This window comes from Enterococcus sp. ZJ1622, assembly GCF_011038845.1.
In the GTDB taxonomy this organism is placed as follows: Bacteria; Bacillota; Bacilli; order Lactobacillales; family Enterococcaceae; genus Enterococcus_B.
On sequence record NZ_JAAKDW010000004.1, the window covers coordinates 115,343 to 230,685 of the forward strand.

General features: G+C 40.1%; 91 protein-coding genes and 1 pseudogene (2 of these 92 running past the window's edge). 16 read left to right on the top strand and 76 right to left on the bottom strand.

Annotated elements, in window-relative coordinates:
• The 37 genes and pseudogenes from G7Y42_RS05145 to G7Y42_RS05320 all read right to left on the bottom strand — a co-directional run.
• A protein-coding gene (locus tag G7Y42_RS05145) for a hypothetical protein (RefSeq protein ID WP_165005125.1) crosses the window boundary here: on the bottom strand, nucleotides 1–163 show its beginning. Its footprint begins 557 nt before the window's first position; 163 of the gene's 720 nt are visible here — the first part of the coding sequence; the start codon lies at nucleotides 161–163; its stop codon lies beyond the left edge, outside the window.
• Nucleotides 151–1,683 (bottom strand): T7SS effector LXG polymorphic toxin, encoded by a 1,533-nt coding sequence (locus tag G7Y42_RS05150; protein ID WP_165005123.1) that lies wholly within the window; start codon nucleotides 1,681–1,683, stop codon nucleotides 151–153. The genes G7Y42_RS05145 and G7Y42_RS05150 overlap by 13 nt, the downstream gene beginning before the upstream one ends.
• Nucleotides 1,684–1,699: 16 nt before the next feature.
• Entirely contained in the window at nucleotides 1,700–2,344 is a 645-nt protein-coding gene (locus G7Y42_RS05155; RefSeq protein ID WP_165005121.1) for a DUF4176 domain-containing protein, read from the bottom strand.
• A 12-nt stretch (nucleotides 2,345–2,356) separates the two neighbouring features.
• Complete coding sequence (locus G7Y42_RS05160) at nucleotides 2,357–2,632, bottom strand: hypothetical protein (protein WP_165005119.1); 276 nt, start codon at nucleotides 2,630–2,632, stop codon at nucleotides 2,357–2,359.
• Between the two features lie 22 nt (nucleotides 2,633–2,654).
• Nucleotides 2,655–3,101 carry a DUF5082 family protein gene (locus tag G7Y42_RS05165; RefSeq protein WP_165005117.1) on the bottom strand — a complete coding sequence of 149 codons (447 nt, stop codon included), beginning with the start codon at nucleotides 3,099–3,101 and terminating at the stop codon, nucleotides 2,655–2,657.
• 54 nt (nucleotides 3,102–3,155) lie between these two features.
• Nucleotides 3,156–7,601 carry a type VII secretion protein EssC gene (essC, locus tag G7Y42_RS05170; protein WP_165005115.1) on the bottom strand — a complete coding sequence of 1,482 codons (4,446 nt, stop codon included), beginning with the start codon at nucleotides 7,599–7,601 and terminating at the stop codon, nucleotides 3,156–3,158.
• A pseudogene (gene essB / locus G7Y42_RS05175) lies at nucleotides 7,582–8,729 on the bottom strand (type VII secretion protein EssB). The gene essC and the pseudogene essB overlap by 20 nt, the downstream one beginning before the upstream one ends.
• On the bottom strand, nucleotides 8,726–9,004 hold the full coding sequence (locus G7Y42_RS05180; protein ID WP_165005113.1) for an EsaB/YukD family protein: 279 nt from the start codon (nucleotides 9,002–9,004) through the stop codon (nucleotides 8,726–8,728). Before G7Y42_RS05180 ends, essB begins: the two are co-directional and overlap by 4 nt.
• Nucleotide 9,005: 1 nt before the next feature.
• Complete coding sequence (locus tag G7Y42_RS05185) at nucleotides 9,006–9,515, bottom strand: hypothetical protein (protein WP_165005111.1); 510 nt, start codon at nucleotides 9,513–9,515, stop codon at nucleotides 9,006–9,008.
• On the bottom strand, nucleotides 9,512–12,910 hold the full coding sequence (gene esaA / locus G7Y42_RS05190) for a type VII secretion protein EsaA (protein ID WP_165005108.1): 3,399 nt from the start codon (nucleotides 12,908–12,910) through the stop codon (nucleotides 9,512–9,514). The genes G7Y42_RS05185 and esaA overlap by 4 nt, the downstream gene beginning before the upstream one ends.
• Nucleotides 12,911–13,197: 287 nt before the next feature.
• The gene (locus G7Y42_RS05195) at nucleotides 13,198–13,491 is read right to left on the bottom strand and encodes a WXG100 family type VII secretion target (RefSeq protein WP_002310516.1); all 294 of its coding nucleotides are present in this window, start codon (nucleotides 13,489–13,491) and stop codon (nucleotides 13,198–13,200) included.
• A gap of 250 nt (nucleotides 13,492–13,741) precedes the next feature.
• Nucleotides 13,742–15,001 (bottom strand): lipase, encoded by a 1,260-nt coding sequence (locus G7Y42_RS05200; RefSeq protein WP_165005106.1) that lies wholly within the window; start codon nucleotides 14,999–15,001, stop codon nucleotides 13,742–13,744.
• A complete protein-coding gene (locus G7Y42_RS05205) occupies nucleotides 15,001–15,396 on the bottom strand; it encodes a hypothetical protein (RefSeq protein ID WP_165005105.1) in 396 nt (131 codons plus the stop codon). Before G7Y42_RS05205 ends, G7Y42_RS05200 begins: the two co-directional genes overlap by 1 nt.
• A 42-nt stretch (nucleotides 15,397–15,438) precedes the next feature.
• Nucleotides 15,439–15,702, bottom strand: a complete 264-nt coding sequence (locus G7Y42_RS05210; RefSeq protein ID WP_165005103.1) for a hypothetical protein — start codon at nucleotides 15,700–15,702, stop codon at nucleotides 15,439–15,441.
• On the bottom strand, nucleotides 15,699–16,094 hold the full coding sequence (locus tag G7Y42_RS05215) for a hypothetical protein (protein ID WP_165005101.1): 396 nt from the start codon (nucleotides 16,092–16,094) through the stop codon (nucleotides 15,699–15,701). The genes G7Y42_RS05210 and G7Y42_RS05215 overlap by 4 nt, the downstream gene beginning before the upstream one ends.
• 371 nt (nucleotides 16,095–16,465) lie before the next feature.
• Nucleotides 16,466–17,350, bottom strand: a complete 885-nt coding sequence (locus G7Y42_RS05220; RefSeq protein WP_165005099.1) for an Rgg/GadR/MutR family transcriptional regulator — start codon at nucleotides 17,348–17,350, stop codon at nucleotides 16,466–16,468.
• A 542-nt stretch (nucleotides 17,351–17,892) separates the two neighbouring features.
• Entirely contained in the window at nucleotides 17,893–18,942 is a 1,050-nt protein-coding gene (locus G7Y42_RS05225) for a zinc-binding alcohol dehydrogenase family protein (RefSeq protein ID WP_165005097.1), read from the bottom strand.
• Between the two features lie 162 nt (nucleotides 18,943–19,104).
• Nucleotides 19,105–20,079 carry a tRNA-dihydrouridine synthase gene (locus G7Y42_RS05230; protein WP_165005095.1) on the bottom strand — a complete coding sequence of 325 codons (975 nt, stop codon included), beginning with the start codon at nucleotides 20,077–20,079 and terminating at the stop codon, nucleotides 19,105–19,107.
• 436 nt (nucleotides 20,080–20,515) lie between these two features.
• Nucleotides 20,516–21,286, bottom strand: a complete 771-nt coding sequence (locus tag G7Y42_RS05235; RefSeq protein ID WP_165005093.1) for an ABC transporter permease — start codon at nucleotides 21,284–21,286, stop codon at nucleotides 20,516–20,518.
• Nucleotides 21,279–22,214, bottom strand: coding sequence for an ABC transporter ATP-binding protein (locus G7Y42_RS05240; RefSeq protein WP_165005091.1), 936 nt, complete (start codon nucleotides 22,212–22,214; stop codon nucleotides 21,279–21,281). Before G7Y42_RS05240 ends, G7Y42_RS05235 begins: the two co-directional genes overlap by 8 nt.
• A gap of 234 nt (nucleotides 22,215–22,448) precedes the next feature.
• Complete coding sequence (locus tag G7Y42_RS05245; RefSeq protein ID WP_165005089.1) at nucleotides 22,449–24,107, bottom strand: DNA mismatch repair protein MutS; 1,659 nt, start codon at nucleotides 24,105–24,107, stop codon at nucleotides 22,449–22,451.
• 105 nt (nucleotides 24,108–24,212) lie between these two features.
• Nucleotides 24,213–24,989, bottom strand: a complete 777-nt coding sequence (locus G7Y42_RS05250; protein WP_165005087.1) for a sulfite exporter TauE/SafE family protein — start codon at nucleotides 24,987–24,989, stop codon at nucleotides 24,213–24,215.
• A gap of 43 nt (nucleotides 24,990–25,032) precedes the next feature.
• On the bottom strand, nucleotides 25,033–25,221 hold the full coding sequence (locus G7Y42_RS14965; RefSeq protein ID WP_241161909.1) for a hypothetical protein: 189 nt from the start codon (nucleotides 25,219–25,221) through the stop codon (nucleotides 25,033–25,035).
• Nucleotides 25,221–25,454 carry a hypothetical protein gene (locus G7Y42_RS14970; protein WP_241161910.1) on the bottom strand — a complete coding sequence of 78 codons (234 nt, stop codon included), beginning with the start codon at nucleotides 25,452–25,454 and terminating at the stop codon, nucleotides 25,221–25,223. Before G7Y42_RS14970 ends, G7Y42_RS14965 begins: the two co-directional genes overlap by 1 nt.
• Nucleotides 25,451–26,422 (bottom strand): beta-lactamase family protein, encoded by a 972-nt coding sequence (locus tag G7Y42_RS05260; protein WP_241161911.1) that lies wholly within the window; start codon nucleotides 26,420–26,422, stop codon nucleotides 25,451–25,453. The genes G7Y42_RS14970 and G7Y42_RS05260 overlap by 4 nt, the downstream gene beginning before the upstream one ends.
• A gap of 1 nt (nucleotide 26,423) precedes the next feature.
• Nucleotides 26,424–27,308, bottom strand: a complete 885-nt coding sequence (gene murQ, locus G7Y42_RS05265; RefSeq protein ID WP_165005083.1) for an N-acetylmuramic acid 6-phosphate etherase — start codon at nucleotides 27,306–27,308, stop codon at nucleotides 26,424–26,426.
• A 3-nt stretch (nucleotides 27,309–27,311) separates the two neighbouring features.
• Nucleotides 27,312–28,163 (bottom strand): MurR/RpiR family transcriptional regulator, encoded by an 852-nt coding sequence (locus G7Y42_RS05270; protein WP_165005081.1) that lies wholly within the window; start codon nucleotides 28,161–28,163, stop codon nucleotides 27,312–27,314.
• Between the two features lie 17 nt (nucleotides 28,164–28,180).
• On the bottom strand, nucleotides 28,181–28,654 hold the full coding sequence (locus G7Y42_RS05275) for a PTS sugar transporter subunit IIB (RefSeq protein WP_165005079.1): 474 nt from the start codon (nucleotides 28,652–28,654) through the stop codon (nucleotides 28,181–28,183).
• A gap of 11 nt (nucleotides 28,655–28,665) precedes the next feature.
• The gene (locus G7Y42_RS05280) at nucleotides 28,666–29,484 is read right to left on the bottom strand and encodes a PTS system mannose/fructose/sorbose family transporter subunit IID (RefSeq protein WP_165005077.1); all 819 of its coding nucleotides are present in this window, start codon (nucleotides 29,482–29,484) and stop codon (nucleotides 28,666–28,668) included.
• Nucleotides 29,477–30,283 carry a PTS sugar transporter subunit IIC gene (locus G7Y42_RS05285; protein WP_165005075.1) on the bottom strand — a complete coding sequence of 269 codons (807 nt, stop codon included), beginning with the start codon at nucleotides 30,281–30,283 and terminating at the stop codon, nucleotides 29,477–29,479. The genes G7Y42_RS05280 and G7Y42_RS05285 overlap by 8 nt, the downstream gene beginning before the upstream one ends.
• Before the next feature lie 211 nt (nucleotides 30,284–30,494).
• A complete protein-coding gene (locus G7Y42_RS05290; protein ID WP_165005073.1) occupies nucleotides 30,495–31,289 on the bottom strand; it encodes a ParB N-terminal domain-containing protein in 795 nt (264 codons plus the stop codon).
• A 4-nt stretch (nucleotides 31,290–31,293) separates the two neighbouring features.
• The gene (locus G7Y42_RS05295; RefSeq protein WP_165005071.1) at nucleotides 31,294–32,088 is read right to left on the bottom strand and encodes a ParB N-terminal domain-containing protein; all 795 of its coding nucleotides are present in this window, start codon (nucleotides 32,086–32,088) and stop codon (nucleotides 31,294–31,296) included.
• Nucleotides 32,089–32,401: 313 nt separating this feature from the next.
• Nucleotides 32,402–33,463: a Fic family protein gene (locus tag G7Y42_RS05300; protein WP_165005069.1), complete on the bottom strand. Its 1,062-nt coding sequence runs from the start codon at nucleotides 33,461–33,463 to the stop codon at nucleotides 32,402–32,404.
• An 865-nt stretch (nucleotides 33,464–34,328) separates the two neighbouring features.
• A complete protein-coding gene (locus G7Y42_RS05305; protein ID WP_165005067.1) occupies nucleotides 34,329–35,204 on the bottom strand; it encodes a carbohydrate ABC transporter permease in 876 nt (291 codons plus the stop codon).
• Entirely contained in the window at nucleotides 35,205–36,089 is an 885-nt protein-coding gene (locus tag G7Y42_RS05310; RefSeq protein WP_165005065.1) for a sugar ABC transporter permease, read from the bottom strand.
• 98 nt (nucleotides 36,090–36,187) lie between these two features.
• Nucleotides 36,188–37,513, bottom strand: coding sequence for an ABC transporter substrate-binding protein (locus G7Y42_RS05315; RefSeq protein WP_165005063.1), 1,326 nt, complete (start codon nucleotides 37,511–37,513; stop codon nucleotides 36,188–36,190).
• 148 nt (nucleotides 37,514–37,661) lie between these two features.
• Complete coding sequence (locus tag G7Y42_RS05320; protein ID WP_165005061.1) at nucleotides 37,662–39,620, bottom strand: alpha-glucuronidase; 1,959 nt, start codon at nucleotides 39,618–39,620, stop codon at nucleotides 37,662–37,664.
• A gap of 316 nt (nucleotides 39,621–39,936) precedes the next feature.
• Between G7Y42_RS05320 and G7Y42_RS05325 the strand changes: the two genes are divergently transcribed.
• Both G7Y42_RS05325 and G7Y42_RS05330 read left to right on the top strand, forming a co-directional pair.
• On the top strand, nucleotides 39,937–40,155 hold the full coding sequence (locus tag G7Y42_RS05325) for a helix-turn-helix transcriptional regulator (RefSeq protein ID WP_165005059.1): 219 nt from the start codon (nucleotides 39,937–39,939) through the stop codon (nucleotides 40,153–40,155).
• Between the two features lie 77 nt (nucleotides 40,156–40,232).
• Nucleotides 40,233–40,451, top strand: coding sequence for a helix-turn-helix transcriptional regulator (locus G7Y42_RS05330; protein ID WP_165005056.1), 219 nt, complete (start codon nucleotides 40,233–40,235; stop codon nucleotides 40,449–40,451).
• Nucleotides 40,452–41,035: 584 nt separating this feature from the next.
• On the opposite strand, the gene G7Y42_RS05335 is transcribed toward G7Y42_RS05330, so the two are convergent.
• From G7Y42_RS05335 to G7Y42_RS05350, 4 genes are all read right to left on the bottom strand, one after another.
• Entirely contained in the window at nucleotides 41,036–41,377 is a 342-nt protein-coding gene (locus G7Y42_RS05335; RefSeq protein WP_165005054.1) for a hypothetical protein, read from the bottom strand.
• A gap of 436 nt (nucleotides 41,378–41,813) precedes the next feature.
• Complete coding sequence (locus G7Y42_RS05340; RefSeq protein WP_165005052.1) at nucleotides 41,814–43,718, bottom strand: DUF1998 domain-containing protein; 1,905 nt, start codon at nucleotides 43,716–43,718, stop codon at nucleotides 41,814–41,816.
• Nucleotides 43,719–43,731: 13 nt separating this feature from the next.
• Nucleotides 43,732–47,193, bottom strand: a complete 3,462-nt coding sequence (locus G7Y42_RS05345) for a helicase-related protein (protein ID WP_165005050.1) — start codon at nucleotides 47,191–47,193, stop codon at nucleotides 43,732–43,734.
• Nucleotides 47,174–49,603: a hypothetical protein gene (locus tag G7Y42_RS05350; protein ID WP_165005048.1), complete on the bottom strand. Its 2,430-nt coding sequence runs from the start codon at nucleotides 49,601–49,603 to the stop codon at nucleotides 47,174–47,176. The genes G7Y42_RS05345 and G7Y42_RS05350 overlap by 20 nt, the downstream gene beginning before the upstream one ends.
• A 132-nt stretch (nucleotides 49,604–49,735) precedes the next feature.
• Here G7Y42_RS05350 and G7Y42_RS05355 point away from each other — a divergent pair, with 132 nt between their 5' ends.
• Complete coding sequence (locus G7Y42_RS05355; protein ID WP_165005046.1) at nucleotides 49,736–51,001, top strand: DNA cytosine methyltransferase; 1,266 nt, start codon at nucleotides 49,736–49,738, stop codon at nucleotides 50,999–51,001.
• Between the two features lie 393 nt (nucleotides 51,002–51,394).
• Here the strand turns inward: G7Y42_RS05355 and G7Y42_RS14975 are convergent, their stop codons facing one another.
• The 8 genes from G7Y42_RS14975 to G7Y42_RS05395 form a co-directional block, all read right to left on the bottom strand.
• Entirely contained in the window at nucleotides 51,395–51,547 is a 153-nt protein-coding gene (locus tag G7Y42_RS14975) for a transposase (protein WP_241161912.1), read from the bottom strand.
• Between the two features lie 1,435 nt (nucleotides 51,548–52,982).
• Entirely contained in the window at nucleotides 52,983–54,197 is a 1,215-nt protein-coding gene (locus G7Y42_RS05365) for an SIR2 family protein (RefSeq protein WP_165005044.1), read from the bottom strand.
• Nucleotides 54,157–55,464: a hypothetical protein gene (locus tag G7Y42_RS05370; protein WP_165005042.1), complete on the bottom strand. Its 1,308-nt coding sequence runs from the start codon at nucleotides 55,462–55,464 to the stop codon at nucleotides 54,157–54,159. The genes G7Y42_RS05365 and G7Y42_RS05370 overlap by 41 nt, the downstream gene beginning before the upstream one ends.
• 99 nt (nucleotides 55,465–55,563) lie before the next feature.
• The gene (locus G7Y42_RS05375; protein ID WP_165005041.1) at nucleotides 55,564–57,159 is read right to left on the bottom strand and encodes a hypothetical protein; all 1,596 of its coding nucleotides are present in this window, start codon (nucleotides 57,157–57,159) and stop codon (nucleotides 55,564–55,566) included.
• 397 nt (nucleotides 57,160–57,556) lie between these two features.
• Nucleotides 57,557–57,949, bottom strand: a complete 393-nt coding sequence (gene rpsI, locus G7Y42_RS05380) for a 30S ribosomal protein S9 (RefSeq protein WP_002287505.1) — start codon at nucleotides 57,947–57,949, stop codon at nucleotides 57,557–57,559.
• A 15-nt stretch (nucleotides 57,950–57,964) separates the two neighbouring features.
• Nucleotides 57,965–58,393: a 50S ribosomal protein L13 gene (gene rplM / locus G7Y42_RS05385; protein ID WP_002323724.1), complete on the bottom strand. Its 429-nt coding sequence runs from the start codon at nucleotides 58,391–58,393 to the stop codon at nucleotides 57,965–57,967.
• Nucleotides 58,394–58,667: 274 nt separating this feature from the next.
• Nucleotides 58,668–59,135, bottom strand: coding sequence for a Dps family protein (locus G7Y42_RS05390; protein ID WP_002310545.1), 468 nt, complete (start codon nucleotides 59,133–59,135; stop codon nucleotides 58,668–58,670).
• A gap of 115 nt (nucleotides 59,136–59,250) precedes the next feature.
• Nucleotides 59,251–60,792, bottom strand: a complete 1,542-nt coding sequence (locus tag G7Y42_RS05395; protein WP_165005039.1) for a gluconokinase — start codon at nucleotides 60,790–60,792, stop codon at nucleotides 59,251–59,253.
• Nucleotides 60,793–60,870: 78 nt separating this feature from the next.
• Between G7Y42_RS05395 and G7Y42_RS05400 the strand changes: the two genes are divergently transcribed.
• Entirely contained in the window at nucleotides 60,871–61,575 is a 705-nt protein-coding gene (locus tag G7Y42_RS05400) for an A24 family peptidase (protein WP_165005037.1), read from the top strand.
• A gap of 32 nt (nucleotides 61,576–61,607) precedes the next feature.
• On the opposite strand, the gene msrA is transcribed toward G7Y42_RS05400, so the two are convergent.
• On the bottom strand, nucleotides 61,608–62,126 hold the full coding sequence (gene msrA / locus G7Y42_RS05405; protein WP_165005035.1) for a peptide-methionine (S)-S-oxide reductase MsrA: 519 nt from the start codon (nucleotides 62,124–62,126) through the stop codon (nucleotides 61,608–61,610).
• Nucleotides 62,127–62,634: 508 nt separating this feature from the next.
• Here msrA and G7Y42_RS05410 point away from each other — a divergent pair.
• Entirely contained in the window at nucleotides 62,635–63,786 is a 1,152-nt protein-coding gene (locus tag G7Y42_RS05410) for a hypothetical protein (protein WP_165005033.1), read from the top strand.
• A 66-nt stretch (nucleotides 63,787–63,852) separates the two neighbouring features.
• Here G7Y42_RS05410 and rpoC read toward each other — a convergent pair whose 3' ends face one another.
• Both rpoC and rpoB read right to left on the bottom strand, forming a co-directional pair.
• Entirely contained in the window at nucleotides 63,853–67,506 is a 3,654-nt protein-coding gene (rpoC, locus tag G7Y42_RS05415; protein ID WP_165005031.1) for a DNA-directed RNA polymerase subunit beta', read from the bottom strand.
• A gap of 79 nt (nucleotides 67,507–67,585) precedes the next feature.
• Nucleotides 67,586–71,203 (bottom strand): DNA-directed RNA polymerase subunit beta, encoded by a 3,618-nt coding sequence (gene rpoB, locus G7Y42_RS05420; protein WP_165005030.1) that lies wholly within the window; start codon nucleotides 71,201–71,203, stop codon nucleotides 67,586–67,588.
• Between the two features lie 713 nt (nucleotides 71,204–71,916).
• Between rpoB and G7Y42_RS05425 the strand changes: the two genes are divergently transcribed.
• The 6 genes from G7Y42_RS05425 (at nucleotide 71,917) to G7Y42_RS05450 (ending at nucleotide 79,033) form a co-directional block, all read left to right on the top strand.
• Nucleotides 71,917–72,882 carry an ABC transporter substrate-binding protein gene (locus tag G7Y42_RS05425; protein ID WP_165005028.1) on the top strand — a complete coding sequence of 322 codons (966 nt, stop codon included), beginning with the start codon at nucleotides 71,917–71,919 and terminating at the stop codon, nucleotides 72,880–72,882.
• A gap of 18 nt (nucleotides 72,883–72,900) precedes the next feature.
• Nucleotides 72,901–73,809, top strand: a complete 909-nt coding sequence (locus G7Y42_RS05430; protein WP_165005026.1) for an ABC transporter permease — start codon at nucleotides 72,901–72,903, stop codon at nucleotides 73,807–73,809.
• Nucleotides 73,802–74,605 (top strand): ATP-binding cassette domain-containing protein, encoded by an 804-nt coding sequence (locus G7Y42_RS05435; RefSeq protein ID WP_165005024.1) that lies wholly within the window; start codon nucleotides 73,802–73,804, stop codon nucleotides 74,603–74,605. Before G7Y42_RS05430 ends, G7Y42_RS05435 begins: the two co-directional genes overlap by 8 nt.
• 90 nt (nucleotides 74,606–74,695) lie before the next feature.
• Nucleotides 74,696–75,661, top strand: a complete 966-nt coding sequence (locus G7Y42_RS05440) for a biotin--[acetyl-CoA-carboxylase] ligase (RefSeq protein WP_165005022.1) — start codon at nucleotides 74,696–74,698, stop codon at nucleotides 75,659–75,661.
• A gap of 623 nt (nucleotides 75,662–76,284) precedes the next feature.
• Nucleotides 76,285–77,439, top strand: a complete 1,155-nt coding sequence (locus G7Y42_RS05445; protein ID WP_165005020.1) for a hypothetical protein — start codon at nucleotides 76,285–76,287, stop codon at nucleotides 77,437–77,439.
• Between the two features lie 160 nt (nucleotides 77,440–77,599).
• On the top strand, nucleotides 77,600–79,033 hold the full coding sequence (locus tag G7Y42_RS05450; protein WP_165037833.1) for a hypothetical protein: 1,434 nt from the start codon (nucleotides 77,600–77,602) through the stop codon (nucleotides 79,031–79,033).
• A gap of 254 nt (nucleotides 79,034–79,287) precedes the next feature.
• Here the strand turns inward: G7Y42_RS05450 and G7Y42_RS05455 are convergent, their stop codons facing one another.
• Nucleotides 79,288–80,748 carry an immunoglobulin-like domain-containing protein gene (locus G7Y42_RS05455; protein ID WP_165005015.1) on the bottom strand — a complete coding sequence of 487 codons (1,461 nt, stop codon included), beginning with the start codon at nucleotides 80,746–80,748 and terminating at the stop codon, nucleotides 79,288–79,290.
• Nucleotides 80,749–80,930: 182 nt separating this feature from the next.
• Nucleotides 80,931–81,161 carry a hypothetical protein gene (locus G7Y42_RS05460; protein WP_165005013.1) on the bottom strand — a complete coding sequence of 77 codons (231 nt, stop codon included), beginning with the start codon at nucleotides 81,159–81,161 and terminating at the stop codon, nucleotides 80,931–80,933.
• 368 nt (nucleotides 81,162–81,529) lie between these two features.
• On the opposite strand from G7Y42_RS05460, the gene G7Y42_RS05465 reads away from it, so the two are divergent.
• Nucleotides 81,530–82,447, top strand: coding sequence for a hypothetical protein (locus tag G7Y42_RS05465; RefSeq protein WP_165005011.1), 918 nt, complete (start codon nucleotides 81,530–81,532; stop codon nucleotides 82,445–82,447).
• A gap of 87 nt (nucleotides 82,448–82,534) precedes the next feature.
• Here the strand turns inward: G7Y42_RS05465 and G7Y42_RS05470 are convergent, their stop codons facing one another.
• The 4 genes from G7Y42_RS05470 to G7Y42_RS05485 all read right to left on the bottom strand — a co-directional run bounded on the left by G7Y42_RS05470 (nucleotide 82,535) and on the right by G7Y42_RS05485 (nucleotide 89,027).
• A complete protein-coding gene (locus G7Y42_RS05470; protein ID WP_165005008.1) occupies nucleotides 82,535–87,259 on the bottom strand; it encodes a Rib/alpha-like domain-containing protein in 4,725 nt (1,574 codons plus the stop codon).
• Between the two features lie 223 nt (nucleotides 87,260–87,482).
• On the bottom strand, nucleotides 87,483–87,893 hold the full coding sequence (locus tag G7Y42_RS05475; RefSeq protein WP_165005006.1) for an LPXTG cell wall anchor domain-containing protein: 411 nt from the start codon (nucleotides 87,891–87,893) through the stop codon (nucleotides 87,483–87,485).
• Between the two features lie 3 nt (nucleotides 87,894–87,896).
• Nucleotides 87,897–88,508 (bottom strand): hypothetical protein, encoded by a 612-nt coding sequence (locus tag G7Y42_RS05480; protein ID WP_165005004.1) that lies wholly within the window; start codon nucleotides 88,506–88,508, stop codon nucleotides 87,897–87,899.
• Between the two features lie 42 nt (nucleotides 88,509–88,550).
• A complete protein-coding gene (locus G7Y42_RS05485) occupies nucleotides 88,551–89,027 on the bottom strand; it encodes a hypothetical protein (protein WP_241161913.1) in 477 nt (158 codons plus the stop codon).
• A 253-nt stretch (nucleotides 89,028–89,280) separates the two neighbouring features.
• Here G7Y42_RS05485 and G7Y42_RS14980 point away from each other — a divergent pair, with 253 nt between their 5' ends.
• Nucleotides 89,281–90,807, top strand: a complete 1,527-nt coding sequence (locus tag G7Y42_RS14980) for a leucine-rich repeat domain-containing protein (RefSeq protein WP_241161914.1) — start codon at nucleotides 89,281–89,283, stop codon at nucleotides 90,805–90,807.
• A 66-nt stretch (nucleotides 90,808–90,873) separates the two neighbouring features.
• Here G7Y42_RS14980 and G7Y42_RS05495 read toward each other — a convergent pair whose 3' ends face one another.
• The 5 genes from G7Y42_RS05495 to G7Y42_RS05515 form a co-directional block, all read right to left on the bottom strand.
• Complete coding sequence (locus G7Y42_RS05495) at nucleotides 90,874–91,398, bottom strand: DUF664 domain-containing protein (protein ID WP_165005001.1); 525 nt, start codon at nucleotides 91,396–91,398, stop codon at nucleotides 90,874–90,876.
• A gap of 215 nt (nucleotides 91,399–91,613) precedes the next feature.
• Nucleotides 91,614–92,600, bottom strand: coding sequence for a polyprenyl synthetase family protein (locus G7Y42_RS05500; RefSeq protein WP_165004999.1), 987 nt, complete (start codon nucleotides 92,598–92,600; stop codon nucleotides 91,614–91,616).
• Between the two features lie 22 nt (nucleotides 92,601–92,622).
• Entirely contained in the window at nucleotides 92,623–93,189 is a 567-nt protein-coding gene (locus G7Y42_RS05505) for a Gx transporter family protein (RefSeq protein WP_165004997.1), read from the bottom strand.
• 11 nt (nucleotides 93,190–93,200) lie between these two features.
• On the bottom strand, nucleotides 93,201–93,617 hold the full coding sequence (locus G7Y42_RS05510; RefSeq protein ID WP_165004995.1) for a NusG domain II-containing protein: 417 nt from the start codon (nucleotides 93,615–93,617) through the stop codon (nucleotides 93,201–93,203).
• Between the two features lie 296 nt (nucleotides 93,618–93,913).
• Nucleotides 93,914–95,851, bottom strand: coding sequence for an NAD(P)/FAD-dependent oxidoreductase (locus G7Y42_RS05515; protein ID WP_165004992.1), 1,938 nt, complete (start codon nucleotides 95,849–95,851; stop codon nucleotides 93,914–93,916).
• 302 nt (nucleotides 95,852–96,153) lie between these two features.
• Between G7Y42_RS05515 and pplA the strand changes: the two genes are divergently transcribed.
• The 3 genes from pplA to menA all read left to right on the top strand — a co-directional run bounded on the left by pplA (nucleotide 96,154) and on the right by menA (nucleotide 99,255).
• Nucleotides 96,154–97,089, top strand: a complete 936-nt coding sequence (gene pplA, locus G7Y42_RS05520; RefSeq protein WP_165004991.1) for an extracellular electron transfer flavoprotein PplA — start codon at nucleotides 96,154–96,156, stop codon at nucleotides 97,087–97,089.
• A 99-nt stretch (nucleotides 97,090–97,188) separates the two neighbouring features.
• Nucleotides 97,189–98,289 carry an FAD:protein FMN transferase gene (locus tag G7Y42_RS05525; protein WP_165004988.1) on the top strand — a complete coding sequence of 367 codons (1,101 nt, stop codon included), beginning with the start codon at nucleotides 97,189–97,191 and terminating at the stop codon, nucleotides 98,287–98,289.
• A 12-nt stretch (nucleotides 98,290–98,301) separates the two neighbouring features.
• A complete protein-coding gene (menA, locus tag G7Y42_RS05530) occupies nucleotides 98,302–99,255 on the top strand; it encodes a 1,4-dihydroxy-2-naphthoate polyprenyltransferase (protein WP_165004986.1) in 954 nt (317 codons plus the stop codon).
• Nucleotides 99,256–99,327: 72 nt separating this feature from the next.
• Here menA and G7Y42_RS05535 read toward each other — a convergent pair whose 3' ends face one another.
• The 13 genes from G7Y42_RS05535 to G7Y42_RS05595 all read right to left on the bottom strand — a co-directional run.
• Entirely contained in the window at nucleotides 99,328–100,023 is a 696-nt protein-coding gene (locus G7Y42_RS05535; protein ID WP_206215446.1) for a hypothetical protein, read from the bottom strand.
• Between the two features lie 89 nt (nucleotides 100,024–100,112).
• The gene (locus tag G7Y42_RS05540; protein ID WP_165037835.1) at nucleotides 100,113–100,817 is read right to left on the bottom strand and encodes a hypothetical protein; all 705 of its coding nucleotides are present in this window, start codon (nucleotides 100,815–100,817) and stop codon (nucleotides 100,113–100,115) included.
• On the bottom strand, nucleotides 100,807–101,760 hold the full coding sequence (locus G7Y42_RS05545) for a hypothetical protein (protein WP_165004981.1): 954 nt from the start codon (nucleotides 101,758–101,760) through the stop codon (nucleotides 100,807–100,809). Before G7Y42_RS05545 ends, G7Y42_RS05540 begins: the two co-directional genes overlap by 11 nt.
• A 30-nt stretch (nucleotides 101,761–101,790) precedes the next feature.
• Entirely contained in the window at nucleotides 101,791–104,574 is a 2,784-nt protein-coding gene (locus tag G7Y42_RS05550; RefSeq protein ID WP_241161915.1) for a lysozyme family protein, read from the bottom strand.
• A gap of 383 nt (nucleotides 104,575–104,957) precedes the next feature.
• Nucleotides 104,958–107,300 carry a VirB4-like conjugal transfer ATPase, CD1110 family gene (locus tag G7Y42_RS05555; RefSeq protein ID WP_165004979.1) on the bottom strand — a complete coding sequence of 781 codons (2,343 nt, stop codon included), beginning with the start codon at nucleotides 107,298–107,300 and terminating at the stop codon, nucleotides 104,958–104,960.
• A complete protein-coding gene (locus G7Y42_RS05560; RefSeq protein ID WP_165004977.1) occupies nucleotides 107,297–107,650 on the bottom strand; it encodes a PrgI family protein in 354 nt (117 codons plus the stop codon). Before G7Y42_RS05560 ends, G7Y42_RS05555 begins: the two co-directional genes overlap by 4 nt.
• A 9-nt stretch (nucleotides 107,651–107,659) precedes the next feature.
• The gene (locus G7Y42_RS05565) at nucleotides 107,660–108,484 is read right to left on the bottom strand and encodes a hypothetical protein (RefSeq protein ID WP_165004976.1); all 825 of its coding nucleotides are present in this window, start codon (nucleotides 108,482–108,484) and stop codon (nucleotides 107,660–107,662) included.
• A gap of 34 nt (nucleotides 108,485–108,518) precedes the next feature.
• Complete coding sequence (locus G7Y42_RS05570) at nucleotides 108,519–108,746, bottom strand: hypothetical protein (protein ID WP_165004974.1); 228 nt, start codon at nucleotides 108,744–108,746, stop codon at nucleotides 108,519–108,521.
• 193 nt (nucleotides 108,747–108,939) lie between these two features.
• Entirely contained in the window at nucleotides 108,940–110,802 is a 1,863-nt protein-coding gene (locus G7Y42_RS05575; protein WP_241161917.1) for a VirD4-like conjugal transfer protein, CD1115 family, read from the bottom strand.
• 63 nt (nucleotides 110,803–110,865) lie between these two features.
• Complete coding sequence (locus tag G7Y42_RS05580; RefSeq protein WP_165004972.1) at nucleotides 110,866–113,025, bottom strand: hypothetical protein; 2,160 nt, start codon at nucleotides 113,023–113,025, stop codon at nucleotides 110,866–110,868.
• A 218-nt stretch (nucleotides 113,026–113,243) separates the two neighbouring features.
• On the bottom strand, nucleotides 113,244–113,534 hold the full coding sequence (locus G7Y42_RS05585; RefSeq protein ID WP_165004970.1) for a hypothetical protein: 291 nt from the start codon (nucleotides 113,532–113,534) through the stop codon (nucleotides 113,244–113,246).
• A 25-nt stretch (nucleotides 113,535–113,559) separates the two neighbouring features.
• On the bottom strand, nucleotides 113,560–113,877 hold the full coding sequence (locus G7Y42_RS05590; RefSeq protein ID WP_165004968.1) for a hypothetical protein: 318 nt from the start codon (nucleotides 113,875–113,877) through the stop codon (nucleotides 113,560–113,562).
• 118 nt (nucleotides 113,878–113,995) lie between these two features.
• Nucleotides 113,996–115,343, bottom strand: partial view of a helix-turn-helix domain-containing protein gene (locus G7Y42_RS05595; RefSeq protein WP_165004966.1) — the 3' portion only. 80 nt of this gene lie beyond the right edge of the window; only the last 1,348 of its 1,428 coding nucleotides appear in the window; the start codon falls outside the window, past its right edge — the gene reads right to left on this strand; it ends in the stop codon at nucleotides 113,996–113,998.

Sequence of the window (115,343 nt, forward strand, 5' to 3'; positions counted from 1 at the left end):
GACTATACAAATTTTCTTTATTGCCGGACCAATAAGTTAACAAAAAAGTTATGATGAACACTATATAACAAACTAACATTGATAAAAAGGACTTTTCAGTATATTCTTTTTTACTATTTTTTTCATAAAATTTTGGTATAAAATTATATATTATTTGAACCATCCAGACACTCCTTTTATCATAGAATTAACTCCTGATTTTATATTTTTTGTTAAATTAGTTTGTTTATCAGCCCAATTCAAACCTTGGCCAACTATTAACCCCGCACCTACAACAGCCCAAACAGGAGCAAATGTGGCTACGCCTGCTGATACTGCTCCTATCGCCACAGTCGTCACTGCCGCTTTCCCCACATCCACCAGTGCGCCACCGACTTTGCTGGCGGTGATCTCTTGACCTTTCAATCCGTCTTCTCGGGCTAGCTGCTCACTCTTACTGATTCCCTGTACGACGTTCGCAGCACCTAATGCTATATTCAGCCCTGGGATGATCTTCGCTGCTCCTTTGGCATTGACTAATGCCTTGGCATCTTTGATCACACCGTTGATGCCGAAACTTGCGCTTTTCTTCAAGGCATTCCCTGCACTCTTCAGCGTGCCTTTCGCGATTCCTTTGACCGTTTCTTTGAATGCAAGCTTCGTCCCTTTCAGAGCTACGTTCTTGTCTACTAGTTTCAATTTGTCTAGTATAGACTCTCCCACATCTGTAAATTGCTTCAAACCACCTGAAGTGCTGAGACGAACAAATTTTTTCCCTTCTTTTACATAGCCATCGATTCCAGCTAATTTATCAAATTTACTCGCCCACTTACCTGCTTTGTTTATGACCAATGTGCCATCTGACATTCGTTTGATCCTAGAAGCAATATAGAGATCTCTACCAGAACCTAGCCATTGTTTCCCATTTTTCAGCTCTCCTGCCAATGAGCGATTGATCCATTGATCCAGTTCCTGCAGATCTGCTTCTGTCAGATCGCCGTTGAGGGCAGCTAGAAGTGGGTGCTCTTTCTTAAAAGCGATTTTTTCTTCTTTTTTTATAGCTTTATGCGCTTCGTTCACTTCATTTTTGAATGATTTGTCTGTAAAAATTTCCAGTGATTTAGGATTGGAATAACTCAAACCGCTGATACTTCTTATCTTAGATTTTTGCTGCGCTAATTTGTCACGGATATTCGTGCCGCTTTTTTGCCTGTTGAAGTTCTCCATTGCCGTAATGGTGTCTGTTAAGACTTTTTTTGCCGACGCCATCTTTTCGTTCACTCGATTAGACGGTGATGACACTGAGACGATATGCTCGACAGTCCCATAAATTTTATTGATCTTATTTTCCAATTTAGCGAAATCGGATAGTGGATTGGAAAATTTATCTTTTGCAGTACTCAATGCTTCTGTATCGATGACGGCCGTTTCGCTATTTTCTTTGACTATAGATTTGAAATCACGGATCGCTTTATCGATTTCTTTAACTGTTTCATGTAAAATATCATAATAATTGATCAGCATCGGGATTTGATAATTGGCAATTTCTCCGTTGATGGCTGTTTTGACCTTGCCAGATAAAGCATTGCTTTTTTGAACGGATTTCCAGTCACTTTGAGCACGATTGATTTCTGCTTGTAGTTTGTTTTTAGAAGAAGTCATACTATTTTTAGCATCCATTACTTCTCGCATACTGATTTTCATCTGTGCACCTCCTCGTTTACAGATAGGTACAAGAATATTTAGCTTCTTGTACAAGTCGTTTTCTTAATACTTCATAGGCATATTTTTCTTCATAACGATTCGTTGGTCCTTCTGATATCACTTTTTTAATCATCAACGTATTGAAATAAATCGGATCGACCTCTGCTTGCAGCCCGAATGGCCACAGGGAACCGACGTAATCGATGAACATCTGTGTCTCAGGAATAGTTAATTTGCGTCCTTGTATCGAAACGAACAAGCCCAACTCACCGATTGTAAAAAGCCCTTTGATTTCATCCGTCAACAGCTCTTCATCTAGTTCAACGATCGTTCCAATCGGGTAGATCTCGGTGAATATCACATCTATCAAGCCCATGAAATATTTAAAATTTGAAAAAGTCAAAGACACTTGTTTTTTCAACCAATCAAAGGAAACAGATCCTGCTTCATAATCAAATGCCACATGAATGATTGCGCCGATCCTTGGTTTATGTTCATACTTGGTTTCCTGGTTAATAAAATGCCGATAGACTTTCTGGGCTAGCTGCGGCTGGCCACCAAAAATCAAACCTAATTCGCTTAATAGCGGGATGGTTTCTTGTTCTGCTAGGTTACTGCTTGTCAAAGCAGTAACCCATAATTCTTTTTGCTGCTGATCCATTTTCCACACTCCTCATCGGCTAATCTTCAAACTGGCAGCACCTGCTTTATCATCATTTGCTTTGTTCTTCCCTGCTGCGGTCATCTTATCCATACTCCCTTTGACAAATGTTTTGTAGTTATCTAAAGAAGAATTGATGTTGTTGATCATCGTTGTAAATTCTGTGAAAGGCTTTGCGTTTGTCTGAGAAAAATTTACGTTTTTCATTTTGCTGATTCCCGAGACGGTACTGTTTGCTTTATTTACCGATTGTGTCCATTCGGATAAATCGACGCTACTTTTTACCATAGCTCGTTCAACTCCTTTTCATTTATGCTTCTAAGCTCATTGCTGCAGACAAGAGTGCTGAGATCTGCGAATTTAAAGAACTGATAGTCATGGCCTCAAGTCGGGACTCCTCTTGTAGTCTTCTTAATTTCTGCTGGAATTTTTCTACATTCTCCTGGTTTTTTTTTGCATATTCCGATAATTCGCTCTTCACCTTGTCCACTTTCTCATTGTATTTATCTCGCCGCGAGCCTTTAAAATTGCTTTCAGAAACACTTTTTAAACTAGTAGAAACTGCTGATTTTAATCCATGAACTTGATTAATCGATTGATGTAATTCTCGAATCGCTTTTTCTACTTCTTGGATTTTTTGATCGATCTGTTTTTTATTTACTTGTACCGTATTTATCTGCGTCCTTAAGCGATTTGCTTCTGTACGATGTCTCGCTGCCTGTGCTCTATTCTTCGCTTTTTTTACTTCATCGTTCATGGTTGACCTCCCGTTTCGATTATTTTTGGTTCGATTGTTTTTTGTCGAGACTTATTACTCACTGACTAATTTCACACGCCCTGCAGCACGTCCAATGAAGAAGTGAGATTCATCCAATTCCACGGTTGGCTCATTATAGTCACTTTTCGTATTCACGAATCCTTGGTCAACGATCCTGGTTCCTACCATTCCAGCCGGGATATTGGCACGCAGTAATTTATCTGCATCGTCGAAACTGTTTTCCAATTGTTTTTGATTTGCTTGGAAAATGAAATACATCCCTACTTGGCTACCTTTTTTCAGTAAAACATTCAGATTCGCAGCACTAATGTAAGATTTCCCGACAAAGGAATGTGCTTCTGGGATATATATCAGCATTGGTTCATATTCGCTGACCAATTGTCGTTGCTCGACTTCTTGCAACAAGTCACTGACAAAGCTGCCATATTCTGAACCTTCGATAAACGTATCAAAACTATCCGTATATCCGCCGAAGTGTTCGCTATCATTGAAGACAATCCGCTGGGCACGTCCTCTGAAATGTTTCATGTCTTCTACAATGACTTTTTCAATAGATTCATTTTGCTGTGGTGTGTCGTCGCCAATGACAAAATAACCATGTTCCGCAGGTTTGAAACCAACCACATTTGTTGTTTCTTTGTCCATCGCGATCGGAAGCTCCATATCAACTAGCATCCTCTGGGTTTGCTGATTGTTATAGAAAGTTGCCATAGTAATCGTTTTGGGTAACATCGGAATCGCTTTTGGTCGTTTACCAACCCAAGCTTTTTCCATGGCATCGATTTCACGTTCTAAACGATTCAAACGAGCGATATCGTTTTCTCCCTCTGTTGGTAGATATATCTGGAACTCATATGGCTGGTCCAGTTTCACTTGTGCTCGTCCGATGATCTCTTGCTGGATCAATGCATCTCTTCCAACAACGTCTCGGATTGCCCCATCTTCTACTAGAAATAGACCGATTTGAGTTGGGATATTGCTCGACATACTCATTTTGAAGCTGCTTGTCCGAAGTGCAGTCATGATTGTGTAAATCCCTAAGCTTGCTCCTTCTCTCAATATTTGATTCAGTACAGATTCAATCAGTTCCTCTAATGGACTTTCTTTGATCGAATCAAAACCATCTACGATTGTCAGGATCACCGGCAGATTCTCTCTCGTTTTTTCTTCGTATTGACTAAGACTTGCAACACCAAACTCAGTAAACGCATCTTTTCTTTGCTGGATTTCGGTACGGATTTGCTTTAAAAACTTCACAAGCTTTTCCTCTTCTTCTAGACGGACCAAATCTGCTACATGTGGTAGTTTTTTCAGTGGCAATAATCCATTTGTCCCAAAGTCAAAGAGATCGAACTGGATTTGTTCGGGTGTATTAAGCCGCGCAAAATTCATGACTAATGTTTGTAGTGCCGTGGATTTCCCAAATCCCGGCGATCCGTAAATAGCTGTGTGATTCAGTTCATTCAAATCAAAATCCGCATTCATTTGCTTTTGCTTAGTAGGAATATCCATTTTGCCAAAAGGAACGCTTAGATGTTTTTGCTCTTGCCAATCTACCTTTAAAATAGGTGAAACAATACTTGTTTCCAATGGTGGAAGCCATGGTTTTTCTGGCAGTATCGCTTCACTTTTTACTGCGTATTCTGCAATGGATTCTATGATTGCTTCCAGTTGTGTGGTTTCTTCTGACTTCACTGAGATCTCTTCTTCTTCCGAAAGATCTGCTGTTAATAATTCGTATTGGCCCAATGAATTGATCAGCCAGATTCGTTCATCGATCTTTTCTTCTTTTGAGTCATTCGGCTGATACTCTGCTCCACTCCAAGCTGACTGGAAAAGTTCATATATTTCGTTATTTCCTACCTGCAGATATGCTCGTCCAGGTTGTGTGATGCTTGCTGCATCTGGTGTTTTGATGATCTCATTCGAGTCGTTTTCATCAGCTACTTTTAAAGCTAGTTTAAATCTCGAATTCGACCAGATCTGATCATCTACGACACCACTTGGTTTTTGTGTAGCTAGAATCAAGTGGACACCTAATGACCGACCGATTCGCGCAGTAGATACAAGCTCAGCCATAAAATCAGGTTCATTCGCTTTCAGCTCCGCAAATTCATCACTGATTAGAAACAAATGAGGTAGGGGCTCAAAAGGGTAGTTTTTCTTTTCTTCGGAATCTGTTATTTCTTTCCCCATTTTGTAGAGTCTGGTGTAGCCGTTAATATGGTTCACCCCAAATTCACTGAATTTTCGTTGACGTTTTTGTAATTCAGCGCGGATACTTTGTAAAGCTCTAGCTGAACCTGCACCATCTAGATTCGTGATGGAACCGAGTAGATGCGGTAATTTAGCAAATAAATTCGCCATTCCCCCACCTTTAAAGTCGATTGGTAAAAAGCCAACATCTTCCGGAGCAAAATTCACAGCTAGCGAAAGTATATAGCTCTGCACGATCTCCGATTTCCCAGAACCAGTTGTCCCTGCAACTAATCCATGAGGTCCGTGTGCACGTTCATGAAGATTCAAATAAACGATATCATCTTTTCCTCTCACACCTAATGGCACGGCTAAGGTTTTAGAAGTATTTGCTATTTGCCAACGTTCGCTTATTTTTAATTCATCAATCTCCTTCACTCCATATAATTCTAGAAAATCAATAGCTTCCGGCACCGCATTCTTCTCCACTTCCACGTGCTGCAGGTTCGCTAAACGCTGGATCGCTTGCTCCAGTGGATAGGTGGTCGGCAAATGGTTTGGCAAGAAGGTCTGATTGATGTATTCGCTGTTTTGGTTGATCAGGGTCGCAGATTCACTACTTTGATATTCGATGAGTGTGGTCGTTGTCTCCGGCAGCATGTTCAAGGCTTCTTTTCCCCAAAGGACTGTCACACCGTACGGACTCATGTCTTCAGCCAGAAATTCATTCAATCCATGTCCTGAAAGCCAGCTTTCGTCAAGGATCGAAAAAATGTAATGCGGCTGAAAAACCACTGTCTCATTTCCGGCTTCTTTGACTTGCTGGCGGCGCTTCGTCAGCATTTGATAAAAGGAATTCAGGACCATGTCCCGTGATTGTGCGTGGTGGACGATCCCACGAAGATTCAAATGTCGGATCTTCGTATGGGGCAGCCAGCGCCAGGCACTCCACTCCTTTTTGTATTCTGCTTCCGGAACCAGTGTGATGAATTCCACATCTCGGTACGAATGAAGAACCGATAATTGGAAAAGGATGGTCTGGACGGCGGTTCGTAGTACAGCAGATGGGCCTGCTAATCCTAGCGTCTGATCCTTTAGCGGAACGACGATCGGCGCTTCGTCCAATTGTTTATAGGGCCAGACAAGCTGTTCTTCTGCTTCTTTGCTCAAATCATCCTCTTCTGATGGCTGGTAGCTCGTCTTGAAACTGGAGATGATCTCTCCTGTGCCCACTCGGATATTCAAAAAATCTTCATTGCGACTCATGCGCTCGTAGATCCTCGCATGGTATTCTTTAGCCATTGCAGCTAGATCATCCATAGAAGGATTCATGTACGCCAAAGCTTCTTTTTGTTTTTGCTGTAACTTGTCCAGTTCAGATTTTTTCTGAAGCATGTATTGGCGGTAGGTGGTTTCCCGATCCTCGTTTTTTCGTTTCGTCTCCTTTTTGTTGGTCAAATAACTGGAAACTGAAAAACCGGCTGTCAATAGACTCGCACCACCCATGCTCAGCATCATGATCGGATTTCCTCCACTAAGAAAACTTGTGGCACCACTCAAAACGACCATGCCAAGTGGCGGCACGATTGTTTTCAATAAGTCATTTCTGCCTTCTGTTTCTTTTGGCTTCGGTGCAAGGATCTCGATTTCATTCGCGGGTTCTTTCAAATGGATACGAGGGCTTCTTCTAAAAAATGGAAAATCATCAGGATATTCCGGAAGAAACGTTTCTTCTACCAGTTTCCACGGATCCAGCTGATAGTTTGTGCCCAGACTGGTGAAACGCAGCTGCTTTTCCCGGACTTCGATCACTAAACGATCGACTATCAACCGATCTCCTACACCAAAGGAGAATGTACCTTCTTGTGTAAGCTGATCGTTGTAGTAAACACGTTCCTTGCTCGGATAGATCTTCAGCTGATATTCTTTGGTTTTAGGATCGATAGAGATGGGAATCAATGCATCTGTTTCTAAAAAGACTGCCGATTTTTTTGCTCCGGAGATCAGAAAATCTTTTTTTGGTTTATTCGTGAAAACTGTTTCCAGCTCTTCATGTCTTAAAATCAGCAAGTCTTCATCTGACTTGACCGGTTTTCCGTCACACAATAGCTTCTGGTCTCCATAAGTGAAACTTTGACCGTTCAATACGACTCGACGCTGTTTCTCTGTGAGTTGTTCGTGGATGAGCGTTTCGCCAAAATAAAAGATATCAAAGAGGATCTTTACAGATGTCCGGATTTGATCACTTAATGGGACGAATCGATCAGTTGGCTTCATTTCCATCTTCTCCTCCTAACAGCTTCATGTATTTATTGATCTCTTCTTCATACTTTGTGAGCAATTCTTGTTTTTTCTCACCTTTCATCTTATTGTTTGTCTTTGTTGCATCGTATAACTTGGTATATGCATGTAAGATATACTGATTGTCGCCAAGGTTCTTAGCGACATCGAGTGCCTTATCGAAGTCTCCTTTTCCGGCATAGATCCAGTAAAGCAATGTGTTGTCGCTCGATTTCAGGGACAAGTTGTTTAAAATAGCTGCCTTTTGTTCATTGGACAAGTTGTCCAGTTGCACGGCACTGACTGCGGCGACATATTTCGCACCAGTGGGCAGTTTTTCAGGTTCATCTTCTTTCAACGTATTCAAAACGCCAGCGTAATCATTGGCGATATATTGTGTCTCAGCTGAACTGATACGCTCTTGTGTCGGGAGTTTGTCCAGAGCATAGATCCCTGTCGCAATAGCAAATCCGATCGTCGATAACCCCAATACCAAGCTGCTCCACTTAAAAATCTGATGGTTTCTTTTGCTCGTTTTTGCTTTTGCTTCAGAATCTCCGTGGCCAGCAACTGATCGATGATTTCGATCGTATCTGCTTCTTTTATTTTCTTTGAAAAAGCATCTTTCAGCGTACCGCTATCTTCGATCAGCAATTCATAGTTTAATTTGGGATGCAGGATATAGAGGACAAGCGCCCGATATTGCTTGATAAATTCATCTTCTTCATTGGTATAAGGGACGATCGCTGCCATAAATCCTCGGTGCCCGATGACCAGTTCTTCTCCACGAACGAATAGATTAGCAGGATGGAGGAAAGGCTGAGCTGGACGGTGCAGAAAATCGGTTAAAAAACGGATTTTTTGTGCCAGCAGCAAACGCTGGAAAAGCTCTTCCTTTTTGACGACTTGTTCAAGTGACAAGGTATCTGATTCTTTTTTATAGCGAATGACTAGCTTTTCTTCTGTTGCTTCTGTGATCTCCCCTGGTAGCATTCGGATACTAGGTGCTAAAAAGTGCTGATACTGTGTCAGTTTGTCCAGCCTATACTGATTGGCCTGCAGAGTCACTTCTACAGCGTTGGTCTCGTTCGTAAATCCAATGGTTTGTGTGATATTTTGTATTTCTCTCACAGCAGTTTTTCCTCCATGTTCTTTTGTCTTTCGATCACTTGTAGCTGATCACCATTGCCTAAAGAATAATCAGCTAGGATGGTCTCGTTCCTCAAATGGATGGGTTTATTCAAAAGAGCCAATTCGAAGTTCTCAGGTAGTCGGATATGGATGATTGGAAATGACTCTTGTAAAATTGTTTTCAGTCGTGCCACAGTGACTTGACTTGGGACTTGCAGATCGATGATCCGATCGGCTATATGCAGACTGATACTGATTGTCGTGCCTTTTTTCATGTTATTCGCCACTCCTGCTCCTTTTGTTTTTGTGATAAGTTAGTTGTTTTCCTAAAAATAGACCTGCTCCTATGCATAGGCTTCCGCCCAGAACATAACCGCTAAAGGTGACTAGCTGATTTACTTTCATTTGCTGCATAGCCGAAGAAGAAGTGCTTTGGACTGGAGCAACAGCAGTTCCTTCTTTGAAGAGATAAGGCATTACTTTTTGGTCAAGCGCTTCTGGCTCAGCCGGTTTCTCAAAAAATACTTTTTCCTGCGCAGCTGAGACCAGTTCTTTTTGTTTTGCTTTCAATTGCTGATCCACCGCTTCTTTCTCCGCTAAAAACAAGTCGTTGATGGCAAACGAGACCTCATTTCCGCCTTCTTCCGCTTGCTGATCCTCATAGATTACCTGATTGTTGATTGTAAGAGCCCCTTGTCCAGCATGCACACGTGTTCCGTCATAGCTAACAGGAAAAAGGACACTCAAAAAAACGATGATCCAACAGATTTTTCTCTTTTTCTTCATGATTCACGCTCTTTTCTATCTTGTTCTTCAGGAAGAACGATGAGATTCAAAAATAGCCCTAAAACCAGAAGGATGACGACTATAAGATAACTGATCCAACTGATACGTCCGCCATTCAGCAGCACTGTAAAACCGTTTTGAATATTTTGAAGCGGTGATAGCCGGTAGAGAAACTCAGTGAATGAACCTGCTTTGACCGTAACTCCTAGTAACGGCGTGAGTATGAAATACAATCCTAAAACGATGCCGTAACCATATAAGGTGAGTTTCTTGAATTGCCGTAGACATCCTGTAACAAGCAGCTGCATGCTGGCAAAGGTCAAAAATGCATAGCTGAACCACATCAAGCGATTCGCTGTACTAGCACTTGCACTGGTGGTACCAGCATAAAAACCGGCAAGTAAGATCGTCACAAGTGAAAGAAGGAAGACATTAGGAACGTTCAGCCACATCCTTGTCGGCTGAACCATCAGATCGGCTTCTGTCACTTTGCGTTTTTTCATAAATCCTAGTAATGAAAGTCCTGCGACCATAAGCAGGATCGCGCCAGTCAATGTTGCGTAATAAGGAACTAATGAGATTTGTCTGGTTTGCCCGAATACGCCTTTTCCTTGGATCGGCCGTGACAGAAAATGGAAGACTTGTGTGTTGTCTGCTCCGCCGTTTTTCGTGTTCGACAACACTTTTTCAAAGGTTTTTGCATATTCTTCATTTTCTTTCGTCGTTTGTTTCGATTGATTGATCGACTGATCCAGATTGGTGAGGATCGTTGTTGCATTTGTCTGGACATTAGCTGTCGTTGTTTTCAATTCTTCGATTACGGGTGCGATATCTTTGACTTCTGCAGCAGATTTCTCGGTGCTAGCAGCCGTTTCTTTGGATGAACGCATCAGTTCTTGCATCGTTTCGACTAAAAAGTTTGTTTGACTGGCAATTTGTTTCGTCTCGTTTTCTTCAGGATGCGGATTTTCTTCATTGACCACTGATACGGCTTCGATTTTTGCTGTTTCGCCCCATGCATTGTATGTTTCCGTGATTTGACGGTTGGCATCCGTGAACCAGCGATTCAATTTATCGGCTTCTTGTAGCAGTTTTCCCGGGACGGTCATCAGATTCAATGTACCGTAAAGCGTAGGGCTGACTTCTTCTTTATTCTGATCTGTTTCATTTCCAATGACCGCTTGCAGGCGATTGATCTGAGTCTCGGTGTCCTTGTAGATCCTGTCTCCTGTTTTCTTGTATTCTTCATATAATTTATCGGTAATGACTGTTTGTTTTTCGTCATTCGTAATATTGTCATACCGACGATAGATGGATTGGTCGTTGGCTAATTCCAGAACGGTTTTCCCTTGGTTTTCTGATGCGCGGATCATGGCAGCGTAAGATTGGACTGATAACGACTGGTTCGGATTGCCGAAAAGAGTCGCGATTTGCTGCGCAGCAGTATCCAGTACTTGGAGATGTGTCAGAATTTTAGGCAAATCATCGATCAGTGGCTGATCCATCGGGAGATAGACTGCATAGTGATGATCGCTTTGGACCGTTTCGTTCCTGCCCCATGAATAGTGAAGTTCATTGTAAGCTGTCGCTTGTTCTATTGAGTTCAGATGCCAGATGATCGGCAGGTTGACCGTGAATGTCACCTGTTTCGGCAATTCTTTTTCTTGCGGTTCTTCTGTTGAATCTTGCGTACTTTCTTCCGTTTCTTCGATCTTTTCAGGTGCTGCGAATGTAAAATGATGATCTGAATGTTCGATGATCGCAGTTTGATAGCGATAAGGATTCAGTTCACCATTCACTAACTGTTCGATTTCCTGCAGCTTGGATCCATCTAAAATCACACTGACTTGTTCTTGCGAAGCATCTGGTAATTGGAGCGAATAGGTATTCTCTTTTGTCGGGTCCAAGGAAAAAGTGACTGTTTGCTGCGGAATATCGATCATTTCAGGATGTTCTTGTCTAGGGTCTAAATATGTGAAATGGACCTCTTTTCCCAATGGCTTGTTCAAATCATTCGCGTATTTTCGAACGATCACCAGTTCATCCAAGTATAGGGAAGCTTGATCAGGGGTGATCACCTGCTTTTTGGTTAATTCGTCCACTAACTGTTCCAAACTCTTGTCTGGAATCTGAGCCAATGATGCCTCCAGAGTTCCTTGGTAATCAGCGTTCAACTTGGGCATATCTCCTCCCAAATTGGAGATCAGCCGGAGGATAGCTGTTTTCACTTGCTCGGTGGTTGCTGTATCAGGTGTAGCTGCCGGATCGTTATAATAAGTCGCAGCGATCTGTCTTTTCAGCTGGGTCAGCTGTTCTGTCTGGTCTTTTAGCTCAGCGATTTCTGCCTGGAGTTCTGCGATCCTTTTTGTTTGTGTCTCTTGGAAAAGAACCGATTCTGATAGAAATCCGGCGTACACACCTGTGCTTTCTTGTTCCTTGCTGGTATAAAAATCACCTAGCTGGGTCAAGACCGTTTCCGTCAATCGATCATGCTGCTTTTTATAGTCTGCTGTATCTGTTTCCCATTGTTCGTTGAGCTGCTTTTTTTGCATCTCTACTTGATCATTGAATTGTCTGATCGATTCTTTCAGTTGTTCATTTGCCTGCTTCGTATAGTCCTCGACCGATTCTTTGACTGTTTCAGTCGATCTGCTGCCGCCTTCTAATCCTTGATTGTTTCTATCCAGCAATTCTTTGACCGACTGGACAAAGGCTTGCTGCTGCGCGGTAAAAGTCTGATTATCTGTATCTAAAAGACTGGCTGTTTCTAGCACATTCGTATAATTGCCGGGGATTTCTTTGAATGGACTGTAGATAGATGATTCCAAGGTCGTCTGATAGTTTACCTGTGTTCCGGCTATTTGATTCACGTTTTGCTGTGCTTCAAATAAATTCCCGACGATACTTGAAAAATACATCTGGATGATCCGCTGATTGAAATCAGTTAAGATCGTGTTGACATTGTCTTGGATCATTTGGTTCGTGATCTCATTTTGTCCATCTCGAACTTGATATTCGATCAGTGCTTTTTCCGGATTGATGCTTTGCAGCGATAGTAATTTTTCAGAAAAATTTTGGGGAATGATGATCTGCGCATCAAATTGACCGCTTTCTACACCAGCTGTAGCGATGTTTCGAGTGGTGGTTTCCCAGCGATTTTTACTGTCCTTATTGATCAATGTCACAAAATCTGAACCTAATGAATAATTTTTGCCTTCAAAGACTGCTCCTTTATCTTCATTGACTAATGCATATTGCATTTTTCCTGTAGGATCGGTTGTACTGATCGTGACATTGTCATCTTTGAATCCTAAATAAAGAAAGAAAAGCAGTAAGAATAAGCTAGCGGCAATTGTTAGAAACAATGAAATGTTCCTTCTAAAATCAGTTAACATCTGAACTCTTCCACTCCTTAAAATAAATGGCGGTTAAAAACATTTGGCTCTATGCAGTAAGGCAAATTTTTGCAGAAACTTCTTCGAAAGTTTGTACAAAAATTGGCCTTAGTGCTTATGGTTTACTGGCTCGCGCTTAGACAAAAGAAGGAACAGTGAGGAGAGGCTAGAAAACTATCGAATCCTAGCCTCTTCTTGTTCCTGGATCTGACTTCATGTGCTAATTCAGATTTTCAGTGAGAAGCGAAACTTCATCAAAAAATGAATGGTTCTTATTGTCTCCTTGCTTAAAATCCAAATGAGCCAGCGTCTTGACGATCCCGCTCTGCTACAGTATCAGCATACTTGTTCAACTGTTGATTGATGCTTTCTAACAACTGCTCCATCTGTTTGACATTTCCTTCCAGCTGATTGTATTGCTCTAAATAGGCTTGGAAGGCTTGCCCTTTCCATTGTTGAGCGATCTGCTGGTTCATGGAATTGACCTTTCTGATCGCATCTTGGATTTGAGATGCTGCCTGCTGATAGACCTTCGCCTGTGATTTTAACTGTTCGGGTGTGACTGCAATTGCTCCTGCCATGTTTGTTCCTCCTAAGAAAAAGTTATTTTTGTTACGCGTACATCATAAACTATTTTTTGTCTCTGTGGTCAAAATGTAGCATTTACGAACATGTTGTGTCGTATACGACACGTTATTTTATTTTTATCTGCTTTGAGAGAATCTCACTCCTTTTACTTATATTTTTGTTTAAGAAAAAAGCGGTCAGTGATGTTTTTACTAAAAATCCCGTTTTTTCTGAACAAACACCTTTGATTTACTATAAATCTGATTATCTTAATTGCCGGGCTAATTCCCGATCACGGTCTACGATCTCATGGATTTTTGCTTTGATTTCCTGGATCAGTCCATCAAAGGATTCACCCATCTTTTTTGCTTTATCGATCCGCAGCTGATACATTTCTTTCGGGGAATCGACTAGATTTTCTCTGGTCGCCCCAACACTTGCCAACGCTTCCAATAGTTCCTGCTCATTCAACGCAGGCGCGACATAGCGAGCACGCTTCAGCCCTTCCCGCCAGTTTTCTTCCAAGGCTTCGATCCCGTCTTGATTGATCCGGATCACTCGTTCCATGGCACGTTTCATCGTCTGAGATAAATTTTCCGCGACCAGCAACGCTTGCGTATCCTCTAGATAGATCTTTTCATTACTGGACAATTGCCCGCCGCTAGCAGTGAAGGTTCTCCGTAAGATTTCCAGCTCTGAGATCCCTGCCGTAAATAAGGACATCGCTTGTGCTTCCTGCTGCTTCTGGCGAGCAAGTGCATTCGCTTCATGGTCGGGAACGATCAGTTGTCCTTCCTGATCGAATGTCCAGCCGCTCAGCGAATGATAAGCGAGCGGATTTTGAAAGCCCATGTTCATGCCGATTTTGATTTCAGCGCCAGTCCCATTGCCTCCGAAGTTGCCGATAAAATCGGCACGATTCCGGTAATTGGTGAGCATTCCGGGATTTTCTTCCACCCATTTCTTTGCTTCTGGCGATAAGAGTTCGTATGGGTCCGGCCCATTGAAGCCGACATTCTTCCATTGGTTTTCGCTCGCTACATAAAGTGCTAGAAATTCGCCTAACGAATGACCGGTAGTGGAGATCGTTGCCTGACTATATTTCTTTTGGACTTCCTCAGCAAAGGCTGCAGCGGCATCCACTTGTCCGGCTGTTTTCAATCCAGTGACATGAAGCAGCGTATTTGCCATCCTTTTTTCAAGATCGCTAGAAAAAGGCCGATTGCCGTAAAGATTCATGACACTTCGGACGTCTGTCTCCAAATCTTTGAGATCTGCTTGGTTGGTGCCGGCAAAAGCGATGACGACTTGGGAAATATCCACTTTGCCATGAATGATTGGGGCAACGGCCATCGCCTGCATACCGTTCGAAGAAGAATTTTCTTTGATTTTTAGGATTTTAAAATTATAACTACCAATTTTTTTAATAGAATTTTCCTTATAAGTAGGATCATAGTATTTATGTTTAGGATCTAACCAGTAAACAGCTTCACTAATAACACTATATTGTTCGTCTACTATCATTAAATATATTCCTCCTTATTATTAGAAAAAATTACTCTGATTTTATTTACTGTACTGCCCTCTTTTTGTATACTTTCATTTTCTACGCCATAATCTCCTAATTCATTTCGTTCTTTCCAAAAGCCGTACGTAAAATAAACAGATTCATTATGTTTATTTATCATTGTCACAAACATCCGATATGATCCCGTCATTTCATTTCGAGCAGATTTTTCAATCTTCACTTCCTTGATATCCGCAAAGGTATTTTTCAGAACTTTGACTGACTGCTTTTCTACTGCGAGTAAATCTTGTTGTTTTTGTGCTTCTCTTTTGTCCATATAGACTTTCCCTCCGATCCCTAAAGTGATTATCATCAAAATAGCTAAGCTGAGTTTCCTTATTTTTTTGGGCAAGGCCATGCCTCCTTTCTTTTTATGTACGGACGGACACTTTCATTATTTAAGTACGCGAAAATTCGCAGGAATTTTTTTGTTTTTGAAATTCTTATTCTCCACCTTGCCATGGATAATCGGGTCAACAGCCATCGCCTGCATGCCGTTCGAAGAAGAATTTTCTTTGATTTTTAGGATTTTAAATTCAACACCTGCAAAATCCCACTCACTATTAATTTTTAAATTAGGCTCATATTTTGAATGTTTAGGATCTAGCCAATAAGCCTTGTCACTTAACTCCCTATAGAATTCTTCAGTTATAGTCAAACTAGTTTCTCCTCTTTATTTGTATAAGTAACTTTTACTTTTTCTTTAGTGATCCCTTTTTTTTGTATGTTTCTATTTTCTATGCTATAACTCCCGATTTTGTTTTGCTCTTTCCAAAACGTATATGAGAAAGATACTGATTCGTTATTAATAGTTGTTAGCGTTATATACATTCCGTAAGAACCAGTTTTTTCATTTTTTCCTGCTTCATTAATCTTCACTTCCTTGATATCCGCAAAGGTGTTTTTCAGAACTTTGACTGACTGCTTCTCTACTGCGAGTAAATCTTGTTTTTTTTGCTCTTCTCTTTTGTCCATATAGACTTTCCCTCCGATCCCTAAAGTGATTATCATCAAAATGACTAAGCTGAGTTTCCTTATTTTCCGGGGCAAGGACATGCCTCCTTTCTTTTTATGTACATATGGATGTCTTCATTATTTAAGTACGCGAAAGCTTGCAGGAATTTTTTTATTTTTGAAATTTTTTCAAACCTTACACATCAAATGTTTCTTTCGTTCTTCTCATAAAAAAACAGAATATTACGCGTACATCATAAACTATTTTTTGTCTCTGTGATCAAAATGTAGCATTTACGAACATGTTGTGTCGTATACGACACGTTATTTTAATACTTGCATTTTTTTGTCCTTTATTTTCATTATTCCAAGACATTTTTCTGTATGAGATAACAAGCAGCATCCAAAAAGTTCCCCAACAAAAAAGCAGTTCACATCTCTCATAGAAAGAGGTGAACTGCTCCCGATCATTTCACTATATCTGATTCTTCCAATTCAAAGTCCAGTGCGTACATTTCTTCTACACACTGGATCAATTCATAGTTCATCTTGTAATGATGATGCGCGCCTAACTGTCGGCAAATAGCCAACGCTTGCTTTACTTTCGATTGCCCCTTTTTGTTTCCTTTGATCATTTCCCAGATCCCATTTAGAAATAAAAGAAGGTTTCGTTCAAAAAACAGATCTTCTTCCAAATGCACTTCTTTCAGTTTCGAGATATATTTCCAGACTAATCCCCGCTGGTGGTTTTGGATAAAATGAATGATCGCATTGACTAGCATTCGAAAAGTCTCTCGTTTTCCTTCCTGACTCGTCTGATACATAGTGATACTGAGCAGTGCTTTATCAAGCAGTAGATCGATAAAGATCGGATCAAAGGCATACATACAGTTGTTGAACAGAATCAATTCATAATGCGTCCATGTTTGTGCATCGATAAGATATTGATACACTTCATATTCTGTCACATCGATTTCTTCTTGCATCAATCGGGCAATCAGCAGTTTGCATAAGCTGACTAAATGTTTTTCTTTTTGCGTCATGTTTTCTTTTGCTTCACATAGTTCGATGATCCGCTGCAATTCGTTCGTATCTCGGCTCATAAATGCCAAGTCCATCTCTTTCATCATCTGCTTGCGTGAAGAGGTATCTGGAGGATAGTTGAAGATTCGTAATTCCTCATAGCCCATATTCAATCTCTGCAAAAAATAGGTGAGCTTGCTCACTGTCGTATCGGCATGGTTTTTTACAAACCGTTCATACACCGACCGGCTGACTTCTTCACCACATAATTCTGCAACGGACATTCCCTTTTGTTTCCTAACATATTCTATAATTTCCCAGACTTCCATATCATCGACTCCTTATGATATTGCTTGCATCATACATCTTGACACCATTTATTCGTACTTTCCAAGCTTGTTTTGATCGCTCCGCCGAATTTCGATTTCGTTAAAAGCAGACAAACTCTGATAGATGATCCTTTTCACACCACAGGTAAAACAAATCATCTGAGAAACTTACATGTTCTAATCATAGGCATCTATTGTTGTTTTGTCCTATTTCTTAAAAAAAATTAATCATAACCGTTGTTTTATTTTTAGTAAAAACCACTAATTAAAGAATAATACACACATAAATTATATTATATTTGTTATTTTAAATATAGCTGATCCCATTTTTTTAGATAAATAGCAAAAAAAGGGACTGTGACAAAATCTTGTCATAGCCCCTTTTCCCGAATAAACGGTGTTCCAGAAGTAGCTTCTTCGGAAATAAGCCGAAATTTCACAAAAATTTGAGAAGCAATTTTCGTAAATTCCTTCTTATTTCTTGAAGCTGACCACTTCTGTCACAACCTCTTTTTATCAAAATAGACTGATTTTACTTGCAATCAGTATTTTTTTGTTCCATTGAACGGCCCGCTGATAACGACTTTCCCTAGCATATGACCGGTTTCGACATCTTTGGTTGCTTGTTTCAGATTTTTTGCGTTGATCCCATCTGAATAGACTTTGCTTAAGGTGGTGCTGACGATACCCTGTTCTGCGAGAGACGCAATGAGTGTCAGCGCTTTTCCTTGTGTTTCGATTTCATAGCCATAATCCGTTTTAGCAAACATGTATTCCCAGTCGAAGCTGACTGATTTATTTTTCCAGATACCTATATCCAACGGTTCTTGGATCCCTACGATTGTCCCAACATGTCCGAATGGTTTGATAAGATGTTTGATCTGTTCAAAATAACGAGTGATATCAAACAATACGGCGATATAATCGACTTGTTCCACTCCTAATTCACGGAAACTTTTACCTAAATCTTGATGGTAGTCAATTGGATGATCTACGCCGGATTTTTTTAACCATTCGAAGTTTTCTGGGCTTGAAGTCGCATAGATCTCTAGTCCCGCCCAGTGCGCTAGCTGATTCAGGATCGAACCGACTCCACCGGCACCATTGATGACTAACAGGCTCTTTTTCTGATTGGCATTTTTTTCTGGGATCAGTCCGAATTTTTCGAATAACAATTCGTATGCCGTCAAAGCAGTCAATGGTAATGCAGCGGCTTCCTCATCCGTTAAATTTTTCGGAGCCAGTGCAACGATTCGTTCATCTATCAACTGATATTCTTGGTTGCTACCTGCTCTCGTCGTTGTACCTGCATAAAATACGCGATCACCAACTGAATAATTTTCGACGGCTTCTCCGAGTGCGACGACTTCCCCTACGCCGTCAAAGCCTAAGATACGAAGCTGGTTCCTTTTTTTCGTATCCTGGCGCAGCTTTGTATCTACCGGATTCACTGATACAGCTTTGACTTTTACTAATAGATCATGCTCGCTTGGTTTCGGCAGTTGTTCCTTTTCATCTATAAAACTGTGCGCTTCGTCAATAGGCAACCCTTCATAAAAACCGATCACTTTCATCATTTCATTTTCTGCCATCGTTCTCTTCCTCCTCCAGTGAATGTGTACATCGATCGAACTTGTCTCTATCTTAAATACGTTCTTACTTAAAGTAAACTATTTGTTCTCGCCACGCAAAAAAAGAACCAGCCCGTCCCCTTGCTGGATAACGTGCTGATCCTCAAAAAAAAATGATCATGATCAAAATAATTCGGCATGTTCCTGTTGAAATTCGTCCAATATCCCGCGAACTTCATCGGTCGATTTCGTATTCATCAATCGGACACGTAAATCATTGGCACCTGGGAACCCTTTGACATAGATCTTGAAGAATCGATGCAGCCCTGTGATCGAACGCGGGATGATCTCGGAATAATGATCCTGTAAGTCCAGCTGCAAGCGAAGCAGACCGATCAATTCTTTTTCTGTGTGTTCTTTCGGCTCTTTTTCAAATGCATAAGGATTCTTAAAGATGCCTCGTCCGATCATGATCCCATCCACGCCATATTTTTCAGCCAGTTCTTCGCCTGTCTGTCTGTCCGGGATATCCCCATTGATCGTGAGAAGGGTCTGCGGTGCGATCTGATCACGCAAAGCCTTGATTTTAGGGATGACTTCCCAATGTGCATCTACTTTGCTCATTTCTTTGCGTGTACGCAAATGGACAGAAAGATTTGCGATATCTTGCTTCAGCAGATGGCTGATCCAGTTTTCCATCTCAGACATCTCGGTATAGCCGATCCGGGTTTTCACACTCACCGGTAGACCGCCTGCTTTCGCTGCTTCGATCAGTTCAGCTGCTACTTCCGGACGAAGGATCAGTCCGCTTCCTTTTCCGCGTTCTGCTACATTAGGAACAGGGCAGCCCATATTGATATCGATCCCTTTAAAGCCCATTTCTGCCATGGCGATACTCATTTCTTTGAAAAATTCCGGTTTATCACCCCAGATATGAGCGACCATTGGCTGTTCATCTTCCGTAAATGTCAATCGTCCCCGTACGCTGTCTTTTCCGTCTGGGTGACAAAAACTGTCCGAGTTTGTAAATTCAGTGAAGAAAACATCTGGCGCTGCCGCATTTTTTACTACATGCCGAAACACAACGTCTGTGACATCTTCCATAGGTGCTAATACAAAAAAAGGCTTTGGCAGCTCTTTCCAAAAATTTGTTGTCATGCTATCCGTTACTCTCCATTCTATCAAGCAGTGAAGTCCCGATTTCCCTCAAAAACATTGTCATTATACTAGGAAACAAAAAAAGAAGCAAAGCGTACTGCTCGAAGACACTTCTTGTTAAGATAAAAAGAGGTTGTGAAAAAGCTGTCCTGCATCAAGTAATAAGAACAGCCAAACAAAAATAGTTCTCCATATTTTTCGTTTGGTTGGGCTTATTACCGCAGATGCAAGCTTTTGAACACCGTGTATAGAGGTTGTGACAACTACGTTCTGTTTTAAGGAATAAGGACACTGAACAGAAAATAGCTCCTCATATTTTCTTGTTCAGTGAACTTATTGCCGAGAAGCAGCAGTTGGAACACCGTTTATTCGAAAAAAAGAAGCTACGACAAGTCTTTTGTCACAGCTCCCTCTAAACTATTTTTTCAAAACCTCTTTAACTTCTCAATCCTCTTCCCCGATCAATCAGATACCAGCTGACGCCGTAAAGGACCAAGATGAAAAGAATGAGGATCGTCAATGAAGTGACGATCGGAACATCGATCGTCCCAAGAAACCCATAGCGGAAACCAGAGATCATGTAAACGATCGGATTGACCTTTGAAATAGCTTGCCAGATCGGTGGAAGCATCGAAATCGAATAAAATACCCCACCAAGATATGTCAGAGGCTGCAGTACAAATGTCGGCACGATCGACACATCATCATAAGACTGGGCAAAAATCCCGTTTAATAACCCTGCTAATGAAAATAAGATAGCTGTCATCAGCAACGTGATGATCACCATGAACCAGGAATAGACATGTAACGGGACGAAAAAGAGAGAAATGATCGTCACCAGTGAACCAACCAAGATACTGCGCCCGACACCGCCAATGACGAACCCCCAGATGATCACATGTGTCGGTACAGGAGCTACTAAGATCTCTTCGATGTTTTTCTGGAATTTCTGAGAGAAAAAGGAAGAAGAAACATTGGCATAGGAGCTAGTGATCGCAGACATCATGATCAATCCGGGCACGATAAATTCCATATAGGAGAAGCCGCCCATCTCCCCGATCCTTCCTCCGATCATCTTCCCGAAAATAACAAAATACAGAGAAGTTGTGATCACTGGTGGTACCAGTGTTTGGACCCAGATACGCAGATATCGGTTCGTTTCTTTGATCGCTAAGCTTTTTAAAGCAGTAAAATACAGGCTAAACATTTTTTTCCTCCACATGATGATTTTCTTCTGTGATTTTCAAGAACAGTTCTTCTAGACGATTGGACTTGTTCCGCATCGATAAGACTTTGATCCCTTGTTCCGAGAGCTGGTCGAATACCCCGTTCACTCCCTGATCCCGTTCGACCTCTACAGCGATCGTCTGCTCGTCTTCAAAGGTGCTTTTGTAGCCTTTGATTTCAGGTTTTCGATCGTAAGGAGCCAAGTCGAAGATAAATGTTTCAAATTGCAGTTTCGACAGAAGTTCCTTCATACTCGTGTTTTCGATCAGTTCACCAGACTGGATGATCCCGATGTTACGGCAAAGCATCTCTGCTTCTTCTAAATAATGGGTCGTCAATATGATCGTCGTCCCCTTTTCATTCAGCTCTCGCAGAAACTCCCACATTTCGCGTCTCAACTCGATATCCACACCTGCAGTCGGTTCATCTAAAATCAGTAAACGAGGCTCGTGCATCAATGCTCGGGCGATCATCAGTCGTCGCTTCATCCCGCCTGAAAGCATTCGTGCGCGTACATTCCGTTTTTCCCACAAGTTGGATTGCTTCAAATATTTCTCGCTTCGCTTCAATGCTTCTTTACGAGAAACTCCATAGTAACCCGCTTGGTTGACAACGATCTGCTGGACTGTTTCAAAAGGATTGAAATTGAATTCTTGCGGTACCAGCCCGATCTGCTGCTTCGCGCGTACTAGATCCTTATCCAGATCATAACCAAAAACGTTCACTTTCCCAGAAGTTTTATTGACCAGAGAAGTGATGATCCCGATCGTCGTGGATTTCCCAGCACCATTAGGACCCAATAGTGCGTAAAAATCACCTTCTTCTACAGTCAAGTCGATCCCGCGCAGTGCTTCGACCCCACTGCCGTAGACTTTTTTTAACTTATTTATTTCAAGCGCATTTGCCATTTACTACCTATCTCCTTATAGACATGATTCTTTATTGTATCATGGATCGCAGCAGATGAAAAAACAACTTGGCTTCAGCAGAAAATCTCCGATAAAAAGAAAGTCATCGATTGGGCGAAGACGGAGTACTTTTTAGAAAAAACAAATCGCAGTTCAAGAATTATTATCATAAGTACAACAAAAAGGGTGTGACAAAACTCTTGTCACATCCCTTTCTCAAACGAATATTTAAACTCACTTCGTTTCTCCCAATATATGCCACTGCCGCTTTTCATCAAATGACGCGGCTTCCGTTTTTGCTGTTTCCACTAAAGTATCTGGGTAACCCAAGACTTTCAGCAAAGCAATCGCATTTCGGGTTCTTGACGGTCCATGTTTCAATTTGAAATCGAAACTGATGCCTTTTTCTGCTGTAACTTGCTCTTCGAAATGGACATTCTCACAATGATTCTTCAAAATCTCTGTCAGTTCGATGTCATGTGTCGCTACAAACACTAAAGAAGGATAGTCAGATAACCATTTGACGACTGAGGCTGACGAAGCAATCCGTTCGATCGTATTCGTCCCTTTCAAGATCTCATCGATGAAGCAGTAGCAACGTTCTTTTGAAGCCACTTGATCCAGTAGACGTTTGATGGATTTGATCTCTGATACAAAGTAACTGTCCCCTTCGAATAGATCATCTTCGATCGCCATGGAAGTCAATACATGTCCAGCTTGCAGTGTAAATTCTTCGGCAACCGCTGTTTGGATTGTTTGCGCTAGGATACAGCTGATTGCGATACTTTTGACATAGGTGGATTTCCCTGATGCATTCGAGCCGGTCACTAAGGTGTTTTTTTGCCAATCGACTGGATTGACCACTGCTTCTCGTAATAACGGATGATAAACATCTTTCGCTGTCACACCGCCTTCGGTAAATTCCGGACGGCAAGTGATCGGCATATAGGTGCGATAATTCAAAACGGCAGCTGCAACTTCCAGTTCTCCCAGCAGTTCCCACAGTCTGATTGCTTCTTTTGAATGCTTTTCCAACTTGGTGAGAACGAAATGATACGAAATAAACGGCAGCATGAACATGATATTCACGTATTCGAAAATCAACTCTGCTTCACTTCCGCTTTTCATTCGAAAGGAAAAGCCGAATTGCGGGATCTTCGCCAACGGTTTTGTGTTTTGCTGTAATTCTTTCTGAAGTGGCGTAGCTAGTTTTGCCAGCTGGTTCGCTGTCGAAACCGTAGAGACGAGATAACTCATACTATTCAACTCGGTTTCTAAAGTCTGTTTTTTTATCTGATAATAGATCGTATTGAAAACTAAACTGCCGATCGCCAGATAGATCCCTATCACTTGTCCCAAAAGAAGCAAGCCTACTCCAAATAAGGGCAGCAAGCCCAATAACGTATACAAAGCGACATGCCCGATTTTCTTGCTCTGTCCATCGGCGAGATATTGCTTCGCAAAATTATGATCTTTTTTCCCTAAACGTGCAAATTGATATTGGATTTTTTCTCTCAGGTGAGGATTCTCCTGATAAAAAGCAATCAGTTTTTCTAACTGCTGGTCTTCACCAAAGTCAAAGCTTCTCAAACGCTGGTATAATGCTTCTGAGCCTACGCTAGAATAGGTGTGGTTGACGCCTTCGAACACTTCGAACATATCCAGATCATACCAAGTAAGATCGTCGATTTCGCTATCCCAAGAATGGAATCGTTTTTCTGTCAGCCAAGCTTCTTTCAAACTTTCTTCTTTATCGAACCGAGGCTGGTAAGGAAGCTTCCCCCATTTGTTCCGCACCGTTCGCTTCAACTTTTGTCGTGAGGCAATATCCAAAGCAATCAGTAAAACAATCGCTGAGAGGATCGCCAAGAGGATAAATTCTTTTGAACTCATAACTTTCTCCGTTCATACTACAGGATAATTCTAAGTATATCACTGAACGGACATTTGAAAAGGGCTTTCAAAAAAAGCAAGGACACTATTGAAGCAGAGATTTCGTCAAATCAAATTCACTGCGTTGTAAATATTGATCGCCAAAACTAGCAGGATCACTCCTTGAAAAACAAATGTTACTTTTTCAGAAGACAAGAATTTTGAGAGATAGGCCCCCAATACGCCGCCTAAAAGCGCTGCTGGAACAATATAAAGCAGCATCGATAAATCAAACTGAGCAAAACCGCTCCCTAGAAAAATCGACACCAGCTTAGCTAGCTGTGAAAAGAAGATCGTACAAATGGAATAAATCACTGCTTCTTTGATTTTGAAATGGAACATCAGCATCAGTAGCGATACATTGATCGGACCACCCCCGATCCCCAAAAAACTCGCTAAAAAGCCTAAGATCAGCCCGCACACAAGATAACTGAAAAATGAAGACAGCTGGAACCCTTTCCAAATATTCCTTGTATAAAGAAAGGCAAAGATCAGCGATGCGATCGTGAGAATGATCTGCAGGAATTGGACAGTTGTCTCATCATCAAAAAAACGCAGCAGCTGCTCAAATAGAAGATTCCCCACGATCCCACCTGCGATTGCTCCAGAAGAGACCCACAACACAATATCAAATCTGATTTTCTGACCGCTCTTCAGCTGACGCACAGTCGAAGAAATAGACATCGTGAATACAGCAACTGTCGAATAAAACGAAATAGCCGCAACAGAATGGTAACCGATAAAGTCCAGTACCGGTTTGATGATCACACCACCTCCCATTCCAGAAACCGCCCCGATCGTATTGGCCGCGATGATCACCAAAAAGTAAAGAATACCGATCATTTCATCCCTCCTTCTACCTAGAAACATATTATCTGCTAAAATTCTATTCCTCGTATTCTTCTTCGTCTGTTTCCTCAGCCAGTACCAGTTTTTCTACTGCATTTCTGCCGACCGTTTCTAGATGGCTAGCTAAGGATGCCGAACTCGTAAGCGGTGAAAGAGCCGCTTCGATCAGCATCGCCAGATTCAATCCGGAAACGACATTCAGATTCGGATAGCTGCCTAGCTTCATCAAGCCGTATTCCCTGGCGTACCGCCTTTCAGATCGATCAAGATCACGATTTCCGTTTGCAGATCGAACGTTGCTAAAACTGCCTCTAATTTATCCATCGTTCCTGAAAGACCGTCATCTTCCTTCATCGAGATGACAAAGACATTCTCCATTTCTCCCACGATCATTTTGGCAGAATTCACTGTTTCTGCGGCCATGTTCCCGTGACTCATTACAATCATAACTGGTCTCATATCTGTTCCTCCTTAAAAAATTCACGATACAATGCGTACCGTTCTTCCATGAAATATGGGGTATCGCGGGTAGGATAGACCCGATTCGTCAATAAGATCAATGCTCTCTTCTGTTTCAAATCGATCCCGATCGATGTCCCTGTGAATCCCGTGTGATAGATGATCGTTTCTCCAAATGGTTTTTCCCATCCCAATGTACGTTTCTGGTAAGTTTGTAAGAGCTGATTGCGTACCGCTCCAGTAAAAAGGAGCGATTGCTCTTGCTCTCCCATCATTGCTTTCGTAAATGCAGTAAGGTCTTCCAGTGTAGAAAACAGCCCCGCATGACCTGCCGGACGCCCCAATCGAAAAGCTTTGGAATCGTGGACTACACCTAAAATCAGCCCTCTTTCTTCCGTCGATTCTGTAGGAACGACCCGATTTAGTGCTTTTGGGAAATACGTCGTGTCTTTCATCCCTAGTGGCCTGAAAATATATCGCTGAAAAGATCGTTCCAAATCGGTGCCGTCTATTGCTTCAATGACCATTCCTAACAAAAGATAGCCTATATCAGAATAGTTGACCTTTTTTGTCTGGGCTGGCTGCTCGTACGTCTCAAAAAACTGCATGAGCATTCGAGACGAAAAACGAGATTTATCAGAAAAATCCGCCGGCAGACCGCTTCGATGCAACAATAGATCCTCGATCGTCATGGTGAGCTGGGGAAATCGCGGGAGAACCTCTGCTACCTGAGTCAAAAGGGTTAATTGATGGGATTGGGTGAATTGCAGGATCCTAGTCGTCGTCCCGATGACCTTAGTCAAAGAAGCTAGATCATAGATAGCGTCCTTCGAAACAGCTTGCTCGGAAAAAGGCGGGATCTTCCCCATTTTCCCGAGAGAATAGTTCCTGGCTTGTTTGTCGATCACCGCTGCTGAAAGACCTGCGATCCCTGTTTTCTCAATCAATGCATGCAATCTTTTTTCCATTTTAGTTCCTGATGATGTGGTCATTGTTTTCCCGCAGATAAGTTTCCGCAGATTCTCGATCCAGTTTCTGCTCATACATGACGATCGCCACATTCACTTTCTTTCCCGCATCCTCGAATAAAGCTGCTGCCGCTGACTTGTCGATCTCTAATGCTTGGGTAAGGATCGAGATGGATCGTTCCATCAATTTGCGGTTCGTTGCCTGGACATTCACCATCAGATTCTGATAGACTTTCCCACTCTTGATCATGATACCTGTAGATAACATATTAAGGATCATTTTCTGCGCCGTTCCGGCTTTCATTCGTGTCGATCCGGTGATCACTTCTGGGCCCACGACGGCTTCGATCGCCACTTGTGCTTCTTGTGACATCACATTGTTCGCCGTACAAGTGATCGAAATCGTCAACGCCCCCACTTTATTGCCATAGGCTAAGGCAGCTAAAGCGTAAGGAGTCCTGCCGCTTGCTGCGATCGCGATAAGAACATCTGATTTATCCAAGTTCACTTTCTCTAGATCGCTGACAGCTAATTCTTCGGAATCTTCTGCTCCTTCTATAGCTGTGTACATGGCTTCTGCTCCGCCTGCCAAGATCCCGAAAGCACGTTCTGGCGGCACGCCATAGGTCGGTGTCAATTCGATAGCATCCAATGCCCCTAACCTACCAGATGTTCCTGCCCCAATATAGATCAGTCGTCCTCCGTTATTGAAACGTGTGGCTGCTTGTTCGATCGCTGCTGCTATATTCGAAAGCGCGTTTTCGACAGCCAAGGCCACTTTCTTGTCTTCTCCATTCATGACTTCGACCATCTCTGATGCAGACATTTGATCGATATGCAAACTGTTTTCGTTACGCTGTTCCGTTGATAATTTCGTCATTTCCATTGGCTATTCTTCCTTTAATGGACTAATCCAGTTTTTTGTCGTAATCATGTTCTCTGTGATCTCTTCATCGATCGTTTCTTGGATCACCCCTAAATATAAAGCCGTTCCCACGATCATCGATGAATACATGGATGAAATCGCCCCGACGCGCAATAGATGTTCATTTCCCGGCACGAGAAGGACTTCATCTGCTAGATCTTTTATTTTCGGTCCGTCATTTCGCGTGATGACGATCAGAGGGACCTTGTTTTCTTTCGCATATTCACAAGCCAATAAAACTTCTTTCGTATGGCCGCTGTAAGTAACCGCAATCACCACGTCATCGGTTGTGGCATAACTCAACATCTCCAAACCGATATGCACATCAAATACATAAGAAGCACGTCTTCCTGCACGATTGAATTTGTGGAAAAGATCATAGGAAACCAACGAGCTCGCGCCTATCCCGAATAGATAGATATTCTGTGCCCTTTTTACATGATCGATCGCTGCTTGCAGTGCTTTTCGATCGATCGTTGAAAAAACATCTGTAGCTGTGTCTTTGATTAATGTCTCTACTTTTTCACATAACACGTCTAGCGTATCCTCTGCAGAAACGATGGGATCGATTTGTCGCTCATTGGCTTTCAATGCCTGATCAGTCGATAACTGGACCTTCATTTCGTCAAGTCCGTCATAACCGATCGTTTTGACAAAGCGGATGACTGTCGCAGAAGAGACGCCGGAAGCTTCTCCGATCTCAGAAGCCGTTTGCCTGATCACCTCTTCTGGAAAATGCAAGATGTGATCAGCGATTTTCCGATGTGCTTTTGATAATGATGTATAAACTTTTCTAATTTGCGGTAAAACTTCCATTTTATCTCCTTCTTCTCTTACAAAAATGATGTGATCGATTCAGCTGATTCTGACGGGATCATCTGTGCTGTGATCTTGATCCCTTGATCTGTCAGGCGTTTGAGCAAATCGACCTCTTCTTGGGTCACAGCCACCGATTTTTTGATTGGCTTGCTGCCTTCTTTTGCGGACACGTTGCCCACATTGAACGCCTGTAGCGGGACTCCCGCATCGATCAGCGCACCCATGTCCTCGATCGTCTTTGTGATCAAAAAGACTTTTTCGTCTTCATATTTTCCGTTCAGAATATTCTCTGCTGCTTTTCGCTTAGACAGAATAGACAATTTCACGCCAACCGGTTTTGCCATTTTCAATGCGCCGATCTGCAGTTGATCTTTGACCGTCTGATCATTTACTACCATGATCCGCTGTGCGCCTAAAGAATTGGTCCAGACAGTCGCCACCTGGCCATGGATCAAACGTTCGTCGACTCGTGCATGTATGATACTCATTTTTCTTCCCCCTAAATGAATTGACTGACCCAAGTCAAAATCGCTTGTAGATTTCCAAGGATCATCCCTAATAAAATCAAAACAAAAATCAATCGTGTAGAATTCATTTTCTTTTTACCTAGTAGCCAGTAAGACAAGAACACGATCCCTAGAGGCACTAGACCTGGCAGGATCTTATCCAGCATTTCTTGGACTGATAAGGAAACTTCGCCCATTTTATAAGTCAGATCCAGTTTATATGTGATAACAGAGGGGATCAATCCACCCACCACTGTCAGTCCTAAGATCGCCGCAGCTTCTGTAAACAGTTTCATTTTATCCGCAAATTCCGTCGCGATTTTTTTCCCTTGTGCGTACCCGATATAGATGAATTTATAACGGATCCACATGACCACGGCTCCCATAATCAAGGGTATCAAAAGCCCGAGGACTTGACCAGCTTGAGCCATGTAAGCTGCGATAGAAAAAACGATCGCTCGATAAATGGCGATGAACACCGTATCGCCGACTCCTGCAAATGGGCCCATCAATCCGGTCTTCAGCCCCGTAATCGCTTCTGGATCAGCCATCCCGAACTCTTCTTCCAACCCTGCATCTGCCCCAACGATCAGACTAGACATTGCCGGAGTAGTGTTGAAGAAACCAAGATGTGTCTTCAAGGCGATCCTCATTTTTTCCTTGTCATCTGAATAAAGTCTTTTCAACACTGGCATGATGGAATAGGCATAACCGAGCCCTTGCATTTTTTCGTAATTCCATCCCCATTGAAAACCGAATAGATTGCGTACATACATCTTATTGATATCTTGCTTCGTCAGTTTTTTAGTCATCGATCTCAATCTCCTCATCGTCTTCATAAGCCACATTCCCTGTGTTTGAAGCTACAATCGGCGTCTGCTGGTGATTCATGACATACATAGCAGCCAAAGCAACCCCAACTAGAGCCACCCCTAATACTGAAAAGAACTCTGCCCCGAAAGCCAGTAGAACAAAGCCAATCAGGAAATACGGCCAATATTTCTTGATCGGTAGATAACGCATCAGAATGGCGATCCCCATTGCTGGCAAAATCGCTCCAGAGGCTTTCAACCCAGTCATGATCCATTCAGGAATCATCTCATTGATCACATTGACCACTTGTTCGCCGAAGAATAAACCGATGAATACCGGAATGACCCGAGAGATCGTCCAAGGAAAAATCCCTAAGACATTGCATCGCTCCACTCCTTTATAATCTCCTGCTTCCGCGTAACGATCTGCTTTGTGTTGGAAAAATGTATTCGTCATACGTCCCAAGATATCCAATTGCGTCAGCAGCAAGCCGATCGGCACCGCCACACCGATCCCGTATTCTACCCCCTTTCCTGAAAGTATCGCGTACGCCGTCCCCATAATCGCTCCCGATAAAAAATCCGGTACAGTTGCACCGCCATATGTTGCGACCCCCAAAGTCATCAGCTGCAACGTTGCACCGATCATCAACCCGGTTTTTAGATCCCCCATCACCAAACCCGTGAAAGCAGCAGCAAAAAGCGGCGTATATGGTCCAACTTGCACAGAAATCTGATCCAAAACACCTAAAACCGTAAACGCACATAAAACCAAAATAATACCTAACGATAAATGCATGTGTGTTTCCTCCTCCTAGAAAATGAATGCGCTATCAAATACAACGTAATCATACACCCAAAGAAGCCAAATTACAATACTATATTTTTTTATCTATTTATGAAATATCGTTACAAAAAAGAGTGAGGAAATACAAATACCAAAAACCACTGCCCACAATAATGGAGAGTAGTTTTTGGTATTTGTATATTGATGAAAATATAATTTAGAGTTAGCTTGCCAATAGCTCTTCTTTTCTCTCTTCTAAAATATCAATACTCCGATCTTTATTTACATGATACTCTATATAATTTTTATAGTTAGTTTTCAACTTACGGTTATATGTTTCTACAAACATCTTTAGAATTCTTTTTTCATCTCTTATACCGATGATTTTATTTTTTGTATCTTCTAAATTAGTACGTTCAATAAAATTTTGAAGATTAAATTTTTTTACTGTGTAGATACAAAAAAAAGCAGCAAAGACTCCTGTAGTGCTTCGTATTTGAGTTTTGTATATAAACTCTTTAAAATCATTTAAACAAACGATAAATCCTTCATAATTGATGAATTTAAATTTTCCAGTTTTCACTTTTTCTAATGAATTATGAGATTTTTTTAGATATCCTTCAGCGGCTGTACACATATCTGTTAACGAGATGTACTTATGGTTCTGTATCAATTGATCGATCCAAATATAGTGGACTAGCCCATCCTCTTTATATTTATGAATATAATCTTCAAGTTTCCAACGATTTGTTGCATTATTTAAATCAATGATATCCTCCATACTTTTTGATGTACTCACATAATAAGGTAGAGGGATACTATGCTTTTTAGCTATTGTATAACGATGTTGCCTATCTAGAATTTCCATATTACTATTAACAACTATCGGTCTTAAAACACCTTTTTCTTTAATCGATGCTTCCAATCTCATATTTGCAGTTACTTTTCGGTTTCCTTTAATTAATTTGAACTGATCATATTCACTTGCTAAATAGATATCCCTAAAAATTGAATCCATTTTTTCATCCTTTCATATTTAGTAAAATGATATTTCTACTAGATTTGATAACTGGTTTGCTTTTCTTACTAATAAAATATTCTATTGCTAATTTCGATTCTTCTTTCAAACCACGATTATGTGCTTCAAGAAAAATTTCGACTACAACATCTATATTAGTATTACTATTTACATTTTGCACTTTATTGATGATCCCATTCACCAAACGTTCAAAATCAAATATTTCAGTAGTATAAAGATTAAAAAAAGCAAAAAAAGTATATTGTCCTCCTTTGATACCTGTTTTTGAAAGAAATAAATTATAGTCTTTTAGAAATAAACAAAAAGTTTCATAATTGTAAAAAGAAAAATGACCTTCTCTAATATTCTTGGTTGTTCTTGCATTTAAGTTCAAATTCCCCTCTCCAGCTGAAGCTAATGAAGATAATGGAATTTTTTTATACTGATTAGTTAATTTTTTTAACTGAATATATTCTAGATTTCCATCCAAACAATATTTGTTCACATAATTCATTATGGTCCACGCCTTAGTGGTTGAATTAAGATCTATCACTTCCTCAATACCTACACCTTCCAATATTCTATAGGGGATAGGCTTATTCATTTTTTTAGCTAGTTCAAAGCGATTTTGCCCATCTAAAATTTCAAAATGCTCATTAACTTCTATAGGAATCAGTATTCCACTTTTCTTTATTGATTTTTCTAATCCCATATTTCTTCTCAATTCACGATTCCCACGTAATTTTCTAAATCTTGTATAATCATTAGTAATAAGAATTTTCCCGACTGATTTGCTCACTTACAGTTCTCCTTTATTTACAATAATAAAAAATTTGTATAAATCCGATTACATTTTTTAGTTTCATCTTAGTATTTTCGATTTTTCACACACATTTGATCTTTGTTACTTAATAAAAAATACAACTTTTTATAACAAAAAATATATCATGCTTTTAAAACGCAAAGATACGTCAATTTTTCCCTATAAATATGGAAAAATTGACGTAATCATTCTATTTCGTAACCATTATGATAAATATAACAAAAATTTAACTATTTTTTGTAAATATTAAGTGTTAAAAATAACGCACATATTTACTCGGTTCATTATGTCAGCTTTTAAGGCGAGAGGATAGCTGGTATTTTGTTGCTCGCCCTTGTCCGATTTTTTCAATTTTCTTTTCTAATTGCAATTCTATTAACGCACGTTCAATTGTCCGACGGCTAATAACTGGTAATAATATTTCTAAATCAGCCCGACTAAGCGGTTCGAACGATCTTTCTAATTCCTCTATTAGCATTTCAGCTGGTGTTGCGTCGCGATTGATTACCACTTCAAAACGTTCTGAAAATTCTTCATAAGTTCGTAAAATAATACCCAACAGATAGCGAACGAAAGGCGTATAATCTTGCTCATTTTCTAGCCAGCCAACAGAACTTGCTTGTAACGCCTCATAGTAGGTTTGTTTCGATTTTTCAACTAGCATTTCAATACTGATATATTTACCCACTAAATACCCTGATTTATATAACAGTAACAGTGTTAACAAACGAGACATCCGACCATTCCCGTCACTAAATGGATGAATTGATAGAAAATCTAAAATAAAACAAGGAATCAGTAACAGTGGATCAATCTCCGATTTCTGAACTGCTAGGTTATATTGTCGGCATAATTCATCTACTAATTCCGGCGTCAAATAAGCTGGAGCTGGTACAAAACGAACTCGTTCATTCCCATCCGCATCCTTTTCAGTAATGACGTTATCCCCAATTTTAAATTTTCCCTTATAGCTTTTAGCAGAATAATTATAAAGATTTTTGTGTAACGTTAAAATATCATTCGGTACAATATTGATGTACTCGTAACTGTCATGTATCAGCTTCAAAACATCACGATAACCTGCAATTTCTTCTTCATCTCGATTGCGTGGTTTGACTTTTTCTTCCACGATTTGCTTTAAACGGCCGTCCGTAGTTGCAATTCCTTCGATTTTATTCGAGGCCTCTGTACTTTGGATTAACGCTAAATCTGTCAGTTTACTTAAAATTTCTGGTTTTGTTGTGATATACAACTCTTGTTTTCCTTTATATTCATGAATCTTTGTCAACATATTTAATAAATCATGAGTAATTGACAGTTTTTCTAACTTTTGATAATTGAATTCTTTCACCGCCACCCACCTCTTTTCTCCGCCATTTTATACCATTTGGCGGAGAAAAACAAATGATGGCGGAGAAAAAAGACACTTCCAACATAGGAAGTGCCTTGAAATGATGCAATTGAGCGATATTCATAAACAAATAAATTAAGCAATACTAGATAAGGCACTCTGTTTACGTCTCACCCTCTCTTTTAACCATTCCAATCTTCATAAAACTTATCAATCGAAAAACGTCTCGTCAGGTTACGATAAATACCATGATTGATCACACCACTAAAAAAACAAAGATAAGCCAATGAAAAATGCTGCATAAAGAAAATGGTCAGTCCAATAAAAGCAATATTATATATAGTTACTAAAGGGAGGCGATAGCTTATCAATAAAGACCATTCCATTTTCTTCCTGAAAGAGATTTGGGCAACTCTCGAATCACTCGAGATCAGTAAAACAAAAAGCATACTGCTCAATAAAAAACAGCTAGTCAAAGCAAACGGAAACAACATAACAGATTGACCGTAAAGTCTCAGTATACGAAAACCAAAGAGAATGAAGGAAATGAAAAGTGAACACAAAACAAAATATATCCAGTTATTCTTGAAGATTTCTCGATAGCATATGAAATAGTCTTTTCGATCCATCAAATGCTTCGAATCAGTAAATAACCGAAATTGAGCTGAAAGACTCGCAAGGAATAAAATCAATGGTCCTAGAAATAAAACAAAGTTATTCAATGTGAATCTTATGAAAAGCAAGAGTATGAGAAACAAGCTATTTGAAAGGATGAAGTACGTCTGATAGACCAATAACTGATACACATAGTTAACGATTGAAACGGTCCACTCGGAGATAGAATGAAAGAGATTATTCATACTCTTTACCCTTTGATACCAGAACTAGTGACACCTTCTACAAAATACTTTTGAGCACTGAAAAATAAGATAATCGCCGGTAACAAAGAGATAACCGACATCGCAAACACTTGGTTCCATGGTGTATTGGTGGACGGGTCAACATTGAGCCGCAACGCAAGGGACACCGGGAATTTATCTTGAGAGGTAATATAAATCAATGGTCCTAAAAAGTCACTGAAACTCCAGACGAACTGAAAAATCACACAGGAAATCAATACAGGTTTCAATGCCGGAAGCAGCACCCTCCATAAAACGCCAAATGAATTACAGCCATCGACGATCGCTGCTTCATCAAGATCTCGAGGAATCGAACGCAAGAATTGAATCATCATGAAAACAAAAAATGGTTCTTGGCCCAAAAATGAATTTGCGAGTAGCGGAATATATGTATCTAACAAATCCAAACGATTCCAAAAAAGATACAAGGGTATTCTTGTCACGACTTGCGGTAAAAACATCGTTGCTATCAAAAGTGAGAACATCACTTTTTTAAACGGAAAATCGAATCGGGCAAATCCGTACGCTGTAAGAGTTGCTGAAACAACAGTAAAAACGATTTTAGGAATAACATATTTGAAAGTATTGATAAAATACAAAGTGAAAGTATAATCTCCTTTTGTGTCCCAGCCATCAATATATGCTTGGAAATCAATGGACGAAGGAATAAAGCCGATTGATGTAAAGATTTCATGATTCGATTTAAATGACGCACCAATCATCCAAATAATTGGATAGAGCATGATCAGTGCAACAACAGTCAAAATAAAATAACGAATAATCGCTTGTCCTTGCTTTTTATGGTGATTCTTCTTTTTAGATACTATAGACGTTGCCTCCATCTATTTCCCACCTCCGTCAGAATAATACACCCATCTTTTCTGGCTCGAAAAAAGGATGATCGTTGAACAAACAATCAGTGCAAACAACACCCAACTCGCCGCACTTGCGTAGCCCATATCAAATTCTTTGAATGCTTTGTCATAGATAAACATCGAAGACAGATACGTAGCATTGAGCGGTCCACGACCGGTTACGATGAAAGGTCCATTAAATTCTTGAAAAGCGTTGTTCAGCTGCATCACTAAGTTGAAGAAAATCGTAGGAGTGATCAAGGGAATCGTGATCTTGAAAAATTGTGTCCACTTAGAAGCGCCATCCAAACTCGATGATTCATACAAATCTTGGGGGATTTCTTTCAATGCAGCTAAAAATATCAGCATAGATGAACCAAATTGCCAAACTTTTAAGAGAATCAATACGACCATCGCTCCTATGGGTGTCGATAGCCAGTTGATTGGCTCTACCCCAAAAGATCCAAGGAAGATATTCACTAAACCTTCTGGCTGAAACATTGACCGCCAAAGCACGCCGACCGCCACATTTCCTCCTAAAATCGAGGGAATGTAATAAGCCGTTCGATAGAAATTGATGGCTTTTAACTTGAAATTCAAGATAAAAGCGACGAATAAAGCAAATGCAAGTTGAAACGGTACTGTAAACACTGTATAGATCAATGTCGCCCGCATCGAATCAAGAAATGTTCGATCTTTAAATAGGCTCAAATAATTTTGAATGCCTAAAAACTCCGGGGTCTGCCCAACACGAGCCAATGAGTAATCTGTCAGCGAGTAATAAAATGAGGATAAGATAGGCCAAGCAGTTAGTAAAAAGAAACCAATTAGCCACGGGGTCACATAGATCAGTCCTATTCTTTCTTTTTTCATAAAAGCCCTCCAAACATCTATAGTTGTTTCATCAACAGCGGAACTTCATAGGAGCATATTGAACCACTCATACTCCCATAAAGTGCCGATACATCTGTCTATTGCAATTTATAATCTTTGGCAAGCTTCTCAGCTTGATCTTTTGTTTTCGTATACACATTTCGCGCAGCAGTTTCTAAGTCTGTCCGCCCCAATTCAACTGCTTCCATTTCTGTGGTATAAATAGTCGTCAAGGTACCATCCTCATAGAAAGGAGTCTGATTGATCTTTGTTGCGCTTTGAGCATATTCGAATCCCTCCTTCATCACTCCAACCAGTTGACCATCTTCAGATAAAGCTTCGATTGCTTTGCTTGAAGCCGGAATCCCTCTTGAAAGACCCAGTATTTTATTCGTCTCTTCGCCATTTAAAAATTCATTTAGAAACGTCCCCACCTCTTCCGGATGTTCGACATTTTTTCGAACGGCAAACAATAGAGAAGGTTTCGACATTAGATTCACTTCCGTTCCACCTTCTGCGACCGGGTAATCAACAATGACCATTTCATCGCCAATCTCCTTCAACGCTTCATAGTTCGAAGCAATTCCTGCATTCCAGTCAATTCCACCTGCATACTGTCCTTCTATCCATTTTTTGTTCGTGGCTAACGAAACAGGCTCTGAGCCTACATTTTCTAAATAATCCTGTCTTGAAACAAAAACTCCTGCATCCGCCATCTCTTTATACCAAGCCATCGCTTCAAGGTAATCCTGTTCTGTCCAATTCATATTCCCTTTTTCATCAAATTCAGATTTGCCAGTTTTCTGCTGCAACCAGATCGTCACTGGGAAACGCCAGGTAGGAGATACGACGCAATAGGATCCTTCTGGGAATTTCTTTGCTGCTTCAACATAATCATCCCACGTCTTCAACGTAGAAATGTCGATCCCATGTCTTTCATATTCGGATTTGTTCAAATACATGACCAAGGTATTTTCTCCGTAAGGAACGGCGACTTGCTTCCCATCGACCTGTCCAAATTTCAAAAAATCAGGATCATAGGTGGATAAATCCAGCGTATCAATCGTATCAAGGTCATAAAAACCATCATTTTGACCAAATTGCGGTACCCAATTGTAGAGAAGGGTCGTTATATCCGCTAAAGTATTGCCTGCATATCTCGTAGTGAATGCCTGATCCAAATCACCAAATCCACTCGGTTCACCTTTCACCGCAATCTCTGGGTATTCCTTTTCAAAATAAGCGATCATCTCTTGCGTTGCCTTATGACGGTCCTCGTTTCCCCACCAGCTAAAGCTGATTTCTACGCGTTCATCACTGGAAGCTGTTTCTGTCTTTTTTCTCCCTGCATTACACCCAGTGATCACTAGTGATACCAAAAACAAAAAGCTGAGTACTAAAACCTTCTTGTTCCATTCTTTCATCCATCTTCCTCCTGATCTGTTTTTAGTCGAATATCTGATAAAACCAAACATACTGCGAAATGTTTCTCCATCTGATAAAATCAGAAATCTTGTTCCACAGTTTTATAAAGCGCTATCAAAAATGAAGGATCGCATTCGTTCTATCTTCCTACGCATAAATGGTGCGACCATGTGCATCTGGAATGCCGCTTTTACGATAAAAGTACGTATTGATCTGGTCTTTCCAATCTCTCGCAGAGCGTTCTTGTTCCTGCAATCTTTCGGCTACATTCCGATAACTTTCCTCATCGATTTGACCACGTAAAGAAGCCCAATCGGCAATATACGAGTTTACTTTTTCATAGCCTTCGAAATGCGTGTCATAAATATGTTGGATGACTGTCTTTCCACTTTGCAGAACATGCTCGTATGGCAGATGATGGAAGAATAGGACAAGTTCATCTGGGCAAGTAGCCAAGTTTTCGTACGTTTCACACCAATAATCAGCGTACTGCCTCACGAAACCCGTGCCATCTTTTGCCGTTCGATTGACACCAATACCGTTTCTGTCAGCAAAATGGTACGTTCCCCATCGGTCATATTCATACCCGTCTACATCCGGTCCATAATGATGATTGGGGCGAACCAAGAATCCTATTCCTAATGGTGCCGTGTAATTTTCATAGGTTTGGTAGGAAGTGACGAGGATCTCTTTCAATAAATGATGTGCAGAATCATCAAGGTCAAATGTCAATTCGATCCATTCCGTAATGATATCTTCCGTACTTAACTCATTGTTCCAAATCAGTCTCCCATACCCGAATAGATTTGCTTGTGCTAATTTGTGTCCTGTCCAATTGTCATCCATCCCTACATTCACGACAGCAGCCACCCCAGAATTTTTAGGATTGGGACTTTGTCCAGAAAGAATCTCCTTTACTTTCGAATGTTCCAGCGGACGTTTCGTATCGAAATCTAAAACAGCTTTCCACATGGGTAACAAACAACAAATATGTTTTTGTTGCCCAGTATATTCTTGTGTCACTTGGAACTCTAACATGTGATTAGTCTGTTTCAAAGCGCCAAATAACGGATTCACAGGTTCTCGCACTCGAAAATCGATAGGGCCATTTTTTATCTGTAAAAGGACATTCTCTTCAAAAGTACCATCCAATTTCAGGAAATGATCATACGCAGCTTTGGCTCGATCGATTGAACGATCCCGCCAATCTTGTGAACAGTCATAAACAAAACAGCGCCAAATCACTAGCCCGCCATATGGTCGCAACGCACGTGCCAGCATATTGGCACCATCGTTATGATCACGACCATATAAAAAAGGCCCTGGTTCTCCCTCTGAGTCTGCTTTTACTACAAAACCGCCAAATTCTGGAATAACTTTATAGATAGTATCTGCTGTCCTTTGCCAAAAAGTGATGACTTCTTCCGCCAATGGATCTGCGGTTTCAAGCCCTCCGACTGATAGAGGCGCCGCGAAATTGATACTTAAAAACGTACGAAGACCATATGCTGCGAAAATGTCTACGATCTGTTTTATCTCAGCTAAATACGGTTCGGTAATCAACCACTTGGCTTTTCCGCGAACATTGACATTATTGATAGAAACCGCATTCATTCCGATAGAAGCTAATAGACGTGCGTATTCTCTCAACGTTTCATGATCTTGCCGAAACTGATTGTCTGAAAAGAAAATCGATTCCCCCGCATACCCACGTTCGATCGTCCCGTCAAAATTATCCCAATGATCCAGCATTCGAATGGATTGATCAGGAATCGATCGTACATTTGTAGGTATTGCATTTGAACGAACCATTTGTTTATACAGTTCAAAAAATCCATATAACCAACCTTTACTTGTATTCGCATGAACGATCGTTTGACGCTCCTCTTTAGTGATTTCAAAGCCCTCGTCCCCTAATAATGCGTCCATTGAAACTTTGAAAGCTAAAGATGCCTTACTATCTTCTACATACTGACACTCTGGAAATAATTCCCGCATTTCTCGTTTGATCGTGTCCGTCAATCGATCCGATTGCTCAAAGAAAAATGTAGCAAATACTTGATCAGCCACACGTTTTTTTAGCCAGCACTTGTCTCTTGTTCCCATTTTGTCCCTCTCCTCTTTTGCCTAAATAAATACCTTCATGCAATTCCCAGATAACTTCACTTTTTGTGTGAATTATCCTTAGAAATAATGAAACATTTGATATATAAATAGAGAACTATCCTGTCAATCACTCGATTCTTAATCCAGCCTCCCTTCATCTACTATGTAAGTCAATAAAAATTCCGAGGAGTTCTAGCTATTCTTCGCGCATCGATGATCGGCTCATTCTCATCTAAAAGCGGAAATAATTATGCGTTTAGTGCATAATACACTGCAACATAAACTTACTACCCTAGAATAAGGGAGAGGTGATTTTATGTATTACAGAATTCGAGATTTACGAGAAGACCAAGACTTGAATCAGGAACAACTTGCGAAACTATTGAATATCAGCCAAACCACTTATTCTCGGTATGAGTCCGGAAAATTAGATATTCCGACACAATCCCTGGTTAAACTTGCAGAATTTTACTCCACTAGCGTCGATTATTTGCTTAACTTAACAGATCATAAAAAACCTTATCCTCGTAACTAACATCATGATATGCGCTTATCGCATAAAAGTCAATATGCGATAAGCGCATATTTTAGAATAGTATTGAGGTGAACTATATGTTTCAACGAATCCGTGACCTGAGAGAAGATAATGATTTAACTCAACAGCAAATCGCCAAACTTCTAAACGTTTCACAATCAACGTATTCTCGTTATGAGAACGGCGAACTGGCTGTCCCTATGCAAACATTCATAAAATTAGCCCATTACTATCATACCAGCGTCGATTACTTGGTGAATATGACTGATATTAGGACCCCATATAAGAGAAACTAGGAATAAGAACAGGATAGTTGTCTGCTCTATCTTCTTTTTTAGAAAAGGAGAGATGCTGATGAACAATATTGTTGGATGATGTTATAGACCAAGAATATTTCCTGTTATCATAACTAAAAGTACACAAAAAAACACACCTTCCAAATAGAAGGTGGATTTTGCTTATAAATAACTGAATAGCTTTAAATAACTTTTACAATCAACTGTTGCCAGCAATTTAGAAAGATTCAAATCCCAATCAATTTCATACGGTTTTAATTGCTAATTATCTAATGACCGTACACCAAAATACTACGCAAGCCAGTACAAGACTGCAGGTTATAAATAACAAATTATATATAATTAAAAATCCTTAATTACATACTTCATGATTTTTATAAGATACTATTTTCTTTGGATGTTGGATAATTTGTTAACTATAATCTCAATTTGCTAAATACAAAACCTAAAGGAGCAATAGATACAATCAAAAATCAGATGCCTCCATGAAAACTTAAAAGTAATTTTTGATTAATTTCAATACCATGCTGTCGATATATTGTCTCACTATCGCCAAGTAGTTTATTAGCAGCAATTGCCCGTTCTCAATATCTCGCAAGATGAACCAAACGATGACAGCTTGGGTACAATGCTGTGACATTATCTGTAAAATCCAGTGTATATTGATAATAGTCTTGGACCGCCATAGGCACTAAGTGATGCGCCTCCACAAAATTCTTGCCATCTACTTGTGTAATGACTTGAATCCAGTTCCTAGGACCAACGCTTATGACTTTAGCCAAATAATTTACACGTAAATTTCTCAGATAACTATCAATCCCTAGTAGTAAAGATTTTTGATGTCCCAACAATTTATCGGCTTGAAATTCGGTAATTACCTCAGAAATTAAGTTCTCTTTCTCGGTTGTTAATATTGCAAGTTTCAAATTCAATCGCTCATCAGCGGGAGCTTCACTCAGCACTTGCTGTGCGGTTAAATAGAGAGAGAAACATTGATTGTCGCACTGTAAAAATTGTGTTCTTTTCGGTTAAATATACTAAATTCCAGTAGATTCTCAACTAGCTTAAGTTTTTTTAGCTCTGCAAAAGAATCTAACAAACCAAAATTTTCTTAGAAAATTTCCTCATATAAACCAGTCAAACATAACGAGAAACAATCGTAATACAACCCTTAACTTGAAGCTTTCTTCACGTTACCTGTTTTAGAAGATAACTTTTCTGCATAAGTTATGAAATCTTGTAAATTTAGAAAGTATCGTTCTCTATTGCCACAACATGCGGTTCCTTTAAAAATATTTTTCTGAGATTAACCTCAAAATCCCCTCTTCAAAACAAGAAATTAATAATTAGTGTATCAACAGATTAGATAACCTTCATTGCTTCCGTGAAGAACCCTAATTCGGGATTATTCAACGTCCCTACTAGCACTCCTCTATCCAAGAAAACGTTCATTTTTTCACAACTCGTTTCAGAAATAAGCGAACATGCATGACAAGCAGAAGCATTAAGCGAGTCACGTCCCTGTGATTCACTTTCGATACATACAGGATCAAAGCTACACCACTGCGCCTTCTCAAGTGCACTACTTATCAATGCAAAGAATTTCTCTGGAACCCCTTGTTTAACTAGACCACCAAGTGTGCCTTCAGAATCTGAGCTAGAAGTATAGATTAAAACACCATACATTTCTTCACCTTGATTATTTGAATAATATATCCTTTCTTTCAAAGCAGAAGATGAATACCCACTACTCATATTCAATTCTCTAATGAGTAAGTGCGACAATGTATGAATTAAATAATAGTCCGGTCTAATATAAGATCGTTCATCATCAAATCTTACATTTTTTTCTTTCGCTACAATTCTATTGTAGACGGATTTATTTTTTACCTTCTTCAACCAATGATTAACTTGCTTGGGATCAAGCGAAAAGAAAATCCCCTCACCCAATGATCGCATCCCAACATAATAACCGTCTTTTCTTTTTAACGATACTTCATTAACCCCACCTTTAGATGTTTCACCTTCTAAAGCGCGTTCCCGCATTAATTCAGAGTCGGTTGGTTCAATTCGGCTATAGGACCGAAGCGCGCTCACAACTTCTAATTGATGCACTAAGGTAATTTTAGAAATAAGCTGCTTGAAGGGAGATTCATCCAATTCATTTTGATCAAAAATTTTTATTTTAAGTCGCTCTGATTCTCTGTCATAATCTTCTTTCCCAGTCAATACTTCAAATTCTGGTCTCCTGTAATCCATGATATCACCAGTAGATTCAGAGGTAGGTTGCTCAAAAAAATAAAGAGACACAGCATTCTTGATCGCAGAAGAGTCTCGCCCCAATTCCTCTGCAATATAATCAATTAAATTTTGAACTTTTTTATCTTCATTTAATTTATTAATTCCCTCTTCTCTGGACACACTCTTGAGCGACTTTTGTAAAGATAAATAGTCAGTGGCACACTGAACCGCTTCAATTAATTTGTTTTGTTTAAAAGGGATATTCACCGAACTTGAAATATTTGGAAAAAAGAAATTATTGGCATTTTTCAGTAAAACTCGTAAATGAATTCCTTCTGAGCACATTTCACCATCATCTGATTTTTTCCATTTATATTGTCCCTTACATTGTATTCCTAATTCTTCCATTTTTTTTGAAAATTTATTTTCATCAAATATTCCGCTAAGTGATCTTTTCTTTCCACAAGTTTCACATGTCACTATCAAATCAGCGATAGACCCAGTTTGCGCTACACTTTCTAATTTTATTTTATGTCCTTTAAAATCCTCAAAAAACATATTCGGATGTGACCATTCCAACCATGGAAACTCTTGTGCATGTCCATTTTTACATGCACATACTACCCTAACTGGCACAAGTTCAGTACCTTTATGACGGGGATCATATGGTCGTTTATCAAACATTTTAACTCTGGAAGGGATTCCTTGAGCTGCTACAGACTCTCGCCATTTACTTAGTGGTCTCAGAGTTCTGTCTTGTGGAGAAAAGTACCAGCTTGGAAATCTGACACCAATGATTTCTTCAGCCTCTTTTACTGGAGGTTCAATGAATCCATTAGCATTCATTTCTGTTTCCAATCTGATATCATGAACTTTTTCACATTCATTCGAATTCCAGTACTCAGAATCTGCGACCATCACAGATTGATTATTAATATCCATTAAGGCACCTATACCAAACGGCGTAAGTAGCTGTGACCTTCTTACGTTAAATTCTGGGTTTACACTTGTTTTATCATAAACCATTTCAACACCTCAATTAGTCAATTACTCTCATATATGCTGTATCTTCAATATTTCTCATAGTACCCATAACTCTTGTAGCTTCCTCATGATGACTTCGATCATCGAATGATTTGAGAAGTAATTTACCAAGGAATTCTTGAGTTTTTGTTCTATATAGATAATACCTTGTTTCATTCTCTGCACCTTCTGATGTTTCAGCATCTTCTGCTAATTCAAGCCAAGTATTAGCGAATTCCTTCATGATTATTTCAGCGTCTTCACTATATAACTTGTATCTATCCTCACTATCCCTGACCCGTGTCATCAAATATTCGATGATGTCATCAAGGCGGCTTTCGTCATTCAAAATATTTATAGGTGTTTTGTCACCGGAAAGTTCTTCGACATTATTGCGTAACATCGCAACCATCACTCCTGCAACAGCCTTCTTCAATGCAGGAACAGAAAACGGTGTGACACTGCTTGATTCAACAAACCGGTATAAGCTCTGATGGTAAGATTGGAACGTTTCATAATGTGATCTATCTCTACTACGGGAAGAATTATACAATGTGCACACTAAACCTAGTGAATTACGACCTACACGACTTGTAGCTTGAATGTATTCAGAGGTTAGCTTAGGTTGCCCTACTACGAACATGGCATTGAGTCTACTGATATCTACCCCGACTGAAAGCATATTAGTTGCGATAAGGGTATCGATAGGATGATTCCTCTCTTCTCGGTCATTTGCAGTGTGTTTCACTTCCAATTTTTGTAGAATCTCTGGAATTTCAACTCCTTGCTTTCTCGAAGTAAGCTCGACACTCGTATTATCCCAAATTTTACGTTTTTTCGTATTGTTTCTACGATTCAGCTGATTAATATATTCTTTTATATCATCTCGAATTAAACCTGAAGCTTTGCCTAGTTCCCGAATACTGTTGAAATACCCAGTGACAGTCCAAAATAATTCTTCCTCATCAGGTTCTAGACCAATCTCGGTAATAGCTTGTAACATAGCAGATACTAATCTAATTTCAGTTGTAACCTGTGATTTTCCTGTAGACATAATACCTAGATAAGCTCGCCCTGGTTCAACAGCATTTTCTTTCACGAAGAAATTATCTGCTACATCAATCCCATTGGGCGGAAATTGAAATACTTTTCTGTCAAAAATTGCTTTAACTTGCTCCCCTGCATTTCTAATTGTAGCCGTTGAAGCAATATATTTTGGAGATATTGTACCTTCTCCACTTTTAAAAATATAATCAAATCCCGCTTCGTATAACCCCACAATACTCCCAAGAGGCCCTGAGATCAAGTGCAATTCATCTTGAATAATCAATTCGGGTCTACGGTACTTGGTTAAGTCATCGGAACCAAATAGATACTGAGTTTCTTCTTTAAGAGGTACCTGCGCAAATTTATCAACAGTACCGAATAGCAACGTCGGGCGCACATTGTAAATGCTTTCATCGACAACATAAATTGGAAGTCCTTTTGAAAATTCACAGTTTTTATTATTACATTTCATATTATAATGAGATTTACGGGTTATAATCGGTGAGTAACCCCATTGTCTTGGGATATTACGTTTTTCTTCACTTGGAACAATGCTATGTTCTTCTTTGCACCAAGGACATTTTAAAACTTGGAATGTATTTTTTCTTTTAGCTTCTTCAATAGTATGCGCATTTAACATATTTTCAAAATCGGCTTTAGCTGCCTTCAAATAATTTTGCGTTCCTTCACCAATCCATAGTCCTATCGTTATCTCGGTATCGCCCAAGCCACTTGCACGCCTTCTGATAAATTCCAGTGAACAAATTAATTGCGAAGCTCGCTCGAATTGCTGAGATGTTAAAAGTCTCAAAGTATAGCGCATGATTACACTGACACCATCTGAATTACTGTAACTCATTCTTCGGTAGATAATTACCGCTGCAATTGCGAATAAATAGGCTTCAGTTTTCCCACCACCAGTACTAACCCAGATCAAATCTAGAATCTCTCGATCATCACTGTTTTCGTTTAAAATAGATTCCAAAGAATGCAGTGTAAAGGCTAATTGGAACGGCCGCCAATTAAATGCAACGTCTTGAAAATCAGATGTCTCGTAACAAAACACCTTTTGTTCAGCACTATCAATTCTTTGAAGTAACATTGCTTTGTTGGCAAGATTAAAAGCTTCAAAAGCCTTATCATCTTCTTCAAGAAATGTTATAGTTTTCTTCATACGTAAACTGCATTCTTGACATTTTTTTATATTTTCCAGAGCATATTTTTGAAATTCTGGAATTAAATTATCAACAGATGACTCCAATTTTTGAACCCAATTATCATAGGCCACAACAAAGGAATTTAATTTACTTATTTGACCTTCTTTTTCCATATCAATATAGCTGTCAGCCCTTAAAATATCTTCTGTCAGCTCAGGAATCTCAAATGACATCGGCAACAGTTCATAGCTAGGTAGATAACTCGTCTTAATCTCACTTATATTTCCATTCTCTTCTTTCCAAACAGCAGATACACCCTGACCATGGGCATAAGTTTTTTTCTGACGATACAAAAATAAATTCATTGCATCTTCTGGATCCAATTTAGCTAAATCAGGGATTTTAATGTCTTCGGATGCGATAAAAGTGATTCCTTCTTGTGCAGGAATTTTTATCTCTGTTTGAAAAAAATGATTTTTTGAAATATTCTTCACTACAAGAGTAACTGCTGCTACAATTTCATTTCCCACTTTCAACTCTTTTATTTTTGAAAATAACTGGACTGAACATTCTTCATCAAATTTGATTTCTTGATTTCTCACTCCATCATGCAATTCAAGTAGTACATCACTTTCAAGTGGTTTACGTTGAAAGCAGCTCTTTTTACCATAATTGATATTTTTAATTTTACTAACCAAAAACTTGGTATCCTCATCTAAGTTTTCACTCTTATACATTTCCTTAGACAGATTGTTAATTATCTTATCAGTCTCTTCATTGTAGTTTTTTAGACGAATTCTTTTTCCCTCTTCGTCTATTTCAAAAAGCTGGTCAACTTTTTCTACTTTTGATTCATATAAATAATGCTGCAACGTTTTTAAAATTTTTGTCGTTGTTTCAACATAAGGATTTTTAAGGGATTCATAGCGTGCTGTAGATACAGAGAAACTCACCTGTTTAATCTTGGTTTTGCAATAAAAAGTGATCCCAATAGATGAAGGTAAAAAACTGTTATCAATTTCAATCGAGGCTTCTTTATCGAATCCACCTTGAATGTCCAAGGAAGCTTCTTCCAACTCGTGTTCACCGATATCATCTTTAATAGGATATAAAATTCCTGTTGCATAACGGGATTGAGGCTTCTCTGAAATAATCTCTTCAGCAAAATTTACATTGATTTTCTCAGAACCAGGTCCTAATAATAATGCACTGATTGCTTCGATATATTTATCTCGTATCTCTTTTTGTTTTCCTTTATCTTTCTGAATACTCAACTGTATCCCTCCCAATGATTCTATTTGTAAAGTTCCTAGGAATATCCTTTAAAGAAACGTGATTAATTTGAGTAATTTTATCTATTACATATCCTATAACAGTCGGATCTAGAATTACATCTTCTAGATATTTTCCATCAATACTTGTAATAAAATGGTCTCTAGTCTCTGTTAGCCTTCGCTTAACATTTGCGCTAGCAACAGCATATTGTTCATAATTATTAGCAATATCAACATTACCAATCATAAGACCAATAAATTTTATGAATTCTCGATCTTGAGGAACTATTGGGATAGTTTCAAAAGAAGACCATCTTTTATAAAACGGGAGCGACTTTTCTTGAAACCCTAATTTTTCAAGTTTAATTTTCAACTGTTTTGTGTTCAAATTATTTTTATTTATAAATGTTATAAATTCACGTTTCCATAGATAATCATAGTACTCGAATATATTTATTTCCCTATAGCGATTCATATCTCGGTTAGTTCCACTAAATTTTTTCAATCTTTGACGATAAAACTCATCTGAATAGGGTACCAAAAGTTCTAGTACTTCTTGATTGACCCTAATTTCCGAAGATGTGACTCTTTTAATTTTCCCATCTTTTTCTAGTACGAAAAGTTTGCCATAATTTGTAGTCATTATGGCATTGCCCGACTGCAGAACAATCTGTAAAGAAACATCCCCAACAGTGTTATCATAATCTTCATCACAGTTTTCTATCGTAGATGTACCTTGGTTTACGTGATCCTTTTCTATAATGTCCAAAGAATCATACCCTTCAAAATCACCTTCTGGAATAACAGGTAGTTTTCTTTGAGATAAATACTTATTAATTGAATGTAGATATGCTGAAGATTCTACGCTCTGTCCAAAAAAATCAATTTGATATAATTTTTCCAATATCTTCTTTTCCCTATTTAAAGAAGAAGGCAAATATTTTTCCTGTATTCTAGGAATTATAATATCAACTTGATTGCAACAATAACTAGAAAGCCATTTTTTTCTATCCGATGCATATGGTGATAAAAGTATAATCTGATCAAATTGATTGTATAAATCTTCTGTAATTACAGTTTTATAGGAAATCACAGTCAATTGTTTTTCATTTCTATATAGTTCAGAAATTTCTGATACCATTTGATTCATAACAATTATTGCACAATTTGAATTTTTATGCCTAATTTGTTCAATTTTTTTCTTAACTTGGTAACCAAATCGATTTTCATAAATTTCAATTAAAATATCTGGCAACTCATCAAAATCTGAGATACCTTTTTTTTCAAGATACTCTAGTACCTTCATCAACTGATTTTCTAATGTTTTAGATTTCCCTGTAGTTAGACTATAATTCATTTTCAAAAATATCTTCAAAATTTTATCCAAGTATTTTAACTCTGGATTTAATTTAATTTCCGATAATATTTCGTTTAATTGATTAATAGCTTTTTCAAATTCATGATTATTTTCAACAAAGTGATAATTAAATTGATAATTACCTGCTTCTAAAGGGTCAAGCCAACAATATTCACCTTCAAGAGAGCCAATAAAATCTAATGCATTCCATGCCATAACCATCGGAATACTCGAATAAATTTTCAGTGGAATTTGATACTCACAACACGCATCTTCTAAATTAATTAAGCTAGACATTTGACTTTCCTTAAACCATTTATCTCCAAGAACAAATACCGCTTGTTCTTTCACAGCTCCTTCATTATCATCTAAATAATCAACAACAGCTTGCAAGCTAGCAGAAAATAACACCATTGGTTCTTCTATACTATTCATTTTAGGCAGTGAACCAATTTCCATATCGTTTTTTAAATAATTACTGCTACACACTTGATCAAATGTATATTTATCATTTCCAATATTAACATTTGCCAACAGTAGCTCATTTATATACTTTCTTTCCATTATTATTATAATTGACTTATCACTTGTCCAACTAGCTTGCTCAATTTCCAAAAAATTGGCGAAATTTTGACGTGCAGATGTTATCTTTTGTTTTTTTGTCCTTATAACCACGCTCGCTTCATTCTCTAATTTTTCACGAGGTAAAATACGCTCATAGACAGATTTTCTATTTACGATTTCAATCCTATATTTTCCAGTAAGACTATCCTTTCCTTTGTATCTATAGAATTGATTCTGAAATTGGATTTCCTGACCTATTTTCAATCTATCCATATCTAACTTCATATTACTAGAAATATTCTCAGCTGCAATCCACATGCAAATAGCATAAGCCAGATTCTTATAATAGTTGCCATTTAAATACTGATAATTATATGATTGTCCTTCAATTTCTTCTAAAGCAAAAAAATCTGAAATAATTTTTTTTACATTGTTTGAAATATAGCCAAAAGGGCTATTCAAGAAAATTAATTTTTTTACTAACTCCACAATTGGCACTCCCAACCTAGATTTATCTTAAATTATACAACACCTTAAGTTACTTGACTAATATGATTTTTAGTGCATAGTTTCAGTAGCTTATCCACTACAAACTTGGTATAATACTCTCGAGGTGTAAGTATGTTAAATATAATTGATTTGTTTTCTGGTGCTGGTGGGCTAACAGAAGGTTTTCGAAATACGGAATTTTTTAATTTGATTGCCCACGTAGAGATGGATCATTCTGCTAGCAAAACACTTAAGCTAAGAGATGCATATTATTATCTAAAAGAAAAAAATAATCTTAATCTTTATTATGATTATATAACTGGAAAAATTACCCATGATAAATTTTTTTCAAAAATACCTGAACATGTAGTTTCAAAAGTTATCAATATCGGTATTGGAGAAGATACCATCGAAAATATTTTTTCTACCATAGATCTTAATAAAAATTCTCAAAAAATTCATGGAGTAATTGGTGGTCCTCCCTGTCAATCGTACTCCACTATTGGTCGTTCTCAGAATGAAAAAATCAAAGAACAAGATGAGCGAATCTATTTATATAAGTACTATATTAAATTTTTGGAACGTTATAACCCGGATTTTTTTATTTTTGAAAATGTAAAAGGTCTATTGTCTTTCAAAGATCTAGATGGGCAAAAACTTTTTGATAAAATTATTAATGAATTTTCAAATATCAATGGAACTAACCACTATAAAATTGAAAAAAAAATGATTAATTGCGCTGACTATGGTGTTCCTCAAACACGAGAGAGGCTTTTCATTTTTGGTCAAAAGAAAAAAAGTAAAAATGAAGATTTCTTCAATTGGATTAAAAAATATAAAGAAACGCCTCCAACAATTAATCAGTTATTTCAAGATTTGCCTTTGATGAATGCAGGACAAATAAAGAATGAGTATTCTAATACACCCGCTAATACTTTTGTCAAAAAAAATCTACGTAAAGATAATGTCCCCCTGACACAAAATATTTGCCGACCAAACAAAGAAAATGATTTAGCTATCTACAGAATCGTAGCTGAAGAAAAGAAAAAAAATAAAAATGTTAAATACTCTGATTTACCAGCACATCTTATCACACATAAAAAAACCAATATATTTTTAGATAGATTTAAGGCTATAAACGGCAAAGGTTTCAGTCATACAGTTGTTGCACATATCGCCAAAGATGGCCATTATTATATCCATCCAGATGTTAAACAAAATCGTTCAATAACAGTTAGAGAAGCTGCACGGATACAAACTTTCCCTGACGATTTCTACTTTGAAGATTCTAGAACTGCCGCCTTCAAACAAATCGGAAACGCAGTACCTCCCTATTTTTCAAAAATAATAAGTAAATCTATTCGTGAATATCTATATGATAAACATGAAGAAAACTAATATAAAACAACGAAGTATTTTGTCTCTTTGTCAAATATTTTTTTGTTTTAATTAAATCACCTTGAGGAAACATTGGACGTTTCCTCTTTTTGTGTTATTAAATAATCTCACAGAAATTTTGTTGAATTAAAATCCTCATGCGCAAACGGCGAAATGTTAGAAAGCCAAAAGTGATTCGTTTAATGATCTTGACTAAGCAGTAAAATATTTTACTTCAAAAAAGCCAACAATTCCTGATAGACTTCATAACTTTTACGCAAGTGCTTATCGATCTAAAGTAGATAGTCTATGACGTTTGATTCGGTCACGTACTTTCGTTGTAAAAGCGGGAATTTCTGAAGAAAATCATAATTGAGTTTGATTTCTTTTTTCAAGGCAGTCCGCCAATTTTTTTTATTTACGATAAACTTTCATCGCTTTAGGATCGCTTTTCTTCAACCGGTTCATGGTTTGGATTTGTTGCTTATTGAAGGTACGAGTCAATTGTTGAACTAAGTGAAACCAGTCGATCGATACATATGTATTCGGAAAAAGAGTTCGTGTCACTACGTGCTAGAAAGCATTCCTGTCCATTACAATATGTGTCACATTTTGTCTTGCTTTCAGGGTGAAACGTTGGAAATATATAGTTAATTTAAAGTTTCTTCGGTCGGCAAAAGTGTTTCTATTGTCGGCATCACTGAGAATAAAGCTCATTGCGCTTCACAGTCTTTGGTTCCTTTGAATTTATCAATTATTCAAATGTTTCGGTTTTCGGTAAGTAAGCTTTAGATGCAGTTATTCAAAGAAAGAATCTATTGCGCATTCGACCATTTTTAGACGATGCAAAGTATCGTACCGCAATATCTTTCATGGAGATCTTCTTCTTTAAATCACCAGTGGTCGCAAATTTCAATGGTTGCGAAAGGTAGCAGTTTTCAGCGACATAATTGGTTTTAGCTGTAAATGTGTGACGACAATGATTACAATAGAAGCGCTTCTTGAATAAACTAAGATAAGAAGGGACTTCTTGATAAAGAATCAGCTAGATTAAGCTCTCTTTGTACGAGTGACGAATCACTGTTTTAAAGCCGCACAGTTCGCAGTGGCGCGGTTTATAAGTCAATATTCCCGTAAAAAATGGGCTATTCTGCAATGGACCCGCTCTTTGATCATATTGTCTGTATTGTCATCTTTTATTTTGATATTCTTAGGTAAAGACATTTGTATTTTCCTTCTATAAATGAAATGGTTAGGCTACTTAATTATAGAGAATTCAAATGTCTTTCTGTTATAAAAAGGTATGTGGTGTCCTTACTAGATTTAAGTAATAACACCAAATATCATAGAACCAAAATAAAATAAGATACCTTCCAAAAGATTGGAAAGTGCCAGAAAAGTTAGAATCTAGGAAACTGCGCTCAGCATTGCTTCACCCAGTACGATTCTCGTAACTCGTGAACTCGAACGATAATCGCAATTAACGTTTTGAGAACTGCGTTGCTTTATGGGCTTTTTAAGACCTAGTTCAGTCGTCCATTTTTTTAATATGTCTCAAATTCCTTTAATATCAATGGGTTATGGCTATATAACAACTAAAAATTCATTGATTTTCACTTTTTTGAAAGCAATGGTGTCAACTCAAAAAAAAGACGCTTCGCAAACTGAATCGCGAAACGTCTGAAAATGTCGATATAGAAAATATATTAACGTTTTGAGAATTGTAATGCTTTACGGTCTTTTTTAAGACCTAATTCTGTATCAAACAATTTTAAAGAATTGAAATTTCCTTTAGTAATAATAGATTAAGCAATATTTCAACAAGTATTGTTTTAATAGATTTTAGCACATTTTAAAGCTCTCGTACCTCAAGGCGTATCCAAAAATCCACGTGGATCAGAACAAGACTACTTCTATAGCTATTCTTCAATCTTTAAAGTCTAGTTTATTTTGTTTACTGCTCTTTTTATTACTGGTTTATTATATAGTTTTCTTAAATGAATCAATCAAATATATTGCCACACAAAAAATTGAAAAGAAAATTATATTGAGCTTTCACATCATAACTATCTTCATTTTTTGTATCAGTAACTATATTGATAAATTTAACATTATTACTATCCAAAACCTTTTTTTCAGTAGAGGCATCACCATTTATTAAAACCATATAGTTAGTTCCATATCCACTATTTGAATCACTTATGCTTTTTAGCTCTTTAGAAAAATAATTGTCACTCATTGAAAACCCTAAAAATAACATTGAATATTTACTTATCAAACCAGTTAATATTCTTCTATTTTTTTCTTTAGAATATAGCCTTTCATAATCCTCAGTAGTTACGATCATGGAATCCAGTTGACTTATATCACCATGTAAATGAAATATATACTTCTGGTTTACCAGATTTTCAAACCCTTCAAAGTTCAAAATATTATTGGTTATATCATAACCCTTTTCTTTAAGTGTATTACACTGTTCTAAAGAATTATCATAATTAGTTGTTAAAATATATTCTGCGTCTAGATTTAATAAATTAGGTAGAATAGAATTAGCAATTTCTTCATTTGTCAATTTTTTAATAATCTGAGGCTTAATTATTCTACTCTTTAAGTCTTTTTCATCTTGTATTAAAGGATTAAACTCCAAAATACATTCTATTAATTTATCTATATCACCATCTTCATACCTTTTGTCAAATATAGCAACATATTTTTCAGGTATATCATCACGAGCATAAAGAAATAGTTCTTTCCATAATGGAAATCCCAATGTCTTACTTACCCCTGCTCCAACAAAAGGAATTACCCTATGCATATTATTTCTTAAATCTCGTATAACTATATCTGAACCATTTTTAAAATAGCTATCCATCAATTTCATATTATAGTTTCTTAGTTCTTTTTTAAAATTTATCTTGAACATATTGTAGTATTCATGCTCTTCGATTTTTTGTTTACAGTACTCACAATTTTCCTGTAAAACTATTGCTGAATGAAATTCATCAGAACATTCATATTGAATAGATTGTTGGATAAACCCTTCATCTATTAATTCTGAAAATAGTTGTTCTGCTTCGTATGTATTTAAATACTCACGAAAATAATTCAAAAATTGTTCTCTTTGACTTACACCTTGAATGTTAATTGCAATTGTATTGAGAGACAAATATGTCTGCTCATTCCTGATTAAGTATTTTTCTAATAGTTTGCTTAACATACGTAGTCATTCCCTTATTTTTATTAACAGAGTTATTCATGGTTATTAATAAATATTTCTTATTAACAGTTATCGTTGTTTGACTAACATCTTTTTCGTCTTTGCCACCAAAAAATTTTTGATCAAACCATGCTATTGTAACCTCTTCTAATTTTTTTGCATTATCTATATCTGTATTTAAGCTATAAAATACATCTTCAAAAACTAAAGGTATTTCCTTTCCTCTAGTCTTTGCTTTTCCTTTAGACAATTCCTGTCCAGTAAAACTTATTTTAGTTGGATAACAATACATACCTTTTTCGATAGCTTTATTTTTCAAGTCATTCTCTGTATACCCCTTAGTAATATACTGCCCCAAATATGTATCAAAAATTTTATTGTATACGTTTTCCTTAGTCTTTCTATCTACTTTTATAGAATCATTCATCTTTCTTAGTTGGTTAAATGTTCGTGTAATTTGTCCGGTAAGTGTAGATCCAATACCTACTTCTAAATCCTTAGAATAGTCTTCTATCATGCACTGATTCAATTTTTTACAAAAAAGAAATATTTTTTCTCTTTCGCTCTGATAGATTAGGTTTCTCTGGATAAATGTTACTTTTAAACAAGAACTTAAAAATCTTTTGAGTAAAACAAAAAAGGCTTTTGCACCAGAAACTGTCTCTTTATTGTAATTAGATAGTTCAAAACTACCAAGCGTACCATTAATATAAAAAGAAACATCATTATTATTTCTATTGATAATAATTGAACACATTCTATGTTCCCGATCTTTTTTAGTTTCATATTGAACGATACATAATATCCTTATTGTATCTGCATCATATTCAAGTAGAGGAAAAAACAACTTATTGCTCTTTGTAGTTACAGCGTAATCTAATAAATTAAATCCACTTTTTTTCATCAATTCAAATTGATCAATTCCGACTAAATCTTTATTTATATTGTTAATTATGAACTCAAAAAAAATTTCTATATCTTTATCTAAAATATTACTAGTAATTTTGTCCAAAAAAATATTGCTACACGTAAATGTCATATTAGAAAATATTATGCCATTAAATTCACTAATAGAAATATTCTTTTCTTCACACATATAGCGAGCCCACCCAGTAATTGTCCTAATATCATCAAATTCTTCTTGATTAAAAGCTATAGAGTGAACTTCCAAATATTCAATACATGTTTTTTTTAATTCTTTCTCATTAATAATTTTTCTATATTTACTACTTCTATAGCTAAAAGTATTTTTATCAGTGAGTTCCAATTTAATTCCTCCATTCCACATAAATCAATTTTTCAAAAAATATTTTTTCCCTATTAAAATAAGATTACTATATTTTAAATACAGTATACATTAATAAAACTAATTAGTTCTATTTTTCCATTCATCAAGAGTTGGAATTCCTTTCTCTATCAATTTCTTAATTACTAAATAAATAATATTTGATGAATAACTTTTATCAACATAAAAAGATGATGCACGAGAAATTTGCATCTCAACTCTTTCTCCAACATCTTCTGTTCCAACTCGTTCAGAGTCCTTTAAAATTGCTAGATAATCTACTAAATCTTTACTTGTTGCAAACAAACATTCAACATTGCCATCATATATCACTACCCCATACGGTATAAGATAATAATATCTAGCCATGTGAAGTGTTATATCTATATTATCATCAAATTTTTGACATTCAAGTTTCTCAACATACTCCGAATAATTAGTAACGACGTTATGGCTTATACTAATTTTCTCAAAAGTAACTTGGTTCCAATCTGGAATAATTATATTAAACCAATTTTTTTCTTTGATAACGTTCATAAAGAACAATTTCGTTTGTATATTTAATTCTAATTGATTTGGATAATCATAGTTCTTAATTTCCCAACCTTCCTGCTCGTACTTAATAATCATTTTGTCTACTAGTACGATGATAAACCTAATTTCATGATATCGATAGTTGCCAATTGTTCCAGTTGTTCTCGCATTGTCAGCATCTCTTATTGATTTATATAATAGTGCATAGACTTGTGACGGGGTATACAACTTAAGCCATCCATCAAATGCATTATAAAGCATCTTTTCTTTTTCTTCGTTATCCAATTCTTTAGAAAATCCCAATTTTTTCATTTCAAATTTAAATATCTTAAGTAGCTCTTGAATAACATAACTCTTCCACAAATGAATATATTCCCTAGAATTTTCTATCTCGATATCGTCTAAATACTTTAGTTTTTCAAACAATTCCTTTCTGCTATAATATTCGTTTGTTATATTTAAGGAAAACAATGTTTCATCCACTTTATAAGAAAAACTTGTATCAGTAATGTTCGAAAAGACTTCTATGGGTGTTTGTTCAGAGACTTTCAATATATCTTTATCAATTAAGTCCCTAAGAGTCTCCATTGTAAACCCATTTATTGATCCCTTATACGTTTTATATTGTGGTACTAAGCAATTAAATTCTAAATTGCTAATTTGAAGTAACGCTGCAATATTTACTCTGTCAAAAACTTTAATATCTTGAAATTCAATTTCACTATCTAGATAAATATCATTGATAATAGTTGAAATTCTCTTTTTTTCATTTTCTTTTTTTAGTTGACAATTGTTACAACTACAAAGCTTACTACCTTTATAATATTCAATATGACCACATTTATTGCAGTGAAGATCTGGAGAAAAATATTTTAAGCTAGATTTACTCGGCAATTTTGCAATTAGATGTAAATCATCATAAGGACATTTTTCTTTTGTATAGAAAAACGGTAGATACGTGGAGAATTTAGAAACCTTATCAATTTTAAGTCCAAATTTATCAATTATTTTAGTTACTGATAATTTTCCTGTATAATAAAGCTCAATTATCTCTATTATAGTTTCTGATTCTATACCGGCAAAAGGATGGCCTTTTTCTTGAACTTGTACTAATTTACAATTCTTTATATCTTCATATTCCAAATTAAACCCCTTCTTTCAAATTATTCTCACATTCTTAACGTAATAATTTAATCACCCACAATTATTATAAATACCTACAATAAAGATACCATTTTTTATATGTGAAAAAAATAAAATTAAAATATTTAACAAATAAATTGTTCCCATAATTCATATTAGCTCTTATATTTTTGATTTAATTCAATACTAAATATACTATTTTAAATTGATTTCAATAACTATGTAACTTAGTAATAACTTTTTATATGTAACCACTACAAAAAGACACTTTCCAAAACTGGAAAGTGTCTGGAAATTTAAGATCAAGGTTACTGGACGCAACATTTGCCCAGTACAATTTCTCATAACACACAAAAAAACACCTTCCAAATAGAAGGTGTGTTTTGCTCGAACGATATTAACGTTTTGAGAATTGTGATGCTTTACGAGCTTTTTTAAGACCTGGTTTTTTACGTTCGACCATACGTGCGTCACGTGTAAGCAAGCCAGCACGTTTAAGCGCTAAACGGAAGTCAGGATCAACTTCTAGCAATGCACGAGCGATACCATGACGGATAGCTCCTGATTGTCCAGCGTAGCCTCCACCGTTTACGTTAACAAATACATCATAAGCGCCTTTTGTTTCAGTAACAGCGAAAGGTTGATTGATAACTTCACGCAAGTCAGCATGTGGGATGTATTCTTCAACATCTTTTTTATTTACAGTAATTTTACCAGTTCCTGGTACTAGACGTACGCGAGCAACTGCGTTTTTACGACGGCCTGTGCCGATATATTGAACTTGTGCCAATGAAATTCCCTCCTATTAGATTAAGTTTGTGATGTCTAAAACTTCTGGTTGTTGTGCTGCATGTGGATGTTCTGCTCCACCGTATACATTCAATTTTGTAAATTGTTTGCGGCCTAAAGTGTTTTTAGGAAGCATACCTTTTACAGAAGTTTCGATCAAACGACGAGAATTTTTAGCACGCAATTCACCAGCAGTGATTGATTTCAATCCTCCTGGGTAGTTGCTGTGACGGTAATAAATTTTATCAGTCGCTTTTTTACCTGTTAATTTCACTTTGTCTGCATTGATGACGATAACGAAATCGCCAGTATCCAAATGAGGTGTGAAAGTTGGTTTATTTTTACCACGTAGTACAGATGCAACAACTGTTGAAAGACGTCCCAATGGAACATCAGTTGCGTCTACTACATACCATTTACGTTCTACTTCGCCTGGTTTGGCCATATATGTTGTACGCACGTTAGTTTCCTCCAATTTAAGTTCTGATGTTTGACATACACTTCGAGTTTCCGGGGCTCTTTGTGGGGCAAACAATACCATTTAACATATTACCTGCTAATCCGGTCAATGTCAACGTTTTTCTGATCGGTTGAAAAAATTATATGAAACTTTACTTTTTTGCTTTCTTTTTTTACAAAAGGGTCGTTTTATAATATAAAAAACCGCGAAACAATGCTGTTCCGCAGTTTTTTCTACATATTAACGATACGTTTCGCGCTTATGCGTCGATTTCTGGCGCTTTGCCCAAATGAGCTTGGATCATCCAGATACGTTTTTCTGTTGCTGTTTTGAATTCGATGAAGATATCTTGCGTTGGGTCGTCGCCTTCTTCGCCAGAAACTTCGATCCCTTTTTGGTAAAGGTCTGCTAGATAGCGATACCCTGCAACTAATGTTTCTAGACGTTCTGGGATAGTACGATCCCAACGGCCGACTTCATCAGGGATTTTCGTGTTGTCTGCAAATTCGCGCAATGTAGAGTATGGTGAGCCATCTAATGTGATCAGACGTTCTGAGACTTCATCCAATTGCGCATTCAAGTCATCCATGAATTCGTCCATCATTGGGTGTAAAGTAAGGAAACCTGGTCCTCTCATGTACCAGTGTGTTTGATGTACGACAACAGACATTTGGCTAAGATCTGCAACTAGTTGATTTAATACTTCTTTGGTTTGTTGGAATTTCATTTTACTGCCTCCTAACATATTTTTACACTTAAAATGATAGTAGACTTTCCTTAAAAAGTACACCAAAACCATTTACATGAGAATGGTTTTCATTCAGCGGACAGCCTATCGTTTTTCAGGTCAGCTCGTTTTCTGCCAGATCTTCTCTAAGCTGGGCAAATTGCTGGTAGCTATTTGCCAGAAGTTTTTGCGTCGAGACAAACAACGGATAGATTTTTTGATAGACGGCATGGTTCCCTTTTTGCACGGCGACTTGTTCCTCTAGCTGGATCAGTTCCTGTGCTTCGCTCAAATGAGTGATTTTCCCTTGGCTTTGCCACCCCAAGATCACAGCACCTAACGCAGATGCTTCTCTGACGGTCGGAAAAACTAAAGGATAACCTAGGACATCTGCCATCATCTGACGGAAAATCGGTGATTGCGCAAAACCGCCAGTCGCCCGGATCTCTGTCAGCTGTCCTTCTTGACAAATGCCGGATAAGATACGATCAAGGTTCAAACAGATCCCTTCCAAGACTGCACGCATCATCTCTTTTTCAGTATGTTGACGCTGTAAACCGATAAAACTACCGAAAGCTTCGGCATCCCACAATGGCGCCCGCTCTCCCAGCAAATACGGATGGAAGATCAGCCCATTTGCTCCAGGTGGGACAAACGCGATCTCAGAAAGGAGGGCATCGTACGGATTTTCTCCGCGTTTTTTCGCTTCTTGGACTACTTCTTGCAAAAACGTCTGACTTGCCCAATCGAAGATCCCTGCGCCATTACTCGTCGCACCACCTACGACCCAATGTGTTTGATCGAGTACATAACAAAAAGTCTCCATTTGCGGATGGAACTTCGGCTGAGCAGAAATGAACCGCAAAGCGCCACTTGTACCAACCGTCAGAGCAGCGATACTGTTGCCGAATGCTCCTAATCCGAGATTGGACAAAGGGCCATCTGCTCCGCCCAAAACAAATGATATATCATTTTCCAGCCCTAGTTTTCCTGCCATTTCTGTCCCTAATCCATTGAACGGATAAGTCGACGGCAAAAGCTTAGGAAGCTGTTCCTGCTTGATATCCAGATTTCCTAGAACGGTTTCGTCCCACTGGAAGGTATGGATATTGAAATAACCTGTTCCGGAGGCTGTCCCGTAATCACAAACTAGTTCACCAAACAGCCGATAAAAAATATAGTCCTTTATCCCGACATAAAAAGCAGTCTGCTGGATCAATTCTGGTTTGCTTTTTTGCAGCCATTTGATCTTGCTGAAAGGCGTCATCGGATGGATCGGCGTTCCTGTTCGTTGGTAGAATTCCTGTCCGAGTACAGTATGTTTAAATGCCTCTGCTTCGTCTGCCGCACGATTGTCTGCCCATGTGAGCATCCGTGTCAGCGGCTCTTTGTTCGTATCTAATAAAATCAAGCTGTGCATCGCAGAAGAGAAGGAGATGAATTGGATCTTCGTCCCCTTCGGCAGTTTTTGACTGACTTCTTTGATGACGGTGCAGACCCCGTGAAAGATCAGTTCCTGATCTTGTTCTGCCATTCCTTGGGTTTCTTGTATCAGCGGATAACGAAAATAAGCAGAAGCCGCTTCTTTTGCTTCATCTGTGAAGGCAACAGCTTTTGTTTGTGTCGTTCCTATGTCTAGTCCGATTGAAACATTCATTTTTTCACCTCAAATTAAATGATGTACATATTTTTTCGCATGTTTGCGTATCTTATTTTTGAAAGGAGGATTTTTCTTATGCTACTTTATTTTATCATTGGCAGCTGTGTCGGGTCATTTTTATTTTTGACAGCACAGCGATTGCCACAAGGTCACTCTATTATTCATCCTAGCTCTCATTGTGTCAATTGCAACCATTTTCTTTCTTGGTATGAGCTGATTCCGGTCCTATCGATCATCGTTCTAAGATTTCGCTGTCGGCATTGCCGCTGTCCTTTATCACCGCTTTATTTGGTGACAGAGATTTGTTTTGGCGGATTCTTCGTTTGGTTTTTCGTTTGGTTTCCCGAGAGAAGCTTCACTGTTCTGATCTGGCTGCTTTCTGCTTGGCTGCTTGCGCTGATGGATGTCCTTTATCTCTTGGTCGAAGCCAAGATCCTTTATGCTTCTTGGCTCGTTCTATGGCTTCTCTGGTGGGTCTCAGGCTGTTTCCAGTGGCAGAATATGCTTGTTGCAAGCATGATCGGTTGCCTTCTTGCATGTTGCTCTCGCGTTTATTTGGGTACAGGGGATATCTTGCTACTGATCTGCTGGAGCGGTGGATTGCCGTTCGTTTCATTCGTCCAGCTGTTGTTCACGGCCAGTTTTTTCGGTGTGTGCTTCTTTTTAATCTATTCTCTTCGGTACAAAGAAAAATTGGAGAAACTGCCTTTTATCCCTTTTCTAAGCGTGGCTTTACTGATGATTTTGTCGCAGCAAAAAGAACAGGTCTGTCTGTTCTGACAGCCTGCTCTTTCAAATTCGATATTCGATTATCAAGACCAATGTTTACGAAGAAATCCTGCTCTTCCTGAGCCTTCTCGATAAAGGGTGTAATGCAGCTTGTTCTTCTTGTAATAGTCTTGGTGGTAATCTTCTGCCGGATAGAAGTCGGTGCGTGGTTCGATTTTCGTTACGATCGGTTTATCGAATCTGCCACTTTCTTGTAAAGACTGTTTCGATCGTTCTGCGATTTCCCGCTCTTCCTCATCACTGTAGTAAATAACTGGACGATAAGAATCGCCGCGGTCAGCAAACTGACCTAGAGCATCAGTTGGATCGGTCTGCTGCCAATAGATCTCTACTAGCTGCTCATAGGAAATGAGCGCTGGATCGTATTCGATCTCTACTGCTTCTGTGTGACCTGTTGTGCCTGTCGTTACTTGTTCATAAGTCGGATTAGGTACATGTCCGCCAGTGTAGCCGGATGTCACGGAGATGATTCCTTGCTGCTCTTCAAACGGTTTGACCATACACCAAAAGCATCCGCCTGCGAAAACTGCTTTTTTTGTCATATAAAATCCTCCTTTTTCATTCATCATACCTTGATTTCCAAAAGTGGGATAACGTTTTGCTTGTGACAGAAAAAACAGTAGTTGTGATGGATTCGATAATAATCCGCCACTCTCTTCTTTATCTGATCCACAGCTCACCATAGTTGATATATCAACTAATCGTTTGAGAATAAAACCCAAGAATCATTCTTTCAATAGATGCATCATCAAAAGCCAGAAAAAAGAACAGAGCAGCTGAAAAGAAGCCATTTTCTCTGTTCTTTTTTGAACGATCAGCTATCATTACCCCCTACTGGTATTTTTTATGGATTTTTCTCTATTTTCCTTCTTTTTACGCTTGACTGTGGATAACTATGACAATTGTGTTGAACCATTTTTTCCACAGGTAAGAAAAAGTTGTCTTTTCAGCCACGCTGTGTATAAATTTTGTATGGTATGCTTATCCTGAAATGATTCACCTTTATTTTATCCTGTGAATAAATAACCCCATGTTATCGGAGGGATAACTATGCCTAATGCAAAAAGAAAAAATCCAGAGATATCCACTGGCCTTATTTCATTTGATGACCTATTGACTGAAACTAGCAAAAAAATGAAAACGACTCTTGTATCTTCCCATGAATACGATTCTCATTCAATGGATGATTCTTTAACTCTCATGGAAGATGAGAAACAAATCGTCGATGAACTAACTTCAATGATCCCAGATTCACCTGATCCTCTGCCATTTGAGGAGTCCTTTTCATTTCTACCTAATAACACCTCTGGGGAAGATTATCGTTTTGATACCGTAACGGATCACGAGCATCTTACAAAACATGAACAACAACTTATCGATGAACTAGCGACAGTATTGCCCGATTCAGCCATTTATCAACAAACGGACAAACCATCCTCCCCTAATGAGCTAGTTCCTTCCGTTGATGTGGACAGGTCAAAAACGAACACTCTAGTAGAAGGAAATAGTAAGAAAAACGCTTATCAGCTTTTGCGTAGAACATTCGGCGATATTTCTTCTAAAGAAAGAACAAAAAAGTTTTCACGACAAGAAATAAACAAGCAAATTGCATACGCAATAACACTACCTCATATTCAACCAAAACATATTGCAGTATTTTTTGATGTATCGCTAAATAACGTGTACGAGATAAGCCAAAAACAGGCGTATCAACTCTTGTATAAGGAATTTGGCGAAGTTTCCAAAGAAAGAGAAGATAGGAATATCTCACAAAAAATACGTGAACAGATTGCTCATGCATTGACATTACCTGATCTTAGTCAGAGTCAGATCGCCACTTTTTTTGGTGTGTCCCAAACTACAGTAAATAAAATATACCACAAGCAATCTGTAGATGTAGAAGATAATACTGAAAAATATGCCCATCAGCTTTTGTATGAGAGATTCGGTGAAGTACCCAAGGAAAAAGAATGGCGGATCATACCACAAGAATTACGTAACCAAATCGTACAAGCATTAACAATACCTACGATTAGACAAAAAGATATCGCATCTTTTTTTAACATAACCCAAAACATGGTGTCTAAAATAAAACAAGAAGTGATACGTAGGAAACAGTTAACTGACATAACCAAAAATACACACCGGCCTATGCCTTCAAGATCCTTTCCTACTTCTTCTAATCACACCAATGAGCGGTAAGCTACTTTCCATATAAAACAAAACAACAGAGTTGAGATTTCACTCAACTCTGTTGTTTAACGATCTCTATTTTGTTTGGTTGTTCATTGCATCTTCAGCAGCCATTTGCGCTTCGATGTCTGAAATGCTATAGACATTTTCACTTGCAACACCGACTTCTTTTGGTTCCATGTCACGGTAACGCTGCATACCAGTACCAGCTGGGATGATCTTACCGATGATAACATTTTCTTTCAAACCAAGAAGTGGATCTTTCTTACCGCGGATCGCAGCATCCGTCAACACACGAGTTGTTTCTTGGAATGATGCAGCAGATAAGAAGCTGTTTGTTTCCAATGATGCTTTAGTGATACCAAGCAAGACTGGGCGAGAAGTTGCAGGAACTCCACCAGCAACCAAAGTATTGTAGTTTTGGTCTTTGAAGTCTGCGATGTCCAATAATGTACCTGGCAAGATATCTGTATCACCTGGGTCCATGACGCGAACTTTACGCAGCATTTGACGAACCATTACTTCAATATGTTTGTCGCCGATCTCTACCCCTTGCATACGGTAAACACGTTGTACTTCACGTAGCAAGTAGTTTTCTACAGACAATACATCGCGAACTTGCAGCAATTGCTTAGGATCGATCGAACCTTCTGTCAACGGTGCACCACGGTGGATCATGTCGCCTTCTGCTACTTTCATACGTGCTGTATAAGGAACAGTATACGTACGTGTATCTGTTGTTCCTTTGATCGTTACTTCTTTCGTACGTGTTGCAGGATCTTCTGAGATATCGATGACATCCCCTGTCACTTCTGTGATCACTGCTTGCCCTTTCGGATTACGTGCTTCAAAGATTTCTTGGACACGAGGAAGACCTTGAGTGATATCGTCCCCGGCAACCCCACCGGTATGGAATGTACGCATGGTCAACTGAGTACCAGGTTCACCGATTGATTGAGCGGCGATCGTACCAACTGCTTCGCCGACTTCAACGTCAGAACCAGTTGCAAGGTTGCGTCCGTAACAATGTTTGCAGACACCGTGTTTCGTATTACATGTGAAGACAGAACGGATCGTTACTTTTTCGACACCTGCATCAACGATTTGTTTTGCGATGTCTTCTGAAATCAACTGATTACCAGCAATGATCAATTCTTTTGTTTCTGGATGACGTACTTCTTTACGTGTGTAACGTCCGATCAAACGATCTTCAAGTGATTCGATGATTTCATTTCCTTCACGGATCGCTTGGATCTCAAGACCACGGTCAGTGCCGCAATCTTCTTCACGGATGATCACATCTTGGGCAACGTCAACCAGACGACGAGTCAAGTAACCTGAATCGGCAGTCTTCAAGGCTGTATCGGTCATTCCTTTACGAGCCCCGTGAGTAGAGATAAACATTTCCAAGACAGATAGTCCTTCACGGAAGTTCGAGATGATCGGCAATTCCATGATTCGTCCATTAGGAGCGGCCATCAACCCACGCATACCAGCAAGCTGTGTAAAGTTGGAGATGTTACCACGGGCTCCAGAATCAGACATCATGAAGATTGGGTTCTTCGCTTCCAGACCTTCCATCAGTTTTTGTTGGATGCTGTCTTTTGCAGCGTTCCAAACAGCAATAACACGTTCATAACGTTCGTCGTCTGTGATCAGACCACGACGGAATTGTTTCGTGATTGTTTCGACTTGTTTATGGGCGTTTTCGATGATATCTTGTTTTTCATTCAGTACGCTGATGTCTGCGATACCAACTGTGATACCAGCATGCGTTGAATGTTTGTACCCTAAGTCTTTCATACGGTCAAGCATCTTAGAAGTTTCAGTGACTTTGAATCGTTTGAAGACTTCTGCGATGATGTTCCCCAAGTTTTTCTTCTTGAATGGCAAGACCAATTCCTGTTCTTTGATATGTGCAGGGATATCTGTACCAGCTTCAACGAAGTATTTGTCCGGTGTTTGGACAGTCAAGTTGAAGTCTGTCGGTTCATTCAAGTAAGGGAATTCTGGCGGCATGATCTCATTGAAGATGATCTTACCGACTGTTGTGATCATCGTACGTTCTTTTTGCCATTCAGTAAATGGTTTGTCGCCTAATGAATTAGGGTTCACACCGATACGTGAGTGTAAATGAACGTAGCCGTTACGCCATGCGATCACTGCTTCATTTTGATCTCTGAAGACCATACCTTCGCCTTCGCGTCCTTCTTCTTCCATTGTCAGGTAGTAGTTACCTAGGACCATATCTTGAGAAGGAGTTACGACTGGCTTACCGTCTTTAGGATTCAAGATGTTTTGAGCAGCTAGCATCAGCATACGTGCTTCAGCTTGTGCTTCTTCATTCAATGGGACATGGACAGCCATTTGGTCTCCATCGAAATCGGCATTGTAAGCTTCACATACAAGAGGGTGCAAACGGATCGCGCGGCCTTGTACTAGAACTGGTTCGAATGCTTGGATACCAAGTCTGTGAAGCGTAGGTGCCCGGTTCAGCAATACTGGGTGTTCTTTGATTACGTCTTCTAGAACATCCCAAACTTCATCTTCCTGACGTTCGATTTTACGTTTTGCATTCTTGATGTTTGAAGCCAATTCGCGTTGAACGAGTTCACGCATCACGAATGGTTTGAACAATTCGATCGCCATTTCTTTTGGAAGTCCACATTGGTACATCTTCAAGAAAGGTCCAACGACGATAACGGAACGACCAGAATAATCGACACGTTTACCAAGCAAGTTTTGACGGAAACGTCCTTGTTTCCCTTTCAGCATGTGAGAAAGAGATTTCAATGGGCGGTTACCCGGTCCAGTCACTGGACGTCCACGACGACCGTTATCGATCAACGCGTCCACTGCTTCTTGCAGCATCCGTTTTTCGTTTTGGACGATGATACCAGGAGCATTCAAGTCTAACAAACGTTTCAAACGGTTGTTACGGTTGATCACTCGACGGTAAAGGTCGTTCAAGTCACTTGTTGCAAAACGTCCGCCTTCTAATTGGACCATCGGACGTAGATCTGGCGGGATGACAGGGATAACATCCATGACCATCCAGCTTGGTTCATTTCCTGAGGCACGGAATGCTTCTAAGATGTCCAAACGACGGATCGCACGTGTACGTTTTTGTCCTTGCGCAGATTTCAATTCTTCTTTTAATTCCGCAGCTTCTGCATCTAGGTCGACATGGTCAAGCAATTGCTTGATTGCTTCTGCACCCATTGCTGCTTGGAATTCTTGTCCATATTGTTCACGTTTTTCGCGGTATTCGCGTTCAGTCAACAATTGTTTTTTCTCTAAGTTCGTATTTCCTGGTTCGATGACTACATATGAGGCAAAGTAAATGATTTCTTCTAGTGCGCGTGGGCTCATGTCTAATACAAGACCCATACGAGAAGGAATACCTTTAAAGTACCAGATATGTGAAACAGGAGCTGCTAATTCGATGTGACCCATACGTTCACGACGGACTTTCGAACGAGTAACTTCTACTCCGCATCGGTCACAAACGATTCCTTTATAACGGATCCGTTTATATTTTCCGCAGGCACATTCCCAGTCTTTTGTAGGACCAAAAATCCGCTCACAGAACAACCCTTCGCGTTCAGGTTTTAAGGTACGATAGTTAATCGTCTCAGGTTTTTTTACTTCACCATAAGACCAGCTTCTGATTTTTTCGGGAGAAGCCAAACCTATTTGCATACTTTCGAATTTATTTACATCGATCAAAAGGGGTTCCCTCCATTTCGTTTAATGGCAAAACCGCAAGACGGCTGATCATCGACCGCCTTGCAGCTCATAGACCGGATCAGTCTAGTTTATCTTCTGCGGTTTCAAAGTTTTGGATGACATCATCTTTCTCATCTTCCACTTGTTCAGCAGCTTTCTTTTCTAATTCTTTGGCAGATTGCTGTTCAGCAAATTTTGTCAAAGCATCGACCGTGATCAGATCATCGTCTTCGTCATCCATGTCACGAAGCTCGATCTCAGCGTCTTTGATATCCAGAACGCGCATATCCAATCCTAGTGATTGCAATTCTTTCACCAATACACGGAAGGATTCAGGTACACCTGGTTTTGGAATTGGTTCGCCTTTGACGATCGCTTCGTATGTTTTCACACGTCCGACTACGTCATCTGATTTGTATGTCAAGATTTCTTGTAATGTGTAAGCCGCACCGTAAGCTTCCAGTGCCCATACTTCCATTTCCCCAAAACGTTGTCCACCAAATTGTGCTTTACCACCCAATGGTTGTTGTGTAACCAATGAGTAAGGTCCGATCGAACGGGCATGCAATTTGTCATCGACCATGTGGGCAAGTTTGATCATGTACATGACACCGACAGAAACACGTCCATCGAACGGTTCACCTGTACGTCCGTCATAAAGAACAGTTTTCGCATCGCTGGCCATACCGGCTTCACGAACTGTTTCCCATACATCTTCATCGCTTGCACCATCGAATACTGGTGTTGCAACATGGATACCTAATTGACGGGCAGCCATACCTAAATGTAATTCCAGTACTTGTCCGATATTCATACGTGATGGCACCCCTAAAGGATTCAACATGATATCGATTGGTGTTCCATCAGGTAGGAATGGCATATCTTCTTCCGGCATAATACGGGAAACAACCCCTTTATTACCGTGACGACCGGCCATCTTGTCCCCTTCATGGATTTTACGTTTTTGAACAATGTAAACACGTACTAACATGTTCACGCCTGGTGATAATTCATCGCCAGCTTCACGGGTAAAGATCTTCACGTCATGGACGATCCCGCCGCCGCCGTGAGGTACTCGCAAGGATGTATCGCGGACTTCACGTGCTTTTTCACCAAAGATCGCATGCAATAGACGTTCTTCTGCTGATAGCTCAGTCACTCCTTTTGGTGTCACTTTCCCTACAAGCAAGTCGCCGTCATGTACTTCGGCACCGATGCGGATGATCCCCATCTCATCTAAGTCTTTCAAAGCGTCTTCCCCGACGTTAGGGATTTCGCGTGTGATTTCTTCTGGTCCTAATTTTGTATCACGTGCTTCTGATTCATATTCTTCGATATGGATCGAAGTGTAGACGTCGTCTTTGACAAGACGGCGGCTCATGATGATCGCATCTTCGTAGTTGTAACCTTCCCAAGTCATGAAACCAACTAATACGTTTTGTCCTAGAGCCATTTCTCCTTGTTCCATAGATGGTCCGTCTGCTAAGGTATCCCCTTTTTCGACTTTTTCACCTAAATGGACGATCGGACGTTGGTTGTAGCTTGTTCCGGAGTTTGAACGACGGAATTTCGTTACTGCATATTTGTCTAATGCGCCATTGTCGCGACGTACGCGGATCTCTGAAGCATCGACGAATTCAACTACACCGTCATGTTTACATAGCAAAGCTGCACCTGAGTCATGGGCAGATTTGTATTCCATACCAGTACCAACCCATGGTGCTTGAGGATTGATCAATGGCACTGCTTGACGCTGCATGTTGGCACCCATCAAGGCACGGTTGGAGTCATCGTTTTCCAAGAAAGGAATACATGCTGTCGCAACGGCAACTACTTGTTTAGGTGAAACGTCCATGTAATCGACTTTATCGATCGAGACTTCCAAGTTTTCACTTTGGGCACGAGCCATAACAACGTCTTGTGCAAATGTACCATCTTCGTTCAATGGGCTGTTTGCTTGGGCTACGATGTAGTGGTCTTCGATGTCAGCAGTCAGGTAATCGATTTGGTCTGTGACACGGCCTGTTTCGCGGTCAACACGACGATAAGGTGTTTCGATAAAACCAAATTTGTTAACTTTGGCATAACTAGACAAACTATTGATCAGCCCGATATTCGGACCTTCAGGCGTTTCGATCGGACACATACGGCCATAGTGGGAATAGTGAACGTCTCGGACTTCATAACCGGCACGGTCACGAGTCAACCCACCAGGTCCTAAGGCTGACAGACGACGTTTATGCGTCAATTCGCCAAGAGGGTTCGTTTGGTCCATGAATTGTGATAGCTGTGAAGAACCAAAGAATTCTTTGATACTTGCCACGACTGGACGGATATTGATCAATTGCTGTGGTGTCAATGTTTCTGTATCTTGGATCGACATTCTTTCACGTACCACACGTTCCATACGAGCAAGCCCGATACGGAACTGGTTTTGTAGAAGTTCGCCGACTGAACGGATACGACGGTTCCCTAAGTGATCGATATCGTCAACGCTGCCGATACCTTCCATCAAGTTCAAGAAATAGCTCATTGAAGCGATGATATCTGCTGGACGAACAGTTTTCACAGGTGCTTCTGGATAGCCGTTCCCGATCACGTTCACTTCACGTTCTGGATCTCTTGGTGAGAAGACTTTGATCACTTGGACAGTCATTGGATCAGTCACTACACCGTCTTCTGATGGGTAGTAAGTCACTGAATTCAATCCGTTGTCGATGAATGGCGCCAATGTTTCCATCACTTGGTGTGTCAACACAGTTCCTTTTTCAACGATGATTTCGCCAGTTTCTGGATCAACTAATGTTTCAGCCAATGTCAGATTCAATAGACGAGTTTTCAAGTCTAATTTTTTATTTACTTTGTAACGACCGACATTTGCCAAGTCGTAACGTTTTGGATCGAAGAAACGAGCATTCAATAAGTTACGAGAGCTGTCTGCTGTTTTAGGTTCTCCTGGACGCAAACGTTCGTAAACGTCTTTCAAACCTTCTTCTGTTCTTGAGTCGCTTGCGTTTTTATGCAAGTCTTTTTCGACTGTGTTGCGTAATGTTTCGCTGTCGCCGAAGATTTCAAAGATCGTGTCATCTGATCCGAAACCTAATGCACGGACTAAAACAGTCAATGGGATCTTACGTGTGCGGTCGATACGTACATAAGAGATGTCTTTTGCGTCTGTTTCCATTTCTAGCCAAGCACCACGGTTAGGGATGACAGTTGAGCCAAATCCTTCTTTTCCGTTTTTGTCGACTTTCCCATGGAAGTACACGCCAGGTGAACGTACTAATTGAGAAACGATTACCCGTTCTGCCCCGTTGATGATGAATGTTCCTTGTTCAGTCATTAATGGGAAATCGCCGAAGAATACTTCTTGCGCTTTGATTTCGCCAGTTTCACGGTTTGTCAGACGTAAAGTAACGTGTAGTGGTGCAGAATAGTTTGCATCATGTGCGCGGGCTTCTGCGACTGTGTATTTTGGTTCTTTCAATTCATAATCTACAAATTCCAAAGATAGATTGCCATTGAAGTCATCAATTGGCAAAATGTCTTCAAACATTTCTCTAAGTCCTTCATCTAAGAACCATTGGTAAGAGTCTGTTTGAATTTCGATCAAATTTGGTAATTCCAACACTTCACTGATTCTTGCGAAGCTTCTGCGTTCGCGGTGTTTTCCGTATTTTACTACGTGTCCAGCCAAGCTCTTCACCCCTCTAAAATGTCATTCAAAAAGACTACCCGATCGATTGTTACAATAATATTTCAAATATTATTTTTAGGTAACAACAGACATTTTTTGCGGCTTTTAGGCAAAAAAAAACCAAAAATAGAACATTCTCTTGAAAACTTTTCTTCGTGAGCTTCTACTTTTGTTTCCTTATATTAAAGCCGAAACGGACAATATTTCGTTTCTGCCTTTCTTTCATCAGATAGTTTTTGCAACTTCATATACTACACTTATTTTCTATAAAAGTCAACACTTCCTGGCGTTTCATCTCTTTTTCCGTAACATTTTCTTAATCTTTTCATTTTGGCTTTTCAATTATCTGACAATTCTTAATTGACAGACCGTTTTTTCTCGGCTATACTTTAGAAAATTCATTTTGTGGAGGAATATTATGCGACTCAATCGAATAGCCCCAACACAACTGAATAACTTTTTCTTTAGCTACTTTAGATAGGTTTGTATTCATCATGATGGATACAAACGTTAAACGACAGTTTGTATCTATGATGGCTAGAGAACTTTGTATTGCAGCAAAAGCCACGTAGACGAAATGCTAAGTGGCTGAGCAGCGAAAATACAAAAAGTATCTGGTACCGTACTTTTCATTATTTTTTCGACTTCCATCCATTTAGACATTTTGTCTGAATGGATTTTTTGTTGCTCAAAATTGAAGGAGGAAAACAACAATGAAAAAAAATCTACTGATTGGTCTCGGCATCTCCCTATTGCTTGCTTTAGGAGGATGTGCACAAAAAGACTCAGCAAAAGCCTCAGATGGACACAAGACAATCGGTGTCCTGCAACTCGTACAGCACAACTCGTTAGATGCAGCTTACAAAGGATTCAAAGAAGGCCTAGAAGAAAAAGGCTATAAAGAAGGCGACAATCTGACGATCAACTATCAAAACGCGCAAAACAACCAGGACAACTTGAAAAGCATGAGCGAAAAGCTGATCAAAGATGACCCTGATCTGCTACTTGGCATCGCGACGCCAGCAGCACAATCCTTATTGAATGAGACAACCACGATCCCTTTGACTGTCACAGCCGTTACTGACCTTGAACAAGCCAAACTAGTTGCTTCGAACGAAAAACCAGGCGGAAATGTCACGGGGACCACAGATATGGTGCCGATCGAAAAACAGATCGATCTGCTATTGAGTATCGTACCAGATGCAAAAACCATCGGGATCATGTACAACAACGGCGAAGCAAATTCCAAGCTCCAAGGAGACCTTGCAGAAAAAGCCCTGAAAAAAGCTGGCGTGAAAGTCAAAGTCCTCACAGCAAATTCAACGAATGACGTACAGCAAGTCACCAAAAGTCTGGCAAAAGACGTAGACGGGATCTACATCCCTACGGACAACACTTTCGCAAGTGCCGCAAGTATCGTCGGCGAAGTAGCGAAAGAAACAAAAACACCGATCGTCGCCGGTGCGGTGGATCAAGTCAAAGAAGGTGGTCTAGCCACTATCGGAATCGACTATGAAGCCCTTGGGAAGCAAACTGGGATCATGGCAGCAAAAATCTTGGATGGGAAAAAACCAGGTGATCTTCCAGTCGAATCTGCTGATGATCTAGCATTGTATGTCAATAAAGACATGGCTGAAGCATTGGGGATCGACCCTTCAAGCATCAAAGAAGTCGAATAAAACAACAGGAGGATTCTCATGGCTAATCTGCTTTCTATTTTCTTATCATCTGCTTCGCAAGGTGTCTTATGGGCATTGCTTGCGATCGGTGTTTACTTGACCTTTCGTATCTTGGATATTGCCGATCTGACGGCTGAAGGAAGCTTTCCTTTAGGTGCTGGGATCGCTGCGATGAGTATCACGAACGGACTCCACCCCTTAGTTGCTTGTCTATTAGGTTTCTTAGGCGGAGCCGCAGCTGGTCTGGTTTCCGGTCTGCTTCACACCAAATTAAAAATCCCGGCGCTTCTTGCCGGGATCATCACGATGACTGGGTTGTATTCGGTCACTTCACGTGTCATGGGGGCGCCGAACATCTCTTTGCTTGGACAACCAACCATTTTCAATTGGGCAGAATCATTGGGCGTGACTAAGGCAAATGCCGTATTGATCGTGGGCCTGCTTTTTGCTCTGATCGTTGTCAGCTTATTGGTTTTATTCCTGCGAACAGAGACAGGACTAGCGATCCGCGCAACTGGCGACAATCTGGCGATGAGTGAAGCAAACGGGATCAACACAGACAATATGAAGATCATCGGTTATATGATCTCAAACGGCTGTATCGCCCTTTCTGGTTCGTTGCTTGCGCAAAATAACGGCTTTGCTGATTTGAATTCGGGGATCGGAACGATCGTCATCGGTCTTGCTTCGATCATCATCGCTGAAGTCTTGTTCCGCAATCAGTCATTATTGATTCGTCTGTTGACAGTCGTTTTAGGGGCTGTCATCTATCGTTTTATCCTAGCATTGGTTTTCGAATTGAATGTAGAACCAAGTGACTCGAAACTCGCTTCCGCACTTGTGCTTGTGATCTGCCTTTCTTTCCCACAGATCCAGCAAAAATTCCAGTTACCAAAAAAACGAAAGGCGGGCGTGCCAAATGAATGATGTCTTAACACTGAAAAATCTCCATCATACTTTTGAAAAAGGAACGATCAACGAAAACCATGTATTGAGAGGGATCGATCTTTCACTGAAACCGGGAGAATTCGTCACGATCATCGGAGGAAACGGCGCGGGGAAATCCACCCTTTTGAACAGTATCGCCGGGACTTTCCCCATCGATCAGGGGGAGATCTTGCTGAATGGTCAGCCGATCACCAAAAAATCCGTCGTCGAACGTTCAAAATCGATCAGCCGCGTATTCCAAGATCCTAAATTAGGGACAGCCGTTCGATTGACCGTAGAAGAGAACCTGGCACTTGCGATGAAACGCGGAAAAAAACGCGGCTTCTTCCGTGGGGTCAAACCACAGGACCGAACGTTTTTCAAAGAACAGCTTTCCCGACTGAATTTAGGGTTGGAGAACCGTTTGACCACAGAGATCGGCTTGTTGTCAGGTGGTCAGCGCCAAGCAATCACCTTGTTGATGGCAACCTTGCAGCGACCTGAATTGATCTTGCTAGACGAACACACTGCCGCCCTTGATCCTGCCACATCCAAAACGGTGATGGAACTGACTGAAAAACTGATCGCTGAACAGCAATTGACTGCTTTTATGGTCACACACGACATGGAAGATGCCATCCATTACGGTAACCGGCTCATCATGCTGCATCAAGGAACGATCGTCGTCGATATCTGTCAGGAAGAAAAGCAGAGACTCACTGTCCCTCAGCTTTTAGATTTGTTCAAACAAAACAGCGGAACGATGCTGAAAGACGATCAAGTACTCCTTTCTTGAATTTGGAACGACCGCCATCGCTCTTTGCGAAAGAATGGTTTTGTTTCCAGCTTCTTCCTGATAAAATAGATGGGAAAGGGGCTGGATGCCATGACAACGAAAGACAAAGTGCTTCATTTACTGAAAAATACAAACGAGTTTCTTTCGGGTGAAAAAATCGCTCAGCAGCTGCAGCTTTCACGTACTAGCATTTGGAAAGCGATCAAAGAACTGGAGAAAGCCGGCTATCGATTCGAGCATGGTCCTACAGGTTATCGCTACTTGCCTTCTGATGTGCTAGATGCCAAAGAAATCCAAGAGGCGTTACGCCCTTATATCCCTGGATTGAACGTACAGACGATGCTGACCTCTGAATCGACGATGAAAGATGCCAAACTCGCGGTCGCAAAAGGCGAAAACTCTCCTACACTCTTTGTCGCAGATACGCAGGAACAAGCACACGGACGTTTTGGCCGGCCATTCTTTGCAGAACCTGGACGTGGGATTTACATGAGCCTCTTGCTGCACCCGGACAAACGCTTTGATGAGCTGCCTCAATACACGATCCTTGCAGCAAGTGCCTGCGCCAAAGCGATCCAAGAAGAAACCAAACGCACGACAGCAATCAAATGGGTCAATGATATCTATATCGACAAAAAGAAAGTCTGCGGCATCTTGTCTGAAGCCGTCAGTGACATGGAATCTGGCAGGATCAGTCATATCATTATCGGTGCTGGCCTCAATTTTTCGATCCCGCAAGCTCATTTTCCTCAAGAGATCCAAGAAAAAGCCACTTCCGTCTTCCCAGATGGACAAGCAACGATCACGAGGAATCAACTGATCAGCAAAATCTGGCAGGAATTGTTCTACTACCTTTCTCAACCAGAAAAAGCATTGGAATTCTACAAAGAAAAGTCGTTCGTGCTAGGAAAAAAGGTTTCATTCAGCCAAAAAGGACAGACTTACACTGGTATCGCCAAAGAAATCGGGGATCATGGGGAACTGATCGTCCAGACAGCAGATCAGGAAATGAGCCTGTCTTCTGGCGAGATCAGCCTTACCTCTATCGGCTCTTGATAATAATGGCGCGCACAAAAGGAGGTTGTGAAAAAGCTGTCCTGCATCAAGTAATAAGAACAGCCAAACAAAAATAGCTCTTCATATTTTTCGTTTGGTTGGGCTTATTACCGCAGATGCAAGCTTTTGAACACCGTTTATCAGAGGTTGTGACAGTGCCGTTCTGCTTTGAGGGCCAAGTAGGTACGTTGCATCATCGAATCACTGATGTTCTTCGTGATTTAACGCAATAAGAAAAATTTTGTGAAAATGGCTTCCCACATTTTTGCATAAATTAGGCTTATCTCCGAAAAGTTGGTACTAGAACACCGTTTAGTGGAGAGGTTGTAAAAAAGCTGCTCTACATCAAGCAGTAAGAACGATCAGGTAAAAACAGCTTCCCATATTTTACAAAATCGTGCCTTATTGCCAATAGGCTATCTCTGGAATACCGTTTATTCGAAAAACAGGAGCTGAGACAAGACTTTTGTCTCAGCTCCTGTTTGTTTTTTCCTCCGCACACCATTCTCCTTCACTCTGCCCCTTCGCACTTTTTCTATCATCCAGAAAAAGATGTTCCGCCAGTACCGCTAACTCATGATACTCTTACTGTGTGATAAAACAAAAAATGAAAGGGGTCACTTATGGAGAGCGAGTTATTGCATAGTGATGTAGAAAGAAAAAGATACACATACTCTTTAAAAGAGCGTGAAAATTTCCTCCTTGATTTAACCAACTGTAATCTGGAAGATCCGTCGAACAAAATAGTGAATTTAGATTCGGAAAATGTGATTATATCTACATTTTCCAAACTTATTGAAGCCTTTGATGACAAAAACAAACAAATAAATAAAGAGAAAAAGACGATCAAATCTAAGATCAGCTATTTAGAAAAAAAGCGAAACAAATTAAATAAGAACATCAAAAAAAGAGCTTTTCAGAAAAGATTACATTGGATTCCACGATACATTATCGCTCTTTTCTCACGTTCGTTCACTTCAATTAAAAAAGCAAATCAAACGATTTACGCTGATATAGAAAAAATAGAACAGTTATTAAATAAAGAAGAAGCGAAATATCAATGGAAATCATTTATGTCAATAGATTCTAAAAATGTACTACAATTTATGAGAGATGATTTAAAAGACTTTCACAAAAATCGAATCTCTCTTAACGAAATCAAGCGCTATCTCATGAATTACGCTGAACTGTTCTTGTGTTGCGATACAACGAACAAACTGATTGACACAGATCTCACAGCTGCACAGCAAAGTTTAAGATTAGAGCCGATAGTCTCTCAGGTAAACACTAAAAATAATGACATGCCTCCGATCCATCTTGCAAGGGAATCCGATGTATTTTATCCCATTGAAACTACTGCCCCTCTAGATGAACTTACATCAAAGGCTGTAGAAGATACAGAAGTTCAGGTACATACACCAGAACGAGTAAGATTAGGATCTGTGAGTTCCACTTTAAGCGATAGTTCCATCATAAGTGATGGTTCCACTTCAGGTTACGGTACGACTTCACAAGGTGCTATACGAAGTAGTACCGTATCTCTTGTGTCAGACAATCTTTTTGTAATTGGAGGAACGAATCCGAAAAGTCCTCTACTAAGACTCACATCAGTAAGTTCCGTTAAAAGTGATAGTGTAATCCAACCCCAACGTTCATCTTTATCAGAACTAGTGGGTCCTGCTGTTAACCGAAGGGCTAGTGACCCAACTCTCGCAAAAAACAGAGGAAAAAGAGATGGACGAATGACGAGAGCCTCCTCAAGTACGCTCGTATACTAGCATCAAATTTTTAATCACCTGTTCCATTTTCAGCTGCGTACGATCAACAAAAGGCGTACCAGCTTTTTTCTTTATCCAGAAAAAGACGTTCTATTGGTCCACATAAATCATGTTACCCTTTCTATATAAATTTCTATAAAATTAGAGAGGTCGTGCGACTATGCCAAACGAACATCAGAAAGAAAAATTCAACAGATATCTCCATAGAATCGTAAAATACCAGAAAGAATTAGATGCACTACAAAATGTGCAACCCCAGAACAGCAAAGAAAAGAAAAATAAAGCAAGACAAATAAAGACTACTCAAGAAATATTAGAAAAAGCCCAAAACGACCGTCAAAATCTTCTGACAGAACTATCTTTAGGGGATGCCAATATAACCGCACTTTCTGAAATCATAGACAAATTCAAAAAGAAAGCATTAGAAGTAGAAACAAGCCAACAGGCAATAAATTCGAGGATCAGTTTCTTAGAAAAACGCTTGACGAAGTTAAATAAAAATCAAAAGAAAATGAAGCATCCAAAACGCTATTTTTGGGTCTCAAAACAAAAACTTAATGAAAAGAACAAAAAAATATTAACAGAAATCAAGAAAATCCCCTCGTATAGACAACTTGATCTATTGTCCCCACCTATTCCTACTGCCATAGAATACGTAAAAAATACGCTAGAAAAAGGCACTCTAGAAGCTAAAGATGTAGTCCAAATAGAATATGAGAAAAATATTCCTCATTTCAACTATGTTTTGGACCAATATGTAATAGGAGGCATCAATTCTGAAGAAATAGGGAAAAAAATAAGCTCTTTCTCTAACGGTCTCTCATCCATTGAGTATCTCGATCAATTGATATATACTAATCTTCCTGAAGCTACAAAACTGATCAAGAACGCGGCATTAAAAAGAAGCCCGGCATCTAATCAACTTGTAGCAACAAACCAGACTCTACTTGAAAATAATCCAACTATAGAAGCTAAAAATCCAAATATCCGACTTCCAGAAGGAAAAGAACCTACTATCGTGCAACCAACAAATGATAATAACATAGTGAAAGAATCAACTAGCAATAGCGCTCATATAGATACTAATCTAGATAGTAATAATCTATCAAAAGAAATGCCGTTTCAAAATAAAGATATAATAACACCTTCAGAAAAATCACTGGTTCACGTGCCAAACAGCTCACATTCTCTCAATCAAGATTTGACGTTCACCAGGAATATTCCAGTAGATAACAAATTAGAACACCTACTAAGCGAAGATAGCACTGGAAGAACAGATATGGTCCATGTCAATAATCTCCATGAACTGACGAGTAACGTCACTGCTAGGGATACTGATCCGGAACATGCTTTAGCTAGTAATGCTAAACAACAAACGATTGGAGAAATCCTAAATACTCCTTTATCGGAAATACCAGAAGAAAATAATCTTAACCATATATCAGCAGCAGACAGCAAGCCAGACGAAAAAAAGAGCTTTAATATGAATATACCAGCAGATGAGCGCAAAGTGTTAAATATCGTTATACCCAATGCCCTCAGCAGACAGAAAGAAAGTCCAAAGAAAGAACGCCCAACTACTCACGAACGCTAGCACCGAATTTTCTCCCGCTTGCTCCATCCTCATCGGCATACCGCAAAGCAAAAAGAGATAGATGTCCCTTGAACTGAGGACGTCTATCTCTTTTCTATCAATGGTGGTAAAGCTATTATGTTTTCTTTTACTATTTAGTTTTTATGATACCCACAAAGGACTGGGAACCAGTCTCTTTGTGAACGTACCTATGAAAATCATAGGTTATGTGCTTTGATTCTTATCTATTTTTTCATCGTTCTCTGATCAACAGATCATTGAGGGACGATGTCGATAGAGCCGATATAACCTGCGCGATAATTCTCGATGATGATCAATGGTTCTGTTTCATCTTCGCCTACTGTGAAAGTCTGCGTGACGTAACGATAATCTTTTACACCGAGCGTTGCTCGATCAAGTGTCGTATTAAAGATATCCCGACTGTCATTGCTCGAAGGATTGGCTTTCAATGAAAGTTTTACGTGATGGGAACGAAGATCACTATCCAATTCTGGCTTGAAATAGACCGTTGCCCGATAGGTTTTCCCAGCGACCAGTGCTTGTGCACCTGTATAGTGTTTATAGATACTCGCATGTTGATCGGCGTGGAATACATAATCACCTACAAGCGCTAATTCTGGGTCTTTCACCAGATGGATATCTTCCCCAGAGAACATCTTCCAGTTTTCCACACTTCCATTCGGCCATGTTTCTTTGATCACGACTTTCACATTGATCGTTTTACGTGTCGTTTCACCCACACTGTTCGTTACCTGATAAGTGACTTGGTAATCTCCTGGTGTCGATGTATCCACGTTGTTTTCTACTACAGTGATCTTATCCGTGAGATCTCCATCTATTTTATCGGTTGCTTTTAATCCGATACGACTGTCAAATGGATCAAACAGCTCAAATTTATTGATCTCGATATCATTCGCAACTAATTCTGGTGCCTGGAAGATCGCATCGAAACTGTTGACACGCACAGTATGTTCATTCCTACGCGCCCCAGTGGCTGCTGCGATCGTAAAATAATACAGTTCATTTTTATTGATAGGTGGATTTGTCAACTCCCATGTTTTTCCTTCATAGCTCGCTGTGAATTTGTTTGCCGTGCTATCCCATTTTATGATGAGTTTCTGGAATTGGTTAAGTGGCCCAGATATGCTTTGCATAGGTGTAGCTGCAGTTAGATAACTAGAATTCCGGTTTGTAAAAACAAATCCCGCATGAGCGTCACTGATATTGGTATGCCCAAATGAGGGGTCCCTATCCTCAGGCGCGTCTGCAAAAGTATCCACTTCAAACCCGACCCCCTTTCTCAAACCAAGTATGCCTAAACCGCCTCCGTACCTCCCTACTGTTCCGATACCACTTTGATGGAAAGCAACGGCGATCCCATCCGCTCCTGAACGGTCGGCACCCAAATTCACATCAATATCAAGAACAAAATCTCCTCGCATGTCTAACGATTTGATTCCTGTAATCGATCCAGCACGATAAGTTGAATTTGGCGTGAGACGGACAGTGTTTTGATTCAATTGTGTTGCATGTCCGTTGATAGAAAATAAATCTTTGATATCGAATCGTTCAACTGTTTCCTTTTCGTTCATCGGTCGAGTCATATTGATCACATGATTCTCCGCTTGAACTTCCTTATTCATAAACATACTTGTCGTCCCTGCCAGCACTAACCCAGATAACATGACACTAGCGATTAACTTTTTTTTCAACATTTTCATCTCCTCCCCAAACCTTATGTAGCAAACAACACACGCAACAATTAATTCATCGCATTCCTCCTCTTGCTCCATTCTGGTGTTTCCATAACTAATGATAACGGAGTCGGAGGTCTCGAAAATATTTTGTATGCGATTGCAACAAAATATTTTTCTTGATTGTTCGCCTTTTAGAGAATCTATTTCAGTTTAGGATGGAATTTCAGTTGATTTTCCGGCGTTTCATAAATAACATCCATTTTGAATTTTTTTTCGACGATCGATCGGATCAGAAACTTATCAGAAGTCGTCAGCTTCACCCCACTTTCTTTTTCGACATCTTCAAACGTGAATGCACGTTTTTTCCTTTTGATTTGTGTAATAAGTGAAGCCACATCTGCACGCGTGAAATTAGCTATCTCTTTTTTCAAAAAATACGCTCCTTCTTTTGGATTTTTTGAGTTGGAGTATCAGCCTTCTAGTTGCTGCATACTTGTTTGGGGATCATACTTGTCCCTCGCTTGTTGATTACACTATAACACGGATTTTTTAGCAGTTCGTGACCATAATTTCTAAAAATAAAAAAGAATGTTCTCGTTGCCAAAAACCTCTTTCTATCAATACTTGCCCCCTCATTCGAGAGAAATTATCATCAATCAGCCATCCTCTTTTATTTATACAAGAGAAATAAAAGACCTGCGTACCATCTTTTTTTATCTTTGGAAAAACAAGGAACAAGAACAGAACATATGGATGATAAGATTGATATATACAAAAATAACAGAAAAGAGGTATTAGAATGCCCGAGGATTTTAGAAGACAATCACAACAAGGCGACTACGAGACGCTCCAAAGATTAAAAGAAACAGCGGAAGAGCAACGACAGCAACAACAATTTTATGAAAACGCACCTCAAGAAATAAAAGACATATTAGATCTCAGAGAGAAATGTAGCAGTGCCCAAAATGATATAGATAAATATCATAATAAAATCCAATCTATCAGACAGGAGACACCGAAAGAATCCGAGTGGCGGAACAAACTATCTGATGCTGAATCCAAATTAAACACGGCGCAAAAGAAACTTGAAAAATTGGAAAAAATAGAGATTTACAAAGATCCCAAAAAAGTGGAAATATATGAAAAGATACAACAACTAGAAGCAAGGAATAGCTCTCTCGAGACAAAGAATAAGTCCCTATGGGAAAAATATAAAGAAAACAAGGTTAAACTGACTGAATTGGAAAAAAAATACAGCCCTTATGATAAGTTGATTGAAAAAACTTTTGAATTTCAAGAAAAAATTAGCAATAACAAGAAGAAAATAGAGAAGATAGAAAAAAAGAATCCTATCATTCGTTTTTTTAAACGTTCAGAACTTTCCGTCTTAAAAAAACAGAACACACATTTAAACAACATGATTCAAGCAAACGAAAATAAATTAAAGACGCCAGAACATACGGAATTACTAACGGAAAAAAATAAGCGTTCTGAAATTGTCTCGGAAATACAAGCTCAACAGAATGTGAATGCACAGACGATAACAAGGAATAGAACCAGAATTTCTCAGAAAAGAGATACACTTAGTGCGATGATTATCGATACTAAGAGCAGAAAGCCAAAAGAAAATTCAATAGGTTCACAATCTCCTACCCCTTCACTGAATAATCGCCCCTTACCTAGAAGCAATTCTAATAGTCATAATACTAGATTATGATTCAACAAAAAGCCCATCAACCGACGTCAATCGATTGATGGGCTTCTTTGCTCGTATATTTTTTTTACAAATAAACAGCTTCTTACCTTAGGAAACAACCTCAAACTGATAATGGATATCCAATCCAAGGTTGATCTCCTGCTGATAATCGCCAAAGTAGCGTCCTTCGATCTCGAATAGACTTTGCTGATCTGGAGCAAGTTGTGCAACGACTTGGTTCCTCGTGCTTTCGTGTAGATCGACGGATCGTCCTTGCGTCCGGTAATTCTGGTGAAGCTTGACTGCTCGTGTTTCTCCTGTCGGATCAGCATCTGTTGAACGTAACAGCTGCAGATTGTTAGGATTGTTCGTGATGGTGACTTCTTTGACAGAAACCTTGACTTCTTTCTCACCCATGTTATGGATATAATAGGTTGGAGAAGACACATTTCCTTGGTTCACATCTGATGTTCCGAACAAGATTTTTTTCGGGATCTTGATATCGATGGATTCAGTTGGATCTTCTACAGTGAAAGGCACCGTGTAGTTATAGGTTGCCTTGCCTCCAGATACCAAGTCTTCTTCGACTTGGATGATCCCTTCGCTTGTTCCTGTTTTGCTTGTATCTGGATGCTGGATGAATTTCGTCACACGGATCGTCGGGAATCCTTCTGTAGAAAGATAGTTTGCCACCTGTTGATCGAGTGCTGCTACCGTCATGCCTTTGTTGATCGTCTGACTCTTGACTTCCAGCTGATTGATGTATAGCAGATTCAAACCGGATCGAGCCATTTCATAGTAAGCAGTGGGGACACCTTCTGTCTCTTTTACTAATTGATTGTTTCTTGAGACCCAGGTATTCGCGCCATTATACTGGGTGTTATTGCTGAATCTTCTGACATTGAACGAGAGGACATTCCCATAATCCATTTGTCCATTCATTTCTGCTAATTCCGTATTCCATCGGTTCATCATCGCCGTTGGGGTTTGGTTGACAGTCACGAAACTGACCATTTTCGCTGGGGCAGTTAGGTCTTGTCCGGTAAATATCTGCAATACCGGGCGAGCGGTCACTTGATTTCCAGTAGAGAAGCCATCTCCTCTAGTTGCCACTAGCTTAGGCTTGCCGCCTTCGTCTAGCAAGGAAACAGCGCTGGCAGTCGCATTCATCGCCTCAGTCCTAGCAACGATCGTACTTCCCCACTTGACTTCGTAAGGAATCGTCGTTTGAATCACACCTAAGCCATCCTTCGTACGTATTTCTGCTGGTACTTGTCCTGAATTGATGACGCTCGTATCGATTGGTGCGCCTAGTTCTACTTCGTACTCATCCGCATTGACAATTGCGCCATTCACCTTCACATTCGTTACCCATTCAGCCAGATCATCCTTATCGATGTCTTCCCCTAGATGAAGCTCTTGAGAAACTGCTTCAGCTTCTAATTGCTTCACTGGAACGAGACGGGTGTCTGTTACTCGGTAATAGGAATAGTTCGTACCAAATGAGTAACTGACAGGGTTCTCATTCTCCATCAGCCTACTTCGACTAGCAGATTCCGCATGGTAGACTTTCACGATATCTCCTGCTGTTACGACAAAAGGATTCCCTTGATTGAAACCATTCACTGCATCTCGTATCAATGCATTTCCGATGACTTCGTGTTTATACTTACTTGTCTCTCCATCCAAGATCTCGATGGAATAATAGACATTACTCCCGAAGTAGGGATGGACACTACTTGCTGGGTTCGTGCTGCTTTCCCCGAATGTCGAGTTGATCTGTAGCTGTCCATTCGTATTTTTAGTCAGACTGTATGCACCTGTTACATGTGATCCTAGTCCTCCAAGGCGGATCGTGCTCCCCCACTTGATACTGACTGGGACATCGATGATCGTCGTTGCGCCTTCTGTATCTTCCAACTGTACTCTGGCTGTTTTTTGTCCAACCGTACTCATATCAGGAACAGTTACATACGTCGCTTTCAAAGCCGCTGGCGCATCATTGTCATCTTTGACATTCTTCAATACATCCATCGCAGCTGCAGGCAATTCTTCCCCTAAGTTCAGTTCTTGATCAACTGGATCGGCAGTCGGTGCTTCATTGGGTATTTCTATATTGAATGTCACATCATACGTGTACCGGACCACTTTGCCTGTAGACAACGGCTCTTCCACTTGGATCTTTCCAATGGAAGTCCCTGCTTTTGAGGTGTCTGGATACGAAATGAATCTGAGGGATCGAACGCCATCTGTCTCTAAGATATTTAGATATTCCATGATTTGACTATCTAGATATTCTTGCGATGATCCTCTTGGAATCGTTGGAGTTGCTGGCGTCAATCGATTGATCTCTAGCAGGCGATAACCACTCGACATGATTTCGTAATAGGCTTCGCTGCCTTTGACTACCAATTGTTCATTTTCAGCTAAGGCATTTTTGTCTGGATCTGCTACCCAGCCGCGGACTACATCCCCATACGAAACATTTTGCGGCGTCCATCTCGCTAATGGCACACTTGACTGTTCTTGTCCGTATGCTTCAACGGATCGTGTAGGGCTTGCTGTCATCAAATCTATGGCATCATCTGCTACATTTGTCATATCGAACCAGCTAAAGTCGTAATATCTTTGGTTCATGAATTGAGTATTTACAAAATTTGTTGTGCCACGTCCGAAAGATGCAGAGATACTTGGAGTCATTCCATGATGTAAAGTGAATGCCGCTACTGTACTCGTTACCATTAAGAAACTTCCGCCAAATACGATGCTATCTCCCCATACCACTGTAACAGGAACTGATACGATTTGAGACACACTTGCATTTTTTGGCGTGACATTGATACGGATCGTTTGACGTCCTACCCTAGTCGTACTCACAGTTCCTACTAGTTCAGCATCATAATCCTCTGGCGCCAGTATCTCTCCATTCAGCTGTACCTCAATAAATTGTTTCAATCTCGTGCTTAGATCGGTTCCTAAAGAAACGTTGATGTCTTCTTTCGGGGTCACTACAAGTCGATCCGTCACAAGAAAAGGTACGGTATAGTTGTAAGTCGCTGTCTTTCCGGAGTCCAAGGTCTCTTCGACTTGGATGACTCCATTCTTCTTGCCGTTAGTTGTCGTATCTGGGTAGCTGACAAACCCTTTTACTGTCACTCTGCCAGAAGTCCCCACATCTATATAGTTCGCAACATTTTGATCCAGTTCTTCTTTCGTCATGCCGTTAGGAATCTCATGTTCGGAGACAGACAACTTATGGAGCTCAAGTTGACGGAATCCGTTAAGAAGTGTCTCGAAATATTCTGTGTGCGCATTACCTGAATAATCCGGTCTTTGCCCTTGCTGTGACAGCCAGATCTTTCCTTGTGCATGGTAGGCAACGACAAGATCGCCAACAGCAAGCGTATGATCTCTATTATTCCAATCACGTAGACCGGCATCTTTAAATCTCCCCCCTGGTATTTGGTGGGTTATTTTAGTTGTTGTACCGGAAAGATTATTCAGCAAAACGTTAGAGTCGATCCCGTATATACTAAGCCCGTAGTAAGTTTGTTCCTCAAATCCCATTCCTACTACATCATAGACATCTGCTCCTTCACCTGCAAATGCCTCTATCCTCGGACCTCGTCTTCTATAGGCGCCTGCAACTGGTGCATAGTTGTCGTTATTGCCAAAGACGATCGTATCCCCATCTGTATAAGTAACTTCTATAGTAATATCTTGTGTCAATATCGTACCGTCATTTATCTGAACTGTTATTGGTATCTGGTGTGTACCGACCGTATCGAGCGTCCTATCCGGTGCAACGACCGTGTATTGAGATGTAGCTAAAGGAACACCATTTCTCAATACATTAACAAAACGGTGATAATAAATCGAATTGATGGAAGATGTGGCCACCGGGGATGCAGCGGTGCGTTGACCTAAAGAAAATGGCCCGGGATCACTGACTCGGAGTTCGTAACTGTTCGGCGAAGTTGGGATCGTAAACAGCATCAATTGTGAGCCTGAATAGCGCACACCTTCAACAAATGTATCTGGATCTAGGTGAGGATAAATCGAACGGACCACTGTCCCCATCTCAAGAGGATCTACTCTAAAATCCACTTGATATTCAGTCTGATCACTGGCACGAAGACGCGTCACTCTGAAGCTGATCCGCTGATTCGAGCCGACTTGTGTCGCACTCACATTCGAGAAGCTGATATCTCCTGTCGTATTACTAAACGTAGGTGTGATCCTGTAATAGGATCGCGAGTGTGACGTATGACCATAATCCATATATCTAGCATTGACATTTGGAATTCTGCCCTCCCCGGCGATCACAGTAATCCAATCACCGCCATTTCCTTCGATCGTAAACGACCGCGGAATCGTAAAGGAATAATCCTGCACACTTCCGACCGCACCGCCTAATGGTGCCCAGCTACTTTTTTGAGCATTGATCGCCGATTGTACGATCGAACGGTATCTAGCCCAACCATTATTGCTTAATTCCCTGCGGAGATTATCATCCAGGAAAAGCCGATTGCTAGGTGCCAGTGCTAATTCAGACTGGCTTTCTGTCGGTACAGACATGTCAGGTTCTTCTGTCATCGGCGCTTCGTTTGCCGGTTCCGGCACAACTGGTTCTTCTGTTAGTGGTTCACTCACCGGTTCTGCCGGTTCGGGGACCACTGATCCCGATGTTTCGACTGGCGTCTCTGGTTCTTCCGCTGATTGCGGCACACTTTCTACAACTGAGGCTTCGGTGATCTCTACTGCGTGGACGATTGTTGGACTGATGCTGGAAAACAACAAAGTACAGACCGCCGCTATTTTTAATAACTTCATTCGTTCTCTCCTTTCAATCAATGTCTTCCTGAGCTACTCCACTTGCTGTCTCATAAGCCTTTCTCTCCTATTACACTAGCCGAATCAAGTACAAAAACGGCAGTCCTATCAGATCAGTATCATCTTGGTAAAATCGTCGTTCTATGTGCTTTTTGTACTTGATTGGCAGAAAAAATCGGCGCAACGTATGCAGCTCAGGTGTTCAGCCATTGTTTCGTATCGCTTATTTTTTTGTTCCCAATGATCGGTTTCGGTAAAGCAGGACAATCGCTCCAGCTGTCAGCAAAAGCCCCGTCCCTGCAAGCCATGGATTCGCCATGACTGAATTGGTCTGGGGCAGGTTCTGCCGATCCTTGGAACCATTCGCCCCAGAACCGCTACCCGAACTACCAGAACCAGTCCCTGTGCCAGAACCTGTTTCGGTACTCGAGCTGCCTGTGCCTGTGCTTGGACCTGTACTCGAACCTGTTCCCGGATCGGTACTCGGGTCTGTTGTACTTCCGGTACCATCTTCTGAGTAGAACAATCCGCTAGCCGGGATAGATGTTTCCTTGGCAGCTTGTGCCGAATCGATCGGGATCAAACAAACAATACTCGTTAGAAAGAAAAGCAACCCTAAAACTGCTTTTTTCATTGCTTATACCCCGACTGCTTCGAATCGCAAGACGAGCTCATATTGTGGAGAGATTGCTTCGCCGAATTGGAAATTCGCACCGACATTCCCTGAGAAAGAAAATTCTGTCACATCATTTTGATTCTGCAGCGTCACTAATTCTCTAGGGAATTGCGGTGTAGTCGTCGGATTGACTAATGGGATAGAGGTGTTGTTACTGAGTCCAGTCATGTTCAGGACCAGCTCCGGTACTTTGTCTGCATCTTGGCCTTTTACGAAATTCCCGACTGATACTTTGACGCCTTTCACCGAATTGTTCTGTATCTTATAGATTGGTGCGACGATCTGGCCTTCTGTCGCATCGGTTTGTCCGAACAATACTTTGGTCGGGATCGACACGTCGATCCACTCCACTGGATCAGTCGGCTCTGGTCCAGGCCCTGGGTTTGTCGGGTCCCATTCTTTGAATGTCCCTTCTGCCGGGATCGTTGCACTGTCTTGTTTTTGGACAGAATCATAAACGGTATTCGGATCTGCTTCGCCTCCGACCCATGAATAAGCTTGGACACTTTGAGCGATCGACAGACTGCTCAGGATCGTTAACGCGGATAGTGCGACTTTCGTTGTTTGCTTCATTTGTTTTCCTCCATATAGTTAGAATTTGATTTATAGTTACAGTCAACTGGCAACTGTTAACTCACCGACGACAGAAGATGTTCCGACGACATTTTTTTCAGCATCTAGAAACTCTACAGTACTTAGTGTCTTATAGGTGCCCGCAGCGATTTTTCTCAACAGCTTGCCTTCTGACACATACTGCTTCGGTTCGATGACTCCGGAAGAATAGATCTGCTTGTCTTCTCCTTCGATATATGTCGTCACTTCGATCGCGTATTCATTGCTTGGCGGGTTCTGGATATTCACCGAACCTGGATCTTCTGCTGAATCAAACCGCATATTCGTATCGATCTTCAGACGTACATAATCTTTGTCTGCTTTGTCCTGCATGAATCTCATCAGTTCTTCTTCCGACATGTCTTTGACAAATGATGCGTCACCTTCTAGATTCATGACTACTTCCGGTACCGAGCGAGCGTTGAAGTACCAGAAGCCGCCTGCTGCACTTCCTAGCAATACGATAAAAAAAGCAATCATCTTTTTCTTATGCTTCTTGATCAGGATATCTCCTCCTCTCTTTGCTGCGTATGATATAACAGATACGTCATGCAGCTAGTGTTGTGATGACCAATCGCTCACCTAATAACACGATAGCAGATTTTCCCAAGGGGGCTGGAACACTTTTTTCCTGTTGCAGAAATATGTGGAAGGCCAGAACACTTTAATAATCTTGCTTATTAAAACCCTACGATATACGCTTAGGGTGTAATCGATTACAAAAAAATAAGATTTGGAGAAAACAAATGAAGAAAAAACAGTATACTTATTATCTGCTACTTTATTGTGCCATACCTTACTCCCTATTCATTCTGTCTCAGCAGCCGAACAAAACCATCCAGCTCCAGTTGTTCAAAAAGAAGTGGAGAAAGAAAAAGACTTCTTGACAATGGAAATGTCTGCTCCTACCTCTTCTTTTTCGATGCATTCAGTTGATCCTGAAGACCAAAAAGTCATACAGATCAGAGATAAAAACTTAGAAAATTACTTAAAAGAACGATTTGAATTGCACGAAAATGAACCTATCACCGATAAACATATGGAAAGTCTGATCACTTTAGATGTATCGAACCAAGGGATTGCTGATTTATCAGGGATGGAGTATGCCAAAAATATCGAAGACATACGGTTTAACCAAAATATGGTCTCCGATCTTTCACCTTTAAATGGGTTGACTAAATTGACCACGATCGGTGCGAACACCAATCGGATCACGACCTTGACTTCTTTGACGCACATGCCGGTATTAGAGCAATTATCTATTAACGAGAATCGACTAACTTCTTTAAGAGGTATTGAAGCGTTACCTTCTATCCAGAATTTGTGGATCTCAAGAAACCAAATCACTTCTTTAGCAGAGCTTTATACAACAAATAATCTTAGAATGTTCGAATTCAATTCATGCCAAATCACTGATCTATCACCATTGATCAATCATACGCGACTGGAAGAGATGTATGGTGCAGAAAATCGGATCCGAGGAATAGATGAACACTTGGATTTTCCAAATCTGAGGTTGCTGGAATTAGGAGCAAATGATTTTGAGTCCCAAATCAACGCGAATCAACTACAAATAATGAATAAAATAGCCGAATTCGAGCGCTTAGATACGTTAGCACTCTCCTTTAATGGAATTTCTACTATCGAACCCTTAGCTAAACTAACAAATTTAGAGAGACTGTTTTTCATGAGAAATAACATCTCCAGTATCGAGACACTTGGATCTTTGCCTAAACTTCGGTCTGTCAATGCGACAAATCAATTGACGAGTCAGACCGATACAGTGGTCAACACTCCTACTCCGCTCTTGATTCGAGACCAAAATGGACAAATACCTAATATAGAATTCTTTCATCCAGGGACCTACGACGGACAAGCGGTGACTTGGCACGCTGCTGGGACAAATAATCTGGGCTGGTCTACTGATCCAAGTTCACCGATTCAGTTTAGTGGTCTATTCATCCAATATGCCGCACCTGACTACCGTCCATCCGAGCCGATAAATGTACAATACGTTTTCAACCCGAGAAGTACGACATTTACTTGGGATCCTCCAGTAGATGTTGGATCTGGAATCAGTCATTATGAATTTTATTTATGGGACATTCTGATCGACACACCAACAAAACCAGAATTGACAACAGATCAAGTCCGTTCCCATGGGATATACCCAGTCAAAATTGTTGCTGTTTCATACAACGGAAGGAAATCCGCTCCGTGGCAGGACCTGATCTACAGACCATATATGCCTGTGAATTGAAAATAAAAAAGCAGAAGCTTGAGATTTGCACTGTCTCAAGCTTCTGCTTTTTTTGATGTCGATAAATTAGTCTCTCAATCCCAGCAAACGTCTAGCATAGATCACCTGTCCTGAGTGCATGGCGGCATCGTCGATAATAGAAACCAGTCGCATGCCTCGTGTGACAGCAGGGGTCCAGCTTTCATCGATCACTTCATCAAGTCTGGCAGGTTCGAGTTTTCTTAAATAATCGATCGTAGTGTCCGTAGCGGACCGCAGATAACCAAGCAGATCTTCTACACGATCTGCTTGTATTTTTTGCGCTTCTTCCAGCGTGTGTCTCCAATCCTGCTCGTCATCTGCTACTGTCATCGGAAATCTTTTCTCCCATTCTTGGCTGTGCCAAATCGGTGTCGTCTCTGCCAAATCAGCGATCTGGAAGTCTAATTCACGCGCTGTATGCCAAGCCAACCAAGTCATGGACTTGATCTGAGGGGCTGTTTCTGCTACAGGGAAACGGTTCGCTTCCTCGATCGACACCCCTTCGAATAAACGCTCGAATCGTTCATATGCCCGTTCTAAACTATCGATCAGCATCTCTAGATGACTCATCTTTTTTCCTCCTTTTTGTTTTTTCTGGGTAACCTTTTCTTCTATTATGTTACTACATGTCACTGTTTTTTATGCAAAATATGCGATACGATCGTTCGTTTCCCAAAACTATGTAAAAAAATACAGCCAGCACCTCGAAGCTGCTAGCTGTATTATTGTCGAGGCCCATCCACATGTACCTTCTTCTATCCAAAAGCAAAAAGTATTGCACTGGCTCAATCATTTCGCTCCAAGATCAATCGGGTGAGAGAAAAGAGATTCTCTTTCGTTCGAAGCGCTGTGTCTGGTAATTTCATGATTTCTTTCAGTGCTTTTTCTGTGTAGGAAGTAGCCAACTCCCTTGCTTCTTTCACACCGCCTGCTTCTTTGACGATGCGCCGGACTTCTTCCACATCTTGTTCGGTCATCTCGCCTTTTTTCTCTAGATGAGGCAGCAATAGATGCTTATTGTCTTGCAGTGCATAGATCAAAGGCAAAGAATAGACCCCTTGCCGCATGTCTTCCAGTACCGGTTTACCGATGTCTCCACTGTTTTTCGTATAATCCAGAATATCATCAATGATCTGAAAAGCCATCCCGATCGATAACCCGATTTCACCAGCTCTCTTTGCAAATCGCTCGGTCGTCCCGCTCTCATAAGCACCCACAGAGCAACTTAGCTGGAATAACTCAGCTGTTTTTCCTGAAATATTCTGCAAGTATTCTTTCACAGACAACTCGTAATTATAACGATCATCCATCTGTCCCAACTCGCCATTCAACACCTTTTCCATACTGCGGGAGTTCAGCTGCAGACTTTTCAAAGAGGTCGAATAATCAGAAAGTAGTTTGAAACAGCAGACGAATAAATAATCCCCCGCATACACCGAAACGACATTGCCGAACTGACTGCGGATATTGGGTTGTCCACGACGCAAATCAGCTTCGTCTACGATATCATCATGGATCAAAGTCGCCGTATGGAGCATTTCAATGGAAGCAGCTAATGCGATCGCTTTGTCACGATCTTGTTCGGGACCGAATTGGGAAAACAGCAATTGGTAAGCCGGACGCAGTAATTTTCCGCCAGCATGGATCGTCTCTTTGATTGCTTGTTCCACCGGTTTGTTCTTCAAGCGGACAGTTTCTTCCATTCGTTTCAATGTTTCGGTCAATTCTTTGCTTAAAGCGGGATAATTCTCCCACATTGGGTGTAGCTTCATAAAAAAACTCCTTATATAGCGATTATTTTTTCAAAAAAGTGGGACTCCATTTTTGTTTCGTCTCTTTCTCGTAATCTTTTTGGAATCTCTGAATGGTCTGCACATGCTGCAACAGATAATTGGCCGCAACACCGATCGCAATACCAGACAAGATCCCTAAAAACGACAAGATAGGAAGGTAAAGCATGACTGTCCAGGACTCTGCGATAAATGAAGCCATCAAAAGCTGTCCGACGTTATGCATGAAGCCGCCAGTTGCACTGATCCCGATGATACTCACTCTTTTTGGTCCTAGACGTTTGACCAGAAGCATCCCAAAATAACTGAGCAGCGTGCCGCTCATACTATATAGAAAGGTGGAGATCGTCCCGCCTAACAGTGTGGTCAAAAACAAGCGTAGCCAGATCAGCAGGAAGCTGTCGCGTTTTTTCATCGTAAAGATCGCAACGATCGTGATCAGATTGGCTAAGCCCAATTTTGCCCCCGGTGCAAAAGAAAACGGATAGGGGATCATGTTCTCGATCAAACCGATAATCACACCTTGTGCGACGAGCAGCGAAATATAGATCATTTTTTGTAATTTGCTCATGATGTGGGCGTCTAATAAATCAGACTGTCTTCGTCACTCCCGTCTGTTGATCGGACTTCGATCACTAATTTATGTGGCAGACAAACGATCGTCTCCCCGTTCTTGGCTGCCCAGCCTCTGCGAACGCAGATCTGGTCATCGCAATCTGCTTCTTTGATCCGAATCCGGTCGCCATCGACCTCGATCAGATTGTAATCGCCGTGAGAATCTTTATAGGTATACGTGTAGCTTTCCTTACCAGAAACTAACGGAAATGTTTTGATTTCCGTGCCGTCCACGCGAAGCACAGCTTCTCTATCAGGAGCGGCATCGGCTTGCTGGAGTCCAAAAATCACGATCGGCAAAAAAGAAAGCACGATCAAAAGAACGATGATCACAATGTCCCAAGGTTTAAGCAGGCTTTTTTTGGCAAACTCTTTCAGATCCATGATCGACCTCCATTCTCAAGGATAACTGACCTAATTTTAGCATAAAAACAAGAGGTTGTGACAACTGCGTTCTGCTTTGAGTAATAAGCGCACTGGACAGAAAATAGCTCCTCATATTTTTCATCTGAGCGGACTTAGTGCCGCAGATACAAGCTTTTGAACACCATGTATGATGTTGTAATAACTCCCGACCACTTATTCCGTTCTTTTTATATAAAAAGGAAGCTGTGACTTCTGCCCCAGCCTCCTCTCTATTGAAAGTTTACATTCCACTCACTTTTTCCATCTGCTCTTGGCTATTTATTTTTCCCATACTGGGCTTTTGGCTTGCCGTACCACCAGTTTCCTAATGTCCGTTGCAGCCAAGGGATCACCCAGCGGTCCAAACCAACAGCTCGACCTGAACCATTCATCAATGCTAGGGCAACGAAGATGAACCAGATATTCACCCAATAAAACATCCCTGACAAACAGAATGTAATGACCAGTACGATCGTTGTCGCACTGCACAACCAAGTAAACAAACCAGCGATCAGCGCTAAAGCCAAGGCAATCTCAAAGAATACCATGAATTTCTGGAAGAACATTGCCACGTCATTATTCGGCATGATCACTTGCATCATCTTCGTAAACCAGTCCGGCGATTTTTCGATGACGGCCATTGGTTCTTCCCCATACGCATAGCTCAAGCCAAAATGTGCAGCTTGTGTTGCCGCTTCGCCAGTACTTGCACCTGCACCGCTTGCCGCAGTCGTTGCATCACCAGCTGCAGAAGCACCACTTGCGACATCTGCGACATTGTACTCCCAAGTCCAAGGGAACACGCTGTTTCCAGTGAACCATGAGCCTTCACCAAACCAAGTACCTGGTTTGAACACTTCGCCATTTCCGATGATTTTCTTCGAAGCTTCCACGAACCAGACCAGTCCGTAAAAGACGCGGAGCGGTACACTCCACAGCACATTGCCATAACGGGAAGAATGTCCGCGTGTCACGTTGCGGTCGTCTTTGATATGGAAGAATTCATGCATCAGATACTGGAACATATAATAACCGGAACGGATATCAAAGAAGTATTTCAAATTCACGATATGTTTCATTACAATGGCTAAAAATCCGCTCAAGTGGATCTTATCGAATAAGTTCGCGACACCCCATTTAGCGCCGATTGAAACCATGAATCCTTGATAATTCCCTTTGAACTTGTGTTTTTCTCCACCTTTGATTGAAGCAACGATATTTGCTGCCGCTGTATGCCCAGTTTGTTCTGCTGCTTGAACGATCTGCGGGGTCGGTGTATTCGGGAATTCTTCGTAGAACACCAGATCACCAACGATATAGATGTTCTTGTCTTCGTATCCTTTTGCCTGCATGTATTCATTTGCGACTAAACGTTGTCCGCGTGCGGCTTCAAGTCCGAAATCAGCGGCATCTGAAGTTCCTTTGACACCTGCTGTCCAGATCAATGTATGTGTCGGGATCTGACGTCCGTCTTTCAACTTGATATGATCTGCTGCTACTTCCACGATCGGTGCATTCAACAACAGTTCCACATGGTGTTTACGTAGATAACGCTCTGCTTTTGCGGCATCATTTCGGTCCAGCATGTTCAGGATCGTCGGCATAGCCTCTACGACCATCAATGTGATCTCGTTTGGATCCAGTTTGTAGTCTTTTGCCAAACGGTTTTTCCAGTCGATCAGTTCCCCGATCATCTCGATCCCAGTGAAGCCAGAGCCACAGACGACAAATGTCAGCATTGCTTTACGCAATTCATCGTTTGGTTCAAGTGCTGCTTTCGCCACTGTTTTTTCGATATGTTCGCGGATTCTGACTGAATCTTCAAATGACCAAAGCGTGAACCCATGCGCTTTAACGCCCGGTGTGCCAAAATCATTCGGTTCGCCGCCCATCCCTAGAATCAACTGATCGAATGGATAAGCGCCTAATTTTGTCTTGACGATTTTTTTCTCTTTATCGATGCCGGTTACTGTGTCTGTCACTAACTGTACGTTTTTCTGACGGGCAAACAAGTGCTGCAGGTCATATTGGATCGCTTCTGGTTCCACACGTCCGCCTGCTACTTCGTGCAACTCTGTCATCATAGTGTGATAAGAATGGCGGTCAATCAAAGTGATTGTTACGTCTTCTTTTTTTAATTTCTTTGCCAGGAATTTCGTTGCTGAAACGCCGGCATATCCTGCACCTACAACGACAATATTTTGCTTTGTCATTGATCATCCGCTCCTTATTTAAACTATCTTATATGAAATATATGATAACTTTTATAGTTTGATACTTATTACACAATCTTTATACATTATATATATGTTCTGTTCTTTTGTCTAACTCCTTTTGGATATTTTTGGAAATTTGTTTTAAAGCGTTTTTTTCACGAAATTTACAGAAAGAAAACGATTTATATTTCACGGGAGATATTTTTTAAAAATAGTTGACTTATAGTCTAAAATAATTAGAATGTATAATGAATCACAAAACAAATTGTGGACTAAAAAAGGAAATGGTGGGGTAAAAAATGAAAAAAAATCGTTTTGTCACTGGATTTGCCGTACTGGCATTTTCAGCTCTAGTATTAGGCGCTTGCGGCGCAGACGATAACGGAAGTTCAAATAGTTCATCCTCTGCTTCTTCAACAGCACAATCATCAACTGCAAAAAGCACGACAGAATCATCTGCAAAAGTTGTGGCTGGTGGAGACTTGCAAGACGGCACATATAAATTAGAAGAAAAAAATTATTCTAACGGCTACCGCGCAGTGTTCGAAATGGTCGTAAAAGACGGCAAGATCACTGAATCAAACTATGACAATATCAATGAAAATGGCGAATCTAAAACAAAAGACGCTGAATATAACAAAAACATGGAAGCAAAATCTGGCACAAACCCAGAGAAATACATCCCTGCTCTTAATGACGAATTCGTCAAAGCACAAAGCGCAAGCGGTGTAGAAGTCGTAACAGGCGCAACTCATTCATCTGAAAGCTTCCAAAACTATGCACAACAATTGATCCAAGCAGCACAAGCTGGAAATACAGATACGATCGAAATCGACAATGGCGCTGACTTGAAAGACGGCACATACAAATTAGAAGAAAAGAACTACTCTAACGGCTACCGTGTACAATTCGAAATGACTGTAGCTGGTGGAAAAGTCACAGAATCGAACTTTGACTATGTCGACAAAGACGGCAAATCAAAACAAGATGACGCTGACTACAACAAAAACATGAAAGCAAAAAGCGGCACAGAGCCAAAAACTTACATCCCTACTTTGAATGACGAATTCGTCAAAGCAATGGGTGAAGAAGACGGTTCACCAGCTGACGTTGAAGTAGTCACAGGTGCGACTCACAGCTCACATTCATTCATCACATATGCACAACAATTAGTGAATGCTGCTGAAAAAGGCGACACACAAACAATCGAAGTCGACAACATCGTGACAGAATAATACAAGTAAAATAAAGTGAAAAGCTGGAGGGTGGGGCGATTAGTCATTAGTGGCGATTGCCCTGCCCTCTTTCATCACGACAATGAAATGAGGAAACATATGCGTAAAAAATTATTCGTTCCTTTCGCTTTGATCCTATGCTTCCTGATGTTGGCCGGATGCAATGATTCATCGAAAAAATCCACAGCCGAAAGCACCTCATCAGCCAAGGTTCTGAAAGATCCCTATTCAGATGAACAGTTTCTGCTTGGGACATATGTCCGGATCCGAGTCTACGATGAAGGGAAAGAATCAGCTCTGAAACCGGCATTTGACCGAGTAAAAGAGTTGGGCGACAAGATCACCATCAATCAGTCGGGCTCTGAGATCGATGAGGTCAACGCACAAGCCGGGATCAAACCAGTAAGAGTTTCTGACGATGTCTATTCCCTCGTGAAATGCGCTTACGAATACAGCCAAGACTCGCAAGGCGGCTTCGATATGGCAATCGGCGCGATCACTCAATTATGGCGCATCGGCTTCGATGATGCCCGCAAGCCTTCTCAAGAAGAGATCGACCAAGCATTGAAACTCGTGGATTATCATAAAATCGAACTGAACGACAAAGACAAAACCGTTTATCTCAAAGAAAAAGGAATGATCATCGATCTAGGTGCAATCGCTAAAGGCTACATCACAGACGAAGTCGTCAAAGTCCTGAAACAACAAGGTGTGACAACTGCTATCGTCGATCTAGGCGGAAATGTCTATGTATTAGGCCACAGCCCAAGAGGCAATGATCAAGACTGGACAGTCGGTATCCAAGATCCGAATATGGCACGCGGTTCTGTATTAGGTTCGATCAAAGAACGTAACAAAACCTTGGTTACTTCTGGAATCTATGAACGATACCTGGAAGTCGACGGGAAAAAATACCATCATCTGTTCGATCCAAAAACCGGTTATCCTTTCGATAATGATATCGCAAGTGTCACGATCATTACTGACAAATCCATCGATGGAGACGGATTATCGACAGCAGTCTTCTCGATGGGCGTGAAAAAAGGACTGGAATATGTCGAAAGCGAACTGAACAACGGGACCGAAGCGATCTTCGTTACCAAAGACGATAAAGTTTATGTGACTGACCCGATCAAAGACTCGTTCAAATTATCTGAGGATTCACATTATACGATGGGCGATCGGTCTGAATTAAAATAAGGAGCTGGACACATGACACTAAAAACTTTTTTGGAAGTAGTAGAGATACGGACAAAAGTGGCTAGTGTATTTCCTTTTGCGGTAGGGGTATTATTCTCTATCGCTTTTTTTCACGAGATACACTGGCTGAATACCATTTTGTTCTTCATCGGGATGCTGATCTTTGATTTGGCAACGACAGCAATCAATAATTACATGGATTATGAGAAAGCACATTCTGAAGTATACAAATACGAAGAAAACATCATTGGACGCAAGAACCTCTCACCTGTATTGATACGTAACATGATTCTAGCAATGATTTTATTCGTTCTGGTTATCGGGATCATTTTGACCATGAATACTGGTTGGTTATTGTTTTTGATGGGGTTTGTCTGTTGCTTCATCGGCGTGTTCTATACTTTTGGACCGATTCCTTTATCGAGGATGCCTTTGGGAGAGATTTTCAGCGGATTTACGATGGGACTGGGGATTTTTGCGATGGTCGTATACGTCAATACATTCAGCTCAAAAGTGTATGATTTGACGATCGATTTTTCAACTGGCCAATTCCAGCTGGCAGGAAACCTGTGGGCAGTATCAGCGATCATTTTAGCATCTTTGCCACTTGTATTCACGATTGCCAACATCATGCTGGCAAACAACTTGCGGGATCTTGACCGTGATATCGAAAACCATCGCTACACATTGGTCTTTTATATCGGACGACCAGCTGGCACGGTGTTGTTCCAGCTATTGATGTACGCTTGTTACTTCGTTCTTTTGATGGGGCTTTTAAGCGGTATCTATGAATGGCCGATTCTTGTGGCATTCCTAACATTGCCGAAAATCCATGGGAATCTGCAGCGATTCAAGAAGACTTTGCCGCAGCCTGTCAGTTTCAGTTATTCCATCAAAAACATGGTTTTATTCAACGCTAGTTATGTGTTGGGTTTGTTATTGACCGTGATCGTGCAGTTGTTTTAACAGCATTAACCCTCGCAACAGTAAAAAATCTTTTACTATCGCGAGGGTTTTTATCTGTTCTCCTTCGTATCATCATGATCGATTAACTGGATTTATGACATCATCAGAGCGGGTTCTAGCCACAGGTTCAGCGATTTTTTCATTCTTAGAACTAGCAGATTTGTTTGCGCTCTCTATTGTATTTGCTAAGTCGATCTGACTCTGTCTACGTTGACTGCCTTCAGGGAGCAATGATTTTAATTCTTGGAACATTTGCTGTTCATTATAAAGGTTTAAATCGACACTTGCATCATAAGCAATGTCACTGATCGTTTTGATGACATTCGCTGTTTGTGTAGGATAAAATTTTTTGTAGCTGTTTGTTAAAGCTCTTAAAGCAAACCCTTCTTTATAATTCAACTGCTTAAATGTTTTACTGCCTTTTACATAACTGCTTTCATCCTTGATTTGTCTTCTTTTGTCATATATCTTTTGCTCAAGAACATGCATTTTGTGACAAACTTTGCCATACTTGATCAAATTTTTCTGATAATCTTTAATTAGATTCAATGAAGCATTATAAACCGTTGTTCTATTTCGAGAATCGCCAGATTGAAATGCTTGTTCAAATCCTTGAGTGTACGTAGGGTTTCGTAGAGACATCTCTTCCTTCTGTATTTCTTTTTGTCCCTCGATCAGTTTTTTATTGATCGAGTGCCATTCTTTGCAAACACTTTTGAATCGACTATTCAATTGTTCTTTTTCTTTTCGCAATTCTTTTTTAGACATTCCCTTTCCACCTCTCTTACGGTTATCTGCTTGAACTATTTTCACCAATGTGGGCTGGTGTATCTTGTTTTACGGTCTTCTAGATCGCATTATCTAGAGAGACCGGGGTTAAGTCTAGGGTTAGTCGTTTTACTAAGTGTATTACCATGTTCACGTTGATTGACTAGTTTCTTCTGCTCTGTATTGGCAGCATCAGCTCTAGCTGTTGCATTAGTTTTAATTGCGCTGAGCCGACGTTTTCTATTGTTCTGTTTCGTGACCTGGTTTGCTACAACTTCTCTTTGCCCTTTTGTCTTGAAGCTTTTGTTGCTTCGCGTGATTTGTACTTTTTCAGCTACTGGAGATTTTCCTTGGACCACTGGGCCTTGTTCTCTTGTCAGGTGATCTCTGGGTATGATAGTCTTAACAAATCTGCTAATCAGCGCTCTTAGACCAAGGGCAGAGCTGCGTCTTTGTTCAGGTGTTGCTTTTAGGTCGGGAGAAGAGTGGCGCCTTTGTTTAATTGCTGCTCTTAGATCAGAGAAAGAGCTTCGCCTTCGTTCAGGTGCTGCTCTTAAGTCGGGGGATGAGTGGCGCCTTTGTCTAGCTACTGTTTCTCCTTCTTTATTTTCAGTACCTTCTTTTTCTTTCTCTTTTCCTCGATTTTTTCTCGTATTATATAAACCATAGGATTTTTTCCCCACCCAAAGGATTGCTCGGATGAAAGTCATAATTAAAGCTGGTGTCATTTTGACAGCTTTCTCGATTGCATTTTCCGTATGACGTATTTCTGGGTCTTTCTCGTTATTCATCATTTTCAGTCACATCTCTTTCTGTAATAATGACTCGATTCCCATTCTCATCTGTCGTTTCAGTTGTTTTTTGAGGAGCGTCTTCTCGGGTAGTCCCGTCTTGTGTTAATGTGACATCTTCATATTTTTTTTCATAATAAGAATGCCACATAAACGTACCTGTGCGTCCTGCTAAGATATATTTTGATCCTTCTTCCGTTATTTTGAACGTGATTTCGTCTTGCTTGTCATTGCTGTCTACTCGGCTCAATGTAAAAGTGGCGCCTTCTCTTTCTGTCACGATCGATTTTATCGTATATTTATAACGTACTTCTTCTTTTTTATCCTCCTCTCCTTCGATTTTTGTTTGGATATATTCTTTTTCTTTAAATTCGAGCGTAAAAGTACGCTGTGCATTCACATCTTCCCATTTTCCTTTTTGCAAAACATCCGACCACATCTGGTTCACTGCATTTTCTGCTGATTCGATTTGCTCTGCGTCTTCTGCTTCCATCTTTTCTTTTATCTCTTCATTGGGATACAAGAAGATCTCTTCATCGTCTTCCTTCCGATACATAATGGTGCTGCCCATGCGCTGTTGCAATTGGAACTCTTTCTTCTCCCCTTTTTCGTCTTCTAAGACCATCGTGCTTGTTCCGGTCATATAATACTTACCTCTTTCGATCCAGGAAGTAGCCCAATAAGTCCCGTCGGAATCCAACTCTATCGTCATATCATCCGAACGATTGGAATACCATTTCCCGCTGTAAAGCGTGCCGCTGTATTGTCCACGTGTTTCACTGCTTTGATTGGTTTCTTCTCTTTGGCTATCGTTCGTGGCGTTTTCTGTATCCGTCCCGCGATTCATCAGCGAATAGCCGACGATCGCTAGGACAAGAACAGCAAGGACCCCTAAGCCGATAGCCATATTTCTACCTGCTTTTGTTTCTAAAAAATTTTTAATCATACAGACACCTTTCTTAAATATAGTCATTTCCTAAGGGATGCCATAGCCTGAGATCGAGATATTGTCTAGCGCATAAGTCCTGCGTCTTACTCGATGACTTGAATTTCCTTCAATCACCTGGACGACATTGCCTCCTGCATACTCAACGATCCCCACATGATCTTTTCCTGTCCTGTCTCCGGACCAGTCAAAGAAAATGATGTCACCAGATTGCGGCAGATAATCCTCATTTGTCCCTTTGAATTTATCGTTTTCTTTGAACCAGTCAATCATATTCAACACATTCGCCGTTTTTAACACTCTACCTTGGTCGATATACCCTGCTTGATCTGCCACCCACGAAACAAAAGCAGCAGACCATTCCATACGGTTCTCAAAGCCAAGCCAACGCCAGTATTTCTCCCCAGTCAATGTGCCGATCTCTTCTTTCGCTACTTCGACCATCTGTCCACTATCTACGAAGATGTTTCCAGTGACTAGGTGGGTGTAGAACATGTTTCCGTAAGCGTAGCGCCAATTATAACCAAGTGTCGAAGCTACTGGATTGTTGTAAGGGATCGTTTTCCCATCGCTTCTTGCTCGTGCATAGACCCTACTGTGATCAAATGTATAATCCACATTGCTTTGGATCAGATTGTCCAGATAAGCTTCACCATAGTTATAGGCTTGGACTGCGGAGCGCTCGCTTTTCTGGTTTTCCTGCGCTTTCTTGAGCAGATGCGCAAAATATCTGACACCTACTTCAATCGATTCTTCTGGGGTCTTGATCGCATTCGGCGCCAATCCTTGTGATTCGCTCGCTTGCATGATATCGGGGAAAGCTTGCTCATTTCCACCAGACTCGACCCATATGATCGATAAAATCGCATTCTCGTAGCCTTTGATCCCATTTTTTTCCGTCTCTTCAGCTACTTTCTCTCGCCATTTAGTGACAGATGCAGGTGGATTGATCAATTCCCCACGCAGGCCCCCTCCGCTTTGGAAATAACCGATATTCGTCTCATGAGCGAAAGTGAGATTAGTGATATACCCTGCAGGATATAATGGCGGATCTGCGTGCCAGAATCGGTATTCTTCCATCTCTATCCGCAAATTCCCGTCTCCTCGGGTATGACCGATCAATTGGCCTGCTGTTAACCGTCTGCCTTGTAAGCCAGGTGCCAGATCAATATTTCGGTAATGAATATAAAAGTAGGTCTCATTGATACTGACCCATGTACGTAAACCAGAATTTTCAGAACCAGGCATTCCTAACATGTAGTCGATCCTCTCTTCACCCATTGCATAAACAGGTGTCCCTGGTTCTGCTTCCAAAACGATATCCTCGTGTTTGAGACTCGGGTTTCGCCCGCGATAGCCGTAATTTTCGATCACACTGGCGTAATTCGAGGCACCAAAAGGATTAAGTAAGAAGATTTTATTCTCGAAGCGTTCCAAATCACTGATCGGATAATATTTATCGACTTCTTCATCATCGAATGCCGCAACGCGACCAAAATTATGAGTGCCTCCTTCAAACATATTTCTCATATAGACTTCTACTTCGGGATCAGCGTCTAGCATTTCTCCCAATGTCTGGATCTCTATGTTCAATGTGGCGATATCTTTCACTTCTCTCGTTGTTTCCCTGTGTTCTTCTCCTGTTTCCGAATCAATAGTCACTTTCGTCGTTTCGATCACTTTGTCTCTTTCGACTTCCAAGTTGTAACTGTAGACCATATCATGGATCGCATGGATCTCATCTCGTACACGATTGACTTTGATTGGTTCTTTAGTCAATGGATGAGGGGCATCAGGAAATACGGCATAAATACTACTTCTTGCCGCCCAAGGGATCCAGTGACCGGTTTTCGCTGCCACTCTTTCCCGATATTTCGCGATCGAAATCCCATCGATATCGTAGTCTTCAAACTTTGCATTTAAATAATACAAGTAGCTGTCTCCGTTCGAAGAATACATGAAGGTTTCAGGATCTGCTTGAACCCCATTCACATGGAAGTAGACTTCATCGTATTCTCCTTCACTCACCAATTTCTGATAACCTTCATACACATTTTGATTTTTCTGTGCATCCAAGAAGGTGACGTATCGATATGCTTGTTCAAATGCCATATCTTCAGTTTTGATAACGAACAGACTGGCAATAAAAGAAAAAATGGCAATAACGACCGCGATAACTGTCATAATGATTGCCACGATGATAATGATGATCAGCAATTTGAGCAAAACAGGCACCAAGATGACTAGCGCAATGATCAAACCGATCAAATTCAGGTTTCCTTCACCGTCTCTACCGACATTTTCAAGTAACATTTCTTTGATCTGGGACCGTACACGATTTTTAGGCGTGACGTTTTTTTTCAAGGAGCGATCGATCTTTTGCTTGAAGTTTCTTGTTCCATACGCACTTTTTCTGCCCGTCTGTCTTTTGTGATTTTGAGTTTTCTGTCCGTTTTTGCCAGCCGAAGAATACGTGTGTTTCCGTCTCTGGCTCTTGGTTGTTTGTGTCAATGAGTTATTCGTGTTCGTAGAAGACGATGTTTTTCGCGCGTTGACTGCATTTTTTTTGACGTCACTGACATAGCCTTCGTACTTGAGCCCAGCTTCTTTTTTTAGCGAACGACGTCTGTCTTGTTTTTGCCTGATACTTTGAGTACTGATTTTTCTTTCCGGCTGCCTGATGGATGCTTTCGAATCCGTTCTTTCAAATGACCGCTGTTCTTGTTCTTCATACTTATTCTTACGACGATTGGCATTATGATGTTGTTTTTGCTGATCGAGCTGCCCATCTGGACGACCATTTGTATCTCGCACAGCTGTTTTATGCTCTCCAACCCCTGATGAACGTAAAAATTGCTCTATCCGTCTCTTCTGATTTGTTCTAATGATCAAACGTTTTTGAACGCTATTTCTTCTTCCCGCTTGTATTACTGTTTGTTTATATCTTAAGCTTTTTTTTCGTACAAGTTTTCTTCTTGAAGATTTTCTGTTTAAGGTGTTGTTTTCTCTTTTTAAACCACGGCTTTTCTTTCCTGACACATTTTCTTTGTTTCTCTCACTCGATGTGAGTATGAGGGACTCAGGACCAGCTTTTTTCTCTTCTTTTTCTTGTCCTGTTTCGTTATCTATTTCATTTTCTCTTGTTGGATTTTCCGAACCAGTCACTGTTATATATCCTTTCTGTTCCCATTTCCTTATTAAGTCTCACCAGGTTTGGTCGACATCATCTTATACAGCTGCGTGTCTTTAGGAAAATGATCGTAAAAAGGCAGAGTTGTATCTCCAAACACCATCAGTCCATAACCTTCTGGTGAATTGACGACATATTTTTCCTGCTCTTCTGAGATGTCGAATAATCGCACTAACTGTGTCCTATCCGATTTCGCCTGATTCAGCATCATGACGAAATCACTGTTGGATAGCATCCTTCGAGCTAAATCAGATAATAGCAATGTCTCCACATTCTGCGTGATCCCGGTCGGAATGGCTCCCCATTTTCTTGCTCGACTCCATAATTCAAAGAAATAATTCTCAGAGTACTCATTGGTGAACAATAACTGCATCTCATCGATATACAGCCATGTACGGACGCCTCGTTCCCGGTTTTCCGTGATCCGATTCCATACCTGATCCAATACGATCAGCATCCCCATCGTTTTTAACTGTTTTCCCAGATCTTTGATATCGTAGATCACAAGCCGTTTGGTGATGTCTACATTGGTTTGAGCAGAAAAGACAGACAAGCTACCTTCAATATAAATCTCTAAATCCATCACTAACTGCCTTGCCTCTTCTTCTTCCTGGATCTTTAATATATTATAAAAATCAATAAAAGTCGGCATTTCTCCAGTCTCCATCGATTCATAGGTTCTTCGGCATACTCGGTCAATCAAAGTCTTTTGTGTCGAACTCAAGCCTAGCGCGCCACCAATGATCAAGTCGAATAGCGAAATCAAAAATTCGGATTTTAAAACAACCGGATCGGTGTCGTCCCCGTAATTTTCATTTATGTCCATCGGGTTGATCGTAGTGGCAGAATCACTGGAGATTTTGATGATCTCTCCATTGAAATTTTGTCCGAGTACAGAATATTCTCGTTCCGGATCAATGATGATCACTTCGTCTTCTGCATCACGCAATAAGACATTGACAATCTCTCTTTTGACAGAGAAACTTTTCCCGGAACCAGGTGTTCCCAATACAAATCCATTCGGTGCTTTCAGTAACTTTCTATCTAAAGAAAGGATATTCTTGGAGATTGCGTTCACACCATAATACTTCCCGTTTTCCTGGATCAAATCAGCTATCGTGAATGGAATGAAGATCGCTGTACTCGCAGTGGATAATGTGCGATCTAACGGTACTGCATTTATCCCTAAAGGCAAGGTGGCATTCATCCCATGTTCCTGCATGAATTCCAGTTCGATCATCTTAAACCCGAACCTGCGGCCGACGGAATTCACCTCATCATGGACATCCGCTAGTTTTTCTTCCGTTTCTGCGCGGAAATGGATCGTTCCTGTCATTGAGTACAGTTTTTGCCCTCTATTTTGCAGATCATCCACTAAACCTTTCGCTTCGTTCAGAGAATACGACAAATCATAAGAAAGCATTTCGAAATCGTAGCCATTTTGCAAAGCTTTCTTTTGTTCATCTACCTTTTGCTGCTCCATAAATGCCAGCTTTGTCTTCACCAGATCGAACGCTTCGTCTTGATCGAGCGGATCGATATGTAAAGTGACGATGATTTCTTTTGGTATTTCCATCAGTTCATAAATAAATGTATCGGCCAACTCGGAAGGATATTCCTGCAGATAAATCGTTTTTGCATAATGATCGTCTATTTTCATATAGTTCTTGTTTTGTTTCAATTCGATCGTGCCTGGCAGTACATCATCTACTTCTTTCGTTTCTAGCTGACTTTCTGTCGCTAAAAGTTCTGATACGATCGTTAATAGTTCTTGCTGTTCGATTTTTTTTATTTTGCTTCCCAACCGACCAGCGAACATCGAAAACCGATCGACGACCATTTCCAATTCTTTTTCTGCGTGTGCTAATTTTGTGTGCTTCTGAACAAAGGTGAATAAGATACTTTTTCGATAGCCGTTCTTTTCTTCGTCCAGTTTTTTGGAGATCACGCCGTTCATCTCTTCGCGGTACATATCTAAAAAATCGCCTTTTTCTTGGTAATAAAGAACTTTTTGTAAATCTGCTAGTGGTCGTTTTTTCTTGTACACTGTCAATTGGAGCTTTGTCTTGCTGCTTAGCGAATTCAAAAAGTCACAATACTGAGAAAAAATTTCGATTTGATTATCTTCTGAGGACAATTGGTAATTGATGTCAGCTAATTCGACTGTGATCGAGTATGTCAATTCATCGATCTGACAAATACCGCTTGGATGGATTTCTTTAAAGAAGAAGGTATCTCTGAATGGATTAGTCGCTTCTTTCTTTTTTGGGCCTTTTTTTGTTTTAGGCTCGCTGTTCTTCAATTTATTTTTCAATTTTTTCGTTTCTCTTGCTGCTCTCAATTTCATCATGTTCCTTGTCCGCCTATATCTTTATTCGTTTCTTCCACTTTTGTTTGGATGGTTTGTTTCTTTCGTACGCCGGCAGAAAAATGATATTTGAAGAAGTGCCTGATATACACTTCGAAAGTCAATCCGTTACGTTTGAACCAACCAAATGATACGATCGGTACAGAAGACAGGATCATCAGCCAGCTTGTGATCTCCATCGGTACTTTCAACCAAGCGATAAACACAAGACTCAGGAGAATATTTACTCCTGCAGCCACACAAAGACAAAGCAGCTGCTTCAAGTTCATCCCGGCAATCACTTTCTCTTTGTATTCTTTGATATCTTTTGGTACTTTTACTTCAACAGCCATAATTCCTCCTTATGATGCAGACAATATTGTTTTTGCCCACATTTTTGTTTTGTTGATTGAAAACAGCATCGCAAGCATGTAGATCGTGATTCCTAGAACGATCCCCCAGATACCGCTACCGACTTCATCCATGATCTTGATGAATAAAAGCGGATAGATGACCATGACTAATCCGATAAACGTGGCTTGTAACCCGGATGCTGCAAAATTTTTGAAAAAGCTTTTTGACATCGATGAGAACTCCTGACTTGGTAATGCCCCCATTGGAATCGGCGCCATCGCACAAAAAATGTAGAGTTCCAAAAACCTCAGATAGATCGTGATCTGTATCAGCACTCGTACCACGAGAGAAACAAGGAACATGATACACATCACCAGCAAAACAACCAACTGTTCCCACCAAGACAAGTCATTCACTGCCGCGCTTACTCTTGCAGCGACATCGTTAAGTACCTCATCATTTCCTAACTCGATCACTCTTGCAGTCAGATTGGAGGTAACAGCGAGTATCCCATCTAATATGTCTTGAATCCGCAAAATCACTATGTAACAAAGCACGAATTTAATCAGTGACTTCATAATCATCTCAAATCCAAGCATAGGGGCTCCGCCAGCCCCTTCAACTTTCAACGAAATCTTTTGAAATTCCAAAAGAATAAAGATTGCTAAAATCGCCAACGCTAGCGGTCCGACCACATGAGTCTGCAATTGCGTGACTAGTCTGTACGCATCATACATATACGAGTTCAGGTTACTACTTAATATATTTTTCAAATCATCGCCATTCAGATACTCCATGATCTGATGGAACAGATTCATAATGGCACTACTCATAAGTTATACTCCGATCCTCCAGTTTCTGTACGCATCATGGTAATAAAGAGCTGATATCAAAGGCCGAAGCAAACCAGCCTGCCGCAGCTAGGATCAGTCCACCACCTACGATCTGCCAGATTCCTTGCTGTAATTGAGGTCCGTTCTTATCTTTCAAGGCGCCGGCCAAAATGATCGTTCCCCAGATCAGCCAAAGCCCACCACCTACTAATGTAAAACGTGAAACCAAACTAAATACCTGTTCTAATAATTTTGAATCCATAATTGATCACATTCTCCTCTTGTTTTGTTTTTATTTTTTAAAGCTTGTTCTCAGTATATCGAATTAATCTGCTCACTTCGGTACAGTTATTTCTAAGTTCAGAAATTTTAGGAACAGTGACTTTCCTTCTTGTAGCAATTTTTATCAGAAATTCAGGCCAGATGTCGTAGCCTACGTACTGATTTTTCATGATTCAGACACTTTCACTTATCGGCTTGTCTTCTTGATACTCTTCATATGAATCAAATCCTTCATCCGTCATGCCATCTTCTTCGAATAACGTTTCGTCAAAGGCTGAAAGCATCAGTTCTTCTGGGTCATAAGGTAGTTCCTCTTGTCCCGGAAGCGGCAGTTCTTCTTGTTCAGAAAAATCTCTTGTATACATATATTTCTCGGTGACATCCCCGAGTTTTTTATAATTTTTATGTTTGACGATATCATATTTTGACGAAAGAAACGGATGGACTCCCCGGATCTTCAGGATACATTCCTGTCCTTTCAAACTGGCGACTTCGTCTGGGTCCATCAGATTCCGTCCAAGTTTTTGGAAGCTTTCATTGAAGGAACCACTTGCACCTTTCGTCACGCTGATGTTTCGTTGTTCGATCGTTTCTTTCCCGAGCAGTTTTGAGATGTACTCATGTGTACTTTGTTCCATTCCTCCTAGATACAAGAAGGTGTCACTTGTCCCGATGATCGTTTCCCAAGTATTCTTGTACAGATTTTTCAGCTGACTGATATTCTGCAAAATAACGCTTGTAGAGATTTCCCGGCTTCGAACAACAGAGATGACTTTCTCAAAATCAGGGATCTGTCCGATATTGGCAAACTCATCCAGAATACAGCGTACATGGACGGGCAATCGCCCTTTATAGAAGTTGTCTGCTTTATGGACGAGCATGTCGAACAACTGCTGGTACATCATACTCGCTAAGAAGTTGAAACTCGTGTCCGTATCCGGCAATAGAATATATAAAATCGTTTTCTGATCACCAATCGTATCTAAAGCCAAGGTGTCTTTTGAAACAAGTTTTTGCACACTAGGTATATCAAATGGCGACATCCGTACACCCAAACTGACTAAGATACTCTTAGTGGTCTTTCCAGCAGATAGCTTGAAGATCTTGTACTGTGCAACCGCAAAATTCTTTGGATCTTTTTCTTCCAGATCTTTGAACATAATATCTAGCGGACTGACATAATTCGGCACATCTTCTTCGATATCTGCGAGACGAACGAGCTCGATCACACTTCCTAATGTCCGGTCTTCTTCCACCACTTCTTGTATCAAATAACTGAAAATCGCCATCAAAAGTGCTGTTTCCGCCTTTTCCCAGAAGCCGTCCCCGCCTTTTTTGTCTGGATCATTCGTATTCTTGATCAGATTATTGATGATTTTCAAAATATCATCTTCGTTCCGGATATATTGGAATGGATTATAATAATCCGTGGATTTTCGATTGATCAGGTCAAAGATCTTGATCTTATAACCTGCTTCTTCAAACATTTTCCCCGTTTCTGCCAACAGCAAACCTTTCGAATCACTGACAACGTAGGAAGAATGCATCTGCATGAGATTTGGTTTTACATAAAATCGAGTTTTACCACTTCCGGCTCCTCCGACGACCACGATATTTTTGTTCCGGTTGAAATTATCATTTCGAGTGATCTTCATACGTCCGGATAAGGATAAGCTCTCTGTTTTCGTCAGTAAGATGTTAAAGTCTTTCTTTTTGTCGACGAAAGGTCTGATGTCTCCTGGGCGACCCCATCTGGCACTCCCGTATTCTTCATTTGGTCTCGTATTCTTAGTATCGAATTTCTTGTATAAAACGAGTAGCACATAAGCGATACCTAAAACGGCACCACTAGCGACTGACATACGTTCAAACCCAAGATGGATATCGAATGCTGCAATCTCACTGAAGCTCTGGCTGATAGCTTCCATGATCCGCTCTGAAGTGCCGATAGTGGCCAGCTCTTCGCTTAGAAACAAATAACCGATTCGATTCCCGAGATAAAACAAAATCCCGACTATCAATAAGTGGCCAATCATGACCATGAATCGTGAATTTTTCAAAACATTCTCCTTTATTCTTTTTTTTGGTTCGTTTTTCTATCAGCCTATTGCTGCTCCTTTGCTTATTTCTGAAGATTTCCTGTTTGGCTGTCCTTTTTCAGTCCTTTTTCCATCTCTCTCAGTGTTGTTATCGATACCTTTACCATTCTGTTTATCCGCTGCTACTATTGCAGTTGTCGTTTTGTCGATAAGTGAACTTTGTCTAGATTTCGCTTGTTCAAACAATGAATAGTCAATTGAACTCAAGCTATCTTTTCTCATGCTTGGTTCAGTTTGAGTGGAATTTCGATCAGATTGTGAGAGCTCACTAGTTCTTGGTATTGAGGCGTTTTTTTCTAGCGTTCCTACGTTTCTATCGGCTTCCTTCGTTTGCTGCACTGTATTTGACGGTTCCTTACGATTTACTTGAACAGGTACCTCTTTCAATACAGCGCTATTTTCTTGTATTTTCTCTATATTTTGATCCAAGCGCTGGACAAAAGTTTTCTCTTCTTTCTTTGCGAGATGATTTTCCGCTTTCTTCAAACCGAATTTATCCAAAAGCTGTGCACCAATACTCAATCCGGCGCCTGCTACTGCCAGTGAACCGACTGTAAATAATCCGCCCACTGCAACTGAGACTGTCAGACTAGGGAACAGTGCCGGGAACAAGAATAATCCACCTGCAGCCACTCCAATAGTAACGGCGCCAATGATGGCAAGGGTCTTCCAGTTTTTCTTGAAAAAAGCAGCGACTTTCTCTTTTCTACTTAGATTCTGCCCTTTTGCTACTGGATCCGCAGCTTGATCGATCCCTTTAACTTTAGATAGGAGCGATTCTTCTTTGGTCGTCCCATCCTTTTCTTTAGTCGTCTCTTCCTTTCCTTTGGCAGGTTCCGTATGCGCAACTTCTTGGTTCTTGTCGACCGATTGTTCTTTACTTGGTTCCGAATATTCTCTTGTTTGCGACATCGCTTTGTCAAATTCAGCTTTGTCTATTTTCTTCTGCAAGTGATTCTGTCTTTTTTTTCTCGCGTAGTTGATCAGCTTAGGTACATAGTAGGTCAGAGCAGCCGCAGTAACGGTCGCTGCGATCATAGGTGTAGCATATAGGACGACCATCGAACCTGCTGGAAGCATAGTCATCACAACTGCCATACACAGCGGGATCATCGCAAGAGGCCATAGATGGAACAATCGTCTCGCCCACCTCATCTTTTTCGAATGAGGCAGCATTTCTTTTTTTAGATCAGAATTGTCGATTTCTTTTGTATTTTTAATTTGTTCCTTCACTTTATTCGTTTTGTCTTTGAGACATTCTTCGATCTTCTTTCCTTCTGGCATATCGTCTTTCGTCAACAGATATTTTTCCGCAAATTTGATGAGATCCGTATCAGGAGAGATTTTCAGCTGTAAGATGCTTTGATTTTTTTGATTATCAGCTTCCAAGTTTTTTATTCGATCCACATGCTTGACCTTTTGTGGGATGAATGCTAATACTTCCTTGTTCTTCTCCATGCGCACAGCGGCGAGTTCTTTTACTGCCTTCAGAAGATCTTCCGTCGCTGGTTTTAGGTCCTTGTTCTCTGGAATGCGAGCATTCGGTGCTTCTTCAGCTATTTTGTCGGCTTCTTTACTAGTACCAGGCTTTGGCTCATCTGTTTTTTCAGGTCCAGGCTTTGAGGCGTTATCCTCAGGTGCATTCGATTTTGGATCTTCTTTACTAGTCTCAGGTAGTGGTGCGCTATCCGGCATATCAGGTGCTGGAGACTGCGGCTGAACTTCTGCGGCTGGCTGGCTTTCAGAACGTGGGATCTCAACCGATCGATCTGGTTTCGGGAGTTCCTCACTTTTTACAACTTCTACATTAGGCATGATGGTTTGTACAACAGAAGGCTCTGGTTTTTGCAAAGGAGAGGTTTCTTGCCTTTCTACTGTAGGCACTATTTCGGGGGTAATTGCCTTTTGTATATTTGTTGATAGTTCCTTTTTTGCATCTAAGTTTCTTTGAAGGTTAATAATTATAACGTTTTTTTCTGCTAGTTCGTGGGGGGCATTCGGATTCACTTCTAGTTCTTTTTTTATTTCTTCTCGCTCTTTTTTTGCTTTGTCAAGTTCTTTTTCGTCTTGTTTTATTGACTTGTCTAAATGTACTTTAAGTTGCCGTGCTTCTGCTCGTAATTTATTGACTAATTCTTCTTTACTGTTCAGTCTATCCATTATCCTATTACGTGAAAATGTGTTGGCTGTTGTCATCTTAGAAAGTGATGAACTTTCTCCCAAAAACTGTTGACTGTTATTTATCAAATCGGATTGATCTACATAACTTTTCACTTGTTTGAGACTTTCAAGTGATTCCGATAACTCTGAAACCTTTGACTGTGCTGCTTGTCTTCTCTTTCCTAACTCCTCTATTGATTCCTGGGAGGCAGACTTGACTAAATTTTTATCCACATTTTTATTGTATGCTGCATCATTGATAACAGCCTGCAATTTCGTTCTATTTCATAGTCATTGAATTTCAATTCAGCGTTTAAAATTTCTGTTTTTCCCTTGGTTGCTGCTTCAAGTAAATAGTCAAGTTGTTTAATTGCTTGGTCTTTTTTAAACGGCTCGTTGGTCGCTTCTACACTCTTCGTTGTTGATTCACTACTTTTACTGAGAGAATTTTTCCTTTGTAGCACGTTGGTAAGAGTTTCCGGAAGCGTTGTATTCAGAATATCAACCATTGTTTTCTCCTCTTATTCATTGATTTCATCGATTGAAACCATCCTTGCTTACAAATTGAGTTGACTTCGTGTCAACTGATGCAGTAATGAGCTCACTTGGATGGTACGTTATATCTTCTATACTTCTTCGAGAATTTACTTGTATCGTTGGTGTATCCTTTTCTGTCTCTAGCTTAGGGTCTCCACACTGGTTAGCTTTTGCTGCTTTTTTTTCTGACAGATCTCTCAGATACTTATATGAGTGATAAAGTAATTTTGCTAAATTTCGTACACCACACCATAACAATCCTACTATCTTCATCAAACCTACAAATAGACAACATGTTATTCCTATTGCTCTCATGGACTAGGCCTCCTATTGTTTCATTTTTGTTTTTATCATAACGCTGAAATCAAACTGGAAAGCGCCGATTTTTTCTTAAAAAATAAAATGTTGGCACAATATAAAAACGTTCGAAACATCAAGAAGAATATAAAAACGTCTCAAAGTTGGTCCAAAAAGCTTGTGTTGGTACTTTCGATATTTTCAAGATCGTGGAGGAGAGCCGGCTAAAGTTCAGATTTACATCTGTTAGGATCAAGTCGTATTTATTGATGAATGAATAATCTAACGTAAACACATCTTTTTCATAGATATCGATCGTTTTAAAAAAAGGATATTTATTCAAGATCAGGTTTTTATATAGGATCGATAGCCCGACTTCTTGAGAACTCAATAATAAAATAGACTTTTCTTCTAATTTGGGCTCAACTAAGTGCAATAATTCACTTGATGAGACGATCAATTCCAGTAACAGCTCTTTATGCAGAAGTTCATTTTTCTTCACATAAGAGAGATTCGAAATAATCAGTGCACTTTGATATGCTTCCCAGATTTTCGATTTGCTTTTGACGATTTTGTTGTAAAAAATATCAGCATAACTAACTTTGAAGACCGTCAATTCCTTATAGAAACTGATAAAATCTGCGAAATGCAAGATTTTTTCTTTATCGACTGCCTCATCGATTTTTGTCAAGAAATAAAAATGTTTGAGGAACAGTTCGATTTTTTTCAGAGCATACTCATCTTTCTCCTCCTGGTTCGTAAAGAGAAGGCTCAAATGCGGGCTCAAAATATTCGCGACATTTTTTTGATTGATCACGAATTTATAATTCTGGTTCATCAGCGTACAAAAAACAGTGTCATTTTGGATCGTGTTCAAGATCGAATGTACGATTTCAGGTCGATCTGCCAGCTCTTCTTCAGGGATATAGTGCCTGTTTCCAATACGGATGATCGAGGTGTAGATATAGTAGACCGTATAAATGATCTTGGAGGAGCTCACATTCTTCTTTTCCTGTGTTTTCAGACAGCGTTTGACCATCTTATAGATATTTTCAAAATAAGGAAGATCTTTTTCTCTGTAGATCTCTTTGAACATCCCAGAAAACAGCTTACGTATATAGAGCTCATCTCCAACTATTTCTAGTTTTTCCTCTAATAAAATCTGGATGTCTGCTCGTTCCTTAGAGAAATAAGCATTGATTTTTGTGATGATCCTTCTGACACTTGTTTTACTCAAGAAAAGTTTCGCTGATATGTCCGCTAGCGAAGGTTCCGAAATAAAGATATGTTTTAAAATCTCAATATAAATCGAATTATTGAGGATTTGGACAAAAATATCATCAAGGTTCAAGTTCCCGGGTATCTTCAGCGTGATCTCTTTATATTGATTCATTTCTATATACGCTGGAAAACAAGTCGTATTGAAATTGTCGATATCTGTCATGATCGTCTTATCCGTCACTTTCAGTTCTTGGACAAGGTCA

Coding starts and splice junctions, on each gene's coding strand:
- G7Y42_RS05180 (WP_165005113.1), bottom strand. CDS start 9,004: ATGAAAAAAGGCACGACAATCAGTATCAGTCTGCATATAGCCGATCGG.
- murQ (WP_165005083.1), bottom strand. CDS start 27,308: ATGGAAATGACGAAATTATCAACGGAACAGCGTAACGAAAACAGTTTG.
- G7Y42_RS05330 (WP_165005056.1), top strand. CDS start 40,233: ATGTTTCAACGAATCCGTGACCTGAGAGAAGATAATGATTTAACTCAA.
- G7Y42_RS05430 (WP_165005026.1), top strand. CDS start 72,901: ATGGCTAATCTGCTTTCTATTTTCTTATCATCTGCTTCGCAAGGTGTC.
- G7Y42_RS05510 (WP_165004995.1), bottom strand. CDS start 93,617: ATGGATCTGAAAGAGTTTGCCAAAAAAAGCCTGCTTAAACCTTGGGAC.
- essC (WP_165005115.1), bottom strand. CDS start 7,601: ATGGAAATGAAGCCAACTGATCGATTCGTCCCATTAAGTGATCAAATC.
- G7Y42_RS05285 (WP_165005075.1), bottom strand. CDS start 30,283: ATGCATTTATCGTTAGGTATTATTTTGGTTTTATGTGCGTTTACGGTT.
- G7Y42_RS05220 (WP_165005099.1), bottom strand. CDS start 17,350: ATGGAAGTCTGGGAAATTATAGAATATGTTAGGAAACAAAAGGGAATG.
- G7Y42_RS05535 (WP_206215446.1), bottom strand. CDS start 100,023: ATGTCTAAAAAAGAATTGCGAAAAGAAAAAGAACAATTGAATAGTCGA.
- G7Y42_RS05475 (WP_165005006.1), bottom strand. CDS start 87,893: ATGAAAAAAGCAGTTTTAGGGTTGCTTTTCTTTCTAACGAGTATTGTT.
- G7Y42_RS05525 (WP_165004988.1), top strand. CDS start 97,189: ATGCGTAAAAAATTATTCGTTCCTTTCGCTTTGATCCTATGCTTCCTG.
- G7Y42_RS05365 (WP_165005044.1), bottom strand. CDS start 54,197: ATGTTAAGCAAACTATTAGAAAAATACTTAATCAGGAATGAGCAGACA.
- G7Y42_RS05545 (WP_165004981.1), bottom strand. CDS start 101,760: ATGATTAAAAATTTTTTAGAAACAAAAGCAGGTAGAAATATGGCTATC.
- G7Y42_RS05435 (WP_165005024.1), top strand. CDS start 73,802: ATGAATGATGTCTTAACACTGAAAAATCTCCATCATACTTTTGAAAAA.
- G7Y42_RS05155 (WP_165005121.1), bottom strand. CDS start 2,344: ATGGATCAGCAGCAAAAAGAATTATGGGTTACTGCTTTGACAAGCAGT.
- G7Y42_RS05425 (WP_165005028.1), top strand. CDS start 71,917: ATGAAAAAAAATCTACTGATTGGTCTCGGCATCTCCCTATTGCTTGCT.
- G7Y42_RS05325 (WP_165005059.1), top strand. CDS start 39,937: ATGTATTACAGAATTCGAGATTTACGAGAAGACCAAGACTTGAATCAG.
- G7Y42_RS05280 (WP_165005077.1), bottom strand. CDS start 29,484: ATGACTAAAAAACTGACGAAGCAAGATATCAATAAGATGTATGTACGC.
- G7Y42_RS05355 (WP_165005046.1), top strand. CDS start 49,736: ATGTTAAATATAATTGATTTGTTTTCTGGTGCTGGTGGGCTAACAGAA.
- rplM (WP_002323724.1), bottom strand. CDS start 58,393: ATGGCCAAACCAGGCGAAGTAGAACGTAAATGGTATGTAGTAGACGCA.
- G7Y42_RS05165 (WP_165005117.1), bottom strand. CDS start 3,101: ATGAACGATGAAGTAAAAAAAGCGAAGAATAGAGCACAGGCAGCGAGA.
- G7Y42_RS14970 (WP_241161910.1), bottom strand. CDS start 25,454: ATGAGACCAGTTATGATTGTAATGAGTCACGGGAACATGGCCGCAGAA.
- G7Y42_RS05160 (WP_165005119.1), bottom strand. CDS start 2,632: ATGGTAAAAAGTAGCGTCGATTTATCCGAATGGACACAATCGGTAAAT.
- G7Y42_RS05240 (WP_165005091.1), bottom strand. CDS start 22,214: ATGGCAAATGCGCTTGAAATAAATAAGTTAAAAAAAGTCTACGGCAGT.
- G7Y42_RS05185 (WP_165005111.1), bottom strand. CDS start 9,515: ATGAAGAAAAAGAGAAAAATCTGTTGGATCATCGTTTTTTTGAGTGTC.
- msrA (WP_165005035.1), bottom strand. CDS start 62,126: ATGACAAAAAAAGCAGTTTTCGCAGGCGGATGCTTTTGGTGTATGGTC.
- esaA (WP_165005108.1), bottom strand. CDS start 12,910: ATGTTAACTGATTTTAGAAGGAACATTTCATTGTTTCTAACAATTGCC.
- G7Y42_RS05555 (WP_165004979.1), bottom strand. CDS start 107,300: ATGATGAAATTGAGAGCAGCAAGAGAAACGAAAAAATTGAAAAATAAA.
- G7Y42_RS05410 (WP_165005033.1), top strand. CDS start 62,635: ATGCCTAATGCAAAAAGAAAAAATCCAGAGATATCCACTGGCCTTATT.
- G7Y42_RS05565 (WP_165004976.1), bottom strand. CDS start 108,484: ATGAGTAGTGCCATTATGAATCTGTTCCATCAGATCATGGAGTATCTG.
- pplA (WP_165004991.1), top strand. CDS start 96,154: ATGAAAAAAAATCGTTTTGTCACTGGATTTGCCGTACTGGCATTTTCA.
- G7Y42_RS05310 (WP_165005065.1), bottom strand. CDS start 36,089: ATGAAAAAAGAAAGAATAGGACTGATCTATGTGACCCCGTGGCTAATT.
- G7Y42_RS05440 (WP_165005022.1), top strand. CDS start 74,696: ATGACAACGAAAGACAAAGTGCTTCATTTACTGAAAAATACAAACGAG.
- G7Y42_RS05445 (WP_165005020.1), top strand. CDS start 76,285: ATGGAGAGCGAGTTATTGCATAGTGATGTAGAAAGAAAAAGATACACA.
- G7Y42_RS05230 (WP_165005095.1), bottom strand. CDS start 20,079: ATGACAACAAATTTTTGGAAAGAGCTGCCAAAGCCTTTTTTTGTATTA.
- G7Y42_RS05390 (WP_002310545.1), bottom strand. CDS start 59,135: ATGAAATTCCAACAAACCAAAGAAGTATTAAATCAACTAGTTGCAGAT.
- G7Y42_RS05480 (WP_165005004.1), bottom strand. CDS start 88,508: ATGAAGCAAACAACGAAAGTCGCACTATCCGCGTTAACGATCCTGAGC.
- G7Y42_RS05570 (WP_165004974.1), bottom strand. CDS start 108,746: ATGGATTCAAAATTATTAGAACAGGTATTTAGTTTGGTTTCACGTTTT.
- G7Y42_RS05580 (WP_165004972.1), bottom strand. CDS start 113,025: ATGGATAGACTGAACAGTAAAGAAGAATTAGTCAATAAATTACGAGCA.
- G7Y42_RS05585 (WP_165004970.1), bottom strand. CDS start 113,534: ATGGTTGATATTCTGAATACAACGCTTCCGGAAACTCTTACCAACGTG.
- G7Y42_RS05315 (WP_165005063.1), bottom strand. CDS start 37,513: ATGAAAGAATGGAACAAGAAGGTTTTAGTACTCAGCTTTTTGTTTTTG.
- G7Y42_RS05470 (WP_165005008.1), bottom strand. CDS start 87,259: ATGAAGTTATTAAAAATAGCGGCGGTCTGTACTTTGTTGTTTTCCAGC.
- G7Y42_RS14965 (WP_241161909.1), bottom strand. CDS start 25,221: ATGAAGCTAGGCAGCTATCCGAATCTGAATGTCGTTTCCGGATTGAAT.
- G7Y42_RS05225 (WP_165005097.1), bottom strand. CDS start 18,942: ATGGCAGAAAATGAAATGATGAAAGTGATCGGTTTTTATGAAGGGTTG.
- G7Y42_RS05485 (WP_241161913.1), bottom strand. CDS start 89,027: ATGATTGCTTTTTTTATCGTATTGCTAGGAAGTGCAGCAGGCGGCTTC.
- G7Y42_RS05235 (WP_165005093.1), bottom strand. CDS start 21,286: ATGTTTAGCCTGTATTTTACTGCTTTAAAAAGCTTAGCGATCAAAGAA.
- G7Y42_RS05400 (WP_165005037.1), top strand. CDS start 60,871: ATGCTACTTTATTTTATCATTGGCAGCTGTGTCGGGTCATTTTTATTT.
- G7Y42_RS05320 (WP_165005061.1), bottom strand. CDS start 39,620: ATGGGAACAAGAGACAAGTGCTGGCTAAAAAAACGTGTGGCTGATCAA.
- menA (WP_165004986.1), top strand. CDS start 98,302: ATGACACTAAAAACTTTTTTGGAAGTAGTAGAGATACGGACAAAAGTG.
- G7Y42_RS05200 (WP_165005106.1), bottom strand. CDS start 15,001: ATGATAGTAGACGAACAATATAGTGTTATTAGTGAAGCTGTTTACTGG.
- G7Y42_RS05450 (WP_165037833.1), top strand. CDS start 77,600: ATGCCAAACGAACATCAGAAAGAAAAATTCAACAGATATCTCCATAGA.
- G7Y42_RS05500 (WP_165004999.1), bottom strand. CDS start 92,600: ATGAAGCTACACCCAATGTGGGAGAATTATCCCGCTTTAAGCAAAGAA.
- G7Y42_RS05575 (WP_241161917.1), bottom strand. CDS start 110,802: ATGATTGGCCACTTATTGATAGTCGGGATTTTGTTTTATCTCGGGAAT.
- G7Y42_RS05465 (WP_165005011.1), top strand. CDS start 81,530: ATGCCCGAGGATTTTAGAAGACAATCACAACAAGGCGACTACGAGACG.
- G7Y42_RS05540 (WP_165037835.1), bottom strand. CDS start 100,817: ATGATGAATAACGAGAAAGACCCAGAAATACGTCATACGGAAAATGCA.
- G7Y42_RS05590 (WP_165004968.1), bottom strand. CDS start 113,877: ATGAGAGCAATAGGAATAACATGTTGTCTATTTGTAGGTTTGATGAAG.
- G7Y42_RS05495 (WP_165005001.1), bottom strand. CDS start 91,398: ATGAGTCATCTAGAGATGCTGATCGATAGTTTAGAACGGGCATATGAA.
- G7Y42_RS05245 (WP_165005089.1), bottom strand. CDS start 24,107: ATGAGTTCAAAAGAATTTATCCTCTTGGCGATCCTCTCAGCGATTGTT.
- G7Y42_RS05455 (WP_165005015.1), bottom strand. CDS start 80,748: ATGTTGAAAAAAAAGTTAATCGCTAGTGTCATGTTATCTGGGTTAGTG.
- G7Y42_RS05305 (WP_165005067.1), bottom strand. CDS start 35,204: ATGGAGGCAACGTCTATAGTATCTAAAAAGAAGAATCACCATAAAAAG.
- G7Y42_RS05150 (WP_165005123.1), bottom strand. CDS start 1,683: ATGAAAATCAGTATGCGAGAAGTAATGGATGCTAAAAATAGTATGACT.
- G7Y42_RS05195 (WP_002310516.1), bottom strand. CDS start 13,491: ATGGCAGGAGCAATTGCAGTCACACCCGAACAGTTAAAATCACAGGCG.
- G7Y42_RS05260 (WP_241161911.1), bottom strand. CDS start 26,422: ATGGAAAAAAGATTGCATGCATTGATTGAGAAAACAGGGATCGCAGGT.
- G7Y42_RS05290 (WP_165005073.1), bottom strand. CDS start 31,289: ATGGATTCAATTTTTAGGGATATCTATTTAGCAAGTGAATATGATCAG.
- G7Y42_RS05395 (WP_165005039.1), bottom strand. CDS start 60,792: ATGAATGTTTCAATCGGACTAGACATAGGAACGACACAAACAAAAGCT.
- G7Y42_RS05340 (WP_165005052.1), bottom strand. CDS start 43,718: ATGGTTTATGATAAAACAAGTGTAAACCCAGAATTTAACGTAAGAAGG.
- G7Y42_RS05275 (WP_165005079.1), bottom strand. CDS start 28,654: ATGAGTATCATACATGCACGAGTCGACGAACGTTTGATCCATGGCCAG.
- G7Y42_RS05515 (WP_165004992.1), bottom strand. CDS start 95,851: ATGACAAAGCAAAATATTGTCGTTGTAGGTGCAGGATATGCCGGCGTT.
- G7Y42_RS05505 (WP_165004997.1), bottom strand. CDS start 93,189: ATGAGCAAATTACAAAAAATGATCTATATTTCGCTGCTCGTCGCACAA.
- G7Y42_RS05250 (WP_165005087.1), bottom strand. CDS start 24,989: ATGATCGGTATTCTTTACTTTTTGGTGATCATCGCGGCCAATACGATC.
- G7Y42_RS05270 (WP_165005081.1), bottom strand. CDS start 28,163: ATGGAAGTTTTACCGCAAATTAGAAAAGTTTATACATCATTATCAAAA.
- G7Y42_RS05560 (WP_165004977.1), bottom strand. CDS start 107,650: ATGGCTGTTGAAGTAAAAGTACCAAAAGATATCAAAGAATACAAAGAG.